At 44.3% G+C, this 115,343-nt stretch carries 83 protein-coding genes, 1 pseudogene and 1 riboswitch (2 of these 85 only partly in view); of the genes and pseudogenes, 8 read left to right on the top strand and 76 right to left on the bottom strand.

The genetic code is table 11. The annotated features are described in order from the left end of the window. The 31 genes from ASD40_RS22740 to ASD40_RS22885 form a co-directional block, all read right to left on the bottom strand. On the bottom strand, nt 1-994 hold the 5' portion of the coding sequence (locus tag ASD40_RS22740) for a polysaccharide lyase family 8 super-sandwich domain-containing protein (protein ID WP_162251295.1). 2,915 nt of this gene lie to the left of the window's left edge; only the first 994 of its 3,909 coding nucleotides appear in the window; its start codon is at nt 992-994; its stop codon lies beyond the left edge, outside the window. Between the two features lie 164 nt (nt 995-1,158). After that, the gene (locus ASD40_RS22745) at nt 1,159-2,694 is read right to left on the bottom strand and encodes an extracellular solute-binding protein (protein ID WP_057305445.1); all 1,536 of its coding nucleotides are present in this window, start codon (nt 2,692-2,694) and stop codon (nt 1,159-1,161) included. A gap of 88 nt (nt 2,695-2,782) precedes the next feature. Beyond that, nucleotides 2,783-3,661: a carbohydrate ABC transporter permease gene (locus ASD40_RS22750; RefSeq protein WP_057305446.1), complete on the bottom strand. Its 879-nt coding sequence runs from the start codon at nt 3,659-3,661 to the stop codon at nt 2,783-2,785. 1 nt (nt 3,662) lies between these two features. Continuing rightward, a complete protein-coding gene (locus ASD40_RS22755; RefSeq protein ID WP_057305447.1) occupies nt 3,663-4,649 on the bottom strand; it encodes an ABC transporter permease in 987 nt (328 codons plus the stop codon). Between the two features lie 209 nt (nt 4,650-4,858). After that, nucleotides 4,859-7,174, bottom strand: coding sequence for an AraC family transcriptional regulator (locus ASD40_RS22760; RefSeq protein ID WP_057305448.1), 2,316 nt, complete (start codon nt 7,172-7,174; stop codon nt 4,859-4,861). 568 nt (nt 7,175-7,742) lie between these two features. Continuing rightward, nucleotides 7,743-8,672, bottom strand: a complete 930-nt coding sequence (locus tag ASD40_RS22765) for an EamA family transporter (RefSeq protein ID WP_057305449.1) — start codon at nt 8,670-8,672, stop codon at nt 7,743-7,745. Nucleotides 8,673-8,907: 235 nt separating this feature from the next. Further along, complete coding sequence (locus tag ASD40_RS22770) at nt 8,908-10,665, bottom strand: methyl-accepting chemotaxis protein (protein ID WP_057305450.1); 1,758 nt, start codon at nt 10,663-10,665, stop codon at nt 8,908-8,910. Between the two features lie 120 nt (nt 10,666-10,785). After that, nucleotides 10,786-11,739, bottom strand: a complete 954-nt coding sequence (gene rbsB / locus ASD40_RS22775; RefSeq protein ID WP_057305451.1) for a ribose ABC transporter substrate-binding protein RbsB — start codon at nt 11,737-11,739, stop codon at nt 10,786-10,788. A gap of 23 nt (nt 11,740-11,762) precedes the next feature. Next, nucleotides 11,763-12,674: an ABC transporter permease subunit gene (locus ASD40_RS22780; RefSeq protein ID WP_321166602.1), complete on the bottom strand. Its 912-nt coding sequence runs from the start codon at nt 12,672-12,674 to the stop codon at nt 11,763-11,765. 34 nt (nt 12,675-12,708) lie between these two features. Then, the gene (locus ASD40_RS22785; RefSeq protein WP_057305453.1) at nt 12,709-14,217 is read right to left on the bottom strand and encodes a sugar ABC transporter ATP-binding protein; all 1,509 of its coding nucleotides are present in this window, start codon (nt 14,215-14,217) and stop codon (nt 12,709-12,711) included. Nucleotides 14,218-14,231: 14 nt separating this feature from the next. Next, entirely contained in the window at nt 14,232-14,627 is a 396-nt protein-coding gene (rbsD, locus tag ASD40_RS22790; RefSeq protein WP_056839153.1) for a D-ribose pyranase, read from the bottom strand. Continuing rightward, nucleotides 14,624-15,565 carry a ribokinase gene (gene rbsK / locus ASD40_RS22795; RefSeq protein ID WP_414858768.1) on the bottom strand — a complete coding sequence of 314 codons (942 nt, stop codon included), beginning with the start codon at nt 15,563-15,565 and terminating at the stop codon, nt 14,624-14,626. The genes rbsD and rbsK overlap by 4 nt, the downstream gene beginning before the upstream one ends. Next, a complete protein-coding gene (locus ASD40_RS22800; protein ID WP_057305454.1) occupies nt 15,558-16,556 on the bottom strand; it encodes a LacI family DNA-binding transcriptional regulator in 999 nt (332 codons plus the stop codon). The genes rbsK and ASD40_RS22800 overlap by 8 nt, the downstream gene beginning before the upstream one ends. A 307-nt stretch (nt 16,557-16,863) precedes the next feature. Further along, nucleotides 16,864-17,694, bottom strand: coding sequence for an amidohydrolase family protein (locus ASD40_RS22805; protein ID WP_057305455.1), 831 nt, complete (start codon nt 17,692-17,694; stop codon nt 16,864-16,866). 3 nt (nt 17,695-17,697) lie between these two features. Then, nucleotides 17,698-19,572 carry an ADP-ribosylglycohydrolase family protein gene (locus tag ASD40_RS22810; protein WP_057305456.1) on the bottom strand — a complete coding sequence of 625 codons (1,875 nt, stop codon included), beginning with the start codon at nt 19,570-19,572 and terminating at the stop codon, nt 17,698-17,700. 1,228 nt (nt 19,573-20,800) lie between these two features. Further along, entirely contained in the window at nt 20,801-20,950 is a 150-nt protein-coding gene (locus tag ASD40_RS37410) for a hypothetical protein (protein ID WP_156390158.1), read from the bottom strand. A 45-nt stretch (nt 20,951-20,995) separates the two neighbouring features. Then, complete coding sequence (locus ASD40_RS22815; protein ID WP_057305457.1) at nt 20,996-23,179, bottom strand: hypothetical protein; 2,184 nt, start codon at nt 23,177-23,179, stop codon at nt 20,996-20,998. A gap of 101 nt (nt 23,180-23,280) precedes the next feature. Then, the gene (locus ASD40_RS22820) at nt 23,281-24,969 is read right to left on the bottom strand and encodes a hypothetical protein (RefSeq protein ID WP_057305458.1); all 1,689 of its coding nucleotides are present in this window, start codon (nt 24,967-24,969) and stop codon (nt 23,281-23,283) included. A gap of 49 nt (nt 24,970-25,018) precedes the next feature. Further along, nucleotides 25,019-25,912 (bottom strand): carbohydrate ABC transporter permease, encoded by an 894-nt coding sequence (locus tag ASD40_RS22825; RefSeq protein WP_047671958.1) that lies wholly within the window; start codon nt 25,910-25,912, stop codon nt 25,019-25,021. Nucleotides 25,913-25,966: 54 nt separating this feature from the next. Then, nucleotides 25,967-26,929, bottom strand: a complete 963-nt coding sequence (locus ASD40_RS22830) for an ABC transporter permease (RefSeq protein ID WP_235549353.1) — start codon at nt 26,927-26,929, stop codon at nt 25,967-25,969. Nucleotides 26,930-27,089: 160 nt separating this feature from the next. Further along, complete coding sequence (locus ASD40_RS22835; RefSeq protein ID WP_057305459.1) at nt 27,090-28,712, bottom strand: response regulator; 1,623 nt, start codon at nt 28,710-28,712, stop codon at nt 27,090-27,092. Next, complete coding sequence (locus tag ASD40_RS22840; protein WP_057305460.1) at nt 28,705-30,435, bottom strand: sensor histidine kinase; 1,731 nt, start codon at nt 30,433-30,435, stop codon at nt 28,705-28,707. Before ASD40_RS22840 ends, ASD40_RS22835 begins: the two co-directional genes overlap by 8 nt. A 94-nt stretch (nt 30,436-30,529) precedes the next feature. Beyond that, on the bottom strand, nt 30,530-33,709 hold the full coding sequence (locus ASD40_RS22845; protein ID WP_057305461.1) for a GxGYxYP domain-containing protein: 3,180 nt from the start codon (nt 33,707-33,709) through the stop codon (nt 30,530-30,532). Nucleotides 33,710-33,961: 252 nt separating this feature from the next. Beyond that, on the bottom strand, nt 33,962-36,355 hold the full coding sequence (locus tag ASD40_RS22850) for an EAL domain-containing protein (protein WP_057305462.1): 2,394 nt from the start codon (nt 36,353-36,355) through the stop codon (nt 33,962-33,964). A gap of 298 nt (nt 36,356-36,653) precedes the next feature. Continuing rightward, nucleotides 36,654-38,366: an adenine deaminase C-terminal domain-containing protein gene (locus ASD40_RS22855; protein WP_057305463.1), complete on the bottom strand. Its 1,713-nt coding sequence runs from the start codon at nt 38,364-38,366 to the stop codon at nt 36,654-36,656. A 21-nt stretch (nt 38,367-38,387) separates the two neighbouring features. Then, nucleotides 38,388-39,449 (bottom strand): ABC transporter ATP-binding protein, encoded by a 1,062-nt coding sequence (locus tag ASD40_RS22860; protein ID WP_057305464.1) that lies wholly within the window; start codon nt 39,447-39,449, stop codon nt 38,388-38,390. Nucleotides 39,450-39,464: 15 nt separating this feature from the next. Beyond that, entirely contained in the window at nt 39,465-40,253 is a 789-nt protein-coding gene (locus ASD40_RS22865; RefSeq protein WP_057305465.1) for an ABC transporter permease, read from the bottom strand. A 4-nt stretch (nt 40,254-40,257) separates the two neighbouring features. Beyond that, on the bottom strand, nt 40,258-41,079 hold the full coding sequence (locus ASD40_RS22870) for an ABC transporter permease (protein ID WP_057305466.1): 822 nt from the start codon (nt 41,077-41,079) through the stop codon (nt 40,258-40,260). A gap of 27 nt (nt 41,080-41,106) precedes the next feature. Further along, entirely contained in the window at nt 41,107-42,039 is a 933-nt protein-coding gene (locus ASD40_RS22875; protein WP_057305467.1) for a nucleoside hydrolase, read from the bottom strand. Between the two features lie 70 nt (nt 42,040-42,109). Then, nucleotides 42,110-43,213, bottom strand: coding sequence for an ABC transporter substrate-binding protein (locus ASD40_RS22880; RefSeq protein ID WP_442952722.1), 1,104 nt, complete (start codon nt 43,211-43,213; stop codon nt 42,110-42,112). A 261-nt stretch (nt 43,214-43,474) separates the two neighbouring features. Next, nucleotides 43,475-43,822: a hypothetical protein gene (locus tag ASD40_RS22885; RefSeq protein WP_057306268.1), complete on the bottom strand. Its 348-nt coding sequence runs from the start codon at nt 43,820-43,822 to the stop codon at nt 43,475-43,477. A 327-nt stretch (nt 43,823-44,149) separates the two neighbouring features. Beyond that, nucleotides 44,150-44,238: riboswitch (cyclic di-GMP riboswitch) on the top strand. Nucleotides 44,239-44,367: 129 nt separating this feature from the next. Here ASD40_RS22885 and ASD40_RS22890 point away from each other — a divergent pair. The 3 genes from ASD40_RS22890 to ASD40_RS22900 all read left to right on the top strand — a co-directional run bounded on the left by ASD40_RS22890 (nt 44,368) and on the right by ASD40_RS22900 (nt 46,280). After that, a complete protein-coding gene (locus ASD40_RS22890) occupies nt 44,368-44,730 on the top strand; it encodes a response regulator (RefSeq protein ID WP_057305469.1) in 363 nt (120 codons plus the stop codon). Nucleotides 44,731-45,283: 553 nt separating this feature from the next. Further along, nucleotides 45,284-46,048, top strand: coding sequence for a ParA family protein (locus ASD40_RS22895; protein ID WP_057305470.1), 765 nt, complete (start codon nt 45,284-45,286; stop codon nt 46,046-46,048). Continuing rightward, complete coding sequence (locus tag ASD40_RS22900) at nt 46,035-46,280, top strand: hypothetical protein (RefSeq protein WP_057305471.1); 246 nt, start codon at nt 46,035-46,037, stop codon at nt 46,278-46,280. Before ASD40_RS22895 ends, ASD40_RS22900 begins: the two co-directional genes overlap by 14 nt. 619 nt (nt 46,281-46,899) lie before the next feature. Here ASD40_RS22900 and ASD40_RS22905 read toward each other — a convergent pair. Beyond that, nucleotides 46,900-47,238: a winged helix-turn-helix transcriptional regulator gene (locus ASD40_RS22905; RefSeq protein WP_057305472.1), complete on the bottom strand. Its 339-nt coding sequence runs from the start codon at nt 47,236-47,238 to the stop codon at nt 46,900-46,902. A gap of 206 nt (nt 47,239-47,444) precedes the next feature. Here ASD40_RS22905 and ASD40_RS22910 point away from each other — a divergent pair, with 206 nt between their 5' ends. Both ASD40_RS22910 and ASD40_RS22915 read left to right on the top strand, forming a co-directional pair. After that, nucleotides 47,445-47,996 carry an NAD(P)H-dependent oxidoreductase gene (locus tag ASD40_RS22910; protein ID WP_057305473.1) on the top strand — a complete coding sequence of 184 codons (552 nt, stop codon included), beginning with the start codon at nt 47,445-47,447 and terminating at the stop codon, nt 47,994-47,996. 26 nt (nt 47,997-48,022) lie between these two features. Then, the gene (locus ASD40_RS22915; RefSeq protein WP_057305474.1) at nt 48,023-48,736 is read left to right on the top strand and encodes an SDR family oxidoreductase; all 714 of its coding nucleotides are present in this window, start codon (nt 48,023-48,025) and stop codon (nt 48,734-48,736) included. Between the two features lie 110 nt (nt 48,737-48,846). Here ASD40_RS22915 and ASD40_RS22920 read toward each other — a convergent pair whose 3' ends face one another. The 22 genes and pseudogenes from ASD40_RS22920 to galA form a co-directional block, all read right to left on the bottom strand. Further along, entirely contained in the window at nt 48,847-52,503 is a 3,657-nt protein-coding gene (locus ASD40_RS22920; protein ID WP_156390159.1) for an S-layer homology domain-containing protein, read from the bottom strand. 222 nt (nt 52,504-52,725) lie between these two features. After that, the gene (gene bglB / locus ASD40_RS22925; protein ID WP_057305476.1) at nt 52,726-53,802 is read right to left on the bottom strand and encodes a beta-galactosidase BglB; all 1,077 of its coding nucleotides are present in this window, start codon (nt 53,800-53,802) and stop codon (nt 52,726-52,728) included. A 51-nt stretch (nt 53,803-53,853) separates the two neighbouring features. After that, entirely contained in the window at nt 53,854-55,644 is a 1,791-nt protein-coding gene (locus ASD40_RS22930) for an alpha-L-fucosidase (RefSeq protein ID WP_057305477.1), read from the bottom strand. Nucleotides 55,645-55,673: 29 nt separating this feature from the next. Further along, a complete protein-coding gene (locus ASD40_RS22935; RefSeq protein ID WP_057305478.1) occupies nt 55,674-56,624 on the bottom strand; it encodes an aldo/keto reductase family protein in 951 nt (316 codons plus the stop codon). Between the two features lie 132 nt (nt 56,625-56,756). Beyond that, nucleotides 56,757-60,161 carry an OmpL47-type beta-barrel domain-containing protein gene (locus tag ASD40_RS38810; RefSeq protein WP_057305479.1) on the bottom strand — a complete coding sequence of 1,135 codons (3,405 nt, stop codon included), beginning with the start codon at nt 60,159-60,161 and terminating at the stop codon, nt 56,757-56,759. Between the two features lie 171 nt (nt 60,162-60,332). Then, complete coding sequence (locus ASD40_RS38815) at nt 60,333-61,709, bottom strand: discoidin domain-containing protein (RefSeq protein ID WP_327205305.1); 1,377 nt, start codon at nt 61,707-61,709, stop codon at nt 60,333-60,335. Continuing rightward, nucleotides 61,707-62,948, bottom strand: a pseudogene (locus ASD40_RS38820) (glycosyl hydrolase family 8); the annotation flags it as partial. The gene ASD40_RS38815 and the pseudogene ASD40_RS38820, both read right to left, overlap by 3 nt. A gap of 329 nt (nt 62,949-63,277) precedes the next feature. After that, on the bottom strand, nt 63,278-66,151 hold the full coding sequence (locus tag ASD40_RS22950) for a discoidin domain-containing protein (protein WP_200957456.1): 2,874 nt from the start codon (nt 66,149-66,151) through the stop codon (nt 63,278-63,280). A 190-nt stretch (nt 66,152-66,341) separates the two neighbouring features. Beyond that, entirely contained in the window at nt 66,342-67,199 is an 858-nt protein-coding gene (locus tag ASD40_RS22955; RefSeq protein ID WP_057305481.1) for an AraC family transcriptional regulator, read from the bottom strand. A gap of 115 nt (nt 67,200-67,314) precedes the next feature. After that, on the bottom strand, nt 67,315-68,961 hold the full coding sequence (locus tag ASD40_RS22960) for an ABC transporter substrate-binding protein (RefSeq protein ID WP_057305482.1): 1,647 nt from the start codon (nt 68,959-68,961) through the stop codon (nt 67,315-67,317). A 34-nt stretch (nt 68,962-68,995) separates the two neighbouring features. Continuing rightward, entirely contained in the window at nt 68,996-69,892 is an 897-nt protein-coding gene (locus ASD40_RS22965; RefSeq protein WP_057305483.1) for a carbohydrate ABC transporter permease, read from the bottom strand. 18 nt (nt 69,893-69,910) lie between these two features. Further along, nucleotides 69,911-70,876 carry an ABC transporter permease gene (locus ASD40_RS22970; protein ID WP_082562389.1) on the bottom strand — a complete coding sequence of 322 codons (966 nt, stop codon included), beginning with the start codon at nt 70,874-70,876 and terminating at the stop codon, nt 69,911-69,913. A gap of 184 nt (nt 70,877-71,060) precedes the next feature. Continuing rightward, entirely contained in the window at nt 71,061-72,869 is a 1,809-nt protein-coding gene (locus ASD40_RS22975; protein ID WP_057305484.1) for a cache domain-containing sensor histidine kinase, read from the bottom strand. Then, nucleotides 72,869-73,894 (bottom strand): response regulator transcription factor, encoded by a 1,026-nt coding sequence (locus tag ASD40_RS22980; RefSeq protein ID WP_057305485.1) that lies wholly within the window; start codon nt 73,892-73,894, stop codon nt 72,869-72,871. Before ASD40_RS22980 ends, ASD40_RS22975 begins: the two co-directional genes overlap by 1 nt. 164 nt (nt 73,895-74,058) lie before the next feature. Next, nucleotides 74,059-74,886 (bottom strand): carbohydrate ABC transporter permease, encoded by an 828-nt coding sequence (locus ASD40_RS22985; protein WP_057306270.1) that lies wholly within the window; start codon nt 74,884-74,886, stop codon nt 74,059-74,061. 66 nt (nt 74,887-74,952) lie between these two features. Further along, nucleotides 74,953-75,909: an ABC transporter permease gene (locus tag ASD40_RS22990; protein WP_057305486.1), complete on the bottom strand. Its 957-nt coding sequence runs from the start codon at nt 75,907-75,909 to the stop codon at nt 74,953-74,955. A gap of 164 nt (nt 75,910-76,073) precedes the next feature. Next, nucleotides 76,074-77,888 (bottom strand): sensor histidine kinase, encoded by a 1,815-nt coding sequence (locus ASD40_RS22995; RefSeq protein ID WP_057305487.1) that lies wholly within the window; start codon nt 77,886-77,888, stop codon nt 76,074-76,076. Then, nucleotides 77,885-78,901 (bottom strand): response regulator, encoded by a 1,017-nt coding sequence (locus tag ASD40_RS23000; RefSeq protein WP_057305488.1) that lies wholly within the window; start codon nt 78,899-78,901, stop codon nt 77,885-77,887. Before ASD40_RS23000 ends, ASD40_RS22995 begins: the two co-directional genes overlap by 4 nt. 39 nt (nt 78,902-78,940) lie before the next feature. Next, a complete protein-coding gene (locus ASD40_RS23005) occupies nt 78,941-81,307 on the bottom strand; it encodes a glycoside hydrolase family 95 protein (protein ID WP_057305489.1) in 2,367 nt (788 codons plus the stop codon). 93 nt (nt 81,308-81,400) lie between these two features. Continuing rightward, nucleotides 81,401-82,963, bottom strand: coding sequence for an extracellular solute-binding protein (locus tag ASD40_RS23010; protein ID WP_057305490.1), 1,563 nt, complete (start codon nt 82,961-82,963; stop codon nt 81,401-81,403). Nucleotides 82,964-83,112: 149 nt separating this feature from the next. Then, nucleotides 83,113-84,294, bottom strand: a complete 1,182-nt coding sequence (locus tag ASD40_RS23015; RefSeq protein WP_057305491.1) for an alpha/beta hydrolase family protein — start codon at nt 84,292-84,294, stop codon at nt 83,113-83,115. A gap of 31 nt (nt 84,295-84,325) precedes the next feature. Continuing rightward, nucleotides 84,326-86,698, bottom strand: a complete 2,373-nt coding sequence (gene galA / locus ASD40_RS23020) for a beta-galactosidase GalA (RefSeq protein ID WP_057305492.1) — start codon at nt 86,696-86,698, stop codon at nt 84,326-84,328. Nucleotides 86,699-86,837: 139 nt separating this feature from the next. Here galA and ASD40_RS23025 point away from each other — a divergent pair, with 139 nt between their 5' ends. After that, nucleotides 86,838-87,671 (top strand): helix-turn-helix transcriptional regulator, encoded by an 834-nt coding sequence (locus tag ASD40_RS23025; protein ID WP_057305493.1) that lies wholly within the window; start codon nt 86,838-86,840, stop codon nt 87,669-87,671. 77 nt (nt 87,672-87,748) lie between these two features. Here ASD40_RS23025 and ASD40_RS23030 read toward each other — a convergent pair whose 3' ends face one another. The 8 genes from ASD40_RS23030 to ASD40_RS23065 all read right to left on the bottom strand — a co-directional run bounded on the left by ASD40_RS23030 (nt 87,749) and on the right by ASD40_RS23065 (nt 96,752). Continuing rightward, the gene (locus ASD40_RS23030; RefSeq protein WP_057305494.1) at nt 87,749-88,888 is read right to left on the bottom strand and encodes an exo-beta-N-acetylmuramidase NamZ family protein; all 1,140 of its coding nucleotides are present in this window, start codon (nt 88,886-88,888) and stop codon (nt 87,749-87,751) included. Nucleotides 88,889-89,690: 802 nt separating this feature from the next. Then, nucleotides 89,691-90,398: a PIG-L deacetylase family protein gene (locus ASD40_RS23035; RefSeq protein WP_057305495.1), complete on the bottom strand. Its 708-nt coding sequence runs from the start codon at nt 90,396-90,398 to the stop codon at nt 89,691-89,693. Then, the gene (locus tag ASD40_RS23040; RefSeq protein ID WP_057305496.1) at nt 90,399-91,367 is read right to left on the bottom strand and encodes a GNAT family N-acetyltransferase; all 969 of its coding nucleotides are present in this window, start codon (nt 91,365-91,367) and stop codon (nt 90,399-90,401) included. A gap of 34 nt (nt 91,368-91,401) precedes the next feature. After that, entirely contained in the window at nt 91,402-92,262 is an 861-nt protein-coding gene (locus ASD40_RS23045; RefSeq protein ID WP_057305497.1) for a carbohydrate ABC transporter permease, read from the bottom strand. Between the two features lie 16 nt (nt 92,263-92,278). Then, nucleotides 92,279-93,184, bottom strand: a complete 906-nt coding sequence (locus tag ASD40_RS23050) for a carbohydrate ABC transporter permease (protein WP_057305498.1) — start codon at nt 93,182-93,184, stop codon at nt 92,279-92,281. A 97-nt stretch (nt 93,185-93,281) separates the two neighbouring features. Next, entirely contained in the window at nt 93,282-94,724 is a 1,443-nt protein-coding gene (locus ASD40_RS23055; protein ID WP_057305499.1) for an ABC transporter substrate-binding protein, read from the bottom strand. 70 nt (nt 94,725-94,794) lie between these two features. Then, nucleotides 94,795-95,709: an N-acetylmuramic acid 6-phosphate etherase gene (gene murQ, locus ASD40_RS23060; protein ID WP_057305500.1), complete on the bottom strand. Its 915-nt coding sequence runs from the start codon at nt 95,707-95,709 to the stop codon at nt 94,795-94,797. Between the two features lie 176 nt (nt 95,710-95,885). Beyond that, nucleotides 95,886-96,752 (bottom strand): MurR/RpiR family transcriptional regulator, encoded by an 867-nt coding sequence (locus ASD40_RS23065; protein ID WP_057305501.1) that lies wholly within the window; start codon nt 96,750-96,752, stop codon nt 95,886-95,888. Between the two features lie 243 nt (nt 96,753-96,995). Between ASD40_RS23065 and ASD40_RS23070 the strand changes: the two genes are divergently transcribed. Together ASD40_RS23070 and ASD40_RS23075 are read left to right on the top strand one after the other, a co-directional pair. Continuing rightward, nucleotides 96,996-98,291 carry a 6-phospho-beta-glucosidase gene (locus ASD40_RS23070; protein WP_057305502.1) on the top strand — a complete coding sequence of 432 codons (1,296 nt, stop codon included), beginning with the start codon at nt 96,996-96,998 and terminating at the stop codon, nt 98,289-98,291. A gap of 2 nt (nt 98,292-98,293) precedes the next feature. Continuing rightward, nucleotides 98,294-99,304, top strand: a complete 1,011-nt coding sequence (locus ASD40_RS23075; RefSeq protein WP_057305503.1) for a BadF/BadG/BcrA/BcrD ATPase family protein — start codon at nt 98,294-98,296, stop codon at nt 99,302-99,304. A gap of 761 nt (nt 99,305-100,065) precedes the next feature. Here ASD40_RS23075 and ASD40_RS23080 read toward each other — a convergent pair. The 14 genes from ASD40_RS23080 to ASD40_RS23145 all read right to left on the bottom strand — a co-directional run. Then, complete coding sequence (locus tag ASD40_RS23080; protein WP_235549355.1) at nt 100,066-100,956, bottom strand: glycoside hydrolase family 43 protein; 891 nt, start codon at nt 100,954-100,956, stop codon at nt 100,066-100,068. Between the two features lie 45 nt (nt 100,957-101,001). Beyond that, entirely contained in the window at nt 101,002-102,207 is a 1,206-nt protein-coding gene (locus ASD40_RS23085) for an ATP-binding protein (protein WP_057305504.1), read from the bottom strand. A 150-nt stretch (nt 102,208-102,357) separates the two neighbouring features. Further along, complete coding sequence (locus ASD40_RS23090) at nt 102,358-103,077, bottom strand: ThuA domain-containing protein (protein ID WP_057305505.1); 720 nt, start codon at nt 103,075-103,077, stop codon at nt 102,358-102,360. Between the two features lie 33 nt (nt 103,078-103,110). Then, nucleotides 103,111-104,169, bottom strand: a complete 1,059-nt coding sequence (locus tag ASD40_RS23095; protein WP_057305506.1) for a Gfo/Idh/MocA family protein — start codon at nt 104,167-104,169, stop codon at nt 103,111-103,113. A gap of 32 nt (nt 104,170-104,201) precedes the next feature. Beyond that, a complete protein-coding gene (locus ASD40_RS23100) occupies nt 104,202-105,230 on the bottom strand; it encodes a LacI family DNA-binding transcriptional regulator (protein WP_057305507.1) in 1,029 nt (342 codons plus the stop codon). 33 nt (nt 105,231-105,263) lie between these two features. Next, nucleotides 105,264-105,833 (bottom strand): HAD family hydrolase, encoded by a 570-nt coding sequence (locus ASD40_RS23105; RefSeq protein ID WP_057305508.1) that lies wholly within the window; start codon nt 105,831-105,833, stop codon nt 105,264-105,266. Next, nucleotides 105,823-106,842: an ABC transporter ATP-binding protein gene (locus tag ASD40_RS23110; RefSeq protein ID WP_057305509.1), complete on the bottom strand. Its 1,020-nt coding sequence runs from the start codon at nt 106,840-106,842 to the stop codon at nt 105,823-105,825. The genes ASD40_RS23105 and ASD40_RS23110 overlap by 11 nt, the downstream gene beginning before the upstream one ends. Before the next feature lie 2 nt (nt 106,843-106,844). Continuing rightward, nucleotides 106,845-107,888, bottom strand: coding sequence for an ABC transporter ATP-binding protein (locus ASD40_RS23115; protein WP_057305510.1), 1,044 nt, complete (start codon nt 107,886-107,888; stop codon nt 106,845-106,847). 28 nt (nt 107,889-107,916) lie between these two features. Continuing rightward, nucleotides 107,917-109,062 carry an ABC transporter permease gene (locus ASD40_RS23120; RefSeq protein WP_057305511.1) on the bottom strand — a complete coding sequence of 382 codons (1,146 nt, stop codon included), beginning with the start codon at nt 109,060-109,062 and terminating at the stop codon, nt 107,917-107,919. 3 nt (nt 109,063-109,065) lie between these two features. Next, complete coding sequence (locus tag ASD40_RS23125) at nt 109,066-110,064, bottom strand: ABC transporter permease (RefSeq protein WP_057305512.1); 999 nt, start codon at nt 110,062-110,064, stop codon at nt 109,066-109,068. A gap of 88 nt (nt 110,065-110,152) precedes the next feature. Further along, on the bottom strand, nt 110,153-112,117 hold the full coding sequence (locus tag ASD40_RS23130; protein WP_235549356.1) for an ABC transporter substrate-binding protein: 1,965 nt from the start codon (nt 112,115-112,117) through the stop codon (nt 110,153-110,155). Between the two features lie 940 nt (nt 112,118-113,057). Beyond that, the gene (locus ASD40_RS23135) at nt 113,058-113,954 is read right to left on the bottom strand and encodes a GGDEF domain-containing protein (protein ID WP_057305513.1); all 897 of its coding nucleotides are present in this window, start codon (nt 113,952-113,954) and stop codon (nt 113,058-113,060) included. Nucleotides 113,955-113,959: 5 nt separating this feature from the next. Further along, nucleotides 113,960-114,406 (bottom strand): response regulator, encoded by a 447-nt coding sequence (locus ASD40_RS23140; RefSeq protein ID WP_200957457.1) that lies wholly within the window; start codon nt 114,404-114,406, stop codon nt 113,960-113,962. Then, on the bottom strand, nt 114,403-115,343 hold the 3' portion of the coding sequence (locus ASD40_RS23145; protein WP_057305514.1) for a HAMP domain-containing histidine kinase. It continues 868 nt past the right edge of the window; the window shows 941 of its 1,809 coding nt (coding positions 869-1,809); its start codon lies off the right edge, out of view — the gene reads right to left on this strand; its stop codon occupies nt 114,403-114,405. The genes ASD40_RS23140 and ASD40_RS23145 overlap by 4 nt, the downstream gene beginning before the upstream one ends.

The raw sequence follows: 115,343 nt of genomic DNA on the forward strand, positions 1-115,343 counted from the left end.
TGACGCTTGCAGCTAGTGAAATAAGGTTAGCAGCAATATCCGGATCAGCCGAATTGTACTGGGTGCCGCCCGTCAATTTGCCATACCATTTCAGACGCAGCTCGCTGTAAGATTGAATCGTTTCAGCAGATTCTACGTTAACTAGACATTGAGCTTTTATTGTTCCATCTGGTGTTGAGACCATAATCGTAGATGACCCTAACCCTTCTCCTGTTACTTTTCCATTACTGTCCACTGTCGCTACACTCGGATCACTGGAACTCCAGACAACGGTTTTGTCCGCTGCGTTCGCCGGTGTGAACGTCGGTGTAATCGTTACCGATGCCTCTTTGGCCATGGAAAAGGCGGTTTGATCTAAAGCAATTCCTGTAATCCCGTTATATTCCTCCAAACTTATATCGTCAAACCATACTTTTCCTTTTCCCGTTTCAAGGAAAGGTTCAATGACCAACCTTGTGACGCCAGCTGGAATGGTCATAAATACTTGCTGTAAAGTCCAATCCTTCGTACCTAACAACTTGGCAGATGCAGGACCGTCTCCAACTTTACTCGTGTTATAGTATTGCGTTCTGAAGTAAGCCCCTGCGCCCGTTACGTTGTCGGTTTTTACCCACACTTTAAGTCTGTAAGATTTGCCGGCAGTTACAGTCGTGACGCTTTGATTCACAGAGACTCGGCTTGTTGCGAAGGCGTCAAACAAAATCGACTTGCTCCCTTCATGATACGTGGTCGGATCCAGCATGACGTTCACCGTTTTATTCGGAGCTTTCCCGCTCCCGGTTGGAATCCATAACCCCCAGCCAACAGGGACAGGACTTGTGACACCGCTCCAGGCAGCATCCGTTGTTGTGGTTGTCTGCTCAAAGCTTCCATTCGTCATCTGATTCACCGCTGCAGCTTCTACCTTAAGGATAGCGTTTTCATAAAAGGGGATGTGCGATCCAACCATACTAATAAGTAAACTGACAGCTAACAACATACTTACTTTCCTCATTAACTTCACCTCGCCAGAAATTAATATAAAAGCAATTAAAATGTAAGACATATAACGGGATTTGTATATCGACGATATTTGAACCATATCGTTTTTTTATGAAAAGCAGAGAACTGGACCCGACGACGCCAATAAACGGTCATAGTCGGGTCCACGATGCTGCATTATTTCTTGTTCTTTTCTTTAAAGAAGTCACTCGTTTCTTTTACGTGCTGCTGGAAGCTTGGGTCGTCTTTGTACGTTTTGACAAATTTATCCCAATCTTCTATTGAATTCTTGCCGATGATCACGTTAGTGAGCATGTCGTTAAGCTTCTTGTTCCAGTCCGCACCCTTTTCTTTAAATGGGGCCGAATTCATTAAGCCATAAGTCGGATCCGGGATGGAGCTGATCGAGTCAATCAACTTTTTATTTGCCTCAAATACGTCGCTCGGGATGCCCGATACTTTCGCTCTAAGGTATTTATCAAAAGTACCCGTCACCCATTGACCGGTCGTATCGCCCGAATATCCTTTTTTCTTGCCTTCTTCCGTTTGCTCGACAAAACCGTCAGGCTTTAATTTGTAATCAACGTCTTGAATACCGTACACTGCTAGGTTGTAACCTTCTAAAGAAGCCGTGTAATCGTAAACTTCAAGAATTTTTTTCAGCTTCGCCTCGTCTACGGATTTCTTATTGATCAGAAATTGACCGTAAAAACCGCTCGCTTGCTCGTAATAGGCTTTGCCGTCCGCCGCTTTCGGAAGCTCAAAAGCAACCAGATTTGCCTTAGGATTCGTTTTTTGCAGTTCAACATTGTATTTGTAGGCATCAACAACGTTAGCGATGGCAAGACCAGCCTTCCCTTGCACGAGCATGTCTTTGATTTGCGCGGTCTTGAGCACAGGGAAGTCTGGCAAGATACCGCCTGATTTGTAAACTTTGTTCCAATTGATTAGTGCCTCTTTCGCTTGCGGCGTCCACCAATATGGCGTCAGGCCGCCATTTTCTTCCTTCCACTTTGTTCCTGTACCGAATAGCGACAACAAATAACTAGACGGTCCAGGAGATCCAGGAAATACAGCGCCGTACGTGTCGGCAGTGCCATTGCCGTCCGGATCTTTCTTCGCGAATGCTTCAAGCACGTTGTAAAGCTCATCCATTGTTTTCGGCGGCTGCAAGCCGAGCTTATCTAGCCAATCTTTGCGGATGAGCAGCGATTCATGACCGTCCAGCGGTCTAACGCGAGGCAGCGAGTAGAGCTTTCCTTTGAGCGATGCGTTCTTGTAAACATTCTCCGGATATTTCGCCAAGTTCGGGTAATTTTTAACATAATCCGTTAATTCCCAAAAAGCGCCTTGATCGATCGCATTCAAGAATGCAGGCGTTGAATTGAAGTCCTCGATGAAGAGCACATCCGGCAAATCTCTGGAGGCGAGCAGTGCATTTAATTTTTCCGATATTTGAGCGGATGGAATCCAACTCAGCTTCAGGTTGACATTTAATTTCTCATTCAGCTTTTTAACCGCTTCCAGTTCGCCCGTTGGAGCTGCGGCGAAGGCCAGCGTCGTAATTGAAATATCCGTCGGTTTTGCAGGCTTGCTGCTTGCTGTGCTGCCTGCCTTTTGACCTTCATTTGATGCGCTGCCGCAAGCCGCCAAGGATGCAGTAAGAGCAGCCGCTGTCATAACAACAGCCAATTTTTTAACCATTGGTTTCATGTGAGGACCTCCCAGGAATAATATCTTTATACTTACCTCTTCTGCTGTGCGTTTAAGCCAGCATCACCCCTTTCAGAGCTATAAACCTTTATCCTTTCACGGAGCCGACCATCATGCCTTTGACAAAATATTTTTGCAGAAACGGATAGACAATGACGATCGGAAGCGAAGAAATAACGACTGCGGCCATTTTGATCACCTGCGGAGGCACCGTCTGCTCACTCTCCAGCATTGCAGCAATGGACGGGTCCGCCATTTGCGAAGCAGAAACCAGCATCATTTGCAGCAGAACCTGCAGCGGTCTGAGCGTGTCTGTGTTAATGTAGAGAACTCCACTGAAGTACGTATTCCAGTAAGCTACCGCATAAAACAAGCCGAATGCCGCAAGCGCTGAAACGGATACAGGCAGCATGATGCGGATAAAGACGCCAATATCCGAGCAACCGTCGATTTTGGCCGCTTCCTCCAATTCATCCGGTATTTCCTGATAAAAGTTTTTCATTAGAAAGACATACCACGCGCTAGTCAATGCGGGCAGTATGAGCGCCCAAACCGTATCCATCAAGCCAAGACTATCCACTAGTAAATAGTTTGGAATCATACCCGGATTAAAAAGCATGGTCAGCAAAATCGCGACCAAGAAAAATTTCTTTCCTTTCAACCTTTTACGCGATAGGACATAAGCGAGTGCGCTCGTAACGATTAGGCTCAAGACAGTACCGAAGACCGCCAAAAATCCACTGACTCCCATAGCTTTCACGAACGCGTTTGTAGAAAAAATAAATTCGTAAGCCGAGAGACTCCATGTTTGTGGAATTAATACGATTGACTTGCTCATATACTCTGTCGGGTCGGTAAAAGATACAAGTATGACATACAGAAATGGGAGCAAAGTCACAAGCGCAAATATCGTTAGCACAGCGTAGTTGATCGCAGTAAAGAATTTCACGCCAAAGCTTCTATTCATGTTAGTAGAGTCCCTCCTCTCCGAATTTTTTGGCTAAACGGTTGGACATTACAACAAGGATTAGTCCTACCACCGATTTGAAAAGTCCGGCAACCGTTGCATAACCGAATCTTCCTTGCTGAATACCGACGCGATAGGCATATGTATCAAAAACATCGGCGAGATGCGCGACTGGTCCACTCATCATCAAGTAAATTTGTTCAAAGCCTACGTCCATAACTTGGCCCAAGCGCAGGATAAGCAGAACGATAATCGTGCTTTTAATACCGGGAAGCGTCACATTCCTCGCTTGCTGCCAGCGACTAGCGCCGTCGATTTGCGCAGCTTCATATAGCTCTGAGTTAATGCCAGCAAGGGCGGCAAGGAAAATAATTGTCCCCCAACCCGCTTCTTTCCAGATGCTTTGAGCTGTCAGCATACCCCAGAACAAGTTCGGTTCCGTCATGAACTCGATCTTTTGTCCCCCGGACTCGGCGATCAGTTGGTTAATGACTCCGCTGCCTTGACCGAAAATCAGAAAGCAAATCCCAACTATAATGACCCAGGAAAGAAAGTGCGGCAAGTAAATGACCGTTTGCACAATTTTTTTGAAAGCAAGCTTACGCACTTCATTCAGCAGCAGCGCCACTACGATCGGAATTGGGAAGAAAAAAAAGATGTTCAACAGGCTGATCGCCATCGTATTTCGGAACAATTGCATAAAATCGGGATTGGTGAAAAACTCGTTGAAGTATTTCAGGCCCACCCACTCGCTGTCCCAAAAACCTAAATAAGGAGAATAGTTTTGAAAGGCAAGCAGAAGTCCCCACAATGGGAAATATTTAAATAGCAGGAAAAATAATAATCCAGGCGCTGCCATTGCATATAGATATTTGTCACGTTTTATCGCGACGGCCCAATCCTGCACCCACGAGCCTTTTACTCGAATTGCTTTCTCCACTCCAGCTGGTGCCGCTGCCTGGAGCGGTTCCAATCGACTTTGCGACAACTTCTTCACCTCTCGTTCATGTCATTAGCATCTCGCTGCTTTGCATGAACAGATCGTACAATGATCACAGCTTTCCGTACAATGACCAATTCTTGTAGTCTAAACCGTCTGAGGCAAAAAAAGAGAAACCCCGCAGTAATGGGGTTCCTCCGAAGTTTTATACGCTTTTCTTGCTTTAGAACAAGCCTGCGGAACAAAATATGTGCATGCTAATTATCATTATCGGCTCCCCGGTATTGACCCGGCGTAACGCCGATGTGCTTTTTGAATACGCGAATAAAGTTTTTCGTCTGGTAGCCGACTCTTTCGGCAATGTCGGAAACCGACAAATCCGTCGTTCGCAGCAGCTCGATGGACTGTTCAATCCTGATCTTCGTCAAATATTCGATAAATGAAACATCCATCGTCTTTTTAAACAGTTTGCTTAAATAGTGGGAACTCAAACCGCAAATTTGCGCGCATTGGTCAAGCGATAGATCAAAGTGGTAGTTGTCCTCAATGTAGCGAACGACCTTTTGGATTAATTGTTCATGTTCTTGGTGCTGCTTGCCATGAACATAAGCAACAATCGGATCGACCATTTGCAGCTTGAACCATTCGTTCAATTCACGAATTGTGCTTATTTTGTGGATTTGTCCGTAAGGATCTTCGGATTCCGCTTCTCCGAACAATTGCGCCGAATCTAGACCCAACAAGTATGCAGTACGAATTGCAGCGGTTAACAGCCGATAATACGACATTTGAATCAGTTCTGGCTTTTGGACGTTGTCACTCATCGACTTGGCGAATTCGGCCAGCATCCGCTCTGCTTCATCCTGATCGCCCAGGTGCAGGGAATGTTCGAAGTGGGTTTCGATCTCGAGTGGATAGCGGTAATGAAGTTCCGATGTGCCGCCACCGCCCGTGTACGTAATCACCTGATTACCGCCAACGATAATACGAGAGCGAACGGACAAAACCGCCTCTTCATAAAGTTCGGGAAGATCTGTAATCCGTTCGCTCTGTCCACTCAAACCGATCGTCACTGGAAGACGTAGATAATCGGACACAAGCATTCGCAGGCGTTCCGCAAACAATTTAACCTCAGTCTGCCCATCATCCGTTTCCTCGGGGTCGCGGAACAACCAAACAGCGACCTGATCATTCAGAAGATTGATGATGATACCCTCCATCTCTTGCGATTGCAGCAGTTCACCAACAATATTTTTCAAGGCAAAGATGATCAAGTCGCTATCATTTTCTTGAAAACGCGAACCGCTTTCCTGCGGCGGGTCGCAAGTGATGACGAAGACACTATTTTCCCGTCCTGAAGGTACGTCGTATCTGCGTAACATGCCCTCTAACTGATCCCCAGAGTAGTGGAGAAACCGCCCCTGCAACAGCTGCAGTGCAAAGATTTCTCGAACTAACGGTAATTGATCGCTCAGCTGCTGCTGCAGTTGATTGGCCGTGCTGCTCAGCTCACCCCATCGTTTGCGTACGAAGCCAACTTCATCCGTTTCCGAGTCGAGTGCTTGTCCGCCTTTCAAATGGGCCACGAGGTTCTCGATCGGTCGATAGACACGCCGTGTGCCCCATAAAGCAATTAATATGCCTAGTACAAGACAAACTGCAATGATCGTCAGCGTAATCATGGCAATGCCTTTCGATTTGGCGTTCAATTCATTGACCGGCACCATGTTAATATACTGCCATTTGTTATAGGAGGAAGTAATTGGCGTCACCATGTAATCCGTATCTTGAAAAGTGAAAGTAAAGCGCTGCTCAGTTCGCTTTTGAGCAATAAGCTCGACTAAGCCTTCTGGAACGCTATTCCCGCCGCTTGACGTCACGAGGTTGCCATTTGCGTTCAAGATGAACATGAGCTCGCCGCTATAACTGATGAATCGGCTCATAATGTTTTGAAAGAGCGTCTCATCGATACGTATAAACAAAAGTCCAGTCGGATTTTTGGCTAAAAGCGGCACCTTAGATATCAGTGTTACGCCGTTCAGATGATAACCGGGTAAATATGGAAGCGGTCCCGTGACCCAACTGATCTGGTCTTCGGATGCAAGTTCCTTCTGCAAAGCCTGGCGTTCTTTGTCTTCAGTAATTCTGCGGCCACCATAGATTGGCGAAATTAAATAACCTTCGTCCGGTACATAAATTGCGACATCGCTTACTTCTTTGTTGCCATTTTGCAACGCAGATAACTCTCGTGAAATGCCAGAATAAAAGCCGGTATAGTTCGTGCTTTTCAGCTCAGTTAAATTCGAGCTAAAAAAAGTGCCCAGCAGCATTTGAATGGCATTGTTTTGAATGCGATCCAAAGTCGAATCGATGCTGGAGGACACGTTATTCAAGATGCGGACATTCGATTGGTTAACTTCTCTTTGCACAACCGAAGCAGAAAACCAATAGCTTCCAAATCCCACGGCTATTACTGGAATGACAGCTACAAATAAAGACAAGGTAACCATATTGCGAAAAATCGTTTTACGCTGAAATAAGCGCTTCCAACTTTCCTTAAACCATCTACGCATAGCGAACACCTCATCAACAGATTCATGAGCATTGTAATCGGTTGATGGAATAAAATCAACCGGAAAGACCCATTTTGATGCGTGGCAAACATCTGCCTCGTCGGTCGAGCATGAAATATCCGGGTGCTAATGCTTGAGAAGTTGCACTTTGGAGACGGTCGATTTATTCATCCAACCTTGCTCTACATGGAGGAGGTGTCTTACGGGGATCATTCGTTATATATGCTCAATTGAGGTTGCTGGATGAATGAATCTATATTCGTGGTTGAATGATGTTGTAGAAAATGCAACAATTCCTGCCTTAATCTATCCTCTATTCGTTCGTTGTTGTATAACGTACAACAATTTTGTCCTAAACAGGCGATTTCGCAACAAATGGGCTCGAAATGTTGTACAGACTGCAACTTCAAGTTGCAAAATAGCCTTAGGGCGTGTAAATTGCTGCAAAAAATGCAACATTGGTAACCACTGTAGCCCATCTACTCAACTTATACTTCCTTACCAACTGAAAAAGGCGAACACGAAATCTTTACGATTTCGCATCCACCTTTTGAGAAAAGACCCATGATCACGCACTTACATTCGCGCCGACAGTAACGGCTTGACTCTTCTTGCGCTTCATAAGCTCAGGAAGGGCAATGCCGAACATCGTGATCCCCACGCCAAGCCATTGCAGCCAGTTGACGGACTCATTCAGCACGACGTATGACATAATGACGGCCGTTGGCAGTTCAGCCGCACTCAAGATTGTAGCTAGCCCGCCGCCAACACGCGGTACGCCAATGGCGTAGAACAACGGCGGAATGACAACACCGAAGAGAGCTAGGAGCAGCGCCCAAGGCAAAAGCGCCTCATGCAAAGAGCCATTTACAAGAAAATGCGGTGGAAACACCAACATGACGAGAATAAACGAACCCGTCAGCATAATCGCGCTTCGTGTGATCGGAGCGACTTGTTTGGCTGTTTTTCCGCTAAACCAGATGAAGAGTGCATAAGTTACTGCAGCCAATAAGCCAAGGGTAACACCTATCCAAGAAACAGCTTCCTGGTCTCCGCCCAAATAACCGCTTGCCATAATTATCCCAACAAACAAGATGACTAGCGATAAAATCTTATCTTTACCAGGACGTTTGCGTTCGACGATTGCCTCCAGCAAGATGCCCATCCACGTAAATTGAAACAACAAGATAATCGCGAACGAAGCCGAAATATACTGCAGAGCCGCATAATATAGCATTCCCGTTAAGCCTGTCGTCGTTCCAACAGCCATGAGCGAGAGTGCTTGCCGCTTTGTTACTTTAAATGAATGCGACGCTGTAGACTGCTTGGCCGATTTCGCAGTCACGAATACCAACAGCCACAGCATAATCACACCGAGTAGGTTTTGGCTGCCGACGACATCGCCGACATTGAAACCAGACTCATAAGCTTTCTTTACAAAAGTAGATAATAAACCGAAGCTGCATGCCCCAGCTAAAACAAATAAAATGTATTTCATGATGCCTCCCTGCGAAAAGAAAAAAACGGACTGTGTGCCCAGTCCGCCACGTTTCGTTATTATGCCATTATATATAAATCTTATGACGAAATCGAGTCACTTCCATTTAAACTACTTTACTGAGAAAGTGTTCCAAGGGTGATTAATGGCCACTCCATTTAACGGCGCATTATTTCGGACAAATTTTTAAAAATGAGAGCGGCCTGCTCTTCAACTCGTATTTGAATACAGTCTTTTATTCTTTATCGATTTTGAACATACTAATTACTTGTTGTAATTCTTGTGCGACTACAGTTAAGGAATTCGAAGAAGCTGTGATTTCTTGCATAGAAGCTAATTGTCCAATGGAAGTTTCTGCAACATTTTGGGTATGGCTATAAGACTTTTTGGAGATATAAGTCATTTCCAATACGGAAGCAGTCACTTGTTCACTACTCGCGGACATTTGTTCGGATGATGATGCAATCTCTTGAATCTGGATAGATAAGCTGTCGGATGCACCCACGATTTCTTCAAAAGCGGCTCCCGCTAAGCTGACAGATTTCATCCCGTCATGAATTTCACTTACTCCTTCATTCATGGACAAGACTGCGCGACTTGTATCCGTTTGAATACTCCGAATTAATTCCTGAATTTGCTGAGCTGACCGTTCAGACTCCTCTGCTAACTTTTTAACTTCTGCAGCAACGACTGAAAAGCCTCTCCCTAGTTCCCCCGCACGAGCTGCCTCTATCGAAGCATTCAAAGCAAGCAAATGTGTTTGAGATGCGATCTCGGTAATCATATTTACTATGCCGCCGATTTCTATAGAACGATCATTTAATTGTATAAGCTCAGCAGCACTCTTTTGTACAATATCGTTTACAGCATTCATCCGATGGATAGCTAAATGTATCATTTCATTACCTTGAATAGCTCCTTTTGTCGTTTCAATTGCAAGATCTGACGCATTGCTTGAAGCTTCAGCTATATTCTGAATGCCTTTTGACATCTCTTCCATGGCCTTACTTGTTTCAGTGAATCCCAACATTTGATTCTCCGCCCCTGCGGCCACTTCTTGCATGGCTGTTGTAATCTGCTCCGTAGAAAGGGATGTTTCTTCCGAACTCCCCGACAAATCCTCTGACGAAGAAGCTACTGTTATGGAAGCTTGTTGAATCCTAATTACAATACTTTGTAAATTTCCAACCATTTGATTTAGTGAATTTACCAAATTACCAATTTCATCGCGGTTTTTCACTTTCATTGCTTTGATTCTAAGGTCACCTGATGCCACCTGCTCTAGCACACGAGATACCAAACGTACTGGATTAGAAATATTTCGGGTAATAAAATAGGCAAGAATCATGGAAATAATGAGCGAAATGATAATGAAAACTAGAGAAGTTATAATACCTGAATGATAGACCTGTTGAGACTCTTCTCCCGCCTTTATTGAACCATCATGATTGATTTTAACTAAAAAGTTCACATTGATTTGCATATTATCAAATACTTTTTGTGAATCCCTTAAGAATTGTAAAAGCTGATCTCCTTTATCTCCTGAACCCTTATAAATGAGATTAATTTTTTTGGATAACTCAATAAATTGGTTATGTAAAGATTTATATTTGTCCCACTCTTCTTTTAACGAATTGAAATTTACTTGCTCTTCATCAGTAGCAATCGTCTTTGCATATGTCTGAAAGTCATTTTCGATCTTCTCCATGGCTATTTGCGTTTGGGCGTTAAGTTCTCCAATTAAAGATTGATTGGGTTCAATTAAAGTTCGAAGTTCCAGGGAACGCACTTGCTCCGTTAAATAGTTAATCTCATTAATCAATTCAATGCCAGGCAACCGATCTGCAGTAATGTTTTTAGTTTTAACGTTCACAGATTTCAATTGATTCATTGTTGTCAAACCAAGCATACACATCAATAACAAAATTACGATAAAGCCGGCATATAACTTCTTACCGACAGTTAGTTTTATTATTTTAAATCGTTGATTCACAGTGCCAACCTCCAATGTTGAATTCACCTTTTAAACAGAAGATGAACCCCACCACCTTTATTTCCTTCAGTGGAAGGGTTCATCGCTCATTTTGCTAATATGATAAACATATACGTATTCTTATTTTTTCGTAATCAATTCCAAATCTACAGGAATAAATTTTTCAACTTTTTCCCCTTTAAGCACTTTCAACGCTGTTTTTACAGCCGTGTCTCCGATGGATGCCGGTTTTTGAGCAACTGTTGCGGCAAGTTTCCCGTCATTTACAGCTTTAACCGCGTCATCTGTAGCATCGAAACCAACTACAGCAATATTTTTACCAGAGGATTGAATCGCTTGAAGGGCACCTAATGCCATTTCATCATTATGAGCAAATACCGCCTGAATATCTTTATTTCCTTGCAAAATATTTTCCATAACGGAAAGCCCTTTTGCTCGGTCGAAATCAGCAGGTTGAGAAGCAATCACTTTTACGCCAGCTTTTCCGTCAACAGCATCATGGAAGCCTTTTCCGCGATCACGTGCTGCAGAAGTTCCTGCGATCCCTTGAAGTTCTACAAGATTACCTTTATCACCAAGGGTTTTCAAAATAAAGTCGCCTGCCATTTTACCGCCTTTTACATTATCTGAAGCGATGTGAGTAACGACTGTTCCGCCATTGGCTGCACGGTCAACTGTAATTACAGGAATGTTGGCTTTATTGGCAGATTGAACTGCAGTAACAATAGCATCGCTATCTGTCGGATTGATAAGAATTACGCTTACCTTTTTCTGAATTAAATCTTCAATACCGCTAATTTGTTTCGCTGTATCGTTTTGAGCATCTACAACGACCAAAGTAGCACCAGCTTCTTTTGCCGCTTTATCCGCACCGTCTTTCAAGGTGACGAAGAATGGATTATTTAAAGTGGAAACGGAAAGCCCAATTGTCATTTTGCCAGCAGCTGCTTTGCTATCCGCGGTAGCTGATGGTGCAGTCGTAGCTCCTCCCTCAACCTTAGATTGAGTCGAACAACCAGCGAGTATCAGGAACACAGCTACTACGGCGGATAATACGAGATTCATTTTTTTCATGGTAAACTCCCCTTTGATGTGTTTTATTTTCGAGCTTTCGATCGGTCTAACAATACAGCAATTAAGATAACTACCCCTTTAACCACCTGCTGATAAAAAGACGAAACATTTAATAGGTTAAGACCGTTGTCCAATACACCAATGATCATGGCTCCGATTAATGTACCGACAATCCAGCCTCTTCCCCCTGATAAACTGGTCCCACCGAGAACTACGGCTGCAATCGCATCCAGTTCAAACGCTCCTCCAGCTGTCGGCTGAGCGGAGTTAAGTCTGGAAGTTAGAATGATACCGCTAATTGCTGCAAATAAACCGCTAATCGAGTAAACCAAGATTTTTACTTTCGATGTGTTAATACCTGAAAGCCAAGTCGCCTCCTCGTTGCTGCCGAGTGCGTAGACACGTCGACCAAAAGTTGTATGCTTTAAAATGATATATAAAACTGCAAATGCAATAACCATCCATATAATCGGCATTGGAATTTGCAGAAAATACCCCTTCCCTAACAACGCGAAATCCTCTTTGAAGCCTGTAATTGGCCTTCCCTGTGTATAAACTAAGGTAAGTCCGCGGAATACGGTCATCGTTGCCAGTGTCGCAATAAATGGAGCTACCTTGCCTTTCGTGATTAATAAACCGTTGATCGCCCCCATGACCAAACCGCCAACTAAACCGATTCCTACAGCTAGCCACGTATTCATCCCGCTTGCCATTAAACCAGCCGTAAAAGCACTTGATAAAGCCAGTATGGATCCTACAGAAAGGTCGATTCCCCCAGTCAGAATGACGAATGTCATACCGAAGGCAATAAGAGCATTAATTGAAATTTGACGAAGAACGTTAAAAATATTACCAACGGTTAAAAAGTCACCGTTCACTACCGACAAAATGACTACAATTAGAACCAATCCCAATAAAGACCCCAAACTCTGCATCTTACCGATTTTGGGTCTGCTTAAAGCTTTACCGTCAACCTGCATGTCGGTTCCCTCCCCCTGTTGCACTTAACATAATTTTTTCCTGACTTGCATCTTCTTGTGTAAATTCACCGCTTATTTTCCCCTCGTGCATAACGAGTATACGGTCACTCATTCCTAAAACTTCCGGAAGCTCGGAAGAGATCATAAGAATGGCTACACCTTGTGAAACTAATTCATTCATTAGATCATAGATTTCTTTCTTCGCACCGATATCAACTCCGCGTGTAGGTTCATCCAATATCAATACTTGCGGGTTCGTGGCCAACCATTTCCCGATGACCACTTTTTGCTGATTACCTCCGCTTAGAGAGCCGACCTTCTGCTCACTGTTTGGTGTTTTAATCAGTAGTTTTTTTATCATGGAATCCGATAGTTCCCGTTCCTTTGAACGATTCATGAATCCAAATGATGACAATATCTTTAAATTCGGAAGGGCTAGGTTGTCGTTGACCGAAAGGGGAAGGAGCAGTCCCTCATCTTTCCGATCTTCCGTGATTAAGCCAATACCCGCGTGAATGGCATCAATTGGTTTATGAATGGAGACTGGTTTTCCGTTAATAGAAATCGTTCCACGATCAATAGGTGTCACTCCGAACAATGCTTTCGCCAGTTCTGTTCTTCCAGCGCCCATAAGTCCAGCGATGCCAACGATCTCTCCAGCTCTTACAGTTAACGAAATGTCATGGAGCTTCCCTTTTTGAGTCAAACCATTGACCGTTAGTTTTTCTTCACCTAGGGTGACTTTCACTTTAGGAAAACGGTCTTTAATTTCCCTGCCGACCATCATTTTGACGAGATGATCCATTGTCGTATTGGCAATGTATTCGGTTCCAATATAATGTCCATCGCGCATCACCGTAACTTGATCGCAAATCCTAAAAATTTCTTCCATCCGATGGGAAATATAAATCATGCCAACACCCTTTTCCTTAAGGGAAGCGATGACCAGGAACAATGCCTCAATTTCACGGTCCGTGAGGGCCGCCGTCGGTTCATCCAAAACAAGAATTTCTGCTTTCATAGATAACGCTTTCGCAATTTCGACCATTTGCTGTTGACCTACAGAAAGCTCATTAACTAACGTACCCGGATCAATATTCAAACCCAATTGCGATAAATAACGATGAGACTCTTGTCTCATCCGTCTCCAGTTAATTAGCTTCGACTTCCCATAAGTGAATTCTCGGCCAAGAAAAATATTTTCCATAACCGTTAAATGGGGAACCATATTTAGCTCCTGATGAATAATAACGATGCCTAAGTTTTGTGCCATGGAAGGTGATGCAATATCGTAAACGTTTCCATTAACAGTAATGGACCCACTATCCTTTGTATAAATTCCACCTAATATTTTCATTAGCGTAGATTTACCAGCCCCATTTTCCCCCATCAACGCATGAACTTCTCCGCGATGCAGGGTAAAATCAACCTGCTCTAGCACCTTAACTCCAGGGAAACTTTTACTGATTCCCTTCATTTCTAACAATTTGGACGTCATTCCAATTCCTCCTTTCAGAAGATAACTCCAGCCTGAAGAATGACATTGGCATATGGAGTAAACTCACCTGTTCGTATGATTGCCTTAGCCTGATGAGTCATTGTCTTCAGTTCTTCATGACTCACCTCGTGCACAGTTACCCCGTTTAAGGAAGTTTCCATTTGCTTCTTTAGCTTTGGAGTTACCTGATCCATTTCACTTGCAATGAAAGCCTGCTCAACTTGCATTTCTAGAAGTACGGTTTCCAAACAATCCATAAAAGAAGGAACACCTTGTTTCAAAGCCAGATCAATTCGCTTTACGTGAGCAGGAATAGGCAACCCGCTATCACAAATGACAATCGTGTCGGTATGCCCAAGTTCACTGATCACCTTGGAAATTTCACTATTTAAAATTCCAATCTTTTTCATGTAGGTTCTCCCTTGGAATTTTTCGCAAATAGTTCCACATCCTCTATGCTTGGCATTCCAGCTTGAGCACCAAACTTAGTAACAGCTAGTGCGGAAACCTTTGCTGCAAATGATACAGATTGTTCCAAGCTGTTGTGCTTGGCAAGCGAAACAGCTAATCCGGCATTGAATGAATCTCCAGCACCTGTCGTATCAACAACAGAAACCTTATAACCGGGTACTTTTTGCAGCTTCCCTTTTTCTAAAAAAGCGGATCCATCAGCACCCAACGTCGTGATAACGTTGTTAGCTCCCCGTTGTATTATGCTTGTCATCGCAGTTTCCAATTCATCACCCTCTGCCTGAATCCCAGTAAGCAAACTCAATTCTGACCGGTTGGGAGTGATGTAATCTACATTCCTCAATAACTCATCGGGCAAAAACTGAGCGGGAGCCGGATTCAAAACGACAGTCTTCCCGAATGACTTTGCCTTCTTCGCAGCATGAATAACCGTAGCTAAAGGAATTTCCAGCTGAAGAAGAAGGATGTCCGCATTTTGGATGATTGCCTCATATCTATCGATATCGTCTGGCAGCAATTGATAATTAGCACCTGGAACAACCACGATGCTGTTATCCCCATTTGAAATAAAGATGGAAGCTATCCCCGTTGCAGTGCCATCCACGAGTTTAACCGAGTTTCTACTGATCTTATTATCATCTAATGCTTTCAGGAGCTCTTGACCAAAACTGTCTGTGCCGACCGCTCCAATCATGGTTGTTTTGGCTCCGAGCCTTGCAGCCGCTACCGCTTGATTTGCACCTTTGCCACCTGGTATGAACCGGGCGTTAGATCCAAGTATCGTTTCTCCCAGTTGTGGGTGTCTATCTGCTTCAATAACGATATCCATGTTTAAACTTCCGATCACAACGATATGTGGTACCTTCAATTTACCCACTCCTCTTCGTAGATTCTCTTGGGATTAACGTAACATCCAGTTCATAAATTTGATCCGCTTCGATGGTGCCTTCGATCTTCTTAATCAAAATCCTCGATACTAAAGCACCCATATCATAAATGGGTTGCGCAATCGTTGTTAGTTCAGGTTCTGTTATTTCCGTCATATTTATTCCATCAAATCCACAAACTACAACTTGTCCAGGTACTTGAATGCCCATTCTATGCAGCGCTTTCAAGGCTCCGACAGCCATTAAATCATTTCCTGCAAAAATAGCATCAATATCAGGATGACGCCGGATAAGTTCCTCTGTGGCTTTTATACCACCGCTTATCCCAAAATCCCCTTGAACCATTAAGCTTGGGCTGAACCAATCAAAACCTCTTACGGATTCCTCATATCCAATTAATCTCTCTTTGGCAGGGATCAGATCCTGAGGACCATAAATATGCCCGATTTTCTTGCTTCCTGACTCAAGAAGATGTTTTACTGCTAATCTGCCTCCCTCACGATTGTTCGAACGAACAACGCTGCAGGATTTATCGGTAGGCGCTCGGTCTAAACAAACAAACGGGATGTTAAAGGAAGCCAATTTGTCTACATCTTCTTGTCCCAATGTATTGGATGCAAAAATAATGCCATCGATGTTTTTGCTCTTTAATATATCAATATAATTTTTTTCTTTACCAATTTGGCCATCAGAGTTGCATAATATGACGGTAAATCCATACGTAGAAGCAACATCTTCAACCGCCCGGGCTAGCTCTGGAAAAAAGGGGTTTGAAATGTCGGGTAAAATTAGCGCAAATGTTTTTGTGCTTTTTCCAGCAAGTCCCCTTGCTACCACACTCGGTAAATAATTCAGTTTTTCAATCGCATGTTTTATATTCAGTTCCGTATCTGCGTTGACATATCCACTTTTGTTTAAGTACCGAGAAATAGTGGCAACAGAGACTCCGGCTAACTTGGCTACATCACGAATGGTTGCCATCCTAGTTTCACTTCCAACTTCATTTTGTGGTAACGATACCGCATATTAATAATAACCCTAACAATATATACGTTTTACAATGTGGTACCGGTTACACATGAAATATATCATAGTTTATTTTCATTCGCAAGATAAATATCTTAACAACAAGCGTTTGTTGCAAACACCAATCAATCTGTTCAAACCGATCTTCCCTTATAGCTCAGATGCGAAAAGCCCCTGCTGCCTAATGGCAGAAAGGAGCTTTTCCATGGATATTCAAAAGGGCTGCCGCTTATAGCTACCCCCTATATGTTTTTAGGTAAGCCTACAATAATTGATAAAATCGTGCTGCATTACCTCCAAAGATAGCAGAATGATCCTCCCTAGACAGGTTGGAGGGAAGCGCGTTCAGCAAAGCCAAATAAACCTCATCATAGCTGCAAGTAGTTAAACATACAGGCCAATCGCTGCCAAACATCACCCGATCTGTGCCAAACACTTCGATGACATGATGAACATAAGGAGCCAGATCCATCCAGTTCCAAGCTTGCTGATCGGCTTCTGTTACTAGTCCTGACAGCTTGCACATGACATTAGGAAATGCAGCCAGTTCGGTCATCTCCGTCTTCCACGGTTCGAGGATGCGTCCAGCGATAAAAGGCTTTGCCGCATGATCGACTACTGCCCGAAGTGTCGGAAAGCTTCGAAATGCCTCCAATATATAAGGATGATGCCGTGGTCTAAGCTGTAAATCAAGCGGAAAATCATCCTTGACCAGCTGCTTTATATTTTGCATAACTTGCGGTCGAAGAATCCATGAATCCGGCAGATCCTGAAGCATCGGTCGAAAGCCAACAAATCCTTTATCCCCTCGAAACTTAGCATATTGCTCGCTAAATAGCGGTGAATCCAAATCTAGCCAGCCGACCACTCCAGCTATACTTTCATACTCATCATATAAAGATAGCAAGAATTGCGTTTCCTCCAGCGTCGGCGCGGCTTGCACGACAATCGTGCGTTCGAAGTGATAGCGTTCCAACGAATCCTGCAGCTGCTCCGGCATATAGTCCGCAAATAAAATACCCTGCTTAGCGGTCAGCCAGCCATAGTCTCCACGTTCCGTTTTCCAATAATGTTGATGCGCATCAATTCTCATAGGTCACCCAAACAAAATATCTGTAAAGTAATAGTGGGGACCAGGTAGTGTTGTGTTAAGAAGTGCCACTGGTAAGACATAAACCTCTAGAGGGCATCCGTTCCTTGTTGCCTCTATTTCAATCTCATAGGTTCCTGCAGCTAGTGTTATTTCAATCCTTTGTTCTTCCGGAGCCCGATGATAAGCTGGCATGAATTCCAACGATTCTTTACATTCAATGACGATTTTACCGTTTAATTTCAATACGATAGGTCCTCTTGCGGCCGCAATAAGACGAATCTTTCGCTCTATCGGGTTGAAGAGCTTCGTTTGAGCGCGATACAAGCCATCGTCCTCACTACCGAGTTCCTTCTCCCATACCAAATGATTGCCTGGGAAAAACACTTCTTTCCCCTCGTTGCCGTTTGGTCCCCAAATCATCCATTTAGAAGCGTTTACCAATGAAAAAGGAACCTTTTGAGCAGCCCATACGGAGTGGTCATGAAATCGTGTCCAGACGAATGCAAGCTCATAGTTTGATTTAGCAATCGCTCCAGCTGTGATTTCCGTATGCCATTCGATCGATTCATTAGGTTGCAAGTTTACCTCAAGTGCATTCTGTCCCACCCAGTCCTTCGGCAGTTCTAACGCGATATTGCCTACTAGTGATGTTAACGAACGGTTGGTAAATGTGATATGCAGCGTTTTCTTCTGATTCACTCCGATGGCAGGACCTTCCTGACCGAAATCGAGCTCAAGCTCAGCATCCGGACTGTTACGAGTTCCTTGCGGCAGCAAGTAGTGATTAGCCGTTACCTTCCTAGACCAAAGCTCCTTTATTTTCTCTTCCGTTTCGTTCGTTTCTAATGGTTGATTCCATGAAGTAGGAAGGTCTGGATGCACTAGAATGTCCGTATCCCAAGCTGCAAGAATTTGCTTGCCCATGCGAATGGTCCGCCGGGTTAACTCATCCAAATCCTTTGGCGCGGGAAATCCTTTAATTGGCGGGCTAACGACAACCCGATCACCGACGGGCTTTACCCATTTATCCGGCAAACCTTCCGGACCGAGCAGCATGCCTAATATAGAGCCAAGTGTAGCTGCTGTGCAATCCGTATCGTAACCGCAGTTGACCGCTTTCAAAATCGCATCCTCGAAATCCTCGCCATATAACCAGCCAAGAATGGTAAACGCAATATTTTGCGGGGCATCCGTAAAGTTATCGTTGCCATGATGCTCAAGAATAAGCAAACGCGCTTCGAGCCAATCTTTCCCTTCCTTATGCCAGTGGAGCAGATCTTTCAATGCATTGGCGGTGCGGCAATGTTCAGGTATATAGGTCATGCCGATCTCAATCAAGCGATCCCGATCCTTCTCATAGAATATAGCGCTCTCGAGGGCGGCAAAAAACATTTCTCCGTACACCCCTTCTCCGCCGGCATGGTCCACAATGGCATCCTGATAAGCATAATGAGCCGCTGTACTAGGCGAACCAGGTGTCACCATGGCCCAGATTTCGGAACGAATGGGTGAACCCATACACTCTTTGAACGGATTGTTGAATGATCCAGCAACGGGTGCAAGAAGACCTCTTCTCAGATTCGTCAGCGCGTATCCATACTCATCAAATGGGAAAAAGATATGCTCCAACCACTCCTGCCCAAGCTCTCGCGCAGTCAATCCCGGACCATATTGCTCCAAAGCATGCAGCCACACCAATTGTAAGTCCAGATCATCATTCTCGAGCGGACCGTCCGGCAGCTCCGGATAAAAGGTCAACTCCAATAGTTCCTTAATGCCCTCTACGGGTGCACCAAGTGTTCCCCCTATATTTTTCCCAAGCCATCCCCCATATACGATGCGATAGTAATCTTGTTCATTCAGAATTCGGATACTCATGATGAAACCTCCCGTAAGTTGTTTTTGTGTTCATAACTTCATCATAAGACCGATTTCTTAAAGGAGCCATGTCCATCGTTATGTTTTCAAAAGAATAAATATTAGAAGTTGTCATGCGCCGTGCTTTGAACAATTGCTATGAATCGGGAATATTTAACAAAAAAGTGGATTTAATTGAACGTCTATCTTCTATTTGGGCAGAAAATCCCAAAAATACTGATAAACAGCTGGTCGAATTCAACTCTGAGGAGTGACTTCGGACATATAAGCTGCTAAGCTGCGGATCATAGGGAACGAACAGCCTTTATTTCGGTGATTATGCCGATGCTGGACCGTTACGCGTTCTGCTAATTAATCCGTTTAAGGTCGTGCTACGGCAGAGCCAGGAATTCCGTCAGCTGCTGAAGAAGTTTGTATTAGGTTTGTGTGTTTATTTAGGTGTTATTGAGGTGTTATTGAGGTTATTTTGGGTTTGTGAGGTTGTTTTGAATAAGATGAATAGATGTCCGTATAGATTCTGTTGCACAATATCCAATGGAATCTCATATAGGAAGTGTTCATAAGCAATTCCATTGGATAAAATGCAATGCTTTTTCCGAAAATGACTCAAAAGTAGGCTTCGGAGAGAATTCCATTGCAAATTGTCCAATGGAATGATGCATTCACGAGTAGCATGTTGAATTTCATTGTATTTGATCCAATGGAATTAATCCTATTAACCGCTCAAGCTCAAGCTCAAAAGCGTTGCCCTTTGGAACCCTTATTTCTGTCCTAAGAATGTACTTTAGAAGCTTTAGAGAGGTACTTTATTTTTGATGATAGAAAAGGAGCCTATCGATTTCATCGATAGGCTCCTACGTCTAGTGATGCCAGCTGCGGGTTGAATTTGGAAACGGAAAGAACAACTATGGGTGCTGCTTGCCAGATTGGGCAATGAGATGGAGATGCGCTCCTTAATTGAAGCTGTAAAAAGTTGAGTGCATAGAGGGAGGTAAATAGTATTCTCTGAGCCGTTATTTCGGTGATTATGCTCCGGATCGTTCATTTTGATCAAATAGCGCCCTAACGTTCTTCTCATTCAATTTTACACGAGATTTCCAGAAATAACGCATCGTCGTCGTTCCGCTAGTTAGAAGTCGGGTGACATAGGCGGTAGCAAAAAGGCACTTCGCTTTATAGCGAAATGCCTTCTCTTACAAAGTGCCGAAACACACCATGCCGCTAGGTTTCAATTGTCTTTCGTATCAACGTCCATCTCACCGTTAAGCTGATTGGCATAATCGCGCATCAAATCAAAATCCGGATTACAGATTTCCTCCTGCATGTTGGCTTCATCTAAATCCTGCGTATTCAAGAGATTCATGTTCTCTTTGTCCATCCTTCTCTCACCTTCCTGAGAGTAGGTTTTCCATCTTCATACAATTTATTCCTTTTCGAAATTGACTGAAACGAGTGTCCCCTCCGGTACGCCAGGATAGCGGATTAGAAGCGTTCGAGATCCGGGTTCCCAGCTTCGATCTACAACTTCAAGACCATCCGCGATGACATGACGAGGGTCCTCTTTCAGTTGAAGCCTTGTACTCACGATTACTCCAGCAGGCGCCTCGGAGACGAACTGAAACTTCCCATTTACGATGGGTTCCTCGTCACGGATTCGCGATGAACTGACGATGACAGCTGAAGTCTGTTCAGGAGCTACCTCAAGGTCATAGAGTAAACTTCCCTTGCCTGGTTCGACAACCGGATTGCTCACAATAGCAAGTCTGGCATCGAAAAGATCGATAAAGCGGCCATGAACGGTGACAGCTTCATCCGAAAGCGACTCCGTCATGACGCGTGTCGCGACATACGGACCTCGACGGATTTGAAGGTATTGCTTTTCATGCAATGGCTCCTCATCTCCGCGCATAGCTAATGCACGCTTTACACTTTCGCGGACCCAATTCGCGCCGTCTTCGGTTTCAGCCAGCCGGGCTGGATGTACGCGGTGGACGATAACAGCGCCTTGACCTACCCGGTACTCGCCATCCTCAGGGCGGCGCCCTATCCCAATCGCCTCGAAGAGGTGATCATCTGGCCGTTCGTAGGCTTTGGCGCCTTGGTTCCACCATTCCTTGACACTGTGGTACGGGTCACTGCCATCGCCAACATAGATTAAGCAGCCTCCTTCTCGTACCCACTGCGACAGCACTTGATGAAGACCGGCATGCTCCGGTTTCATAAATTCATAACTAAGCAACAGTACTCGATAATCGTCCAAATATCCCGGAAAATGAAGCAAATTGTCCAGCTGAACCGGGCGAAGCGGTATGCCATGTTTAACCAGCGGCAGCGCCAGCCCATAGAATGCCGACCAATTCAGCATCTCTTCGTGATGCTCGGAAGGGAGAATTAGCGAACTGATGGTGCCATCGTAACGAAAGTCAGCCTCATTTGACTGCAACTCAATGTCACCCCGTTGGAACATCGCTGAGTTGGCCAGGAGGAGACCGATTCCATCCGTTTGTTCATCGGACATGATTTCCTCATGGCGGTGCATATCACGAAGTACGTTCATAACGGTCAACAGCTCGGTCGCGTAATCGGGCGGGATCATTTCTTTCCCTTTGCCGTCTTCCTTCGGATAGGCAATCTCGAACACTCTTCGCGGCCAAGGGCATATCTCGTAATTGTTTACGTAAGGATGGAGCAGAGAAGCCACAACTGTATCTTCATAATTAATCTTATAGTCCGACCACGTGTAATTCGGATTGTCCTCAATCGGATCATGCAGGAACCACATATCACGGCCCGTGCCGCGAACGAGCTCTTGCATGACGCCGTATTCAAGGAATGCCGTTTCGAACGTTCGTTCCTCACGGATACCTTTGTACACATTACGCGTACGCGCTGTTCCCGTCCATACTTGAGCAATAAACCCGTCGCAAGCTGGCATGTTGACGAGCAGCGCTTCCGGACTCACAATTCGCCACTGCGTGTAATTGATCAGACTATGTGTCGGTACATAAAAACGAATCGCACGCCCATATTGGACTTCCGCATATTCCTTCATCTGCGCACATAAGCGATCTAGCGTTCGATAGTACAGATACGCCTTCAACTTGGACGCTCGGTACTGCGCGTCAGGCGACTCATGAGGCGGTATCCACGGCTCCTGATAAAAGATGCGCCATTCCCGCTGGAAAGCTTCCGAATATCCGCCAGCTACCCAAAACTCCGGCTCCTCCAAATGAATGGCTTCGGCCCCACAGTCGATTGCCCGCTTAATACCGGCTGCAAGGTACTCGCTAAAGGAAATCGTCGGAACCATATAAGGCACGTCTTTGCCGTGCAGCAGATGGTCGCCGGCGCAATTGGTCTGTGCTTCATCCCAATGATCACGGCCATCATACTTTCCGTACAAATAGTCTTGATATTCTCCCCATGACACTCCTGTCATGAGGTGGATGATATAGCCCCTTTCTTTCCACCCGGCGATTCGTTCCTCCAAGTCATCCGAGATGCCATACACCATGACAAAATCGCTGCGTAAATCGTACTTAGCCCCATACGGACGCGATTCTTGGAAACCCGTCCATTCCTTCCTATCTGATACCGGTCTCGACAAAGGTAATCCCTCCTCTAGGAGTTCCCACTCGGCAGAACAAGAACGGGAGAGTCTTATAGCCTCTCCCGTCGTTCACCACCAAAGCGGCCTCTTGTTAAGTTTTAGTTTGGCATTTGAAGTTTTACCACGTCTTTGCCTTTTAGATTATCATTCGTGAATTTAATCGCTTCGCGATAGCCTGTTTTTACCAGCTGTCCACGTAAATCATTGATGATTTTGAGTGCCGCCTCATCGGATTTGGCAAATATCGCTTCCTTCCAAGCGTCACCGGTTTTATCCATGGATGGTTTGAGCGATTCCCATTGAGGGGCTTTCGTAATAACGTCCCAAGGATTGTAAGCTGTGATAACTTTAATGCCATTCGGGCGCAAAATTTTACGCGCTTTCTCTAGAGCGGCCACGCGATTCTGATCAGCCCAGATGTCCCCGTTACCTTTGGAATTCGTACGGTCAAGACCCGTTAAACTTTCGTAGCCGACGCCGATCCCTTCGTTCTTTTTCAACTTCCCGGTTTTGTCATTCACAAACTTATCAAACCATTCCTTTTTCGCTATCGGTTTACCGTTCTGCATATCCCAATGGACACCTTGAACGCCGTAGCGAGTAAGCATGAAGCCTTCATCAGAAGCTAGGAAATCCAGCAGGCGCAGGGCCGCATCCACATCCTTAGCTTGCTTCGTAATAACAGTCACATTGTTGCCCTGCACGCCTAGATCAGCCGGACGGTTGGCTTCAGCGCCTGCTCTTTCCAGTGGACCTACAGGCACATAATCGCTGCCTGGGTGAGACTGGACGTAGTCCTTGGAGGCATCAAGAATAGCTGGATAGTGAGCTGCGAGGACGGCTACGCGCCCTTGCTTTACTTTCTCATTCGCGATGGGATCTGTCTGAGTGAAAGCTTCGGAATCGAGCAACCCTTGGGAAATCAGCTTCCGATAATATAACGTGTAGTCTTCGTATGCTTTAGTAAAGAAATTATTCTCTAGAGAGCCGTCTCCTTTATCGAGGAAGCCGGATCCCATAAACATCTGATCGCCGATATTAACAGCCCAACCGTTGTGAAAGCCGCCGAGTGGAATGACGGGTTGACCGCTTTCTTTGAGGCCCGCGTCTTTGATCTTCTTCAAGAAATTGTAAAAGTCGTCCTTTGTTTTGACAGACTGCGGATCTACCCCTACTTTTTCAGCGATGTCCTTGCGTACATAGAAGCCGTACAGCCAGTCCATGGCATCCTTGTCTGTTGCAGGATGATTTTGATATAGCAAATACTTTTTGCCACCATAGGCGTCGATTCCTTTTTCATAGAGTGCAGGCGGTACGTTTTCCTTGGCGATTTCTTTGGCTAGATTGGGATAATTGGCCAGCTTGCCGGAGAGATCAACCAATTGGCCCTCTTTTGCGGCTTTGATGATGCCATCCAGCTCCCCGCCCCACGCCGGTCCCGTATATATATCTGGCAAGTCCTGCGTTGCGAAGATCGTGTTAACTTTCTCCACTTCGCTTCCTTTGGTGTATTCCATTTGAACCGTTACCCCGGTTTTCTCCTTGATCACTTTGGCTACGGCATTCATGTCGCTCTCAGAACCGCTGGAACCATTCCAGTTATGCAAAACTTTAAGCGTGACCTCTTTCTTGGTGTCCGTTTTGGCAGGTGTAGTTGCACTCGGACTTGTGTTTGAATTTGCACTTGGGCTTGGAGACGTTTCATCCTTCTGAGTACAACCTACTAAACCACCAGCAAGCGTTAATGCTAATACAACGGAAGCACCTTTAGACCATTTCTTTTTCATGAGAACCCTCCTTCATTTTTATATGATAAGCCCCCAAAATCGGGGACAGCTAACCCTTAACGGAGCCTAGCAAGACACCCTTGACAAAATACTTTTGCAGGAATGGGTAGATGCACAAAATCGGGAAGACGGTGATAACCAGGAGCGCCATCCGTAACGATTCGGGCGTTGAACCGGCTGGATTCACGCTAATCGTTTGGCCTCCTTGCTGAGCTGCCCGCTGCATCGAATTCGAGAGCGCTTCCGCTTCAGTCAGCATTTGCTGCAGCAGTGTTTGAACTGGAACTAGGTTTTTGTTGGATACGTAGTAAGCCCCAGCAAACCAATCGTTCCAATGTGCGACACCAATGAACAAGCTTATTGTTGCTAGCACTGGACCAGATAAGGGCAGGATAATTTTCAAGAAAATCGTGAAATCGCCATATCCGTCAATGCGTGCCGACTCGTCCAGCTCTTCCGGTATCCCCTGCAGGAACGTCCGGATGATGACAATATGCATGAAGTTGAATAACATCGGAATGATATACACCCAGAAAGTGTTAATTAGATGCAGCTTTTGCAGCGTGATGAAGTAAGGAATGAAACCCGCGCTGAAAATCGTAGGTAAAAAGATATAGAAAGTGAAAAATGTTCTTCCAGGCAGTGTTTTCTTTGCCAATGCGTAAGCCATAAGGGTACACAATAGCACGTGTAAAAAAGTACCGAGAATCGTGCGCAACAGTGTAATTTTGTAAGCTTGCCAGATACGAGGATTGTGGAACACTTGCGCGTAGTTATCTAAGGTAAACTGCCGAGGCCAGAAATATAGCGCACCCTGCATGGAGTCATTCCCATCGTTAAGTGAGTACACGAGAATGTAAATGAATGGGTAGATCATCGAGAAACCGATCAGCGCCAGGATGATATAATTTAGTGTGCTGAACAAGGAAAAATCGCGCTTCATCTCATCACTTCCTTAGCGTCTTCGTAAGTAAACGTTCTTCGTAAGCATTTGCTTTTAAAAAAGGGACACGTCGCTGTATTTCTTAGCGATTCGGTTGACAACTAGAATCATCACCAGACCTATAATGCTTTGGAACAACCCAACAGCAGCCGCATAGCTTAGTCGACCTCCGCTAATACCGGAAGTGATGACATGCACGTCGAGGACGCTGCCAATTCGGGCTGTTGCCGGCCCATTCAGGAGGAGCAGCTGCTCGTACCCGGCGCTCATCAAGCCGCCGACGGAAAGAATAAAGAGAATCACGGCAATGTTGCGAATGCCGGGGAGCGTAACATGCCACATTTGCCGAAAACGATTTGCACCGTCAATCTTCGCCGCTTCGTACAATTGCTGATCAATCCCGGCTATTGCCGCCATATAGATGATCGAGTTCCAGCCAATATTTTTCCAAACATCAGACCCCAATATCATGGGATAAAACCATGTCGTGTTGTAAAGAAATTGAATGCGCTCCAAGCCAAGTGAGGCAAGCAGGTCATTCAATGGTCCTCCGTACGGAGTTAGAAGGCGCTGCATCAGCGTCACGACTACGACCCATGATACGAAGTATGGTAAGTAGGAAAGGGTCTGGACCACTTTTTTGAATTTCACTCTGCGAACTTCATTCAAGAGAATCGCGAGAATAATCGGCATCGGGAACCCGATGAGAAGCTTTGACAGACTGATCACAATGGTGTTACGTATGAGCTCTGTTGCTTGATAATAATCGAAGAATTGGCGAAAGTATTTCAAGCCGGCCCAAGGACTTCCTGAGAAGCCGCCGGTGAACGTAAAATTACGAAACGCCACTTGAATGCCGTATAGAGGAACATAAGAAAAAATAAAGAACCAAATGATGCCTGGCAGCATGAATAAGTAAAATACTTTATGCTGCCAAATGCGTTTCCATAGCAAACGCTTGAATGACATCGGTTTTCGGGGTTGAACTTGCGTCATAGAATTTGTCAATGATTCCATTGTAAGCGTTTTACCTCCTTATTGGACTTTCTCATAGGTTCCATTTGATATATTTATTATAGCAGTACTGGAAACCCACTCGAAAGTCCAAAAATTTATGATCAGGTATCACTTTCTTTGGAATTGTTATATTTGTTTGAATATCACGTCATTTTGATTATCAAGTCATCTTGAGCCGTTCCCTGAATTGGGTGGGTGTCATCGCATAGTAATCTTTGAATACCTTTGTAAAATAGCGGTAACTCTGGTATCCGACCTCATCCCCAACTTGAGCTACGGTTAAGGCCGTTCGTTCAAGCAGTTCCAAGCTCTTCTCCATTCGAAGGCGAACCAGAAAATCTACGAAGTTATAACCTTTCTCTTGCTTAAATAAGGTGCTGAAATAAGAAGCGCTGATGCCCACATATTCAGCAACCTCCTGAAGAGAAATATCCCGAGACAGCTTGATCTTCATGTATTCTATGCCTTTGGAGACCGGTGATAGGGAAAGGGCTTCGATGGCAATCGATTGCAGCATAAACTGAATCAACTCTTTCGCCTTCTCGGTAAGCTCAACATATGTTTCCTGACAACGGATTTCCTCTATAAACATTTCCATGACTTCGCTCGTCACTGGAAGGGATTTAACTTCCCTGAGCTGGCGAAACAGATTAACGAGCATCTCGCCTACGATGAAACGTATGGAATCCTCCGATTCCCCGCTGCTGCACAAATTCCGCAGAAAATCATTAAAGAGTCCATAACCGCCCTGCTCGTCACCTTGCTTAAAGGCGATGATGAGTCTCTTTTCAAGCTCAGTCGGGTAGAAGCCCTCGCTTTGTCCTTGCGGTAATGGCTGAAATTGATTGACAGACCCTTTACCCGTGAAAAATTTATGCCTGAGCGCCTTGAACGCTTGATCATATGCCTCGGGAACATTGGAAATACCCTGGAACTGTTGACTGCATCCTACTGAAAGTTGAACGTTAAATAACCGCAAATATTTGTTTAAGCTCTCTTGGAACGCATGACCCGCAAGAAGTCCTTTGTTATCGATCTCTCTTTCTGATCCGGCTTCAAGGAGGAAAACGTAACGGTTCGGCGGCATCAGCACAGAATCTACCGCTCCGTAATTGTGAGAGATTTCATCCAAAATATTATGAACAATGAATCGGCATAGTTTCTGGTCTTCATCGTTATAATTATCGGTGAACTTGATGTAATCATCGAATTCCGCGACAAGCATAAGAAAGGTGCCATTCAAGATGTCTAATTGAGCGTCAAATCGATTGAATAACCGCTCTGGAGAGATCAGGATGTCTTTACGCGTCAGCCAGCGCTCATAGATTTGCGCTTTTTCCAGCAATGCCTTCTCCTTCTGCATTTGATTGGCATATTGGATTTTCGTCGACTGCAAATGACGCTCATCCAGTCTACGCGCGATTATTTCGAATACTTCTGTTAATTGCTCTTTGGTCACAGGCTTCAGCAAGTAATCCCGCACGCCAAGCTTAATGGCCTGCTGTGCATAATCGAATTCCCCGAAACCGCTCAGAATGACAATTTCCACAGGTTCACCCGGCAGTGATCGGATGCGCTCCGTTAGTTCCAGACCATCCATGTAGGGCATCCTGATATCGGTCATCACTACGTCCACTTCAGGTCGTTCCTTCAGGATTTCCCAAGCTTGCTGCCCATCCTCCGCAATCGCAATGACTTCAAAACCATTTTGCTCCCAATTAATAACCTTAGTGAACCACTTGCGAGTTGATAATTCGTCCTCAACAATCAGCAGCTTATACATGTTCAACCCCCTCAAGCACTGGCAGCGTTAATACAACTTCCGTTCCATTCCCGGGCTCGGACTTAATTGACAAGCCATACTCACTGCCGAAATACATCCGAATTCGACTGTTCACGTTGTACAACCCGATGCCCTTGCTGGGCGAATGATCGCTTAGCAAAGTTTCTGCTTGAGCCTTCGTCATCCCCACCCCATTGTCACGAACGGTCACGATGACAGCCTGCTCCGTAAGCTCGCCTATCACGGTCACATTGCCTCCCGCCATTCCCTTTAACCCATGCTGGATCGCATTTTCCAGGAGAGGCTGAAGAATAATTTTCAAGGTATAGAGACTTGGAATCTGCGGATCTATTTGCCATTCGATCGTATGTCGAGCACCGAAACGGATTTCCAATATTTTCAAATAACATTTGGCGTGATCAATTTCTTGTTCAAAACGGATGGTGTTACTTCCCTTGGATACCGATATTCGAAAGAGGTCCGCTAGGGCGACGACCATGCCAATGGCCGTCTGCTTCTCGTCCATGTCAATCTCGTTCTTGATTGCATCCAGTGTATTGTATAGGAAATGAGGATTAATTTGAGCTTGCAAAAAATTGAGCTCCATTTCCCTTCTTTCCAGTTTTTCGACATAGTTTTGGTGAATGAGGTCTCGTAAATTATCGAGCATGTTATCAAAATTACGATCTAGTTCATCGATCTCATCGCCTTTAACATGGACTCTGCGGCTCGTAGAGAGCACCCCCCTGCCAACCCGAGATACTTTGGCGTGAAGACGCCTGATCCCGCGGGTCAGCTGACGGGTTATAAGCAAGGTCAAAAAAGAAAAAATAATCATACAAATGATACTGACTGTCAAAATGGTTTGTCGAATTTCATTCACTTTGGATTGAATGGACGCTTTGGGCACAAGCAGGTACATCGTCCAGTCAACATTCTGGAGCTTGCGGTACCACATGACATAGTCGGTTCCCTGAATTTGAAGGTTCAACTCGGATTCGGAGCTTCGATCCTTACTCGTCTGTTCGACGATTTCCTGTGGAAGCGGTTTGCCAAGTTGATCGGTGTCAGGGTTAAACATGATGGTTCCTTTACTATCTGCGATGATTAGGCTTCCGCTTGCGTCAGCTTTGTTGCCCATCGTTTCCTGCACATACGTCACGGAAGGGATCTGGATCGTTAGCTTTATGTAACCAATTTTCTTAAACTGCCCGATGCTGTAAATCGGCCGCACCAACGCATAATAATATTTACCGTCATATTGTTCAAGTATCCAAAACTTCGAGTCCGGTATCTCATTCAAGCCGAGAACCCTTCGAAGCCTATCTTCTGGAAAAAGATATACGCCATCGGACATGACATCAGGAGATGTGGAGAAAAATTCGATGCTCTCGACATCGGTCGCCTGATAGGCTTGGATAAACCGGACCGCACGGGAGATTTCCCGGTTCATGATAATAACGCCTTTTTCCCGGTACACATCGGGTTCCGAAAGTACGTTTTGAACGGACTCCGACACCGTTAAATTGTCAAGAATGCTTTCGTAGAAACGGATATTGTAATAAATGCCGTTGTTGGATTGAACTAATATCTTTTGATAAGAATCAGATACGTACCGGATAATGAGGTCTGACATTTGATTAAGGAAGTAATTCGTTAACCCTACAATCGGAAGTAGAATGGTCACCAAATATACGATCATTAATTTTTTGTGCAACTTCATGCATGTCTGTCCCCCTTAGTTTAAGTAAGCATAACTGTCTCTTCATTTCCCTAAGGGGACAGACTTTTCCTTTGTGGTAATAATTAATAATGGATTATTGTGGAATACGCACTGTCACATTATCGATCTGTACAGTCGCATTATCGTCGTACCACACACGGAACTGATAGGCATGCCCCAGTACGAAATCAGCCTCCATAATAATGGACTGATACGTATCAGCGGCATTGAAATCACTGCGCAGCACGGCTTTTTCGCCAGTTACTTTGTTGCCTGTTCCGTCATAGATGTCTAGATTCAGGACCCGCTCAGAACCGCCGGCAGGATTGTCGATCTTGATGCGGAAGTCGACCTTAAGGCTTCCGGAAGGGAGATCCGCTACCCCGGGGCCATACAGCATATGACCTGCCGCATGTTCCTGCGGATTCGCATACCAACCATCTGCGGCTGCTGCTCCCGTATTATGACCGAAGTCACGCTCCGCTTCGAATATACGGCTCGTATAGTTCGCCGATACATGAATCGGTATCTGCGCTTCTAGGCCATTATACGCCGCCTTCACGATGGCATCTCCGCCTTGAAGCACCTGCAGCGCGCCTCCGGCACCGATAGTGACCGCAGTTTCACCTTGCACGACGGTCCAAGTCCCATCTACCGTCAAATTAACGTCCGGCTTGCCTTGCTCGCTCGCTTTCCCCCACAGCTGAAGCTGCTTTTGCCCTGCATCGGTTCCGAAGACCAACGAAGATACGCTTGATCCGCCGAATTTAAAATAAAGCGATTGTGTATTCGGCTTCGTTATTTCTGGCATATCCAGTCTCACGTGATCAACTTTGACGTTCGCCTTATCTTCGAAATGCACTCGGAATTCATAGGTGCTGCCAAGTGAAAGGTCGACGTCCTCCAAACTTATATCCATGTACTGATCTTGTACGGCAAAATCCCGTAACTTCAGCTCTTTTGAAGCAATAATTTGATCAGCACTCGCATTATTAATATCAATGATAGCAATGGTATCCTCAGAACCAGTCGCACCTGAAGCCTTCATTCGGAAAGTGACATCATGCACGCCTGATGGTAAATCGGCCACATAAGGTCCATATAACATATGGCCAGTTCCGTGCTGTTCGGTGTTAGCCAACCAACCGTCCCCGTCAAGCACCCCTGTGTTATGCCCGAAATCGTTCTCGGCTTCATACAGTCGCTGTGCTAAATTACGGTTCATCACGATGGTGACTCGATCGATTTTAACCTTGGCGTTGCCATCATACCAAGCTCTAAACTGATAAGAATGACCAGCAACAAAGTCAGCCTCAAGTGTCGCATTATGGTATGTGTCTGCGCTTTGGAACTCGGAGCGATGCACAGCTTTCTCAGCAACTACCGCTCCAGCTGTATCATCATAGATATCCAGATTCAGCACACGATCATTATCGCCAGTCACACTGTCAATCATCGTTTTGAATTTGACTTGGTTGCGGCCTGCAGGAATGTCTGAGGCACCTGGTCCGAAGAGCATATGTCCTGCCGCATGTTCCTGCGGATTAGCTGACCAGCCATCACCATCCAACTTCCCTGTGTTATGACCAAAATCGGTTTCCGCTTCATACACCTTGTTGGCTACTTCCGTATCCTCTTTAGGGACGTTATTTTGAATTAGCTTCACCATTTTCTCAGGCGTTACGACTTGAACATCGCCTTGAAGTTGATCGATAACAGCCTTTACTTCATCCATGGAGGAAGACCAGGCATGAACGAGAACAAGCGAGTAGCCTGCGGCACTCTTCGGATTTCTTGGCGCCGCATTGATATGCTGGGCAACTGAGTTCACGTCGCTTCCAGCGATACCACGCCAAAGCATTTCACGCGGGGTGACAATAGGCTTATTGTTTGACCACTTTATGGCCCCGTTTAGTGCTTTATGGTTACTGTATTCCAAATAAATGACGCCATCGATATTCGACTGATCCGTATACTTATCCCAGATCGCCTTCTTGTTAAAAGCATTAAAATCTATAACTTCAACAAGCGATAAATCAGCTTTGCCCATATAAGTGTTTAACCTATTGAGATGTGTATCGAGTTCCTGCTCTGGATACATGGACGGATACATATAACCGCCGCCTGACGGACCAACGACAAAATTATCTTTCGTTGTACCATCCGTATAAAAACGTTCCAGAACAGTCGGGGCCAAATCCATCATGCTGGGAGAAACAGCCCAACCCATATCGAAATTCCCACGGTTTGGGTTACCGAACCAAGGCTTGCCCTTCTCGGCCAAATCGTTCAGCATCCATTGAATATTATCGCCATCAGACATGACGAATGACACATAATGCACCTGATCCTGAACTGCAGGCTGCGACTGATCCTTCTGTTTGAGCTCCTTGATGTTAAAGCTGCTAAAGACTGACAAATTATAGGCATGATCTGCCGGCAGTGTATATACACCGGCTGATGAACTCGGACGTATGAAAGCGTCTTCGCCTTTTGACGCATCTCCCCAGCCTAAAATGACAGCATCTGGCTCCGCGTCCGCAACGACGGATTGTCGGAATGCGCTGTTCCCATCATAAAAAGTGAAAGCGTTAGCCATTACAGCGTAATCTCGTAGTTTGCCGCCCATACCGGATGCCAATTCTTCACTTGTCTCCCCTTTTTGCTCGATCAAGGTGCGATGGTTGAGCTGGCTCCAGTAGTTTTGCTTGACCCAAGCTTCATCCTTCGTTGAGAGATCCATCACTTGCTTATAGCTTTTGGCTTGTTTGACATCGCCTTTTTCAATTAAGATGGATTGCTTCAAATGGGCTAGTGAAGTTGCTGCATTGATGGAGCTGTTCCCCTTTTCCCATAGTAAATAGCCGTCGAACTGCTTCTTGAATTCCTTCACAAGCTTCCAAGGATCACGGATAAATTCCGTTTTCACCCCGTATTTTAGGACCAAATCGTCCAGCCATATCTTGTAATTCCCGGAGTCGGGCAGTATGTAAATTTGATTGGAGGACTTATTAGCGAGTATCCCTTGCAGCGAAGCGATCATGACACTTTCCGTTTCCGACATATCGCTCAAACGGATCACGTAAAGCTTTTTGGCTTTAACAGCAGCTTTTACGTAGTTAGTGTCCAATTGCGGTGAACTGCTTTGAGAAAGCGTTGTTTCATTATCGGACTCTAATTCATTAGCTGCAGCGGAAGGAGACACAGATGTTCCTAAGAGTGATATGACAATAAAAAAGCATACAAATAAGATGAATAAACTGGTTTTTCTCATTATAAACCTCCTCAAATTATGAATGTATGACTGGATTGATTGTCATTTGAATTATACAATATATTATTAACATATTCTACATGTCATTTAGATCATTTAAAACTTCTACTAAACTCCTAGAAAGACTTGTAGGTTGGGCCTCAGCTCCTATGCAATCGATGGTTACCCATTAACGCAAAAAAGCCAAGCCAGGTTCCGCGCAGCTTCCCTGACTCAGCTTATTCAATTCATCCAAATTGTATTTTACATCTGTCATTTTGTTTCGGGTACCTGAATCAAATCAGAAGAATTCAACATCTCAATGATTCTGCTGGCCGGCACCGGTTTGCTGATGAGAAACCCTTGAATCTGATCGCACCGGTAGGTTTGGAGAATACGAAGCTGCTCCGGCAGCTCAACTCCCTCCGCCACTACGGTTAGCTGAAGCCGGTGAGCCATTTCGATTAACGACGATACGACTACTTGACTTCGAATGTTATCTGCCAGTTGATCGATCAACGTTTTATCAATCTTCATACATTGTATGGGGAGTTGACATACATATTTCATTGAAGAGTAGCCTGCTCCAAAGTCGTCAATGGAAATCAAAAAACCCAGATTACGCAATTCGAGCAATATGTTGATCACTTCTTCAAAGTTTTCGATCGCAAAACTTTCCGTCACTTCCAGCTCGAAATGGCAAGGGTCGACCTCTTCTTCTGCGAACACACCGCGAATTCGCTCAACAAAGTTTGGCTGCAGCAGTTGGACACCTGAAATATTAATGGCAACGATAAGAGGCATGTTCACCGCTTGCTTTCGCCATGCGATGAATTGCCGACATGCCGACCGCATGATCCATTCCCCTATCTCATTAATGATTCCGGAATACTCAGCAATGGGAATAAATTCATAAGGAGATACATGTCCGAGTTGTCTGTTCGTCCACCTGAGCAGCGCTTCTACCCCGACAATTTGATTCCGCGCCAAATCCAATTTTGGCTGGTAATGAAGAGTAAGCTCGTCGTTGTCAATCGCACATTTCAAGTATTGCTCTAGCAGCATTCTTCTGGTTCGAATCGCTTCAATCGATTCCGAATACAAGCGGTAATTATTTTTGCCGGATTCTTTGACATCCAGCATAGCCATATCGGAATGATGAAGCAAGCTTTCCGAATCCTTTCCATGATCAGGATACAGACTTATTCCGATACTGGCTGAAATCGTGGCACGATAGCCATCTATATCGTAGGGCACATTAATCGCCTCTTTGATAACCTTTGCCAAGTGTTCAATTTGGTTGTAATCGTGAACGTTATGGGAAATAATGCAAAACTCGTCTCCCCCCAACCGACAAAGGAATTCACCCTCCTTTATACAAAGCCGTAGTCTCCCGGCAACCTCAATCAGCAACAAGTCTCCCGTATGATGACCCATCGTATCGTTGATCAACTTAAAGCGATCCAAGTCGATGAAGATTACGGCAAAGCGGGATGGAAGCTGACCATGTTTAATGATTTTCTCCAGATATTCGAAAAAAGCTTTTCGGTTGGTGAGTCCGGTCAAATTATCATGATCCGCTTGATATTGAATTTCGTCTTGCGATTGCTCGAGCGACGTCATCATGTGGTTAAACGACTTCTCGAGCTGGGTAATCTCGTCTTTGCCGGATTCCTGAATACGAATCGAAAAATCTTGTTTTGTTTTGATCACATTCATCCCATTGATCGTGCGGTTCAATCTAGCAAATATCGTTCGCTGAAGGACACAACTAATGATGAAAAAGAAGACCAACCCGGAAAGCCCGAAATAGAACAAGTAAAATAAGATACTTCTCTGGGCTTCCTTATATAATGCTCTCGGCTTCACGAACTTCAGGAGAACGGCCGGTTTATTATTGACGTCTGTTAACAGTGAGAAGCCTGTGATCGTTGTTTTATCGGACTCGGTCCAAAACGGTATGGCTCTGTTTCTGGAAACGGTTACAGTTGTAGCTTGAACAGGAGCTGTAAAAGATGGATCCACAGTAGATATACTTAAAGGCAAGTCCGTTTTTTCGGAAATATACTGAACATAATTCGAGTCTAAGAAACGCGCGAAAACCAAGGTTCCGTGAACGGGTCCTTCGTTGTTGCTCGTTAAAATTGGGTATGAGGTTGCGATCAGCGGTTGCTTGTCAACAAGCAATAACCCCATCTTCCGGGAAGAAGCGTCCGACTGCTCAATGAAAGAAGCATACTCTGTCTGCAAGGTATGGATGAATGCACTCGGATAGGCGAGAGGTTCGTTTTTGCCATAATCGTAAGCTTTTCCGAAGTAAACTTGCCTTCGGTTGTTCATCAGAAGAGTTATATTAAGACGACTTGACATAAACAAAGAATCGGTATAATTGACCGTGAGATAAGGATCGTTATTAGTAGGAATCGTCGGTCTTACCATAAAGTTGTATGTATCGTCCCAGCCCGCATAATTAATCGCAATGGCACCGAGATTTGTATACTCATCAAAATACGAGAGAAGGTTTTGCTTCACGTTTTCACGTAAACTTTCAAGCTCCATCTGCTCATAATTGCGCAAAAGAGCTCTCTCTGAAATAAAGTATAGAAGTGATAGCATGCAAAGCGTGGTCATCCCAACGCAGATGATGATTTTCCGGCGAAGCGACATGGCAACATCAACCTCCAATGATGAATTTCTTTCTACAATAGTCCTTAGGTTGAATAGCTGCCTATTATCTCCATTTAAAAAAACCACATCAATTTCAGAGAGATGTGGTTTTCTTTTACGGTAACTGACTGGCGTGGCGCTTTGTATTTATCTAATCTGATTATAATGGACTATAAATAACAACACAACAAGTAGTTCTTAAGTATTATATAATTGAACTATCATTAGGCGGTTCCTAAATCAACGAAAATAAGCTAAGTCACAGTGGTTATAACCATCTATGACTTAGCTTTTTCAATTAGCCGTGTATGATTAAAGGCACAACTTTCCCTTCATTCACATCAATTAAACCAAAATCCGTTATTTTCAGTGCAGGACTAACAGGTAAAGAATGCGTACTGATGGACATGATCGGATTATAATGACGGTAGCCCAACGATTCCATGGCCTTGCGCAGCTGCTCAACTTCCTTGGCGACTTGTTCCAAAGGAACTTCTGTTAAAATACCGCCGACAGGAAGCTCAAGATTAGCGATCACTTTTCCGTTCTCAACAACGCTAAAGCCCCCTTGATTCTTAATGACCTCATTAGCAGCGATCATCATATCGACGGGATTGTGCCCGACAACAAGCATGTTATGGTTATCGTGGGAATAAGTCGTTGCTATGGCTCCGCGTTTGATCGTATCACCGCCGATTAAACCATAAGCGCGATTACCGTTTATCCCGTAGCGTTCAAACGTAGCAATGAGCCCATAGCCGCTTTCCTGCCAGTTAAGCTTCCCTTGACGAACTTCAACATCAACCTGATGCTCCTCTGTAAACGTGGAGCCATCCTTTACCATCATGGCTCGGCAAGCATACCGGCCATCAGCTACCTCAGTGTTCACTGAGAAATCCGCTTCTGTTAACGGCGACATATGAACGCTTTGATAGTAGTGTGCTGGAAAGGCGGGTGCATGGACGGTAGGCTTGTAAGGCTCGCGAACATCATAGACCTTTCGCCCATGTTTGTATACTTGGTCGATTGTCATCTGCTCCAGATTGGATATCAGTTGAAAATCGCTAATTTTACCAGGCGCTATTACGCCGCGATCATACATCCGCATTCTTTTGGCTGGAGAAAGCGTACTGGCATAAATCGCCTGCTCAGGCTTCATGCCCATCCCGATCGCTTTACGAACGAGGTGATTCAAGTGTCCCCGACGCTCGAAAGAGTCCGCCATCACATCATCGGTAACAAAGCAATAATGCTCGGATACCTCATGCTCTATTAAATACGCCATTACTTCAGGTGTCATCGATTTTTCTTGAATTTCAATAAACATGCCCGCAGCAATCCGAGCTTCCATGCCCTCGATCGATTGATGTGTATGATCAGAATCTACCCCGCTATAGATCATTCGATGCAAATCTAGATCTAATAGTTTCGGGACATGTCCTTCAATAATGAGATGAGGATAATGGCTGCGGATATGGTTTAAGATGTGGTTCGTTTTGCAGTCAGGATCCGTAATGACGTCTACGTAGTTCATGATTTCGCCTAAACAAATGATTCGTTCCGTACGAAGCAGTTCGTCCAAATCTTCGATTTCAATCGCGCCTCCGGTCGTTTCCATCGAAGTGGCAGGAACTGAACTCGGGATGGCGTAGAACATGTCCGCCACACAATGTTGGCTAGCTTTAATGAATTCCTTCACCCCGTCAAGTCCGAAAACATTGGCGATCTCATGCGGCTCTGGAACGATGGTTGTAACACCGTTGCGAATGAGTCCGTATGAGAACGTCTCCGGCGTGACCATCGTGCTTTCGATGTGCAGATGGATATCAATGAGGCCGGGAATCATATAGCGTCCTTGACCGTCCAAGTGCTCGGCCGCTTCGAAGCTATCGGTAGCCCGTTCCCCGATATATAGAAACCTTCCATCCAATATCGCTGCATTACCCTGGATGAATGTTTTAAAATAACTATTATAAATTCGTACATTTTCAATCAGTAAATCTACACGCATCTGCCTTCGCCTCCAAGTACATTACTCAACTAGAACTAATTTCTCGCTAGGAAAAAGAAGCCGGACCTCCTGACCATTCAGGTAAGGAAGCTCCATTTCTTTATTCACTGTGAAATTTCCCAGCTCCGTCTCGACAACGTATTGATAGCTTCTTCCGAGGAAGGTGCTGACCTTGACACGACCTGTCAATCGATTCGCTCCTGCCTCTATTTCATCAGGCATTCCAATCACTACATCATCCGGACGAATAGCCCCTTGCATACCCAGCTGCTCTCCTTTGCTGGCATGCTTCGTAACGGCGAACATATAGTCTTTCACCTTTAATGCAATCTCTTCGTTTCCAGCAAACCTTGAATCGAAAGTAATAAAATTCGTAAAGCCAATAAACCGAGCCACAAACTCCGTTTTTGGATATTTAAATATCGCCGCTGGTGCGCCAAGCTGTTCAATGATGCCTTTATTCATAATCGCAACTTGATCGGAGATAGAGAAGCACTCTTCCTGATCATGCGATACGTAGACCGTAGTAATACCAAGCTCCTGCTGGATGCGGCGGATCTCGACCCGCATGTTAATGCGCAGATTAGCGTCCAAGTTGCTTAGCGGTTCGTCGAAGAGCAGCAGTTCCGGCTCGATCACAAGCGCCCGAGCAATAGCGACCCGCTGTCTTTGGCCGCCTGAGAGCTCCTTCGGAAAGCGCTTTTCGAAGCCGGACAAGCTTACGATATCAAGGATGTTCCTGACCCGCCGATCGATCTCTGCCCCGCTCACTTTCCGAAGGCGCAGACCGAATGCTACATTATCATAAATGGATAAGTGTGGAAACAAAGCATAGCTCTGAAACACGAATCCGAAGTTTCGTTTGTTGACGGGAACGTGCGTATAATCTTTTCCGTTTAGTGAAAATTTGCCCGCCCTTGCCTCTATAAATCCCGCGATTAGCCGCAAAGTCGTCGTTTTCCCGCATCCACTTGGACCGAGCAGCGAAATCAGACTTCCTTTTTCAACACTTAGGTTGAAGTCCTGCAGAATATATTGCTGGTCATAGGCAACCGAAATATTTTCCAGTGATAGCAATGCCATGGATGAAAGCCTCCGTTATCGTTTGGTGAAATAGGATAAACCCATCAACCGTTCAATGATGAACATAAGTACGGCAGTGAAGAGCATGAGTAAGACAGAAATAGCGGCAATTGTAGGGTCAAAATGATTCTCCACATATGTCAGCATCTGTATTGGCAGTGTACTGACTCCAGGACCCGTCATAAAGACCGAAATGTCGACATTATTAAATGATTCTAAAAATGCAATAAGAATGGCTGCAATAATACCGGATTTGATGTTCGGTAGGACTACTTTGAAAAAGGTTTTAAGCTGACCGGCGCCAAGACTTAACGCAGCTTCCTCAATAGCGAAATCAAAATTCGATAAACTTGATGCAATGACGCGGATAATAAAAGGAAGCATAATCACGGTATGTCCAATCAGCAAAGCTGCATAGATCGGCAGGTGATAGGTGACGATAAGGTACTTAAGCATCGTAAATCCAAGCACGATACCTGGAATAAGCACGGGGGAAATAAAAATTGCATTAAGTGCCCCTTTGCCCTTAAACTCAAACCGGCTTAACGCATAAGCCGCTGGGATACCAAGCAGCAATGCAAACAAATTACCGATCATCGATACGATAACAGAGGTACCCGCGGTCGTCATGAACATCTTGACTTCCAAAATGTTGCGATACCATTTCAATGAGAATCCTGTCGGTGGGAATTTCAATACACTCCCTGGCTCAAATGAAGCAAATGCAATAATGACGAGCGGCCCGAGCAAGAATATATAGACAAGTAGTGTAAATAAGGCCAGTCCTCGATTCTTCTCCCGCATACTTCTACCCCTTCGGATTTAATTTAGTAGCCAGTTTGTTCATAAGCGCAATAACCACGAAAGTGATCACGATCATAATCACGGCAATGACAGAGGCGAGATACCAATCGTTCAGAGTAATCGCATTCTGATAGAGGAATGTGGATATGACCCGCTGCTTGCCTCCGAGCAAAGCCGGTGTCGTATAAGCTGTCAAGCTTCCGACAAAAACAAGGATACTGCCTATAATTAATCCGGGTACACTAAGCGGCACGATGACCTTGACGAAAGCCGTAAATCGGCTAGCTCCCAAGCTCTCCGCCGCTTTGATCAGATCCGGATCTATATTCTCAAGAACACCGACCAACGTAATAATGATGAGCGGAAGAAATAAATGGAGCAGGCCAATCATCATCGCAGCTGGCGTATACAAAATATCGAGTGGCTCTTGGATGATACCAATGGCCATCAAGGCATTATTGAGCAGCCCTTTTTTACCTAAAATAATCATCCAGCTGAACGACCTGACAACCGAGCTCGTAAGCAGCGGGAAAATAGCTAAGGCCAGTAAGACCGCTTTTTGTCTCGGACTCTGTTTGGAGATAAAGTAAGCCACCGGAAATCCAAGCAAGATGCAAAATAGGGTAGTTACCAAGCTGACACGCAGCGTCGTCCATACGATTTTGAGAAAATAAGGGTCTTTAAAGAAATTTAAGTACCCTCCAAGCGTAAATGTCCCTTTATCGAAAAAGGTTGAACCTATCGTGAGAAGGATCGGTACCACCATGAAAATCATCAGGAACAGTAGTCCCGGTAGCAATAATAAGAATAAGAACTTTTTTTTCATGTAGCTTTACTCCTGTTCCTGGGTTCGCTAGGCACGCAGCACGTTTATAAAAAGCTGGAGGAATTCGTCAGCCGATACCTCCGTACACACATGAACATTAGCCTCTTTGGATAAGCGGTTCTGGAAATCGCATACGGTTTGTCCGTCACACAGCTCGCTGCGGGTTTCGACATCAACGTAATAATGGCGTGTCTTGACCAACTGTTTATTCAGAGCCACTCCGACTGCAAGCGGATCATGAAGCGCACAGGCCCGAACTCCGTTACGTTCATAATATCGCTTCATATAATTCGCGGTGCTTTCCTGAACATAGCTAGCTATGGGAGAATCTCCGAGCTCACGGATATGTTCATCGGTCAGCAGCGCTTTACGCGTCACATCCAACCCTACAAGGGTTAAGGATGGAAAACCCGCCTGGAAAACGATTTTCGCGGCTTCCGGATCGACATACATATTGTACTCCGCCGTGGGCGTTACATTGCCGAAGCCTTGAACGACGCCCCCCATCACAATCACTTCCTTGACTTGATGAATCAAATCAGGATGCTTCATAACCGCCAAAGCCAGATTCGTTAACGGAGCTGTCATGACTAAAGTGACTTCTCCGACGTGACTCCGCACTTGATCCACGATAAAATCGGAAGCATGTCCAGCAGTCGTCTGCATATGAACCGGCATATCGCTTAAAGCGCCGCCAAGCCCGTCATTGCCGTGGACATGATGCTCAAAGTGAGAAGCTCGCATCAAAGGCTTGTCTGCCCCTTTAACGACAGGAATCTTATCTTCCATCCCAAGCAGTTGGAGGATCTTACATGTATTCTTGGTCGCTTGGTCCAGAGAAACGTTACCATTCACGGTAGTAATTCCGAGCACATCCATCTCTCCGCTGCGGACGGCCAACAGAATACCTAGCGCATCATCCACACCCGTGTCTACATCTAAGATGACCTTCTTTTTCATGACTAAGCCCCCTTTAAGTCCTATTGAAGAAATCAAGGGTATATCCGCATATACCCTTGATTGATTTTAATTATTGAGCAACTTCCTTGTTCCAACGGGCAATCCATGCTTTAAGATTCTGATTGACGAATTTCATATCCAATTTACGAAGTTTACTTACGACGTCAGCGCCATAGGTAATCCCCGTAGCTTCTTCAGGCGATAGCTGAAGTGTCGTGTTTACAGGTGAATCTACTTTCGCTTTCGCTGATTTCTCCTGTACTTCCTTGCTCAAATGCCAGTTGATGAAATCTTCAGCCAGCTGCTTATTCTTACTTCCTTTAATCACGTTGACCGTGTTCATAACCGCGTAAGCCCCTTCTTGCGGGGAGACGAACTTCGTTTCTGGCACAGCCGCTTTCAAATCCTTCACATACATTTCCATGATAGGCCCCGCTGCAATTTCACCTTGCGAGAACATGTTAACGAATTCGGAGGTTTGGCCGTAGTATTTAACGACTCCTTTATTCACTTCCTTAACCTTTGCGAAAGCTTGATCCTCATTAAACGTCGTGTTACCAGCGACAACAGATGCTGCATCCAAGACCATTGGACCTGTTGTTGATGTGATGTTAGGAAGTGTCAGCTTCTTGGAAAGCTCAGGACTCCAGAGGTCGCTCCATGACTTGATCTCTTTGGTGGTTGCTTTCGGATTGTAGGCAATACCCAGTCGACCTACTGTGTAGGCTGGACCGTAATCTTCGCCCAGAGGCGCCTTGGCCAAATCATAGATGTCTTTCAAATTCGGAATACGACTGCGGTCGATCTTATCGAAAAGTCCCGCTTCAATGCCTTGTTGTGCGTAATAATCGGATAAATAAATGAGATCCACACTCGAACTGCCTTGTTTCACTTTGTTCAAACGTTCTGCGTTATTGCCTATTTCAAGAACGATCTTAGCATTATGCTCTTTCTCAAATGGCGCGTACACTTCTTTCTTAAAGAAATCATCCGCAAAACCCCAGGTGGAAATGATTAAAGTTGTAGGTTCCCCTTTAGATGCCGCTGTGGCAGCTGCTGTGGGTGCTGTTGTAGCTCCACTTGTATTGCCCTGGTCCTTCGCTGTGCCGCAACCTGTTAAGGCTAGTCCTACTACAGATAAAGAAATTAAACCGCGTACCATTTTTTGTCTCATCATTCATCGTCCTCCCAAGTTTTATCATGTATGATTTTAATGCGTGAATCCCCTGTTAAATTTTTACTAGTATTCTTTCAAGACCTCAGATATATGCGCGTTTCGCCGTAAATCCAGCTATACAAAAAAAAGAAAAGTACCCTTGATAGAAAGAAGCTTCTAATCAAGAGCACTCTTCATTGTAAACAACGTAAAGTGACATCTATTGGTATACATGTGGTTTCCTCTTAAGATAAATCAAAAGAGAACACCGCGACAAAACTATTCGGTTTGTTTAAGAATAATGTTCGTTATTGCCCATTGCGTCGGCGGATCATAGTCCCTTAACACCGCATCCATGGATAAGCCAAGTTCTTGCTCAAGCCTGTCACGGATTCTCTTCTTGTATATAGAGGACATATAAAAATCGACTTCGTGTTTGAGCGTTGGCGCCTCGCCTTCCAATGCGGTTGAACGCGGAGAACGGCGATGCTTGGCATGAAAAGTAATAATGTTCTGATCAATGGAAACCTTCAGCAGTGTTGTGCCAAACCCGAACAACTCTTTGGAGATTTCGTTATAGAGGTGACACAGCTTCTTCTTGTATTCATTAGAATCTAGTTGTGGCATGGAATCACCTTCAAGATCAATTATCAACCCTTGTAAATCTAACTTAATAATACATAGGATTTCAGAATTAATCAAGAGAATCGTTCGTCTTTCTCACTGAAATCGGGCATTATTTACCTACATCACATCTAAATGATCCAATTTCCCGAATGTCTTACAAATTTTGCTTGATATTAGTGACGAATACACGTAAAAAAATCTCGAGCAGTATAAATCTAACTTGGTTAACACAATCAAGGGCTGCTTAAGGCACAACTTTAATACTAGTACTTTATTCCTAGTAAAAAGAGTGCTATAATTTAATAAATGAATAGTAATTCTTCTGCTATACGATAAGAGCAAAACTAATGAAAATTAGTGACGCAAAGCTAAAGGAGCTAAGGCGAAATACTTCGCTATGCTTGCCAGTTACCGAAGGAAGGGACAAATCTACAACTCCCCTTATTCTTCTAATAAGGGGAGTTTTCATTATGTAACGAATTATGGTAGCCATCTATTACAGTAAATAGCTAGGTAGAAAGTCCCTCTGAAAGGTGATAATTAAAATGGCCAGACTAATGGTTGTAGATGATTCTATCTTTATGCGATTGATGATTAAGAACATCCTCTTAGAATTAGGGCATGAAATTGTAGCCGAAGCATCGAATGGACTTGAGGCAATCTCTCTTTTTTTACAGCATTCACCTGACATGATTACGTTGGATATAACAATGCCCGAGATGGATGGAATTACTGCATTAAAGGAAATTAAACGTTACAACAACGATTCAAAGATAATAATGGTATCAGCAATGGGGCAACAATCCTTTGTTATTGAAGCCATTACCCTTGGCGCAAGAGATTTTATTGTGAAGCCTTTTGATAAAGAGAGGGTAGCAGAAGCTGTAAAAAAGGTTCTGAATACGTGAATGCCCACAAAGCTCTCCACCTGAATGCCTCCCCATTCCACTTTTCAGACCCACACATTAGAAAAAAACCTTAGCAAATCACAAAACTGAAACAGTTAGGCGGAATTTCCCATGCATTTACGATCTAAAGAAAGAGTAATCACTTATTTTAGCCGTGATTATGTACATTCGTAGTTTTGTTGAGGTCCTATATAGAATTCAAACAATTTCCTTCTATCGATTCGTTCATTTCTCCTTTGTGATATTCCATAATTAATTAGAAAACGGAGCCCGCTAATCGCATGGCTCCGTTTTTGTTGTTTCAGAATTCGTTGGAATTTGTTGTGCATGACAGCGAATTTGACGATTTGTTGCAGAATTCGTTAGAAAAAATATTTTGGCGAAATTTGACCTTATGGATACATATACAGAAAATTGATTTGAAAGAGAAATTCCTGGCGCTATGATTGCTGAATACACTCTCAACTTGACCGTGCATGACCCCCTTTTAAATAGATCTATTGTAGAACTATATACAGGAATAAAGGTTTACAGAAATAAGGAGGAATGGGTTATGGGAGCCATTATTTCAATCGGTAATCAAAAAGGCGGTGTTGGTAAAACGACAACCACGGCCATTACGGGGTATCTTCTCTCTAAGAAGTACAAGGTTCTCTGTGTGGACTTCGATAGCCAAGGCAATTTGACACAGTTTCTTACTCAACGAGATATACACGATTACTCCAAAATGACTATTTTTGAGGCGTGTAAAAACATGAATCCCACCCCCTACATCCGCAAATTAACCTACAACCTTCACTTCATTCCGGCTGATGAAATGCTTGCAACTCTGCCCCTGCTTATCCATCAAAATCCTTCAATGAGTTCGACCATTTTGAGAGATACACTACATAAAGTAAAGGCCAGATACGACTACATACTTATTGATTTACCTCCAAATCTCGGAGAGCACACGATTAATGGTTTAGTGGCTTCCGACTATGCAATCGTCATGCTACAATGCGAACCAATGTGTTATGACGCGCTGGACAGGTACATCGCAACAATGATTCACATCAAAGAGGTTAAAAAGCTGGACCTTGTTTTATGCGGCATATTGCCAACAATGATCGATTCTAGAACAATCATTGATAAAACAATCATTGATAGGGTAAGGAGAGAATACGAGGAAGTTGTGTTTCGAGCGGAAATAAAGCGAAGAAATAGAATCAAGGAGTTTTCTATTACAGGAATACAGGAATACAGTAATTCGGATACATCGGCACTAAGGAATTATAGAAATTTTGTCGAGGAGCTGGAGCAACGTGTCCAAGCGTGATGCGATTGAGCAGTTATTAGGAAAACGGCGGAGTCAAGAAATACAGGAAACTGTAAATACAGGTATACAGAAACCTGTAAATAAGAAAAAAGCAACTTTTGATTTCGATGATCAATTCCATACTGAGCTAAAGATATTCGCCGCGAAACAGAATAAGAAGATGGTTGATGTTGTGGTAGAGGCCGTGAAAGAGTATATGCGAAGACATAAAAATAACCCACCGGTCGAGTAGGCCAGTGGGGATTCGTTCATTTTAAAGTCTGCCCGATACCAGATATCGGACTGATAATCATTGACCAATTTACCCTATGATACTTGCTGTCACAAAGACAATCAGGATAAAATCTAGTTATCCTCGATACCATCTACTTCCGTACCCTAATAATAATTTATTCTGACTTAAATATTTTCTATTATGATATTAAATAGGGAAAAATAAGATTGGTGGAATCCTAAAAAATGGGCTGTTCCAAAGCTATTTTGGGATGTTATGCCTTTTTACCCTTTACTGTAATAGGCTATGAAAACCAGAATTTGCTGAGGGGGAACGTCGATGTGCTATTTGGACGAAAACCCCCATAAATCATGAGGAAGAGGAACGTCGATGCGTTATTTCGCTGTTTTTTGCCTCCGGATCATTCATTTTGATCAAATAACGCACTCACGTTCCTCTTATTTGATTTCAAGCGCAGATTTCCTGAAATAACGGATCGACGTTCCGCTAAATAAAGTTCGGGTGACTTTCCTTTGGAGTCGAAGAAAACAAAAAAATGAGAAGGCATACCCTGCCTTCTCATTTTTTTGTTTTCTGTGCACCTAAGTGAATTTATTTACATTTGAAACAGTCTCTTTTACAAATTTAATCCAAATCTCTTCAATTCAACAAAAATACGTTCCAATCTCTTTCCTTTTTCCGTTAACGTATATTCAACACGAGGGGGAACTTCGGGAAACACTTTCCTTTCCAATACCCCGTGTTCCTCTAGTACCTTAAGACGGAGCGAGAGCGTTTTTGGACTAATGCCATCCATTGATTTCAACAAGTCGCTGAATCGCAGTGTACCTTCGATAAGAAGGTCCCGAATGATTAAAAAGGTCCATTTAGTCCCAATCACGTCAAGTGTTTTGGCAATGGGACAAGGCACGCCTGGTGTTCCTTTGCTCAGTACGATCGGTTCAATAGCATTCATATAAATATCCTCCATAAAAAAATTCTTATGATTTACCCCATCATATCACAAAAGTAACTTTTCGGAAATTATATGAAATTAATATCACTACTTCCCTAAATGAATTAACTGCATCTATAATAGCGAAGAACCAATTGTTTAATTCCTATAAAGAATTGAAATATCTTGGTTAAGCAATTGAGAACCTATGGAGGAGAAGAGTGAAGATGAAAAACATACTGATTATTAATGGTCACCAGCAATATGGTTCATCATCTGGGAAACTGAATCAAACTTTGATGGATAGCATGGTGAGATTGCTAGAAGAAAAGAACACTATCCAAACAACCATTATTCAAAACGGATATTCAATCGAAGCAGAACAACAAAAATTTCTCTGGGCTGATATTATCATTTACCAAACACCCATCTACTGGTTCAGTGTTCCTGGGTTATTTAAAACATATATGGACGAAGTCTATGCTTACGGATTATTTTTCAAGGGTGCCGATCAATACGGGAGTGGCGGATTATTAACCGGCAAAAAATATATGTTTTCGACGACTTGGAATGCTCCTAAACAAGCATTTAACGATCCAACTCAGTTTTTTAAAGGGAATAACTTAGAAGAAGCAATAAGTCACTTGCATCGCGTACAGGAATTTCTCGGAATGCAGCCTCTAAAGAGCTTCGCTTGTTATGATGTCGTCAAAAATCCGAACGTTGATAAATTTGTATCCGAACTTGATGTACATCTAAAAGAGGTATTGAATTTTTAATACACACAAAATCAGGAGGAATAACCATGTTGCAAAATCAAAAAGTAGTGATAATCGGTGGAAGTTCTGGAATTGGTTTGGAAACAGCTAAACAAGTCATAGCGCTTGGAGCAGATGTGATCATTGCCAGCCGTTCCGAAGATAAATTGCAAAAAGCAAAAGTGGAGTTGGGATCTCGAGCTGCGGCTTACACGCTGGATACGACACAAGAACAACAAGTTCAATCTTTCTTTGAAACCGTCGGCCAGTTCGATCATCTTGTAGTGAGTGCAGCGGAAACATCTGGCGGGTCATTCCTCCAAACGGATACAGTCCAAGCCCGGAAGTTGTTCGAAAACAAATTCTGGGGCCAATACTATGCCGCTAAATACGGAGCACCGAAAATTTCATCGAACGGTTCAATCACCTTATTCTCAGGCGTCGTTGCCTACAAAGCCATGATTGGTTCTGCTACACTCGGCGCAGTCAATGCAGCAGTGGCAAACCTAGGCCAAACCTTGGCGCTGGAGCTTGCTCCCATTCGAGTGAATATCATTTCACCCGGTATTATTGATACGCCTTCACGCAGTAAAATGACTGAAGAAGCGCGTAATGATTTCTATGCAACGGTTGCGAACAAACTCCCTGTGAAACGAGTGGGCACAGCGGAAGATGTCGCGCAAAGCGTACTTTACTTGATCCAAAACGGTTTCGTGACCGGAACGGTTCTTCACGTTGAGGGTGGACATATTTTGACTTAAGGATACAATGAAGCTGATGCTTTTCTTGGGAATGATAAATAAAAAAAGGCAGATTGCTTGACGCAACCTGCCTTTTTTATTGCAAAATACTTGTTCCAGTCACTGAGTGATTACTTCGTTGGATCTGGGTAAACATCAACTGAGATTGATTTGCCGCTTGCTGTAATCATGGTTACCGTAAATGAAGAAACTTCTACAGGTGATCCGTCAATAGCGGATTTAGCTGGTACGTAGACGTATTTGGCGTCTCCGCGAGTAAGTTTAACTACTGGATCTATAGGTTTATTATCTTTATCAAAATTCGCGACTGTTGAGAATACCCAGTCGGTTGGATCAGTACCAGCTGGCGCGGAAGTAACAGCATTAGATTTCCCGTTTACGCTGTTTACGCCGGTAGCGTTGTACTCAACATTGAGATAACCTGAATTCGGTACAATATTATCATTTGCCCACTTGACATTGCTTATGAAAAATTGAATACCGAATACAGGAGCAACACGGAATACGGAACTATTTTTAAAGCCGTTGTTACCGTACTGATCCAGTAGCGTAATGTTGCTGAACGTTTGTTTTTGGTTCAATTTGCCGCCATCATTACCCGACCAAACGGTAATTCCACTCTTGAGAGCAGACATCCATATGATTTTTGCTTTGCCGTTATAGGTGGCTGTCAACGAGCTAACTGTTAACGGATCATCTTTAATGGCAATATTATCAAGGAATGCAACCTTACTTCCAACGTAATTGGATGGTTTAAACACAACAGAAATACTTGTTGTCCCCACATCTTTTCCGCGAATACCATAACCGTCAGATAAAGTTCCATTTTGTCCATCTTGCTTCGGCTTAATCACAATGGATGAAGCTACCGTGTTGGATGTTGTCATAGAATTAAGCGTCTGAACCGTGTTATTAGGCAATTGTACTACGTTGCCGCTCGCATCCTTAGCAGTTAGTGTGATTTTGCCGGAGAAATAGTTTTCTAATGAAACACCTTCTGTAGAGTATATGCTAGAGGTCACAGTAGAACTTGTCGTAGTGATGGTATTACTTTCTGCGCCTTTCAGCGTATCCTTAATCTTATCAACCGCATAGATACCATTGGCAAATGGAGTGAGTGTATAAACTAAATTATTCGCCTCTCTACCTTTAATAAGCTGAGTAGAACCAATGGCTGTTGACATTAAGGAAGCCGTTCCTGCTGCAACAGCTGCCTGATCCCCTTTAAACAACTGAGCTGTAACTTGATAGGTTCCTTCATTGTTATCGCCAACTCTCGCAGTGAAGAAAAGATCTCTATCACGGAAATAGCCGAAATCATAATTTGATTTGGTGTCCCCCGAGTTATATCCATCAGCTGTACCATCCACACCTTTCACAATGAAAGTAGGGTTGGCAGCATCAATTGTATTAACTCCCCTGACAATATACACGGCATCGGTTACAGTACCGGATGCTTTGGCTAAGCTCACTTTCATCGAGTAGCCCCGGTAATCGCGATCAAAATCTTCATTGTATTGATCTTTGAACTTGAATCTAAAAGCATTATCCGTTCTTCCATTCACCATTTCAAGAGAAGGCAGCATTTTCGGCTTCGGTACAACCGAAAGGTAAACGGTCTTCGGATAACGTTTAGTAACAATATTTGTGGTATTAGATGCCGTTTTTCCGCTAGTAATGATCGATGCTTTAACTGTTAATGGCCCTTTATTTTGATCCGTTAACGTTTTTAGATCGGAAATACGAATTGTACCTCTATTTGCACCACTCTTCTCGATACCGCCAATTAGTTTGCCAAAAGCATCCTTGGCTCCAATTGTGGCGCTGCCGTTAGCAAATCCGTAAACACTGATCTGGTCGGCATTCTCTATGACATCATCTGTACTTAGAATGTTCCCGCCTTGGTCTTTGACAACGATTGGCAAATAAAAATCATCATCTCCAACAGCAACGGTATTCGGGAAGTTGCCTATGCTTATATCATATGGCGCTTTGGAAGCTCCTATTTTCAAGACTTTGGTAGCGGTTTGTCCGGAAGATCCAAAGCCCGATACGGAAAGCGTAACATCTTGAACGTTAAGCTGACCAAAGTTAGAGACAGCTTTCACCTTCAAATCTGGAATTCCGTCCCCTGTTTCTTCAGCAATAAAACCAAATCCTTGAGGAGGAGCCGTTGCAGCTGTATCAATCACTCCTGCTGCTGTGGAGTATGCGCTTGCATTTTTCTTCAATACGTCGAGATCCGTGATTTGATAGCCATATTGGTCAAATGCTTTGTAGGGCACGGTTACCATATCACCCGCTTCTAATTTTGTTTTGCCGTTGACATACACGATGTCGCCCAATTCAACTTTGCTAACTGTTTGCGGATCACCGACCGTAAAGACCTTGCTTGTTTGTACGGAATAATCCGGCGCAACGATGTTAACAGTCAACTGCGAATCTTTACGCAATTTGTTGGCGTAAACAGCATGTGTGACATCAACAGTCAAAGACTGTGAGTCACCAGCTGGAACTGTGTCTCCATCCGGACTCGTATAGATGCTGAATATGGCCGCACTAATATCTGATACTTCTTTGTACTGATTCGTTGCTTTAAAGGTCAATTTGATTTTACCTTGCGCGATGGTATCAGATGGTGTCGTGAACTCAATTGCAGTGATTTTTTCATTGGTTACAGATACCTCTGCCGTACCTTTATCAATGGTTAATCCACCATCTTTTACCGCTTCAAGCTTAACTGTGTAAATACCTTCCGTCATCTTCGTATCCAACGTAATGGTTACTTCGTTCTTGTTCGTATTCCATTTTTGAGCGCCTGTTACAACAGACCCAGTAATGCTGCCACGAAGAATTGAAACGGTTAGCTTGCTGGTGTCGGCAATAACACCGTTTAATTTGACCGAGAGCGTTTTGGCCCCTGTTACTTTGAAATCAGCAACAGATACTTTGGTTACAGCCGGTCCTCCTGCTTGAACTAATTGATAGGCGGCGTAGGCGGAATTGACAAGCAGCTCGCGCTTAGCTGTTTTCGTGTAATCTGTTGTGCTCGAAATGAGACCTGCCGTAATCGCAGCAGCAACATTCCCTTTTGCCCAACTGGATACGGTTCCAGTTACTTTGGCTGTTTCGGCCTCATCGGCTTGTAGTTTGAACACGCGTGCAAGTACAGAGGCAATTTGTTCAATGGTTACGATACCCTCCGGATCAAATTGATCCTTTGCGATACCCTCCATATAGCCTGCTTTTGTCGCTGCGCCGATAAATCCAGCCGCCCAATCTGCCGCAGCTAAGTCTTTATAAATGGAACTTGAAGGCTTATCTTCCTTTAAACCGTTCATCAAGACGATTATTTTGGCTAATTGAGCACGTGTCACGTCTTTGTCGAGACCTGCTGAACCTACTGCGTCTGATCCTTCAAAAATTCCTTTTTCTTTTAAAGCGTTAAATTTAGCTTGCGTGTCCATAGGAGGTGCTGTCGGTGTAGTCGTTGGTGTAGTTGTAGCTTTAGGTGTAGCTGCTGGTGTAGCTGCTGGTGTAACTGCCGGTGTGGCCGCGGGAGTAGCTGCTGGTGTAGCTGCTGGTGTAACTGCCGGTGTGGCCGCGGGAGTAGCTGCTGGTGTTGCTGTTGGCGTAGTCGTCGGTGCAGTTGTGGCTGTTGTTGTAGTTGCGTCTGCGTACGCAAAATCGACGGAAGCAAACATAGAGAAAACCATTGCAGATACTAAGAGTAATGATAGCTTTTTTTTCATAACCATTGGTTTCATTCTTCCTCCATCATTCAGTAGTAGGATTCTAAAAACAGGTAAAAACGCTAGCTTCCTATCAACCCACTTTTAACATGCAAACGCTTACTAAAAAGTGACCCCCTCCTTCCAAACCCTTTGCTAAATCATAGTTTATGGGAGAGTTGCTATCATACTAGTTATTTAAGTTCATATTGAACAAACTTAAGGTCTCATAGATATTTTGAAAAAAAAAGGCAGCTTTCAGCTGCCCGCTTGTAATTTGCACGCTTCGACCATTAACAATAGAGCCATCGATTGACCATAAGGCATGGGGCATTGCTTGATATTGCGGTAATAATCCAGATTATCCTTTAACCCAGTGCCATACGAAACCCCATGAACGATGCCGTCATCATCAATTTTGTGCAGTACACCTTCCAATGCTTTCAATCCAACAGCACGATAGCTTTCATCCAAAAAGCCTCTCCGAACTGCTTTTAAAATTCCGTATGCAAAGGCTGACGAGGCTGAAGTTTCCAAATAGGAATCCGGTTTATCCAACAAGGTATGCCAAAGTCCGCTCTCATGCTGGAGTGAAGCAAGAGTCCTAACCTGTCTTTCTAATGATGTGATTAGAAACTCGCTAACTCCCGAAGGTAATGGGGCAATATCTAGATAATCAACTAGACCCGCTGTATACCAAGAATTCCCCCGAGCCCACAACGCTTGCGCATAATGATGATGGCCAATAAACGTCCAACCATGGAAAAACAATCCTGTTTTCACATCCGTTAAATATTTGAGATGCACTAAGAACTGACGAATGCTTTCCTGAAAGTACTTATCTTCATGCAAAAGGACACCCATTCTAGCTACGAACAAGACTGTCATATAGAGCGTATCATCCCACAATTGGCCTTCGTTCAGGTTTCTGGTGACTACGTGCTGAAGTCCCCCCTCATCCGTTCTTGGCATTTCTTCCATCACATAGGTGACCCACTCTTTACAGAGCTCGATGTATGCCGGATTTCCCGTTTCTTCAGCCAAATAGCTTAACGTCAGCATGGGACACATTGTATTTACGTTTTTGTCAGGCAGCCCTTCCTCAATTCTCTTGTCAAACCACTCGATAAGCTCGTCTCTAATCTCCAAATTACCTGTTTCCTTATAATACGAATATAAAGCAAACAGTCCTACTCCTTGGGGCCACTCCCAATTGTCCATAGAAACAATGCCGATAGCGACACTCTCTTGGAATGCCGGCTTTAAATTTTTCATCTGTCGAATAAGCTTTGTAATAATGGCTTCATACTTTTCAATTGCCGCTGATTTGGTCATAAACCTGTTCACCCCTTCATTGGAATCATGCTAAATTATGTGAAATGCAATTCAAAGACTAACGAGCGAAATTTCCTTTAAATTCATCAATACGTTACCGCATATCGTGTCGGGCTTGATGGTCATTGTATATTCGCCTTCATCAGCAAACTCAATTTGACCAATCTCATAGGCTTGAAACTGGTACTCACTGCCTGTAAAATTCACCGTTGCCGCCAGCTTCTCGGGCCCTACTAAGATTTCATAGGAACCTCCTGCGGATTGCTCATTTGCTCCATAAACAGCAGTTACCCGGTATGCACCTGGGCTCGCCACACGAAAATTCCAACACATATAATCATGGGAAGACTTCCAGTCCCTGACATTATCTCTACCCTTTTTCCCTGTATCAAATCTCAAAAATTCTCCATAAAGCTCCCCGTCAAAAACACCGAAAACGTTTGACACGCTTCCGGGGAATAAAACTTGGCGAGGATTAGTGTCAATATCACCCTCAAACTCAACCGCTACCACTGTGCATATTGGATCAAGCGCCTCTACTGGCAGTTGAAGAATAATATCCCCGGATGCATTCATCAGTTGTTGATTTAAGTGAGTTTTCTCCGAATCCGCCAACAAATAAGCACTGTGAATAGGATTGTGAAAGCCTGGTACCATCAGCTCCCCATGAACAGGCCAATCCCAAATATGTAAATATAACGTATGTCCTTTGATCGTACAGCGGCCCCAAGGCATCTTGCCGATCGGACTGCCTTGTGTACCGTAAATACTTTCACCGTTCTGTTTCAACCAACTACCGATTACTTGAAGCAACTCTAGTGACTTCGGGTCGAATTCTCCTTCACCTGTAGGCCCAACGTTGATGACGTAATTCCCGCCCATGCTGACAACATTAATCATGTCATGCAGGATATCTTTTGGACTTCTCCACTGATGGTCCGTTTTGTTATAGCCCCAGGAATGATTTAATGTAGCGATCGACTCCCAGTCCCTTCTCTTTGTCCGAACGTGAAGTTGGTTGTCACCGGTATTTTCATAATCTCCGAAGCCTTCCCGTCGAACTCGGCGATTCACCAAGCAGCCTGGTTGTAAGCCGTGGACCAAATCTACGAATGTCTTGCCCTGTTCGTCAGTAACTTTATGTCCACAATCAAACCAAAGGATGCCAACAGGTCCATACTGAGTGAGCAGCTCATCAATTTGGGGATATGCCTTTTCTTGCAAATACCGCTCATAGCGAGTTGATTTGTCGACATCATTCACCCATGCTTCGAGTGGATCATAAGCGCCAATATTGCCCAGGAAATCCAACGTGTTTCCTTGGGAATCAGGGTGATGCCAATCCATCGCATGGGAGTAGTATAAGCAAAGAACAATGTCTTCCTTCTGGCAAGCAGCGGCCAATTCCGCAATAGGATCTCGCCCAAAAGGGGATCCCTTAACAATGTTATAATCACTTACCTTGGAATCGTACATGGCGAATCCATCATGATGCTTAGCTGTGAATATCATATATTTCAAACCAGCATCCTTCACAGCCTGAACCCACTTTACTGCGTTAAAATGAACCGGGTTGAACTCATCAGCAATCTGCTCATATTCCTTTATTGGAATTTGAGCTCTTAATTGCAGGTGCTCGGCGTAAGAAGCATTCACCGTTTCGCCCTTCCAAACGCCTCCCGGCAGCGAGTACAACCCCCAGTGAATGAAGAGACCAACTCTTGCTTCGCGCCACCAGGCAATCCGCTTTTCACGGTCCTCATCCATCTGTTCGACTTTCAAACTAGTTCGTTGCACACTATCCGCTTCTGCATTGTCCATAAGATGATCCATTGTCGACATTCGCCTCTTCCTTCCTCACATCACATGATTTAGCTATTTAAAATGTCTTCGATTTCTTTTATATCCAAAGCGGAAAGTTTTACGCCAGATGATTTTATATTTTCTTCCACCTGTTTTGGTCGAGAAGCTCCAATAATGCAGCTAGAGACATTGTCCAAGCGTAAAATCCATGCCAATGCCAACTGAGACATACTTAAATCATTGCGCGTCGCAATGTGCCCCAACTTTTCTACCTTAATCAATAGCTCTTCTTTCATAAAATTAGCAATTGCTCCATTCTGCGCGGGATCTGCTGCCCGTGAATCCGTCGGTAAAGGCATTCCCGATTTATATTTACCAGTCAGAACGCCTTGAGCTAAAGGCGAAAACACTATTTGACCGATTCCTTCCCTTTTACATAATGGAACTATATCCTTTTCTATGCCTCGCCTGAACATATGATATTGGGGTTGATTAGATATAATTGGATTCAAATTCAACGCTCTGGCCAAATGAACGCTATCTAGAAGCTGCTCGGCCTTCCACATACTAACACCTGTATATAACACCTTGCCCTGTTTAATCAGATCATCCAAAGCGCGAAGCGTCTCATCAAGCGGTGTCTCGTCATCGTAGCGATGGCATTGGTACAAATCGATATAGTCGACGCCGAGCCTTCTCAAGCTTGCATCGCATTGCTCTTTAATATGCTTGCGTGACAAACCGCGGTCATTGGGTCCGTCTCCCATAGGTATACACACCTTGGTTGCAAGAACGTAAGATTCCCTTGGATATTTGGAAAGTGCCTTGCCGACAACTTGCTCCGCTTCACCTTGGTGATAAACGTTAGCCGTGTCAAATAGGTTGATCCCCAGCTCGTAAGCTTTATCAATGATCATCTCGGATTGCTTCGCATCAACGGCACCACCGTAGGTAAGCCAACTGCCCAAGCTTAATTCACTCACTTTCAAACCACTCCGGCCTAAACGTCTATATTGCATCTCAAAATCCTCCAAAATCATCATTATATTTCGATGTTACTATCACAGAACCAGCCGTTCATTATCCGCACTTATAACCGCCCAGTTAATAACCTAATAACCGGACGGTCCTATTTCCATTTTATCGCTTTATCATGTTTTCAAAGCTGAAATCCATTCGAGCAGCTTCTTCGAAGTCGTCTCGTCGATGAATTTCCCTCTTTGCGCTTGAACCAGATTTTCAAGAGCATTTAATGCATGGTTGACGTCTTTGCTCGGTGCCTTCTGGACTAAGTTAACCAATGCCATAAGGGCTTTATATATCCCTTCATTCTTAATCCAACCTTTTTGCTTGGCAATCGTTAAAGCATCGTCCAAATGGTTGATGTCAATTCTTACTTGAAGTACGAATGACTGCTCGTTTTTATTGCCAACATTGTCCGTGGCTATTACGACAACAACGTGGTCACCGATGGATAGTGACAACGGTTCGATCACGGATGGTGCAGCTACCGTTAGGCCATCCAGTTTAATCGATGTATCTTTGACACCGCTTAAAGGATCGGTTGTCAGGAAGTTCAATTGAATTGTATCCGTCACATACACAGCCATGGATACAGTCGGCGTGATGACAGGTCCGGTTTTATCTATTTGGATTGTTACAGATTTCTGAGTTTCCTGATTGCCTGCAGCATCGATGCTGTAGTATTTGAGCTCATTCAAGCCCTCGCTATCAATTTGAACCGTATTTCCTTCTGCAAACGGACTGCTGTTTAGGCTGTAAAAGGTTTTCGCAACTCCACTAGCTTCATCCGCTGCCGATAAATGGATCGTTTGTGCATCTTTATGCCAACCGCTCTGCCCATCATCCGTCGTTATAGGAGGAGTTATATCCAATATGCGAACCGTCATTGTGGAGACATCTGAATTCTCATATCCATCGTTTACGATGAACGTAAATGTATCTGTGCCGAACGCACCTAGGGATGGCGTATACGTAAACGCTCCTGTGGACGGATTCGTAATCACTGCCGTTCCTTTCGTGCCGTTGCTCGCGATGGTGTAAGTCAGTGGATCACCGTTTGCATCACTCGCAGACAAAATCCCGCTCACAGCGCTATTTTGCGGAGTTGTCAACTCTTTGCTTTCGCTTACAGGCTTAACGTTGGTGGACACACTGCCTATATATATTTCATTAATATTGTTCCACGTATCCTTGGAATTGCCTTTTCCGTTATACTTCACATATCTGGCAGTCTCCTGCGCGAATTGAAAAATCTCTAAACCGGCTGTTTTTCCGCTGCTTTTTCCACTGAATACATTCTTCCAAATGATCCCGTCTTCTGATACTTGCAGATCGAAGTTGTATCGATCCACGTCCCCTTTCAGGAAGGAAATTACGGCAGAACGGATTGGCTTGATCTCGCCAAGATCAAATTGGATCCAATGCGTAACACCTTTTGCCGCATATCGGGTATTAAGATCGCCATCTATGGCATTTGCCGGCGGAAAGCTGGCATGGTAGCCTGCGCTAGCCGTTACTCCCTTGATTGGGAAGGTAATGAAGCGGTCCGGTACTTCACCGTAAATCGGATACCCCGTCATTTGCACCTCGTACTTGGACTGCAAGTACGGATCCTGTCGGTCCTTCACTGTGATGATCGCAGTTCCGAAAATTTGCTGAGGTTGTGTAATCTCAACAATATGTGTGCTTGTTGGGCTGACTGTGGGAATCACTTTGGTACCTAGCGGCACTGCTGCCGTATACGTATATGTCGATGGAGCAAAATTGGCGATAGACACACCATTTACCTTGATATCCGTCAGCTTTGGCATGAGCGATTCGATCGGCGGTGTGGCACTTTTGGACAAAACAATTTTATCAAGACGAGCGCCATCTCCCTGTGACCTAATCGTTAATTGATGAAGGCCGTCTGACAGCGAGAAGGCATATGCGGCAGTCGTCCATCCCCAGTCCAATGACGCTGTTTGAAGGTCAACTTCTGGTCCTGAATCCAACGAAACTTTCAAGCTGCTTTGGCCCGCTCCATTGCGGGATCCTAACATGTGCATATACACATTCCCCCCATGGGTGACGTTCAAGCTATAGCTTAACAAGGATGTCGAATCATCCGGTGATTGCATGTAAGCACCTTTGGAGCAAACGTCGCAGACCTCTCTTGTAAAATGTCCTGATCTGCTGGAATAGCTTTCTGCATCCCACGACGGTGACAGATCTGCATCAACATCACGTGTCCAGCTGGTGTGGTCCTTCGCCCACATGATACGGGCAAAATAGATCGGACTTGTGAGCACCGTACTCATATAATAGGGATTGGTCAGTAAACGATAAACAGCCGGATCCGGATCATACGGCGAAATGTGAAGATACTCGCTCCAAAGGTTGGTCAGCGTACAGCTCGTTGGGAGTCCGTCCACTTTACAATAAAAATTTCCGTTTCCTGTAGAAATCACATAGCGAATCGTATTCGATAACTTGATCAGTGTATCCTTAGAAACACCGTATTTTCCTCGGTCATAAGCACGAGTCATACCCATGATGTCATTGGCAGCGTGAACGCCATCTGCATCTTCCACTTTGCCAAAATAGTCGGCGACATACCACCATTTATACACATCGTGTCCAGCCACTTGATAGGGCTCAAGTTTACTCGTGAACCAATCTATCGAAGCTTTAACAATGTTATCGTATAACTCAACCCTTGGCTGATCGTCAGCAAGAAGTTCGTGGCATTCTGCCAAACGCATGAAGCCGTTATTGATCATCATTTGCTGGTTCCAAGGAATCGCTGAACCAGGAGCTGCACTTCCCGTTGTGCTCCAACGCGGGTCTTCCGGCCAATACTGGCGCAAGGTATCCGTCTTAACGAAGTTAGGGATCATATACGTATCCATCGACTTATCAAGCTCAGCAATGTACTTCTTCGCCCTTTGCAAATACGTTTCACCGTATTGTGCGCCATCACCAAATGGAACTGTCTTGTTCCACAAAGACTTGTTCTGTATAATCAGTTTCGCGCTGTAAGCGATGTGCCCGATCACATCACCGTTCTCGCTTCCTGAATAGCCTTCTATCAACAATCCGTCGCTATTCACTTCGCCTACTTTCTTGTTTGGCCAAGCCAGCTCCCTCTTTCCGTTCCATAGCACACGGCCGGTATCTGGGTTATTCCGAGCGGACAGCATGATCTCAGAGAATTTAATCATCTGGTCCAAAATGGCCATATCTCCGCTAATTTCATACATGTAGCCCATGGCCTCAACGTTCTGCCCGCTTGGACCATACACGAAATCATTGCCGATATTACTCACTGGCAGACCGACAGATGAAGATAAGATATATTGCTTAAACGAATTAATTTCCTCTCTTGTGACAGGGCCTTCCAAGCTATTAACCACCATAGGCGAACCGGCGGCAGCCGATGCTTTTGGCGTTAAGGGAGCCCAAATACCCGAACAAATAAGCGTGAGCGCCAAGCATGAGATAACCAGTTTGCGCCATCCCTTTGTCATTTTTGCAGGAATTGCAGCTAACATTATGAACCCTCCTCGATTTCATGCAATCGTTTTCATACCTCATCATAATGATTATCGGTCCGGTAAGCATGCTAGTTTTTTAAGCACCTATTCAACAAATTTATGATACTTGCCTTGTTTCACTAAAAAACGACCACATAACCAATTGCGGCTATGTGGTCGATCATCATTTTATTGGTTATACACTTCGATCTCGCTGATCGTCGGTACGGCGCTTGCCGTGTTGATGTACAGTCTCAAGTATCTGGAGGTAACCGGTGAAAAGCTTATCGTTTTGCTCGCGCCAATCGACGTTCCTGAGGTGCCTGCAATATCCGTATAGGTTGTGCCGTCACTTGAGGACTGAAGCTTATACGATGTTACTCTCTGGAATGTGATTTCTTTGATCACGACTTGATTGTAAGTGATGGCAGAGCCAAAATCTACGCTGATCCATTGATTATTCAGGGAACCGCTTGATGCAGACCAGCGGGAGGTATTGGAAGTGTCTCCATCAAATGCATTTGCTGCAGGATAAGATGCACTCCATGTCGTTGACGCATTGTACGTTTTGCCCAATGCGAGATTGCCACCTGCCGCCAGAGTCGTTGCACTGGCTGTGTTACTCGCTCCGGAGACGTTAGCTGCGGCATCCTTCGCTTTGATAGAATAGCTGTAAGCGGTCGAAGCCGTAAGTCCCGTGTCGCTATATGATGTCGTCGTTGATGAGCCAGCCAACGTTGCTCCACGATAAACATCATAGCCCGTTACGCCTACATTGTCTGTGGACGCCGTCCAGCTCAAATTGATTTGACTGCTGGATGCTGCCGTTGCCGTTAAACTCGTTGGCGCTGTCGGCGCTGTTGTATCTGCTGCTGCGCTAGTGCCGTATACTTCCATCTCGTCGATGTTCGGTACGTTGCTAGCTGTGTTCATATACAACCGTAAATATCTCGCATTCACACTTGTAAAGTTAATCGTTTTATTGGCGCCAATTGTCGTTCCCGATGTTCCGGCAATATCCGTATAGGTTGTGCCGTCATTTGAAGATTGCAGCTTATAGGAAGTCACTCTTGGGAAGGAAATTTCTTTAAGCACCACTTGATTGAAAGCGGTATTAGCACCAAAATCAACACTAATCCATTGATTGTTCAGAGAACCGCTCGAAGCGGACCAACGAGTAGTTGTGCTTCCATCAAATGCTTTATCGGCTGTATAAGCTGTACTCCATGTCGTAGAAGCATTGTAGGTTTTGCCCAATGCGAGATTCCCAGACGAAGCGAGCGTTGTCGCGCTCACTGCGTTGCTTGCAGCAGATGCGTTGCCTGCCGCATCTTTTGCTTTGACAGTGTAGCTATAAGCCGTTGATGTACTGAGTCCCATATCGCTGTAGGAAGTTGTTGTCGAAGATCCAACCAACGCTGCGCCACGATAAACATCATAGCCCGTTACGCCTACATTGTCAGTGGACGCCGTCCAGTTCAAATTGATTTGGCTGCTGGATACTGCCGCTGCCGTCAAATTCGTTGGTGCCGTTGGCGCTTGTGCATCCGGAGTTCCTCCGGCCACTGGCTTCCACCAGTTGCCCGAAATGAATAGCATGTTTAACAACGTAAAGCTGTCGTCGTAATAGCCTGTTTTATGGCTTTTCATAAAGTCCCAGCCGCTATTGATCCACGTTTGATTGCTGCTGCTCGCTACACCTGCTGAAATGAATGGGGAGACGAAAACACCCGCAGGTCCTGTTGCTGAACCTGTCACGGTTCCATCCAATTTGTAGCCATCTTTCACATTGTTAGGATTGCCGCCTGTTTTACCTTTAATCCAGGTAGCGATTTTGTCCGCAATTGTTTTACCTCTCGTGTCTCCATATAACGCATAATCCATGACAATTCGGAGAGGCACGCGAGCCGCATTGTAGTTATATTCGTTCGTTTCCGGAAACTCATCCAAATAATTTTGCGGAGCTGGTTGGGGCGGGTTGCTTACGACAAAGTCTGAAATTAGCCCTGTGTTTGGCGAATAGGAAGCACTAAAACTACTATAAACACTATACAGATTATTAATGACATTCAGCCAAGTTTGATCACCCGTAACGTCATAAAAGGCTCTTAAATGCGAAAGCATCCAATCCGATGGTCTCGTATTCAAAACGCTTTTACCATCCCAATCACCAAGATTCAGTCGGTTATTAGTCGTCACATTACTGACTTTAAGTCCATTCGTAATCATATTTTGAGCTTCTGCCAAATAATTGATCGTACCCGCAGACCCCCATTGATAATGGGCAAGAATCAGGGAGTACGCAATATCTATATCCCCATCGGTCGCCGAATCAAAATGTCCTTGCGCTCCAGCAGCGTCCGCTACCACCCAACCCATCAGGTTAGCATTTTGTACACTTTTATACGCTCTAGCTGTCTTAAAAAGACCATCGTAAATGGTTTTTGCATTCGTATCATAGCCTGCCATTAATGCCGTTATCACCATTCCGTAGCCTTGACCTTCGGAGGAGCCTAAGGGAACATACCCGTCAGCGCTTCCAGTTATTTCCCCTTTCACATAGTATCCGCCAGGCAAGGAGGACAAGTTGTTTTTGAGATAGCTTGTTTTCCAAGAGTTATAGTAAGCTGCGACATCTGCATTCATTTGGGTCTGCGTGATATGATCAGGTTTTGTAATCCCAGGATAGTTGACTTGCTGTGGAAAAGGCTTTTGCTCACCTGTTGCGTGGGCAATCTGCCCTACAGCCGGCGAAAGTAAAGAAGCCGTAAAAAGGGCAACGCAAAGCACAGCAATTGACCACATTTTCAACTTATTTTTGACGGGTCTTACGTTGATCGCATCCATTCATTTACCTCCTAAATGATTGTTATCCGTCTTCATCAATCTGGAACCGAGTCCTCGTATTGAAGCTTACTAAGGCTTACTTAAGCTTTAAATCACTATCCCCTCCTTTACTTCACACTCATAAATATAAACGTTTTAACTTTAAGGATAAAAGCATCCTCCTTTCATACCCATTGTACACTTGCCAGAGCATGATCAAAATAGCTGTAAATAACAATTATTTGCATGAAATTAACTTAAAAAAGACCGCATAGCCTATAAGGGCCGCGCGGTCACTTGAAAACTGATTACTGATTATACACTTCCATCTCGTTGATCGTGGGAACTGCACTGGCCGTGCTGATAAACAGCCTCAAATATCTGGCGTTCACACCGCTAAAGCTAATTGTTTTACTTGCACCGATTGTGGTTCCAGACGTACCGGCAATATCCGTATAGGTTGTGCCGTCGCTCGAGGACTGGAGCTTGTAAGACGTCACTCTCTGGTACGTAATTTCTTTGATAACTACTTGATTGAACGAGGTAGCCGCACCAAAATCGATGCATACCCATTGGTTACTCAGGGAACCGCTCGATGCCGACCAGCGGGTAGCTGAGCTGCCATCAAATGCGTACGCGGCAGGATAAGATGCACTCCAAGTTGTAGATGCATTGTACGTTTTGTTCAAAGCGAGATTACCCCCGCCCGCTAGAGTCGTTGCGCTGGCTGTATTGCTTGCTGCTGACAAGTTTGCTGCAGCATCCACAGCTTTTACCGTATAGCTGTAAACGGTCGAAACATTGAGTCCCGTATCGCTGTAGGAAGTCGTCGTCGAAGATCCAACCAATGTGCCGTCACGGTATACATTATATTCTGTTACAGCCACATTATCTGTTGAAGCGGTCCAACTTAAATCAATTTGACTGTTGGATGCTGCCGTTGCGGTCAAGCTCGTCGGCGCTGTCGGCGCTTGGGTATCTGCAGGCGCCTGGGTCGTTGCGCTAGCTGTGTTGCTGGCTGTTGATACGTTAGCTGCGGCATCCTTCGCTTTTACCGTATAGCTGTATGCGGTCGAAGCTGTGAGTCCTGTATCACTGTAAGATGTCGTCGTCGAAGATCCGACCAGCACGGCTCCACGAAAGATATCATAGCCCGTTACGCCCACATTGTCTGTCGAAGCCGTCCAGTTCAAATTAATTTGACTGCTGGATGCCGCAGTTGCGGTTAAATTCGTTGGTACTGTCGGCGCTGTTGTATCTGCTGCGCTAGTGCCGTATACTTCCATCTCGTCGATGTTCGGTATGTTGCTAGCTGTAGTTATATAAAGCCGTAAATATCTGGAGCTTATATTAGAAAAGTTGATCGTTTTATTAGTACCGATCGTTGTTCCTGTCGTGCTGGCTATATCCGTATAAGTAGTTCCGTTGGTCGAGGACTGGAGCTTGTAAGACGTCACCCTTGGGAACGAAATTTCTTTGATCACTACCTGATTGTACGTGGTGGCAGTACCGAAATCGACACTAATCCATTGATCGTTAAAAGAACCGCTCGATGCCGACCAGCGGGTCGCAACATCTCCATCGAACGCTTTATTAGCTAAGTATGTTGTACTCCATGTCGTTGAAGCATTGTACGTTTTACCTAAAGCAAGATTGCCTGATGAAGCCAAAGTTGTAGCACTAGCAGTGTTGCTAGCTGCAGATAAATTTGCTGCTGCATCCTTCGTCTTTACCGTATAGCTGTATGCAGTCGAAGCGCTGAGTCCTGTATCCATGTACGATGTAGTCGTCGAAGACCCGACTAATGTGGCTCCACGATAGACATTATAACCAGTTACGCCCACATTGTCCGTAGAAGCCGACCAGCTTAAATTAATTTGACTGCTTGAGGCAGCTATTGCCGTCAAATTCGTTGGTGTCGTCGGCGCTTGGGTATCACTGCCCGTATACCTTTGGTTTTTTACATACATAAGACGGGCGAATGAAGCCATCGTTGTGCTCGTCATATTTGGCATCGTCGCATTGGCCAATGTGTAGTATATATCCGGGCGGAGAGCAGCTAATTGGAGATTGCCATTTCGTGGATACGTTGTCGGCGCTCCATGCCCCGTTCCATCCGTTCCATCGACTCGCCCCGCGTAATCACTCGGCCCTCTCATCATCACATCGGCATACATGTTGGCAATAGGTGTCATCATCGACGCTGTGATGCTATAACGGCCGCTTAGAAACGCTCGATAAAAGCCTGCTACATCCAGACTGCCGTGATTGGAATCTTCGCCTCCCAGTAATGTCGGATTATAACCCCAGTTGTAAGCTGTGTTGCCTTTGCTGTCCGTATAGGTTTGTTTGGCTGAATTATCGCTGAAAAACCAATTGAGATTTGTCTGAACAATCCCATCGTATTGTGAAACGAGAGAAGGATTATCTCCTTTGATCGCATGGGCTGCAGCCAGATTTTGCAGGCCGTAGGTGATCATCATCTGCTGATTCCATGGGAAAACGCCTCCTGGCATGTAAGGCGATTGCGTTGAGAAGTAGAGTTTGTTCCCATTCGAAAGATCTAGCAGCTTCGGAAAAAGGAATTGGTTGACCACATAATCGGCCTCTGTTACGAAAGTATTTGCCCGTTGTAAATAGGTACCTCCGTGTCCATACGCATCACCGATGGGAACAGCCGTATTCCAAATCGCCGGGGTCTGAAGGATAAGCTTGCCACAGTAAGCAAGATGGCCGATAGGGTCGCCGTTCGCTGAGTCAGCAGACGCGGTACCGGTGTTATTGCCCGGCCATATGGGGGCAATCGTGTTGGTCCATGCTGTGCGTTGACCATAAGGAGCAGGAAGAATGTCGTTACGCTGGGAAAGAAGTACGTCGCAGAAATAGATCATTCGGTCGAGGATCGCCGTGTCATTCGTCAGCTCATACATGAGCCCCATCGCTTTGATGTTCTCTCCGCTTTTTCCTTGAGCATACTCACCCTGCATGGAACCGGTATTAGGCCAAACGACAGGTTCCACGGTCTGAATATAGGCTTTGAAGGAATTAATTTCGTTCTGAGTGATTGGTCCATCGAAGCTGTCGACTACCATTGGCCCAGCGGCCAAGGCTCGCGTTCCCGGGATCAATCCAATGACGAAAGCGAAAATAAGTCCAAATAAAAGGAGTTGTTTTTTTAACATTGGCACTATATTACCCTCTTTGCACATCCCCATCGGCTGGAGTATTTGCTCCCATACCTTCTCAGAAGTCATCGCACTCGTTATTTCGGAGATATCCCACCTCCTTATAAATTCAACTCCTCTTTATTTTAAAGCGTTTTCATTTCATTGGGAATTCACGCTGCTAACTACTTTTTTTGTTAAACTAACTTCACGATTGCATATTTGAGCTTAAATGATCGTTTCCTACATATAGGTGACGAAACTCTGAGGGTGACACGCCAGCATGCTTTTTAAAGGATGTCGAGAAATGGGAGGCATCATTAAAGCCGGTCATTTCAGCTACTTCGTTAATAGACAGAGAAAAGCATAGAAGCAATTCTTTGGCCTTCTCCAGTCTTCGGTCGTAGATGTACCGCATTGGCGGCACGCCGAGATGTGTTTTAAAAAAGCGAATAAAATAGTTCGGATGAAAATGAGCGGTTTGCGACAGCTCATGAATCGTCATCTCTTTGTCCAAGTTCGCATCAATGTATTTGATCGTGTCAACCAATCTGTTCATGGACGAGAACCTGACATCGTCACTCGTCTCAATCATGGTATTGTCGATATAAAAGGCAATGATATCAAGCAAGGCTGACTGGACCTTAAGTATTGACGTCAGTCCATGAGGACTGCGATTGTCGATCAGCTGCCGAAAGCAATTCAGCAGCCGAGTGTTATCTTCAACTGTAATGATATTCGGAAGCCCAATTGATCTGAAAAGTTGATTAAGCCCGATATTAGAAGTGAAATGGCACCAGTACATCGTAAACGGCGGGCCGTTTGTTACAGAGAAGGACTGTAAAACAGTTGCCGGAGCGAAGAACAATTGCCCGGATTGCGGTTGATACAGCTTACCATCTAGTTTGATCCATCCGTCACCTTCGCAAATATAATAAAATTTATTGTATTCAGGAATAAAATTGAACTGTTTCCAGTCATGAGAACAAACGGAAAGCTTCGCGTATATCAATTTCACCCTTAAATCAGAAAGCTTATGATACAACAAATGATTGTTTATTAGCATGGCCTTCACTTCCTTTACCGAATAAAATACACTCCCTTATTACTGTAATTGGGAAAAGCCCCACCTGCCACATGGCAGGCGGAGCGTATTTCCCTTCAATTTCCAAAGGTTTCACTTATTTCTTCAAGGCATCGTATGCTTGTTGATAAATTTGTAAGTATCTCGGCAGCTTCATATTATCCATATTTTTCAAATATTCATCCCATTTTTTATCGATATCCAAATCCCCGATAATCATTCTCGCCGTTGACTCTTTTCGGTAGTCATCAATTGTTTTGCTGATATTCGCGATTTCATCCGTTTGCTCGTTTGTGAAGGTTAAGCTCGGAATCATTTTTTTAGGGTCCGGTTTATAGGGCTCGTATTTCGTCAGCGTTTCTTTATACAGGATGTCCTCCAGCGGATTTTTCGGATCGGCTGTCTGACCCAAACGCCATTCGTTCGTACGCAGGGAAGGACCCACTTGTCCCCAAGTTGCATTCTTCGCACCAGGTGAGTTATTGCCAAGCACTGTATATTTGGCAGGCTTGCCATTGATGCCAATATCGGAAGGGCCAGCTGTTTTCCATTCCATATCCGGTCTGCCTAGAATGGCACGATTGGTGGCTTCCTCCGAGTAGAGGAAATCAGCTAAACGCATCGCAATTTCCGGGTTTTTGGCTTTGTTTGTTATGACAAACGATCCAGATGTAATACCTTGTGGTATGTATTTGGATGCTTGGACTCCTTTAGGACCTTTTAACGGCGGAACAGCAACGTAATCCTTCCAACGCGATCCTTCCAATGCGTTGAAGACTGTCGGATTTTGCGCCGCCACTACCCCCAAGATAACACCATCCGGATTTTCACCCAATTTCCTTAATTGATTCCGATCTTGAGTTATGGATTGCGGATCAACCAAACCCTCTTTAAACAGCTTGTTGATATACTTAAGCCCTTCCTTATATTCCGGCTGGGTAAAGGCTGCGTTAATTTTGCCGTCTTTTAGGAACTGCAAATTGCGGTCGCTGTCAATAAACGATTGTAAAAGGAAAGTATCAATGTATGAGTTGGCAATGTTGGCACCTATAAACGGGATCTCATCCGCTTTTTTATTACCGTTCGGGTCTTTTTCCTTAAACGCTTTCAGTACTTGATAAAACTCATCTGTCGTTGTTGGCATTTTCATACCAACAGCATCAAGCCACTTCTGATTAATCCACAATTTGGTACTGTGCGTACAGTGGAAACACTCATTTACAGACGGCAGACCGTAAATGTTGCCATCAGGTGATGTAGAAAGTTCTTTCGTATACGGGAGTGAAGTAAACATTTTTTTGGATTCAACGCCATATTTGTCGATTAGCTTGTTTAGCGGAATAAACACGCCGTCTTTGCCATAAAGCGTCAGCTGAATTTGATCGATATTAAATCCTAGATAAACATCCGGGTAGTCTCCGCTAGCCAGAGAGATATTTAGCTTCTGCTTCGGATCGCTAGCGACTTCCCACTCGATGTGAATGTTCGTTTTTTCTTCCAGCCATTTGGTAAACTCGTTCGTTGCAAAGTTCTCCACGCTCGGATTCGTTCGCGACAACACTTTGAGCGTTGTTTTTTCTTTGGTGATTGGAAGCACGCCCGGCGGGTTTACCACTTCATTCTTTGTCGCTTCCGGTTGCTTGGTAGCCTCAGAGACTTTATCTGTCGTGCTGCAACCGCTTAAGAGAACGGTTGCACTTAAGAATAAGCAGATTGCCGAGCCCCACAATTTCTTTCCTTGCATTGGTAATTCCTCCCTTTTTAATATGAATAAATGATTACCCCTTTAAAGAACCGATCATCATGCCTTTTACAAAATGTCGCTGGATAAAGGGGTAAACAACTAAAACCGGAATCGTAGAAATGACAATCAATGAGTATTTCAGAAGTTCTCTCATTCCTTCTCGCTGCGCCGCACCGACAACATCCGTTATGATTTCCTCATCGAACGAGTTCTTGACTAACACATCACGCAAGATGATTTGAAGCGGAAACAAATCCGGTGATTTCAAATAGAGAAGAGCGGCAAAATACGTATTCCAATGCCCTACCGCGTAGAATAGTGAAAGCACAGCAATGATGGGTCCTGATAACGGAGCAACGATTTTCACCAAAAATTTATAATCGCTGCACCCGTCCAGATGCGCTGCTTCTAACAGTTCTTCAGGAATCGTCGTTTGAAAATACGTCCTTGCGATAATGACGCTCATGACGCTCATGACACCTGGGATAATCAACGCCCAACGGGTATCGATCATACCTAACTCCTTAATCAGGAGGTAGTTAGGAATTAATCCCCCGCCAAACATCATGGTGAATACGAATAGTGCCATCACCGTATTTCGGATATAAAAGTCTTTACGTGACAATGGGTACGCCGCAATAAGCGTCATGATCACATTGATAACCGTACCAACTACTGCATAGTACAACGAGTTGGCAAACCCTACCCAGATCCGTTTGTCTTTGAAAACCGCTTCGTAACCTTGAAATGAGATATCCACAGGCCATAACCATACTTTCCCAGAAATGACAGCTGATGATGAACTGAAGGAAGCACTGACCACATAGATAAGCGGGTATAAGACTGAAAGTGTAAAGAGGCAAAGCATCGTATAATTCACGATATTAAATACTTGATCGCCTCTTGATTCTTGAATTCGGGTCGACTTCATCTCTCTCTTTGCACCTCTCTACCACAGGCTCGTTTGCCCTAATTTTTTGGCGGCCTTGTTCACCGTGAACAATAGAATCAAATTGACGACAGATGTGAACAATCCAATCGCTGAAGCATAAGAATACTTAATCCCCGTCGAGAGAAGTCCCACCTTATACACATAAGTATCGATAACTTCGGAAGTGCTTAAATTGAGCGGGTTTTGCATTAATAGTACCTTTTCAAACCCAGCATCCATCATATGTCCTACACTCATGATCAATAATATAGTAGCAACCGGTAAAATTCCGGGAATATCTACATGCCACATTCTCTGGAGTTTGCTCGCCCCATCCATCACAGCTGCCTCATGCAGCGAAGGATCAATCGCAGCCAAGGCGGCTAAATAGATGATACATCCGTAGCCTACATTTTGCCAAATACCCGACCATACATAAAGGGACTTAAAGTTATCTGGATTCCCAAAAAAGTCCACCTTTTCGAACCCGAGGTGCGCAAGAATCATATTAACAATGCCTGTTTTCGGATCTAGAAGTTGCATAATAATACCGATCATCACGACCATGGAAATAAAGTGTGGCGCGTAGGTGATCATCTGTACAGACTTTTTAACGGAAGAACGACCTACATAGTTTAAACAAAGCGCTAGAAAAATAGGAAACGGAAACCCGGCCAGAAGTCCGTAAAAACTAATGCCAAGTGTGTTCTTGATAACCTTCCAAAATTCATAGGAGTTAAAAAAGGTCTTAAAATGCTTCAGCCCTACCCAATCGCTCCCGAAAAATCCTTTATGAGGCACATAATCCTGAAAGGCAATCACTGCACCGTACATCGGTATATATTTAAATATTAGAATGTACAGAATTGGCAATAAAGACAACAAGTACAACTGAGGTACTTTTTTCATATTGCGGAAAAGCTTAATCACGATATTGGTTCGTTGCTTACTGCGTACGCTTCGAATTTCCTTGACGATTTCCAATCCAAACCTCCTCCTCTCTTTTGCTATCTTTATGATAGTTTCTTGAGGAAGAGCGAGCATACTAGTTTTTTAAGCACCTATTCAACTAAATTATGGTACCCGCCTTCATTTTCACAAAAAAAAGAAATAATGATAACGCTGCAGCCGTGCAGCCATACCATTATTTCTCTAAAGTGCAGCGAAATTAGGATAACAAATCCACTTCGCCATTCTTGCTAGGCATTCGCAGTGTGACCTTCGCCCCCGTCATCGACTCATTGTCTGAGATGGAGAGCCCGTATTTATCGCCAAATACGATTTGAATGCGGCTGTGTACGTTCAACAGACCGATACCTCCCTCCCGTGCTTCGCGTTCTGGCAAGTGGGTATGCGTCTGCTGCATACTTAGCTTTGACTGGAGATCCATAAGCCTCTCAGGCGCAATGCCGGTACCGTTGTCGGTTACTGTCACGACGAAATCATCGTTATCGATGAACGCATCGATGCTAATCTGATGGTGACTCTCGATCCCATCGGGAAAAGCATGCTTAAACACATTCTCGACCAACGGCTGCAAAGTAAGCCGCACCATTTTTTTCAATAATAGGTCGGGAGGGATCAGCACCTCAACTTCGAAAGTGTACCCTAAACGATAATTCATAATGTTCATAAAGTGCAGCACATGCTTCAATTCATTGGCTACTGTAATTTCCTCCAAGTCGGCTCTCACCGAATAACGAAGCATGTAAGAAAGGGATCGCACAATCTCCTTGATCTCCTGAGAATCCTGGACGACGGCATAACAAACAATCGTTTCCAACGTATTGTACAGAAAGTGGGGATTGATTTGCAGCTGCAAGGCTTGGAATTCGGCTGCTTGCCTTCTGAGGAGGTATTCCTTATTTTTCAGCTCCTCGGCATAGACTTGCTCCATCAGCTCCTGCAATCTGGTTACCATCATATTGTAGCTCACAAACAGGCGGTCCATCTCGTCGGTCCTTCCGATGATCGCTACACGCGTCCAATCGCCCTTTTCCGTTCGGCGCATCCCGTTTTCCAGTATTTTGATTGGCCTTATAATAGACTGCCCGAAACGGTAGGCAAGAATCAAAGCAATGATTAAGGCAATGGCACAGGTGATTAGGGTGGTTTTTCTAATATTCGTGACCGGCGCTCTAAGCTCGTCCAGCGGCAGAGAAGCAACCAATGTCCAGCCCGAATAATCAGATCTCCGGTTAAAATGAACCCGTTCTATCCCGTCCTTATAATTAAAAATGCGATTTTGATTTTCCTTTAACTTCGTCAACAGTTTCTCATTCAGCTGCTTACCGATCATCTCGGTCTTAGGGTGGTACACAATTTTGCCGTTGTCGTTAACAATGTAGAAATAGCCGGTCTCCCCTAGGCGGATACCCTTCCATAACGATGTAAGCTCTTCGATGTTTAACTCAATGCCCAGGATCCCCTTGAATACCTTCGATGTCTGGCGATCGGATATTTTGCGGGTTAAGGCGAGTCTTCCATCCAAGAAACTCCAGTCCATAATCGTCAATTTTCCGTCGTTATTCGTAATCTCCTTTAATGATTCGAGTTTATCCAGCAACACGGAATGACTGAAATCAGTTTCTGCGTTATGGTCATAGATGCTCAGACCATTATATCCAAGCAAATAAACCATGCTGATTTCGGGATTATTGATGAAAAGGGGTTGTATTACCTTTTCTTTAATCGGTCTGATCGACAAAAAATACGAGACGAAGTTATTTTTGTCCAGGTTCAAAAACTCCTTCACATTCGTAGAAGTCAACATGGACAACGTGGCTCGATCGTACTTCTTCAAATACATATCGGTATGATTCATCGCGTTATCGACGATTTGCGTCAATAGCTCGTTTGTTTGCTTATCCACTTCTTTCGAAGACTGCACGTAGAGTACGAAGCCGACAATGGATGAAGAAATGACGATGACAATAACGAAATGTGCGAACATTCTAGCCGCCATGCTGGATCTCATTATTTGATCCCCAGCATACTGCGGTATTCGGTCGGCGAGCAGCCCGTCATCTTCTTGAAAATTTTCGTGAAATACGGATAGTTTTGATAGCCAATGGTCACACCAACGTCAACAACCTTATAGTGAGGGATTTCGAGGAGCCTTTTGGCCATCTCAATCCGTTTTTTCATGCGATATTGAACGAACGTTTCATTCGTCATTTTTTTGAAAATATAGCTGAAATAAGTCGGTGCAAGCCCCATCTTCTCAGCCACTTCCTCCAGACTGAGCTCTTCCGAAATGTGAGTGTCAATGTAAGCTTTCGCTTCCTCGAACAAACTTTTCTGATTGCCGCCTCGCCAATGAAATAGTTGATTATATAATCCGACTAATTCCGTTTGCAGATAAGCAATCGCACCTGATACCGTATTCAGCTGTGGGGGCGAAGCATTGGTCGTAAACGTAACCATATTATGAGCGTTCAGTTTTTTAACTAAAATTTTCAGCCCGTCCGCAATAATCTGCTCTAACTGCTGGGCTTGGATGCCTTTGGTCATATCCCCAAGCTTCCATTCCTCTATGAGACTGTTAAGCGCATCCAAATCCGCAGACCAGATCGTCGCTTCGACGCGCTCCAGCCACTCCTCCACCTTGAAAAAGGAGATGGGGACAGAAAGATCCTGCTGCAGCAAAAGTTTATTTAGGACAGGGTATAGCTCATGTTCCGTAAGCGGTTTCAACAAGTACTCTTTGACCCCATAAGTGAGACACTTCTGTGCGTAGGCAAAATCGTCGTAACCTGATATGACCACGATAGGAACATTCACATTCATGTCCTGAACCTGTTTGCACAATTCAAGTCCATCCATCTTCGGCATCTGTATATCGGTCAAAAGCATATCTGGACGCTGCTTATTGATTTGCTCGAGAGCCTCCGCCCCATTCGCCACGACGACCGTGCGAAATAATGGGTTACACTGCCTGACTAACTGGGCCAGACCCATCCGAACCATCGGTTCGTCATCTACAATGAGGATTTGTTTCATTCCGAGTGCACTCCCTTAAGCTGGGTTTATAAGAATCTTTGAAAACATTTTACCACAGACCTAATTCATAGGTAATCTAATTTTAGAGTATACGCCTAATCGATAGACTGTCATTATGTTTATTTACGATCCTATTTCTTATTTTACCCTTCATCCAGTTCCTCCTACGATTTAATAGATCCAACCATCATTCCTTTGATAAAATGCTTTTGCAGGAACGGGTATACCAGCAAGATGGGTAACGTAGCAACGACGATGACAGCCATTTTCAGCCCCTCGGGAGAGACCATTAACTGCAGCTCCGAAGTTACATCGGCTGATCCCAAATTATCTGTAATGACAATTTCGCGCAACCGTACCTGGAGAGTAATTAGCGAACGTTTGTCAATGTAATAAAGGGCTTGTGAATACATATTCCAGTTCGCAACGGCATACATAATCCCCATGGTTGCCATGACCGGCTTGGATAATGGTAGTACAACATTCCAAATCATACGAAACTCGCCACATCCGTCGATACGGGCAGAATCCAGCAATTCACTGGGAAGATGAATAAAAAAAGAACGCATGACGAACAGATTAAAGGCGCTAATCGCTGACGGAATCATCAACACCCAAAGTGTATTAAGCATATGCAGATTTTTCAAAAGCAGATAGTTCGGAATCAGCGGTGCATGAAAAATCATCGTAATCAGAACAAAAAACAACGCTGGTTTCCGATACAAATATTCGGGACGGGATAGCGGATACGCTAAGCTTGCCGTAGCGGCCAGGTTGATCAACGTACCGAGTACAGTAATCGTCACACTATTTCGCAGCGCTATCCAAATGGTAGAATCCTTTAGGATCATATGGTAATTCTCAAGGGTGAATCCTACTGGCCAAAGGCTGACGGTTCTACTGTTGATGGCCACGGCGTTACTCAAGGATTGAGCGATAACATTAAGAAGCGGAAGAACCATGGTAAGACCAATCAATAACAGCAAGATCATGTTAAATATCTGAAAAGCCCGCTGACTCGGTGTTGTAATCACACATCTCACCTCCTTTTATATTCGTCAGTACAGACTTTCTCCCGACGCTTTCTTGCTCACGGTATTGCCGATAATAATTAAAACCAAACCAACAAGAGATTTAAAAAGCCCAATAGCAGTCGTGAAGCTGTATTGACGATCGACCAAGCCTGCTCTGTACACATAGGTATCCAGAATTTCTCCATTTTCGCTATTAAGAGGGTTCAAGAACAAGAAGACGCGTTCAAAGCCGAAATCCATAAAATGTCCGATATGCAGCAGCAATAAAATGGTGATTGTCGGAAGAATCGATGGCAAGGTAATCGAAATGACCTGACGGAACCGCCCCGCTCCATCGATCTCAGCCGCTTCATACAAATCTGGATGGATACCTGCAATCGCAGCCAGATAAATAATCGTTCCCCAACCACTGTCTTTCCATATGCCAGAACCAATCAGAATAGAGCGGATGTAACTGTTCTCGCCCATAAAATAAATAGACTCTATATGAAACCAGCCCAGCACTTGATTAACGATCCCAGTTGTCGGGGAAAGCAAACCAATCACGATCCCTCCGACAATGACCCATGACAAGAAATGTGGCATGTAAATGACGGTTTGCAACAATCGCTTGTACCCGTTGAATCGAATTTCGTTCAGTAATAATGCCAGAATGATAGGTACAGGGAATGCAAAGATAAGGTCATACATCCCGATATACAGCGTGTTTTTCAAAATGATCATAAACTCCGGATACGTAAATAACCGTTTGAAATGGACCATACCTACCCAAGGACTGCCTGAAATCCCCTTAAATATATTGTAATTTTGAAAAGCAATCGAAGAACCGAACAAGGGGATATACTTGAAAATTGCAAAATACAAGAGCCCGGGAATTGAAATCAGATACAAGGGCCAATACTTTTGAATAAATGCCCGCTGAGACCGCGCATTCGCAAACTGATACTGTGTTTCTCCAGAGATGTCCGTTTTCGAAGACATGTTTTTACTCCTTTCCGTTAATCGCATTGATAAGATATGGTCCAATCTTACTATGGGACGCAGCACGTAAACATGTGATTACTTTGAAGCTTCCTGTGTTTTCTTTGGATGAATTTCTTCCATTAAACGTAAAAAGCAGCCCTATTGGCTGCCCTAATCTCCATTCAATTTCTCGGCATCAACATAATGAGCCTCGTTCCCTGACCGATCTCGCTATCAATCTGTAAACCGTACTGCTCGCCGAACACCATCTGAATCCGACGGTGTACGTTAATGATACCGATGCCGCCGATCCCTTTCGTTGAGCCGCTCCCCCCGCTTTCATGATCCGCAAGCCGGTTTTCGCTAAGCTTCTCACGCAGCTCACGCAGCCTTGATTCGCTGATCCCCGCTCCGTTATCTTCTACACTGATCCAGAACGTCATATGGTCTTCGCCCGCTTGAATACGAATATAATGGCTGTCCTCCAGACCATCCGGGAAGGCATGCTGTAACGTATTTTCCACCAAAGGCTGAAGGGTCAGACGAACCATATTGCGAAGCAAATACGCGGGGTCAATGGCCACTTCGATATCGAACTCTCGGCCGATCCGGTGCTTCATCACGACTAGATAGTGCATGACATGCTTGAGTTCATTTGCGACTGTAATTTCTTCCAAGTGGGTCTGTACAGAATACCGAAGCATATACGCCAGTGCCTTCACGATCTCGGAGATTTCCTTACTGTCCTTAATAACAGCATAACAAACAATCGTTTCTAGCGTGTTATATAAAAAGTGAGGATTAATCTGAAGCTGCAGCGATTGAAACTCAGCTTTCTGGCGTTCGATCCGATTCTCCTTATCCCTCAACTCGGCCTGATACACTTCATCGACGAGCTCCGAAAGTCGACTGACCATCAGATTATACCGACTGATCAGCTCTACAATTTCGTCCCGGTGACTAGGCAGCGGCAGGATGACCCAGTTTCCTTTCTCTGTCTCACGCATAGCACTCTTCAATTTGCGAATCGGACCTGTTATTGACTTCCCGAACCGAATGGCTAACCACAAGGCGAGAATGAGTGTAAAGCTGCCAACGATAATGGTTGTAGTCCGTATCGTATCGGTGGGTTTGCGCAATTCATCTACAGGCATGGACACGACAAGCCGCCAATTGCCATAATTGGAACGACGGCTCATAAACATCCGCGACTTCTCATCCATCTTGGACGTAAATGCATGGGGACCCGCCTCGAGCACTTGTTGCCCAATCGCTTCCGGCATAGGTTCGCCGATCCGCTCTGGATCTGGATGATACACATAGTTTCCATTCCCGTCCGTAATGAAGAAATAACCATCGCTCTCCAAATCAATGCCCTTCCAAAGCTCCGAAAGCTCAGATGCTCTCAACTCAATAGCGAGAATACCCTTAAGTTCCGTTGAAGAAAGCCCTCGAATGCGACGGACGAGCGACAGTGTCTGATTTTTTTGATCTGGTAAAATACTATGATTCAGAACGCTTAAACTTCCATTCGCCGTCGTATTATTTTTAAAAAAGTCTAGCTGCTGCTGTATTTGTTCCTTCGCAAACGATCCCGCATTAATCCCATTATAAACATACATGGCATTTCCGTTGAAGCTGATCAAAAAAATGTCGGCAATTTCTGGATTTCTTATAAAAATAGGCTCGATGCCTACTTCTTTGACAAGTTTACGAAGCTCGTAATATGGATATCCGATCTCCCCTTCCGGCAGATCAATGAATCTTTTGACATCATTATTACTTAATAGAGACACCATCGAACGCTCATATGCGCGAATATACAGGTCTGTATGATACACGGCATTGCCTACGACCTGTGTCAACTGCTTTTCAACTAACTGTTCCAACTCTCGCGAAGAGGCTCTGTACGAAAAGTAACCAACACTAGTCAAGGAAATCATGATTACAACTAGATAAGACAGATACAGCTTTTGGTATAAATTAAAATTTTTCATTTAATCCCCATGGAGCTGCGGTATTCAGACGGGGACATCCCGTAAATTTTTTTGAACGTTTTTGTAAAATGAGGATAGTCGTCGTAACCTACTTCCGATGCGATATCAAATGTTCGCTTATGAGGAATGGAGAGCAAATCTCTCGCTTTCTCCATTCTTTTATGCATCCGGTAGCTCACGAACGTTTCGCCCGTCATCTTTCTAAACAGCGTACTGAAATAAGACGGGGTGATACCGACCAAGTCCGCAACCTCCGTTAAAGTAACTTCTACAGACAACCGAGTATCGATGAACACCTTGGCTTCTTCCATAGGATCCTTGTAATTTCCTTGCCGGGAATGTAGAAGTTCTTTCATTAACGTTCTCATGCGGCATTCAAATGCTAAGAACAGTTCCTCCTGCGTAGATGCGAGCAGCGGCTCCTGTAAACCTGACATGACAAATTGCTTCTTCGTTTGAAAATGGGTGTCCAGCAGAAGCAGCACTTCATCCAGTAGATGCTGCAGCTGATTGACTGTGAAGTGGCAGCAATGCTTTCTCCACTCCGCCAAGAGCCGGGTTATTTCATCAGTCTGAAGTGACCAGATACTCCCTTTCATCCGTTCAATCCACTCTATATACCCAGAAACGGATATAAAACCTTGCGATTGCAGCTTAAGAATCTGGTCGAACACATCGTGTAAATCAGGCGGTGTGACTGGTTTCAACAAATAGTGCTTAACCCCGTAAGACAGGCACTTCTGCGCATACTCAAAATCGTTATAACCGGAAATGACGACCTTAAGTAGATGAGGATGACTATCGTGCAGTTTTCGACAAAGCTCTAAACCGTCCATTTTCGGCATACGTATATCCGTAATGAGTAGATCCGGCTCCAAAAGTGCGATTCGCTCAATAGCCTCAACTCCATTAATTGCCGTTTCTATCGTTTGAAACGATTGTGTATATTGTTGTGCCATCTTCATCAGGCCGCTGCGAATGATCGGTTCATCATCTACAATCAATAATCTCATGCTTCAAGCCTCCACCTTTCAAACAGCGTAAACTACTCCTCAACTCCTCAATATAACATACAAATGAAGGGGATTCTCTGAAATCGTTATATGCCTCAGCTTCGAATTGAAGTTCAAGTAACTATCTTTGAAACCTACGGCTGCATCTGGAAAAATAAGATCCGTTTGTTTACTGCCTCGCGTTGAGCGAAGCATAATATCAAGCCGTCCTTCCGACACATCCCATTCCAAGGTGCACTCGACACTGCCCCGTGATAATAACGGACCCGCTTTTCCTTTTTTCCATCGTGTAGGCAGCGCTGGCAGAATATGAAGCTCGCCTGGAATTGAAAAGAGCAGCATCTCCTGGATGGCTGAAGTCCATCCCATATTCGCATCAATCTGCACGGGCGCCCAATCCATGTCGACACCGATCCCCATACCTCGCCAGTCATTATGCAGGGTGATCAGATTGTTCATGACACAAGAGCGGCTCAATGTCTCTAGACATTCAAGCGCTGAATCGCCTTGGCCCATTCGAGCATAATTGTTCGCCATATGCGCTAGCGACCAGCCTGACTGTTCTTTAAGCCCAAGACCCAAGCGTTTCTCTATCGATTTGACGAAGGCTTGGAAGAGAGCAGGATCACTCTCCCGCGTCACCTCAGTTCCGGGAAACACAGGGTACACATGCGATTCATGGCGGTGATGATCGTTATCCTCATAGAAGGGATGCATCCATTCTCTAACGGCTCCGTCTTCACTGATCTGATAGGGTGGAATGTGATCAAGCATATTCCGCCATGTCGGGATATCTTGCGTATACATCCCTGCTATCTGTGCCCCTTCGATAAGATGTGTCAACAGTTCCTTGGCAATAGCAAAGTCCATCGTCGCATTCATCGTTGTGCCCATCGACATGCCAGGACCTTTCCAATAATTCCCTGGCGTATTCTCTGGTGAATTCGACGGGGAACTCATCCAGTATCCGTCTTCACCCAGCGTCAAAAAGTCCTCATAGAACATAGCAGCTTCCCGCATGAACGGCAGCGCCCGATCTCGCAGGAAATCCAAATCTCCAGTATGCAAATAGTAGTCATAATAATGTTGGCTGACCCATCCCGCTCCCCCGGTCCAATGAACAATGTGCGCAGAGGTATGCTTCAAGAGTCCTGAACCCGGCACGCTTGGAGCCGGGATAAAGATGCCTCGGCAACCGTACAGCTGTCTGGCATTGACTCGGAAATCCTCCATCAGCCTTTCCATGTAGTTAAAGACTGCAAGCAGCAGTTCTGTCATATTGCCCGACAATGCCTGCCAATAGATCATTTGTAAATTTTCATTTACCATGTGAAACGCCCAAACTGCGTCATAATCGCCGCACCATAAGCCGTATAAGTGGCAGGGCTGCCCATCCGCACGCGAACTGGAGATCAGCAGGTATCGCCCATAAGCCCACATTTTCTCCATGAGAGCATCCGGTGTCTCTCCTTGATAGGCTTGCAGGAGCAGCTCTTCGTTTGACAGCTCCCGTCCATCCGCAGCTAAGTCAAATTCCATCCCCCGAAACAAGCGGCCATGCTCAATTACGTGATTTGAAAGCAGTGTTTCATAACAAGATGAGAGTCCTTTTAGCTCCTCATCCAATCTGCGCCATTCATTTGACCGGTCTCCATGGGCAAATAGCTTTATGATAATCAGAATAGAATCCGCAGCCTTCACGGTCAAGCCGTCCTGCCCAGCCCCTGTCTGTCCACCCTGACTTATGACGCGGGCGACGACGCCGAAATCGCTCCCATCCGTATTTTGTGCGGCATAATAGATCATATCTCCCGTACATGTCATTTCTTCGCTATCGGGAAACACAATTCCTGGCTTCCGAAAGTCCCGTTTATCATGAAGCTGCATACGCAGCCGCGCATCAATGGATTGCGGTCCCCATTTACGGATTTCAACCACAACCGCATCCTCTGTTCGGGATACAAACAATCTCCGTTCATACCGGGTGTCGCCATCTGTCCACCCTACCGACACTTCGCCTGTCTCCATTTGAAGCGTTCGCTTATAGGAACGAAAAGCTTGGCGCAAGGGCATGAATATCTTAAAATCCCCTAACGGCAGCGGGGAATCTAACTTTGGACGATACCCCTGCTCTTTAAGGGCATCTGGCAGCAATTTTTCAGCTTCAGGAGCTTGACCTTCATTCAGCAAGCTGCGTACTTCTGGCAATCGATCGCTAACATCCGGCAGCTGCAATGTTTCTCCGCCCCACCACAAGTCTTCGTGGTTCAGAAGAATCGTCTCTTCATGAACCCCGCCGTAGACAGCCGCTCCAATCCTCCCGTTACCGGAAGGCAGTGCTTCCCGCCATAAAGAACGCCACCAGGAAGCCGGGTAGTTCATGGTGATGAGATGCTTCGTATTCATAGATTCGTTTCCTCCTTGTTTATGTGTATAAAGAATAGAAAGTATTTGTTCGGGGAACCCGTCCAAATACTTTCTATCGTCGCGATTAGCAGCTTAGCCTCGATTATTCGAAACGATCACACCTGAGCCCTTTTTATAACGCTCAGCTGCTTCTTTCAAAATATCGTTACCGCCTTTGCTCTTGTATTCTTCAATAACTTTCGGCCAGTCTGATATCGGCTCTTTCCCATAAATCATTTTGATCATATGGTCGATGATCTGTTTAGGACCAACATCATCTCCAAGCGGCGCCAAATCTGGATATCTGGAGAAGGATTCAAGTCCTGGTACAAATCGGACTGATCCTAAACCTTCTTTGGAAACAACCGTATCCAAATACTGCATCATATCGCGGCCTTCTGGCGTCAGCTCTTCTCTGGCTTTATTGTACTTGGCATCATGGACGAACCAGAACATGCCGCGAAATCCGTCCTCATCGATCTCCTCTGGTTTGGTTGGCGGCGTAAACTTAACCTTGCCATTCTCCATAGTGTACGTTTCACCCTCGATGCCGAAAGAGAAATATTTTTCTGCTTCCGGTGTCGTCATCCATTCAAAGAATTGAATGATTTTAATGGCTTTGTCCTTCGATAACTTACTATTCAAGTAGTAGGATGTATTAATACTGGAATAAAGCAAGTGACCTCCTCGGTTCTCAGGCCCTCGCGGGGATGGAATAATGTCAATTTTCGCTGCGGGTACGGCCGTTTTAACTTTATTACGGTAATTGGACAATCCCTGCGCGTTGGCTGACCACATCCCAACTTTGCCGGATTCGATGTTTTTCCCATAATCGGTCGAGGATATAGAAGCAAAATCCTTCGGAATTAAACCTTCATCGAACATTGTTTTGTAGGTTTGAAGCGCTTTCGACATATTCTCTACATCAAAAAATTTCGGTACTACCTGGTCTCCCTGTACCTCGAATTGGGAGGGAAGGACATCAAACGCTCCCAGCAAGGTATCCGCATATTTAAAGTTTTCGCGCAATTGGTAGGGGTTTTCAACCCCTAGCTTTTTAAAGGCTCGCATTACATTCAAGAAATCATCCACCGTTTTTGGTGCCGGCAGGCCCGTTTGAGCGAGCAGATCAGCTCGAATGAAAGTCGCACGCCTTGATGGATTGGACAACCAAGAAGGAATCCCATAGATTTTTCCGTTGAAGCTCGTTTCTTGCCATGCCTCCTTCGGTACCGCTTTCATAATATTCGGAGCATATTGCTTTAGCAGGTCATCTAGCGGCATGAACACACCGGCTTCAACGGAGCCAGACATGCCTTTTGTGGTAGCGCCTCCAACATTTTGCACGACATCGGGAATCTCGTTAGATGCAAACATCAGAGACATTTTGGAATCAAAGTCTTTGAGAGGAATCATCCGGAGATCTAAATCCGCTTTGGTTAACTCCTCGAGTTTCATAACCCACTTTTCTTTATTGACATCCGCAGATTTTTCAGCATATTTATTCCCTGATGTCGTAACCGACATTGAAAATTTCAACTTTTCGTTTCCCTTAGCTGCGTCACCGTTTTTCTTTTCTGTGACTTCCCCGCTGCATCCTGAAATTACGCTGATTGCCAAGACACCGAGCCACACTTTACCCCATATTTGCTTCACGCGTCCACCTCTTTTTCAAATATTTCACAAGTTTCACTTGGTTATTCCTATCTTAATCTTCTCAATAACCAATAGGCATGTATTTTTTTACACTACTCTTGTGTTTCTTTTGGAAAAAGGACTGACAGTGGGGTCTGTTCCTCTCTTCCTTAGGAAGTAAAACAATAGACGGGCGTACTAACGATACATCCTCGTTCATCTGTGATTTGAATGAAATAAGCCGAAGTTTCTTCCTCAAGGATCGCATGAATTTCATTTGAGGCATTGTCGATATATGCTTCTTTGATGAGCCATTCCACCTCGAACCAGTTCGAGGTATTGGAAGCATATCGTAATTCAGCCTTCACCACTGGAATTTCCGAGGCAAACGCGACCTTCACCCTAAGCCCAATCATTTCTTGCTGCGAAATCTGAGGGAGTGCCAGACCTCCCCGTGTTAGTTGATCCGCGAACGTATAAATTTCTTGCGGCTTCCACCCCGCTGCGTGGGAATGTCTCAAACCAAAGTGAATGCTAAGGCTCGAATGGTTCACACCACGCTGCGCCGCTTGATAAGATTTGCTGAACAAGTGAAGCGGAAAATGAGGATCGTGGCTCCAGTTCACCCATAGCATCGGGATAGAAATGCGATCGAAATAAGCGGACGGGTCCCACGTTTGTTTCATCTTTTGGGCGACGTCTGCAGGCATCTTAGCAAAACTTTGACCATATTTATTGCTCGCCTCGTATAAATATCCGCATCCATACACAGGAATGGCAAATGAAAAGCGTTCGTCTACTCCGGCCACGATACTGGTGACGATTCCTCCCCAAGAAATCCCGTGAACACCGACTTTATCCTTATCAACGACATCGAAGGAACGTAGAAAGGAGTGGGCTAGAATGACATCGGCCACCGCATGATACATCCATTGATCTTCCATAGGAAGCTCATAATCTGCGAATTCTCCTTGTCGGGACGGTCCACTCCAATCGTGTCCAGGCCTCAAGCCATCGCTGTTCTTCTCGACACCTACGTGCCCTTCTAAATCCATCGCTATGGCGGCATATCCCTTATCCAGCCAAATCTGTACCCATTCTTTGAACGCGGTTCCCCCTCCGCCGTGCACCAAAACCACACCCGGGACCTTGGCATTCAAGGTTGACTCGGGTATGGCATAATAAGCAAAAACGCGGGTCTGCTTTCCTTGATAAGGAAGTCCTTCATAAAATATCGCCTTGATATCTCCCTCGTCCATATCAGCAACAGGAAACACGCGCACCGCTTGATCGAGAGTTTCGAGATTCCATGGCAGAGAAGGGTTATTGGCGTGCTGCTTATTGGGATCCATCCGATGCATCTCCTTTCCCCATTCCAAATTATTATCGAGCTATCAAAGAAAGCTTTGCAGATTGCAGGCCAACCGATGTGCCCGTTACAACAATTTCTCCAGACATTGCGCTGGCTTGAATTAACAATAGACAATACCCGTTAAAGACTCGTCGACGACTCGCCTTATCCGGTTCATGACTGCTAGGATTACCATTTCCAACTCCCAAAATGGTTCCAGCCCCCTCCACAGCAAAAACTACTTCATTATCAGCGATTGGAACAACACGGCCCTGCTCGTCTCGAATCGATACTTTGACTAGCGCGATGTCTGTTCCATCTGCATGAATTTCCATTCGATCCGGCTCCATATGAATAATGTATGGCGCATCAACGGTTTGAATCTTTTTCACAGCGAATTGAACGCCTTCCTTGTAGGCAATTGCGACGAGCTCGCCAGGTTCATAAGGGACTTTCCATTCCAAATGCCCCGCTTTGACCATTATTTTATCCCCAAGGCTCCGTCCATTCAATGTAAGCTCTACATGATCACCATTGGTATATACCCATACTTCAATCAACTCGCCAACTTTTTCTCCCCAATTCCAATGCGGCATAAGATGAATCATCGGCTCATCCGTCCATACGGATTTGAGATAATAATAAACATCCTTCGGAAATCCACACGTGTCCATGATACCAAAATGCGAATTAATACAGGGCCATCTGTATGGAGACGGTTCTCCCCTGTAATCGAAACCTGTCCAAAGGAAAATGCCTGTCAAGAATGGATTCTCCAGAAGGTCATTCCACGCCTTTTCCACCGTGCAAGACCATGAAGGCATTAACATCCCCTCAAAAGCAGGACAATACCCTCTCTCCGTATCAACCTCGTAGATTCCACGAGTCGTTGTACTGCTTGCGCTCTCACTACCTATCATGATCCGTGATGTGTAGGTATGATGATCCGTTACATCCTGATTTTTTCTCTGTCCGTAATTATAGCCTACAATGTCCACTTGATCGCTGTACCCCTCACCATTCCACCCATGATTCATGGCCGCAAGTGTGGGTCGTGTCGAATCTAGTTTGCGAGTCACATTAGCTAGCGATCTGAGAATTCGGGCACCTGTGACCTTCCCTTCCAATATTTCTTCATTCTCCATACACCATAAAATTATCGAAGGATGATTGCGATCCCTTAGAATCATGCTCTTCAGATCGGCAATCCCTTCAGGAGAGCTGTCCAGCTTGCGGTTCTCATCGATGACCATCAGACCTAGCCTGTCGCAAATATCGAGTAATTCTGGGGTCGGCGGATGATGAGCGCTTCTGTAAGCATTGCAGCCCATTTCCTTCAACAATTGAATCTTATATACAATAACCCGGTCTGGTAAAGCAACCCCGACACCGGCGAAATCTTGATGGTTGCAAGTTCCTTTGATGAGAGTCGGCTTCCCATTTAAAATAAAACCATTTCTCGTAAATTCAATGGTACGTATACCAAAGGTCGTTTCATACGTATCGACGAGGATATCTCTCATCCTCACTTCCGTAATCAGCTTATAAAGGTAAGGATGATCCGGTGACCAAAGCTTTGGGAATCCTACAGATAGGGATTGTTTGACTTCACTTTGATCAAGCCATGAAACTATCACTTTGTCGGAGATAGAAGCGATGATTTCACCCTCAGCATTTACAATTGTAGATTTGAGTTCACACGTCCGATCTTCCTCGTACTCGTTATGCAAGACAGTGCGTATGACAACATCTGCTGCCTGCTCCGTCACATGAGGTGTCGTTACGTAAGTCCCACAATGCGCAACGTGCAGCTGGTCTGTTTTCTGCAACCATATATGTCGGTAAATACCGCCGCCTTCATACCACCAGCCTTCGTACCGCGTGGCATCCACCTTAACCACAATCACGTTATTTCCTTCATCACCGTAACGTATAATATCCGAAATATCGTAATGAACTCCGGTATACCCACTGTTGTGTGTACCGATAAGATGTCCATTGAGCCAAACGGTGCTAACGCCCATTACACCATCGAAATGTATACTTATCTTTTTCCCATAGTCTTGGGAAGGAATAGCGAACATTTTCCGGTAAAAGCCAATACCCGTGGGCAAATAGCCATGGCTCCCCGGCCGACTTCCTAAGTTCGGATCATTCACCACATTCCCTTCAACGACCCAATCATGAGGAATATGAACCCTGCTCCAATCCTTAGGGATGGGTATTTCTCCTGAATCCTTGTCCACAAATGCGATTTCAAGCCATTCCCCGTCCTCCGGCTTCCCGTTGTCTGTGATACCTCCAGTCTTCCCTGCTTTTACGGCATACTTCATCGCAATGTCACCCTTGTGGAAAAACCAATCCCGATCGAAATTTTCTCTAACTCTTGATGGTTGAAATTCCATGTAGACGCCTCTTTCTCGAATGTTTAATTCTGTCATATAATTTTATTGATAATTATAAAACGATATAAATCGATCAACAATAATAGGATATTTATGGTAATATAACAATATTAATATACGAAAATAGAGAGTGATCGGGATGAAACATTTTTTCTGGAACGTATTAACCGATATCGACTTTAATTTGCCCCTCTATATCGTCTCAACCGGATACTGGGTTAATCAGCCTCAAGTCATAAGAAAAACAGGATATAAGGGATATCAATGGATTCAATGCTTTGAGGGACAAGGGATGCTTGAGATCGCGGGAAAATCAACCACACTATCCAAAGGTCAAGGAATGCTGCTCTACCCGGGGGTCCCTCACCGTTATTATCCTGTTATTGAGCCATGGACGGTTCAATGGGTTGAATTTAACGGCAATTTCGCCGAATCTCTCCTTCGCTCTTTGCATTTCCATGAATCCATCGTGCTTTACATTTCTAAACCTGAGATTTTACAAGCAAGAATCAATGAAATTAATCATCTATACAGCCTTCGGAAATATTTATCGAGCTATGATGGCTCCCAGCTGCTTTATGGCATACTATTGGAATTATTTCGATATACATCCACATCGGACAACCGCTCCAATCATGATCAATATGAACACTTAAAACCGGTTATTGACTATATTGCCAATCATTTTGACAAGCCCATCACCCTTCAGGATTTAGCAAACCAATTAGCGGTAACCCCGCATTATACATGTGTTTTATTTCAACAAACGTTAGGCACAAGGCCCTTCGAGTACATCAATCGTTTCCGTATCCAAAAAGCCAAAGAGTTCCTTCAGCAATTTCCTGATTTGGAGGTTAAGTTTATTTCCGAGAAGGTCGGTTTTGAAAGTCCGAGTTATTTTATTAAACTATTTAAAAAAAGCGAGGGAATTACGCCAAACACCTTTAGAAAAACGCACTCAATCAAGTCATAAATAATAAACAGTAAAAAAAGCGTATCCTGCCATCATCACGGCAATATACGCTTTTTGCTATTTGTCTACGAAATCGTTTAATACAGATGATACTGCTGTTTCATCTGTGCGAATTCCCGACTTTCGTCCCGAAATTGTTCCAACAACACCGAAACCTCTAACGGATCTTCACGGTACAACTTATCCCCGCACAATAAATCAATAAAAGGCCTGGACCCCTCTTTAAGAGGCGGCAGGAAAGAAAATTGTTCATAGTTACGCTTAATGGTATACATCAATGTGATCGCTGTTTCCAATGGCCGAATCGCTCGGGTATCCAACGCATGAAGCTGAACGCCGCTGCATGACTCTCCCTGAAATTTGGAAAAGGTCGGCTTAAAATAGACCGGACGGAAAACGACTCCAGGCAGTTTCTTACGGTTCATGTCATCCGCCAGTTGTTGAGCGTCGATGAACGGGGCTCCTACGATTTCAAAAGGAACTGTGGTTCCTCTTCCTTCCGACATATTGGTGCCTTCAAATATACAGGTTCCTGGATACAGCAAAGCCGTGTCAAACCGGGGAATGCCCAAAGAGGGCATCACCCAGTGCCGATCGGTATCGCCGAACTGCATCTCCCGCTCCCAGCCCTCAGCACGTATCACATGCAGATCACAATGCCAGTTCATCTGATCGTTAGCCATAGTGGCCACCTCACCTACAGTTAGACCGTAACGCACACAAAGCGGATAATTGCCAACAAAAGATTGATAGTCCTGCTTTAAAATGTTACCTTCTACCGTCACCCCGTCCAGTGGGTTGATCCGGTCCAAAATGACAAATGGCTTGCCTGCTTTCGCACAATCTTCCAGAGCATACAGCATCGTATAAATAAAAGTGTAGTATCGTGTGCCCACATCCTGAATATCATAGACGACCATATCTACCTCATTCAGCATTTCCTGACTCATGCGCTTGGAATCCTTACTGTACAAGCTATACACCGGTACCTGTGTGATTGGGTCCAGATACGTTTCTACCATAGCGCCTGCTGCTTGATCTCCACGCACACCATGTTCCGGTGAAAACAGGGCTGTGAGATTGAAATTCTCATGCAAAATTTGAATGGTGGAAACGAAGTCATTGGTTAAGCCGGTAGGTGCCGTAATTAGTCCCAATCGTTTCCCTTTAAATAGATGAGTGTACTGCTCAATGCAATCGATACCGTTTCTGATCATAGCTGCCTCCTACTTTTTGTTTGATAAAAGAAAAACGAATTATGCCATCCTAGGTGAGTAGTTGATGCCGAGCAAATTTTGACGCGCTCGAATCCTGGGTACGCGTTATAGCACCGCGCATGGCGGTGGTCAACTCAACTTCGCCCAAGATATTTGGTCAACCCCACTTTTCGCCTAAGATATCTTGCTCCTCCCTGAAATGTTGTACGTTGTACAACAATAGACAAGAGAATCCACGAAATCCTCGCGAATGTTGCAGAAAATACAACAATTTTAACCAAAAGTAACCTTTTAGCGAGAAATATGGCTAAATTGTTGTACACCGTACAACAGTTTCAGCTTATCCTGAAGAAACTGAGGAGAATTGTTGTATGAAGTACAACTTGCCTACCTATTTCCTAACTACTAACCCCAAGCTCCTACTTACTACTTAACTACTTACTACTTACTACTTACTACTTACTACTTACTACTTACTGACAACTGACTACTGACTTCTGACTTCTGACTTCTAACTTCTAACTTCTGACTACTAACTCCTACCTCTACTTCTCTTCCAACATCTAACTTCTAACAACAAACTACTAACTCCCACTTTCCCCACTCACTTCCCCTACAAACCAGAAAACAAAAAACAGAATCATCACTTTACCGAGTGATTATCTATGTAAAATTCCCTTATGCCATGTTGCAAACTATGCAAATCGAAGGTCATCTACCCTTTACCCATCCCCAAATTGAGAAAACCTCCAACGAGACCATTCAAGAATGAGCGGCCGCGTGTAGAGGTTGGTTTTATTTTTTATAATTCAGTTTGGATGACACGCATATTTTCTTCTGGAATCATGAAGGTTTGTGCATATTGCTTTCTGGCTTCAATCCCGCGGACACGCATTAAATGCTTGTAGTATTCCAGGTACTGGAAGGACTTGCTGCCTGTTACGAACCAGTGCGTGGAGACGGCCTTCACCCATAGATCGAAGGCTTCTTGGTCATAGTCGACGTACACATACGGACGATAGTCGACGGCGTCCTCCCAGTTCTCGGCATAATACAATCTTTGCGCGAAATGCGCGGGAAGCTCTCGCTCAAACGTCGGCAAGGCGGCAAAATAGCGGGCATCATTGACGATGCGGTGCGTAGTCATATGATCCTTGTGCATGCTGTTCTTCCAATGTGTAATAATAACGTTGGGACGAACTTGACGAATGACATCGCATACGCGAAAACGCATGTCCTGATCATCCTGCAGCTCACCGTCAGGAATATCGTCGAATACGAACGCTTCCCCGCCCAGCATCTCGGCAAAGGTTTTCGCCTCATTCACTTTCTGCACGCGATATTCGGCCATATCTTGTCCTGCCGGAACGCCGCGTTCACCTGCTGTCAGCGCTAGGGTCGCAATGCGGTCACCTTTCAAAAAGTGACTTGCCAGTACCCCTCCTGCCGTTAATTCGGCATCCCCAACATGTCCACCGATAGCCAGAATCGTTAACTTTTGCTCGCTCACTCACACAAACTCCCTTCTCATAACAGAAAATTGTTTGACGGTTGTAAAGCCTGCCTTCTCGTAAATGCGGATAGCCGGATTCGTACTACCCGTATAGAGCGACATGTAGTCGGTTCCGATCGAACGAAAAGCTTCACATAACTTAAAGAATAAAATGCTGCCTAACCCGTGTCCCTCATGATCAGGAAGCACGCCGATCCCAGCAAAATAACCCCGGCCGTTGTCCTGACGGATGACCGGACCAGCAAATCCGATAACCTTGCCTTTATATGCAGCAATAACGACCGGCACACCTTCTGCCGTGCTCTGCCCAATTTCCCTCTGCCATAAAAGATTATTAAATCCATTCAGCATTTCATCCACGCCATCATGCTTTTCCGGGTCGAACAATTCCACTGTGTAGCCATCAACTGCGGCCTTATTTTCCTTGGCTCTGATATCCTCTGGTATGGTGAAACCGTCCAGCTTCAAATACATGGCGCACTCTATGGCGCGTTCCACATACCCTGCCTGCAGCAAAAATGCATACAATTTACTTTCAATCGGCACGCCCGGAGCATTGTTATGCTCATGCTTCGGTGTCCCCGGTATATACCACGGCAATAACATCGGATTAAAAAATAAGACATCGCCTTGCTTTTTTCCCAGCTGCTGAAAGCGACGCTCCAAAGCGATAAGCATGCCTTGATAGTTCTCATCGGTTTTGTCGTCTTCAGCTAAAACAATGCAGGTGATGTATCCCGCCACTTCCCCAAGCGGCAGATCTTCCCCTGTGCAGCCGCAGGCAAAGCCTTTGACTTCATTTTGTTCCAGTAACACAAAAGCATTTTGACTATCAAAATAAGGGTTGGCCGTGAAGATACGCTCAAAGGTTTGTTCGGTAAGCTCCTTGTAGCCTTCTTTCACGGCTTCTTCATTCCATAAGTCAATGACCGCCTGACGATATTGTTGATCCCAAGACACAATCATGCTGAAGTTATACCTCCCCCGCGCGCGGCTAGTATTAACCCTTCACCGCACCAACCGTTACACCTTCTAAGAAATACTTTTGCAAGCTGAAGAAAAGAATAAACATCGGCAGTGCAGAGATCGTAGCACCCGCCATCATCGGCGCGATAAACGTCGTATTGGCGAAGCGGAAGTTTTTGAGTCCAACTTGGATCGTCTGCATATCCATCGTATTGGTCACAAGAAGCGGCCAGAAGAATGTGTTCCAGCTATCCATAAACGTTAGAATCGCCATGACGGCGAGTACGGTTTTGGACAAAGGCAGAATGATTCTCCAATAGATCGTGAACTGGCTGCACCCTTCGATCTTGGCGCTTTCCATAATCTCGTTCGGGATGCTGCTCATAAATTGTTTAGCCAGAAAAATATTATATACCGTAACGATACCCGGCATAATTAACGCGCTGTACGTATTTTGCAGCTCGAACACGTTAACAACCAGAATATACAAAGGAACTTGCGTAACTTGGTAAGGAATCATCATCGAGACAAGCAGCACAGCAAACAGCACGCCTCTCCCTTTAAAACGAAGTTTAGAAAATGCATAACCGGCCATGCTGGCAAAAATAACATTGGACACCATCACGGTAGTCGCCACGATCAGAGAGTTCAAAATCCAACGATACGAATACTCACTGTAATCAAAGAAAAATTTAAAGGAAGCGAATGTAAACTTGCTTGGTAAAATGGAGTAGCTCACCGCTCCGGCCTCAACCGGATCAGCAAAGGATGAAATGACCATGAAATAGATCGGAAATATCGTCGCCAAAGCAAAAAGTAGAAGGGCGATAAAAATGATTGAATTACGTATGGTTTTTACTCTAGGTTTTCCTGCATGATTGCTGTATAAAGCCATTTTTTATCCCCCGCTCTTAATACTCGACGTCTTTCCCTGCATATTTGAACTGAATAACCGAAATTCCCGCGATAATAACAGCTAGAATCAGCGATTGCGCCGCGGCTTTACCGAATTCAAAGTAAGTAAATGCATTATTGAAAATCAGCAGACCCACCATGGTAGTCGCATTGTTCGGACCGCCACCGGTCATGAGGTACGCGTTTTGGAACACTTGGAAAGAACCGATAACACCCGTTACCAAAAGGAATAATGTAGCTGGTTTCAAAGAAGGAACAACGATGTGCCACAGCTTTTGAAAAAAGTTCGCTCCGTCCATTTCCGCTGCCTCGTAATACGTATCATCAATACCGAGTAGACCGGCCAGGTAGATGATAATGCTTGTGCCATGACTGGACAACCAGGACATCAGAACCAAAGAAAACATCGCTGTTTTGCTTGATCCGAGCCAGTTCTGATTGGTAAAGCCAAAGAAATGAATGAACTGATTCAAAATTCCGCCTTCCATTGGATCGAAGATCCAAAGCCATACGACGGATAAAGCAACACCTGAAGCCACAACAGGCAAGTAATAGACACCTTTGAAAAAGCCCTGCGTTTTTTTCCTGAGTGGCAGAATTAATATAGCGATTACCATGGACAAGAACAAGTTAACAGGTACTGTCAAAAGCGTATAGACGACGGTATTGCGCATGGCTTGCCAAAACAAACCATCTTTCACTGTAGAGACATAATTGTCGAATCCAACATAGGTGGAACCAAGAGGCTTGTATTCTTGGAGACTAATGATAAACGCGCTTACGACCGGGTATGCGGTGAACATCGCAAAAACGACCAAAGCCACAGCAATGAATGCATATCCCCACGCACCTTCTCCTTTGATTCTCCTTCTTTTCATCGGTTTAGCGATATTCGTTGCCATACTCTAACCCCCAAACCCCGTTTCAGAAAACTCGGATTAAAATAGTTCGGATAGCCGCGTAACATGCATCACGACTATCCGAGGTTACAACTTATGATTAATCTTTTACAACACCGTCTGCGCCAAATGCAGCAATTGCAGCAGTTTTCACAGCTTCATACATCGCTTCAGGCGTAATTTCACCTGCGATCAGACCTTGGAACTTAGGCACGATAACTTCTGTTTCCAATTTAATCGCTTTAGCACCCAGTTCTGTCGGAATATCCGAACGAGCCGGTGTTGCATTTTTCAGCATGTAGTCCACAGCAGCGATGTTCTCAGGGCTTCTGTCAATTTTCATGCTTTCAGCCGCTTTTTTACCGCTTTGCGTAATGTGAGCAGAAAACAGATCACTGTTTGTTGCTGCAGCATTTTTACCGCTAGCTAAGAAGTAAGCCGCTTTTACGACATTCGCTTTGTGCTCAGCAGTCGGTTCCTTTTTACCGCGGAACGTCATGTAACCGTCAACGACAGTAGCGAATGATGGTTTTGCACCTTGGAAAGTCGGAGCCGGCAATACCACATAATCAACCGGGATGGAATCTTTTACAGCGCTTGCATCAGCTGCTTTAAGTTTTGCGTTATTAGTTTTAGCGGAATTCTCAAACACCGCAAGACCTTTACCTGTGATCATCGTTTGACCTGTCAGGAACATGTTCCAACGTTTACCAGCGTCTACAGAGCTAAGCTCTTTCGGCATGGAGCCGTCATCGATCAACGCACGAAGATCTTTCAGAAGACCTAAGTAGTTTTTGCTAGTGTAAGCATATTTCAAATCTTTATTAAACGCGTGAGGCATGCCCGCATTTTTCGCCATGATACCCAAGTAGTCAACGGCTGCAACGCCCTTCACCGCGAACACGAAACCATAGCGTGTTTTGCCGTTTTCAGTTACGACGCCTTTTTTGACCGCTTGACGGAATTCATCGTACGTCCAACCGCTCGTTTGTACTTTTTTCCAATCAATGCCTGCCTTTTCCAGGTACGCTTTGTTGCCGCCGAGTGCGTGAACTTCCATGTACGCCGGGAAGCCGTAAAGACCTTTTCCGTTCTTCATGTATTCAAGCGGAGCTTTATCATAATCGTTAATCATTTCAGGAGTTGCTGAATCCGTAATGTCCATGAGCAATCCTTGCTGCAGATACTTAGGAATGCCGTCAGAGCCTCCGAACGCAATATCTGGCGGGCTGCCTGCATTCACTTGCGTATCCAATTTCTGTTTCATATCTTCCCAGCTTGCTGGTTCGATTTTCAATGTCAGATTCGGATACAATGCCGTAAAGTCTTTGGACATTTGTTCGAAAGTCTTTTGGTAGTTCGGTGAAACTGGCGGCAGCAAAGCCGTAATGGTGTCTTTAGCAGTTGAGGCGCCGGCAGTAGCCGCTGGAGCAGGCGTGCCTGCTGGTGTAGTTGTTGCTTTCGTGCCGGAAGTACCACCACAAGCTGTTAAAGCCATGGTTAAAGCTACGACGGATGCTAATACGGGCATTTTTCTTTTCATGAAAATAGACCTCCATTTATGGGGATCTTTGAGCGTAGCTCAAAGGTCTCTCCTTTTTATATTAAGTATTTCAAACAACTTTGCTAAAAGTACGTATGGCTGTTTTCAATCGGCCGTCACATTGATTCAATGCTCGTTCTGCCTCCGCTGCATCCAAACCGGTTTTTATCATCATAATCGCTAATTTACAATTCATGGAAGCGCTTTCCAAATGGGCAATAGCGCACTCTTCATCTACCCCTGTTGCTGCCCTAATGATTCGAACAGAACGATCATACAATTTGATATTACTTGCCTTCATATCTACCATGAGGTTGTTATACGTCTTTCCAAGCTTCACCATCGTACAGGTCGTCAGCATGTTTAGAACCAGCTTCTGTGCTGTCCCCGCTTTCAATCGGGTAGATCCCATAATTGCTTCCGGCCCCACCACTGGCGCAATACAAACATCACAGACAGGCTCTAATTTCGAATTTTTGTTATTCACTACGCCGATCGTTGCTGCACCAATTTCCTTTGCTTTTTTTAAACTGGCAATGACGAATTGTGCGCTTCCACTGGCCGTAATTCCGATAACAGCATCCTTGTCTGTCACACCGCACCGTTCAATGAGTGCGATCCCCTCCTCCGCGTTGTCCTCAAAACCTTCAACTGCAATTCTTAGCGCCCCATCGCCACCGGCGATATGACCTTGCACCAGCATGGGGTCAATACCAAAAGTAGGAGGACATTCAGAAGCGTCGAGCACACCGAGTCTGCCAGAAGATCCAGCCCCTACGTAGAACATTCTGCCACCGTTTTTTAGAACATGATGTAAAATATCAACCGCTTTCATAATTTGCGGTATTTCTGCTCCCACAGCAGCGGGAACCTCAGCATCCTGCTCATTCATTAAACGCAGCATTTGTTCCGTTGTACATTCATCCATAACCAGTGTTTTCTCGTTAATCTCTTCCGTAGTCAACCCCGACAGATACTCATCCATAGCCTTCCTCCTATCCTGTTTGCTACAATTTCTAATTTCATACTAGCGAAAAATTTCATGATGGTCAATAGTTTTTGAAATTTTATTTCTTATTACAATAAAGTTTTGATTTTTTATTTTATTTTACAACAAAAAAAGACAACGACTTGATCTTGCTAAGGCGTTGTCTTTGTCTTTTATTTACGATGCTTGCTGCTGGCTATAATATCATGCGTTTTAGCTAAATATTTCTTAACTTTCTTGTACTCCGCACTGGCTACACCCGCAAAAAGAATATCAATTACCGTCAGCATGGCAATTCGCGATCCCATGGCACCGCTTCTGATGGTTACCTCTGGTGTTGAGATGCTCAAGACGATATTCGCCTTATCTGCTAACTCGCTTTTATTATATTTGGTAATTGCAATAATACATGCGCCATTTTTTTTGGCTATTTCTAGCGAATCGAGAATTTCCACCGTACTGCCGGAATTCGAAATAAAGATGGCTACATCACTTTTGTCCATCAGCGTAGCTGCCGTGAGTTGGCTGTGCCCGTCCGTGTAGGTATGGCACATCTTGTTAATCCTTGAAAATTTCTGCTCCGCATCGATACCGACCAGACCGGAAGCACCAATTCCGAAAAATGCAATACGGTTACTTTCACGCAGGACTTTTACAGCACGGGCTATTTCATTTTTATCAATGACACTGAGGGTGTCTTCAATAGATTTACTATTATTGCGAGAAATATTAGAGATAATGACAGATAGATCATCCCCAGGTTGAATATCGGTGTACTGATCCTTCTCATCATCGTCCATAGATCCAATTGAAGCTGAGATACTTACAATAAAGTTCCGGTAACCTTTATACCCCATCGTTTTACAGAAACGAAGAACAGATGCGTCACTGGTCTTCGTCAGCCCGGCAAGGCTCTTAATCGAAAGATGCGGGATTTCCTCTAAATTCTCCAAAATGTACTCGGCTACCAACTTCTCTACAGGAGTTAGGCTTTCTTTCATATCACGAATTTTTATCAAAATATTATCATTAATTGACATATATATTATCTGTTCACCCTATTTTCTCTGAGCTAAAATTTTAATCTCATCATACGAATAATTGCTCAAAAAAACAAGATTAATATCTAAAATAGGACACAATTTCGAATATTAAGTCAAGAAATTTATTTTCAAAATAAACCACTCAAAGTAAAATTAAATTTCAAATTATATTGCAGCGTTTCTGAATGCGATGCTATAATAGCAGCGAGATTGAGCTAAATAGGAAGGGTGACTACATGGATGAATAAAAAATTGAAAATAGCGATTATTGGATCAGGAAGCACCTACACCCCAGAATTGATTGAAGGAATGATTAAGCGAAAAGACGTATTACCAATAGATGAACTAGTACTCATGGATATTGATGCAAGAAAGCTAAACATTGTAGGCAAACTCTGTGAGCGCATGATACAGGCAGCAAATATTCCTTGTCGAGTCATCTTAACCGAAAACTTGGATGAAGCGCTGCAGGATGCGGATTTTGTGTTATCACAAATTCGTGTGGGTAAGCTGCCTGCCCGCGTACTCGACGAGACCATTCCTCTCAAATACGATTTAATCGGGCAAGAAACCTGCGGAATCGGTGGATTTTTTAAAGCCATGCGCACCATTCCTGTTATGCTTCATATTGCCGACCGTATGAAAGAGCTGTGTCCGGATGCTTGGCTTATCAATTTCTCCAATCCAGCCGGAATTATTACAGAAGCTCTGCTTAACCATTCCAACGTGAAGATGCTAGGTCTGTGCAATGTTCCTTTCAACATGTTCAAGAGCATTCGTGAAACCTTGCAATTAGACCATGCTAGCTTTACCTATGTGGGACTTAACCATTTAAGCTGGATTACTACGATTGAGCAAGATGGTAAGGATTATGTGAAAACGGCACTTGATATGGGGCTTAACAGTGAAGCGATGAAGAATATTCCTTCAAGCGGATTCAGTAAAGAGGTCGTTCAGATGGTGGGAGCCATACCTTCTTCTTATTTGGAATATTATTACTTCAAAGAGAAGAAGCTAACATTATTGAAAGAAAGTGAATTAACTCGAGGCGAGAAATGTATGCAGATCGAAGAGGAGCTGCTCAATATCTACTTGGATTCCGAACTGCATTCAAAACCGGAACTGCTTTCCACGCGTGGAGGTGCCAACTACTCAGAAGTAGCCATCAGTTTAGTCGATGCCATCTATAACGATAAACAAGAGGTACATGTAGTCAACCTTCTTAACAACGGGGCATTAGATTTCATGGAAGACTCCGACGCGGTTGAAGTTTGTGCCGTTATTGGTAAAAATGGCGCCACACCGATCAAAGTTACGGATTTCAATAATCAACATATCATTGATTATATGCGTATGGTCAAAGCCTACGAACGTGAAACCGTAGCTGCTGCAGTGAACGGCAGCGAAGATGCCGCCATGCGCGCGCTATTGATGAATCCATTGGTTGGTGATTATGATGCCGCGCATAACTGCTTCAATGAGTTGAAAGAAGCCCACAAGGCCCATCTCCCACAGTTTTTCTCTAAAGAGAAGTAGTCATGATAGTTAAAAGCTACATTATTGGTGTCGACGGCGGAAATAGTAAAACGGACTACTTTCTATTTGATATCCTAGGGAACTTTGTAGACCATATTCACACAGGTACATGCAGTCACGAGCAGTTCCCCGACGCATACCTGAGCTCATTCCGAATCATGAATGAAAATATTCAGCATTTGCTGACGCGCAATCAGATAACGATGGATCATATAGCAGCCGGTGCTTTCGGATTAGCTGGCGCGGATATTCCATCCCAGAAAGAAAATTTATGCAAAGTCATTGAGCGTATCGGCTTTATTCACTATGCCATGGACAACGATTCATTCCTGGGTGTTAAAGCTGGAAGTGAAAAGGGCTTCGGCATTTGCTCCATTAATGGCTCGGGCTCCTCTACGGGAGGGATTTCTCCAAGTGGAAAGCGCCTTCAAGTCGGCGGTGTTGGCAGTGAGCTATCTGGGGATGAAGCTGGAGGGTTCTTTCTAGCCAGAAAAGTACTACGGGCTGTATATGACTTTTTCTACCGTATGGGGCCAGGAACCATGATGACTGAACCCGTCATGAAGCTGCTGCAAATACCCAGTAAAGAACTGTTCATTGAATACACCTTGAACGGCATACAAAAGCGAACAACTCCCACCACTAAGCTGGTGCAAATCCTGTTCTCCGCGGCAGATAACGGGGATTCCGTAGCTTTGAATATACTAGATAACACGGCCAAGCAACTGGCCTACTCCACGGTTGGCTGCATGCACAATCTGGATTTTGACCATGAAGTCGATATCATTCTTGCAGGATCAGTTTGGGTCAAAGCTGAAAGTCCTCTGCTGCTCCTAAACTTCAAAAATCATATTTCAAACTTGACCAATCACAGCTGCAATTACATCCTTCTAGAAGTCCCACCTGCAACTGGCGCGGTCCTATGGGCACTGGAACTTGCCTATGGTCATCCAGTGAATTTAGATACTCGTCTGAAAGTGATTGAAGCCGTAGAACGACACGATATTTTATAGTATAAAAACTCTCACTATAGCAATTAGAATATGCTTAGGGAACGACGAGGCGTTATATCGCTGTTTTTAGCCTCCGGCTCGTTTCATTTGGTCAAATAGCGCTTTCTCTTTCCTCTTATTCGATTTCAAGCTCCGATTTCCCCAAATAACGATTCGACGTTCCCCAAACTAAAGGTCGGATGGCTTTCCCATGCAGACGATGGAAAACAAAAAAATAAGTGGGCAAGAATTAATGAAGTAAGACCCGAAAGATGAACACTTTGAAAAAAGTGACCTCTTTCGGGTCTATTTACGTTTACCATGAATAAGAAAGGGGTATAGGATCACACGTGAGAAATAGTTGGAGTAGAGGGGAGTTAAGGTTTGAATGAATGAATGAATGAATGAATGAATGAATCCATCTTCTGGATAGAATGATGTTGTAGAAAATGCAACAATTCTGTCCAGATCCCACCTTTATGCCTTCGATGTTGCATAATGTACAAAAATTTTTCCCCATATACGCCATTTCGCGACAAATGGGTTCGAAATGCTGTACAAACTACAACATTTGCTTGCAAATCAGCCTTTAAGCGTGTGAATTGTTGTAGAAACTACAACATTGGTAATCACGGTAGCCAAACGAAGTTGCTGAACGACAATAAAATCGAATTTTTGGAGTAGCCTACCAGTTTTTAGGCACACAATGAATGAATAAACAGCCTCTATCAACCAGCATTCAAGCTAGCTGTGGCTTTGCCCCTACGTGAAAATTGAATTAATTACTTTAGGGACAGATCCTTGTTCAGCTGTATGACCGAACCATGTCTTGCACCCTTGGGCACATGTACTTGGTCCGTAATATTGTTCCATGTCATCAGATCAGTAGAACGGTAAGCTCCATAATAATGCTCTTGGAATCCGTCAACTAACAGAATCCATTCCTTGCTTCCGTTTCTCTCCACATTATAAAGCGTCGGTCCCTCCGTGAGCGCTGGGGTTATCAGTTCGGAGATGTGGTTGACCGATGGGCGATCACTATCCTCCTTCGCTACGATACAGAAGCGAATGGCTTTATTAGCAGTTCCCTTCTCATTAAGACCGCGTTCGTCTTTAAACAGCATCAAATAACGATCATCTAGATCCGTAATGGTGGCATCAATAACGTTATAACCCGGATCAAAGAAGATCTGCGCTTCCGAGAAATCCTTAAAGTCAGTTGTGGTCGTAGACCAAATTCGGTGATTTCTCGGACCCGCTCCTACCGTAGAAGACCATACAATCCGGTATGCCTGCTTGCTTGTGTCATAGAAAATTTCCGGCGCCCAAGTATTCTGGGTTTCCGGAAGGTGCTCCATCACGGGGATGAGTTTGGCACCCTGCCAATAGATAAGATCCATGGACCATGCGTAGCCTATGCTCCTGCTCTGCCAACCGTCCGTCCATACGAGGTGAAACTTCCCAGCTGCGTCTTCAATAACAAACGGATCGCGCAGCTGCTTCGTTCCAATCGGTGATTCCCAAATAGGGCGCCCATCGTTCAATTCCTTCCAATGGTAACCGTCCTCACTAGCAGCAAGAAACAACTTCTCTTCGATTTCTGTAAAATAGCTGAATAAGTGCACGTTGGCTAAGTCTCCTTGTTTCGGGTAGATGGTCGCTGTCTTCGGCATTCTTAACACCATCTATCATAACATGATCGAACTAGGTCATGTACCTCATAAAGCCTCCAACAAACGTTGTCGCTCATTTGAACCCATCGCTAAATGAATAAGGTGAGCCACCAATTTTTTCTGTTCTGGATTTAACCGTGCAAACACTCTTGGTTCTAGTAGACACATTTCCCTGATCACAGATTCCAGCTCTTCTTTTCTGATATTGTCCTCAGGTTCGTCTTTAAAAGTAGGAAATGCCTTGGATTCCGCAAAGTCTTCAATAACATGATCTGCTAATAATCCCAAGTAGGGCTTCCTTTTTTGCTTAATAAACGTGTTGATTTCTTCAAGTAAAAATTGAAAGGCCTCGCTTCTTCTACTTGCTCCAAAAGATAATTCCAGTTGTCCACCGTTGTCTTCACTATCAAAATCAAAATGATCAAATCCTTTACTTTGAATATAAACACTATGATAGAAGGAATCACCTTTATTATTAAAAGTTGTCGGCTGCTTATGCTTCTCTGCTAAATTTGAATCGATAAAGTAAAGCTTGGAATATTCATGATTGATTCGATCTTTCCAACGCACATATTTGATTGCAAACTCCGTTTGAGTAGGCTCATGAACGATTCTAAAACATTCTCTTTCGGCTATCACAAACGAGTAGTCTAAGGATACGCCATCTATTCTAACATCGAAATGTTTTTCAGCATGAAGTTCCAGGAACCACCCAAACTCCTTACATAAAAAAGCCAACAAATCCTCATATACAAAGTCTTTCATGATATTATGAAAAGTTACCATCGTCCCTGAATCTTCATCTGTTAAGATGTTATTCGTAACTTCATAGGTATCCAAATTTTTCGAATGAATACGAATGGTATACGTATTTTTTAGAAGGCCGTCCAAATATGTCGTTTTCCATGTTGCATCGGAAGCAAAGTGATGAAAGGTTAATCGACCGATGCCATTCTTTCCATGCATGGCTGATGTCGTTCTGACTCGCTTTTCAGGATCAACTTGCTTCTCTGATTCAAAAAATGGCGTAAACTTCCGATCTAAATCTCTTCTATCTATGCCATAACCATTATCAGCAATGACAATTTGATCTATGCCGCCTAGAACATTCTTATGCAGCTTAACATCCACAACGGTAGCTTGCGCATCGAATCCATTCCAAATATATTCAGAGATTGCTTGCAAATAATCAAACTTACGAAGAGTTTTTTCGATACCTTTTGAGGATATTTCTATTTTGCTTTTGCCCAAAACGATCAACCCCTTCAATGATTAATGAATCACACCAACATCTATAAATCTATCATATTCCAAATCTATCATTCCGTATGTCGATTCATGCTTGCCTGATGCAAATCTTTTTCGACAAAAAAAACGACACCTCAAAGGTGTCGTTTTCCATTACTTCTTAATTTCCTCCAGTGGAGAATGATGTCCGTAGAACGTTTTTTCTCTTATAACCGGGGCTGTCCATTTCACCGCATTGGCGATTACGCGCTGAACATCTTTGTTGTGATAGGTAGGATAAGTCTCATGACCTGGACGGAAATAGAAAATTCGGCCTTGACCGCGACGGTAGGTGCAGCCGCTGCGGAACACCTCACCACCCTCAAACCAGCTAACGAAGATTAATTCATCAGGTACAGGAATATCAAAATGCTCTCCGTACATCTCCTCTTCCGCCAAATCGATAAAGGGCCCAATGCCCTCAACGATTGGATGAGATGGATCAACAACCCAAAGCCGCTCCTTCTCATCCGCTTCTCTCCAAAGCAAGTCGCAGGATGTCCCCATTAGCTTGCGGAACATCTTGGAATGATGGCCTGAATGCAGGACAACCAGTCCCATCCCCTTATGTACACGGTTACAAATACGATCGACGACATCATCCTGAAAGCCGTTGTGATCGACGTGACCCCAATAAATGAGAACATCGGTAGCATCCAGCCTATCTTGGGTAAGTCCATGCTCAGGCTCATTAAAGGTTGCAAAGCTAATCTCAAAGCCATCCTGCCTGATACCATCAGCAATGGCTCCATGCATCCCTTTGGGATAGATCCGGGCTACTTCTTCTTTTCTTTGCTCTTGCAGAAATTCATTCCATATCGTTACTTTAATCATACAACTCGCTCCTTTTTGGATAAATGAATGCAGTTATATGGTTCTCGTTACTCCGTCTTTAGCTGAATCTATGATCGCTTGCAGCACTTGTTGATTACGGTATCCGTCTATGATTGTAGGGAGTAATGGCGAGTTAGCCTGTTCCAAATAATCCACAAAATCCTGCAGCATGGGCTTCATCGATGCCTCGTCCAAGTGAATGACTTTTTCTATTAGCTCTAGCTTTTCGCCTTCTCTAACCGTCAAATGAACTTCGTTCGGTGATTCGACTGAAATCCTGACGGTGCCCAGATCACCGAACAACGTAACATGAAATTGATTTTTCGTTCCAATTGCATTTTTATGGGTATAAAATGTGCCCATGACCCCGCCTTCAAGCACACACTGGAATCCGGTAAAGTCATCCACGTCTACTTCAACGTGCTGCTGCGTTCGCGGATCCGTTCGGTGATCGATAAACGTGCTCATCATGCCGGTAACTTGCGTAAATTCTCCTACAAAAAAGCGTGCCGCATCCACCATATGAGAGCCTATGTCCGCTAAAATACCTGATCCTGCCATCTCTTTGTTAAATCGCCAGGTGTACTCCTTGTTAAACATAGGCGCGTTTTCCTCTTGTAAGTAGTGAGCGGCAATATGCCGAATACGCCCTAAACTCCCTTGTACTACAAGTTGTTTCACGTATTGAAAGCAAGGCCTGTAGCGGTAGGAAAACCCAATCATGCAGGGTATCGGATTCTTTTCATATAAGCCTAATAATTCATCCGCCTCTTCCATCGTTCGTGTGAAAGGCTTTTCGGAAAATATCGGTTTACCGCATTTGATCGCATATTTTAGGATGTCATAATGGAATTTATTCGAGACACCGGAGATGATAAAATCAACATCGGTATCCGCAATAATCGCTTTATAATCGCTATAGCGCTTCTCAGCTGATAAGTGTAATCGATCACCAACCTCTTGAACGGCCTTCGTATTCACATCACAAATGGCTGCAACTCTCGTATTCGCGATTCTCGAAAGATGGTTCATATGATAATCGCCAATTCCTCCAAGGCCAATAATGCCTACGTTCCACAGTTCTTTGTTCATCCTGCTGCCCTCCCGATATTTTCTTCAACTACTTATCCAATCGTCAGACAAGAATTTCTTTCAATAATTTTGCTTTCTATAATCATATTTTCCAAGAAATCCCCTTGCAGAACGCCTAGTTGGTGCATTAACAATCGGACAGATTGAGCCCCTAATTCCGAAGGCTGCAAATCCATGCTAGTCAAAGACGGGTTAGATTGAACCATCATAGAGAGATCTCCGCATATGACAAATAGAGATACATCTTCTGGTACCCTGAGATTCAAATCCTTGAGTGCATTAAGGACACTGAATGCCGTGCGGTCGTCATCTGCTATTATCGCTGTTACCTTTTTCTTCTGTTCACCAAGGACATTAATCGTCTCTGCATACCCATAGTCCATGTATTCACTTGTATGTAGGGCAGGCTTATGATGAATCATGTGCTCTTCTACTTTGAGCTGATGATCTTCCATCGCCTTGATAAAGCCTGCTTTTCTATCGATGGACACAGTCATAAACTCATTTGCATTTAAGAACATAATGTCTTTATGACCTTTGTCTATCAAATACTTGCATATACTGTCAATAATCTTGTGATTGTCGTTATCCACGCTGAAAGCTTTATGAATATTGGTATTCATGACTCTACCGACAGTAACAAAGGGAATTTGTTCACCATGCATGAGGTTGATACGGTCGTCATCGGTCGTCGGGCTCATCACAACAGCACCATCAATCGGATAACTCGACAGGAATGGTGTTTTCACCTTTTGCACAGGAATCATATCCAGCAGAACTCTGTATCCATAAAAGGAAGCTTCCAAAATAACGCCATTGATGAACTGCGTATGAAATGCGCTAAAAAAGAAGCTGCCATGCGGGATGGTCAACCCGATCGCCATGGTTTTCTTCGTAGCCAAGCTTCGCGCAATATGATTAGGCACATAATTTAATTGTCTGGAGACCGTCATTACTCTTTCTTTCACTTCGTCGCTTGTGGGTCTTTTTTGGCTAAAAACATTCGACACTGTCCCTTTAGAGACTTTCGCTAATTTTGCAACTTCATCAATTTTAGCCATTTATGATCAAACATCCCTTCAGAAACCATCCACTTATCCTAATTCTTCATTGAGTTTTTCTACTAAATCGATTAATTCCAGCGGATGATTGATCGTATAGTCGGGTATTTCACTTTCGTCTGCGTGCAATTTCGGATATCTAGGCGTCCAGCTAAGGAAGATACTCGTAATTCCCATAGCATTGGCTCCTTTAACATCGCGGCTCAGGTTGTTGCCAACCATGACAATACGAGAGCAATCCTGCTCGCTGAGATCCAATGCTCCAATCGCGGCTTTAAACATACGGGAACTTGGTTTAGAAGCTTTAATCGTCTCTGAATAAATCATCGTGGTAAAATAATCATACAATCCATTTTGCGTTAAAATATTTTTGAACGATTGCGCCCTACCGTCGGCTACGATGGCCAGTATATATCCACGTTCGGCAAGCGTCTTCACCATAATATCGGCCCCTGGAATCACATTCGCTTGAATAACAATATCGTTATCATCTCTGATTTCGGTTCCTTCATCAATAATGGTATCCCCGCAGTCTAGAAAAACAATAAGCTTCTTAGCATTAGGATCAATCGTTGTCGTATCATTCGTTGACTTATGACTCATGGATTACACCTCTTAAGTTTAATTGATTCGCATAGTGGCATGCAGCATAATGATTTTCGCCGACGGCCTGCAGCTCTGGTTCTTCCTGTGTACATTTATCGGTCTTATACGTACACCTTGGATGAAAGTGACATCCGCTTGGAGGATTAGCTGGATTAGGCACTTCTCCTTCGAGAATAATTCGATCTTTCTTATAATTCGGGTCTGGCTCAGGTACAGCCGACAATAGCGCTTCTGTATAAGGATGCTTGGGATGATCAAATAACGAATCCACCGGTGCCAGTTCTACAATTTTCCCTAGGTGCATTACCGCTACTCTGTCGGATATGTTTTGAACGATGGATAAATCATGTGAGATGAAAATATAAGTGATCTGAAGCTGCTCTTGCAGGTCCTTAAGCAAGTTAATAATTTGGGCTTTAATAGAAACATCCAGCGCCGATACAGCTTCATCACATACGATTAGCCTCGGTTGAGAAATAAGTGACCTTGCAATGGCGATACGCTGTCTTTGCCCTCCGGAAAAGGCATGAGGATATCGTTTGAGATAGCTGACATTTAACCCGGTCTTCTCTGCGATTTGGGTAACTTTATCATCCAATTGTGATTTCGTCAGCTTAAAGTTGGCAAGCAGCGGCTCAGCTATAATGTCGTACACGCTCATTCTTGGACTTAGAGATGAATAGGGATCCTGAAAAATCATCTGAATATCTTTTCTATACTTCTTGAATTCCTTGCCTCGCAGCCCTAAGAAATCAACTTGTTCTTCGCCTTCTGGTTGATAAATGACTTGCCCTGATGTAGCATCCATCCCTCTGACAATACAGCGGCCTAATGTCGTTTTGCCACAGCCTGATTCGCCGACAATGCTTAGGGTCTCCCCCTCCAACAGCTCAAAAGAGACGTTGTTCAAAACACGAATAGATGAAGGCTTGCTAAACAGTCTATTCTTGGATTTTACTTGAAAATCCTTATTTAGATTATTTACTTTCAGTATAGGTTTAGACATCCTTATTCTCCTTCGCCTTCATCCTTATAAAGAAAACATCTAACCATATGGCTATCGGATATTCGAGTTTTCGGCACGGCTTGTTTATTGCATACACCATCAATCCGATCCTTACACCGTTCGTAAAATCCGCACATTGGAGGCATATTGAATGCCATCGGAACTGTTCCTTCGATCGATTCTAAACGTGTATGTCTATTTCCGCCTAATCTTGGCATCGATTTGAGCAGACCCTTCGTATAAGGGTGTTTAGGATTATTGAAAATTTCTTCTACTGTCGATTGCTCAACAATTTTCCCCAGATACATGACGGCCACTTCGTCGCACATTTCTGCTATGATCCCAAGATCATGCGTCACCAGCAGAATGGCCATGCCAAATTCCTGTTGGAGTCCCTTCATAAGCTCTAACACTTGGGCTTGAATGGTTACATCCAGCGCAGTCGTAGGCTCATCGGCAATTAACAATTCCGGATTGCAGGACAAGGCCATTGAGATCATCGCGCGCTGGCGCATGCCGCCGGAAAACTCATGCGGAAATTGGTCGAACCGCTTCTCTTGATCGGAAATACCAACTTTACTAAGCATTTCTAGCGCTATCTTCTTGGCTTCTTTTTTATTTTTGGTGCGGTGGATTAAAATGGATTCCATGATCTGATTCCCGATCGTATACATCGGTGAAAATGCCGTCATGGGTTCTTGAAATATCATGGCAATTTTGCGACCGCGAATCGATCGAATTTGTTTGCCTCGCGAATCTAGAGATAACAAATCCAAATCGTTTAGCGCCTTCTCAGAGGTGGAGTGATAAACAATCTTCCCTGAGGTTTCACATTCTTTCGGGTTAATGCTGATAATCGCCCTGCTGGTCAGACTTTTCCCGCAGCCGGATTCGCCAACTAGGCCTAATGTTTTTCCTTTTTTTATCTCAAAATCAACACCATCTACCGCTTTCATTTCCCCATTATCCATTTGAATTCGAATTTTGAGGTCTTGAACGGAAAGCAGGGGTTGTTCGGATTGTGAAACAGAAGCTTGAGATGTCATAATATCTCCTCGCCTTACGCTAATATGATTATTTCTTGTATGGATCAGCAGCATCGCGTAATCCGTCGCCTAGAAAGTTAAAGGTTAATACGGTAACAATGACGAATCCTAAGGGGATTAGTTTCCAAGGATACAAAGCGACATTCTCGATCTGTTGAGCCTCCTGAAGCAGGACCCCCCAGCTGGTAGCAGGAGAGCGAATACCGAGTCCGAGAAAACTCATGGCCGTCTCGCCGAGAATCATACCGGGTATGGCTAATGTTGTTGCTACTACCAAGTAGCTGATAAAACCAGGCAAAAGATGTTTAATAATAATTTTAGCATCGCTAACGCCGGCTATTTTGGCTGCTAGCACATATTCTTCATTTTTCAACGAAATAAACTTTCCTCTTGCTACCCTAGCTAGCTCAGTCCAACCAATAAAGGCGAAGATAATGACGATATAGATATACATCGTTACTACGGGCACACGCGGTGGTATGGCAGCCGATAGTGCCATCCATAGCGGCAGCGTCGGAAATGAACGAATAATTTCAATGAACCGCTGAATGACTGAATCGATCCATCCTCCGAAATATCCTGATACACCGCCGATAAACAAACCTAAGACAAAGCTGATCGTTACGCCAATGAGAGGGATACTTAATGAAATCTGACTTCCCATCACAATTCGCGATAATAAGTCTCTGCCCATCCCGTCCGTACCGAAAATAAATACACGACCAGGTTGATCTACGCCAAATAGATGTCTATCCGTTGGAATCAATCCAAGAAATTTATAGCTTTCACCTTTGACAAAAAAGCGGATCGAATGGCGAACCTTTTCATCTGGAACAAAGACTTTCCGAAGTGTAACCGGGTCTCTGGCAGACTTTAGATCATATACAAACGGTCTAAATTGAAACTTACCCTCGCTATCTTTGAAGCTTACTTTAGCTGGAGGCGCATTTACATATTTACTGTCGTAGCTCTCCAGCCCGTAAGGCGCTATAAACTGAGCAAAGATGGCAGCTATGTAGAACAAGGCTAGAATCACTAAGCTAATACGGGCTAATTTATGCTTCTTTAACCTGTGATACATAAGACGCCATTGTGAACTGTAATAGACATCGCTATTCTTTTGAGGCTTGATCACGTTTACTTTCTGATTCCCTGCTATCGGAATTGTTTTCATAGGTTACGTACCTCTGAACTCTGTGCGAATTTTTGGATCGAGCCATGCCAATAAAATATCCGAAATCAATGTCCCTATAACCGTTAACACAGCCATAAACAATAGCCAAGTGCCTGCCAAATACATATCCTGAGCTAATAATGCGTTATACATAACCGGGCCTTGAATGGGTAAATTCAATACGATCGCCGTAATCGTTGAACCTGTGAAAATGGAGGTTAGTGACCATCCAATGGTACTAACGATTGGATTCATAGCTGCGCGCGTTGGATATTTAAGCAATATTTTCGTTTCCGATAAGCCTTTTGATCTAGCTGTCACCACATTCGGCTTATTCAATTCGTCCAGCATTTGACCTCTCATGACTCGAATTAGCTCTGCCGTATTCGCCAAGCCAATGACAAGAACGGGGATAATCATATGCTTCAGCAAATCAAGAACCTTGTCCATCGACCACCCTGAATTGACGAACTCACTCGAAAATAGCCCTAGCAAGGGATCGCCAAAATATACATAAGAGAGATACATTAAAATAATAGCCATCAAGAAATGCGGGGTAGCCATGCCAAGAAAGCCAATTGCTGAAAAAATATAATCACCTATCGAATATTGTCTTACCGCACAGTAAATACCGATTGGGATCGCCACCGCATAGGTAAAGGCCATCGTTACCAAAGAGACGATGATCGTTAACCCCATATACTGCGCTATGACGTCCATAACCGGCCTGTTATAGCTGAACGAATACCCGAAGTCGAAATTAAAAACAATATTTTTCATCCACGCTAGGTATTGCATAAACCATGGTTGATCCAATCTTAAGCTTGCTCTCATTTCATCCATATCTTGTTGCGTCATCACATCGCCTGCCACAGACATCTTAGCCGCATAAGTCGATACATAGTCACCGGGCGGCAGTTGAATGATGTAGAAGACGATCATTGAAATAAAAATAACGACGGGTATTACCAATATGATTCTTCTTAAAATATATTGGAGCATCTCTATCCAAACCTCCGCTTCATTCGAAGATGCTGCTGAAGACCAATAAGGGGGAAGTTAAGTTCCCCCTATTGGTTACAGGTTTAACTTATGGTTTGATAAAAAATTGCGATGGATGACCATGCCCTAAGCTGCGGAATTCATCTGAGAAAACCAAATCTTTCGGTACGTTGCCCATTTTATTAGAGGCGACGACCAGCGTTGGCGTTGGACCGGCATAACCAATAATCCATTGATTCTTTTGATGAAGCTTAATGATCTCATTTCCCCATTTATTGATTTCCTCTTTACTTGTAGATGATTTTACTTTGTTCCAGTAGTCCAGAATTAACGCTACATCACCTTCTGGCTTGACGCCTTCTTTGCCATTGGAAGAAGTAAACAATCCGTAATGTCCGAACCAAGGGGTCAGCACTCTCAGAGGAACAAGCGTATCAGGCCGGAAGGCTACATTGACTAACGAAATATTCTCAGTAGTGGCTGGGATTTTATTCGAGTACTTGAGCTCCTGCTGAGTTCCTGCATCCACAACCTTAACGTCCATCTTAATCCCTACTGCTTGATAATACTTTTTAACTAATTCTAGAAAAGTTGCCGTGTTGGTGCTGCCCTCAATAACCGTTATCGTTAAATCCGAGCCGTCTGCATTCAAACGGAAATTATTTTTATCCCGTTTCGTCAAACCTAACTCATCCAATAATTGATTGGCACGATTCACATCGAATTTGCTCCACTGGTCCGACCAGCCTTTCTGGAAACCAACTAAGCCCTCCGGAACTGATGCTTGAACAGGAGCACCTAAACCATTCGTAACGATCTCGGAAATTTCTTTACGATCAACTGCAACGGACAGCGCTTCTCTAAACCGAATATCCTGAAACAGCTTGCGCAGGTTAGGGTCCGGAGTGGTCTGATTGAGTTGAATGCCGGCACTTGACCATGTTGGCGTTGTCCAAGGCATCACCCGGAACCCTGCTTTCTTCTCATTTTCTTTCAATACGGTGAAATCTTTAAAATCAAAGGTAAGAAGATTATAATCTCCCGCTAGTGTACCAAGAACTCTTTGAGCAGGGTCTTGTACTTTGGTAGCGACAATGCGGTCCATATAGGGTAGTTGGTTGCCTTCGCTATCCACTTTCCAATAATAGGGATTGCGTTCCATAATAAATTGATCACTATTCGGATCGTTTTTAGCGACCCAAGCTCTTAAAGTCGGAATTTGTGGGTTTACCCAATAGTAATAGCCTGTTGCTACCAAGAACGATTTGACATCTTCAAAGCCCCATTTTTTTGCGATTTCAAGTGCTTTATCTTGGCCTACAAATTCAGGTAGAATCGTTTTCTGGAAATGTGCCGGTGCAAAGAACCACTTGTTGTCAATGGCAACGCGCTCCAGGAACAGCACGCTTGGATACTTATGTACAACCTTAAAGCTGTAATCATCAATTTTCGTAATTTTAGCTAAAGCTTTTTCCCCTGTCACAGGATCGACGGAGTAATAAGCGTCATATATTTTTTTGCCGAAAGTTTCTTTCGTTAGCATGTGCTCCCAGTAGAACAGGACATCATCGGCTGTGAATGGCATGCCGTCTGACCACTTCATGCCCTTCCTTAAATAAATGGTGAATTCGGTTGAATCTTTATTCACATCAAAACCTTTGGCCACATTAGGTTCAACAGCACTTCCATCCTTGTTAAAACGGAAAAGCGCCTCCTCTGACGGTTGACCGACTGCCCAACGATCATTAGGCCCGGTCCAAGGCATTTTCCAGTCGCCGCCGTATTTACCGATCTCTTCGGTTACTTTTTCCACCATGATATCTTCCTTAACCGGCATACGCTCAGTCACAGGCTTCAGTGAACCTGCACCGACTAGCTTCGTTAACATTGGGGCTTCTTTGTAGCCGTCTGCCTTCACGGGAGCTGATGCTACAGGCGCCTTCGTTGCCTGAACAGCTGAACTTGGCTTTGGATCACTTTCACTCTCACATGCTGCAAAAACAACAGCAAAAATCAACATCATCCCTACAAAAAACAACTTGTTCTTGTTCAAACCTATCCCCTCCATGGTTATACTGGTACTTCAATCTTCTTCATCAAGTTCTGAAAATTGTTTCCCTTCACCTCCTAGGTCGATCACGCATTAAACCGGTTTAATACAAATGAATGAGCAGTATGTAGGTCGTAAATCAAGTTAAGTATATATGGTGTTAAACCGGTTTAATTGAATTTACAAAAATAATAATTGTAGGCGCTTAATAATCTATGAGTTAGAGGGGATATAATCCACTCTCTCTTAAACCGGTTTAATACAGGAACAGCATACGTGTAAGCGCTTTATCTTTTGTAATATCGTACATCGGATTTAAGTCTATTGCAACACTTTTTTTGGAAGAAATTAGGGGTAGTAAAAAGCAGGAATGCCACTTCCCGAAGCTAAAACAAGTAACCGCGCTTCTCGACATGCTCTCCCGCGCGTCCGTGCTGAATAAGCGCGAAAAACGCGCTTACAGCGAGAGCTTTACGAGCCGACAGAGTCTGAGAAGCTGAAATGGACTTCTCAGAAGTCCATCCCGCTCGTCCGCAATGAATAAGCGCCGAAAACGCGCTTATTCAGGAGCGCCCGAGTAAGTAAGCGCGAAAACCGCGCTTACAGCGAGAGCTTTACGAGCCGACAGAGTCTGAGAAGATGAAAATCGACTTCTCAGAAGTCCATCCTGCTCGTCCGCACTGAATAAGCGCTGAAAACGCGCTTATTCAGGAGCGCCCGAGAAAATAAGCGTGAAAAACGCGCTTACAGCGAGAGCTTTACGAGTCGACAGAGTCTGAGAAGCTGAAAATCGACTTCTCAGAAGTCCATCCTGCTCGTCCGCACTGGATAAGCGCTGAAAACGCGCTTATTCAGGAGCACCCCAAACCCAAAACATATAAATTCAAAAAAGGCCGTGAGGGCACACCTGCCCACAGAGCCTTTCTAATCAATCCTTCTTATTTCATTGGACTTTGACTTTCCCTTTTTTATGGGTATACATGCGATGATCCGCTTGGATAATTAATTCGCCTAAGGTTACGGGCATAGCGGGATTATAATGAAATAATCCGAGACTAATCGAAAGATGAAAGATTCGGCCAGCGTTCAAATTAAAGCTATGTAACCTTTGCTGGATTTTCAAGATCATTTCCTGTTCAAATGTATCTAAACTGGGTGAATGTCCATGCGTATCCGGTAAAATAACGGTGAACTCATCGCCACCCATACGGGCAATAATATCAGAATCGTAGAAAACCTCTTTCAATATATTCGCCGTATCCATTAAGGCCAAGTCTCCCATATGATGACCATAGGAATCGTTGATTTGTTTCATGCCGTCCAAATCGGCAACAATCAAATAAAAGCCATTGCCTTCTTGTGCATTTGTATTCATAACTTGCTGCGCTTGGTTAAAAAAACCTCGACGATTGTAAAGACTCGTCATTTCATCAACAATCGATAAGTTATAAAGCTCGTCCTGAAGGCGATGACGTTCAATGGCATAACGCATCGAACGCATAATCACCGAACTGTTGACTTGTCCTTTGATCAAATAATCCTGAGCCCCATGCTGAACGGCATTTATGGCAACCTCCTCATCATCAAGCCCGGTCAGTACAACGATTGGGATTTCAGGCGCTTGCTCCCGAAAGCTGATGATTGTTTCCATGCCATGACTATCCGGAAGTGAAAGATCAAGTAAAACAACGTTAAATTCATCCTTGGTAATCAGTTCAATGCCCGTTTCCAACTGATCGACCCATTTCAACGCAATATTCTGATTATCTGTATCCGATAAAACTTCTCGAATCAATCGAGCATCTCCCGGATTATCTTCAATTAATAAAACCTTGATCAATAGTTCTACCTCCTAGGCAGCTTAACAAGTGTAAGCCAAAAATTTTCAATCGATCTTACGACTGTTAAAAACTGCTCTAAGTTGACAGGCTTGGTGATATAACAATTCGCATGCAGATCATAAGCTCTTAAAATGTCTTGCTCTGCTTCGGAAGTCGTTAAAATAATGACTGGAATATACTTCAGCTGCGGATCTTTTTTGATTTCTGCTAGAACTTCGGTGCCATTGATTTTGGGAAGATTTAGATCTAATAAGATAATGTCCGGCATAATCGCTTCCTGGTAGCTGCCTTCGCGCCTAAGGTAAGCCAAAGCCTCCTCACCATCTTCAACCACGCTCAAATTATTATTAATTTTCCCTTCCTTCAGCACTTCGACAATTAACCGAATATCTCCGGGATTATCTTCTACTAAAAGAATTTCTACATTCTGACTAAGCTTATTATCGATCATGTAAGTTGTTCTCCCCTGTCTGGCAGCGTGAAGTAAAAGGTTGTCGATTGACCCGCTTCTGAATCAACCCATATTTTCCCGCCATGTCGTTCTACAATTTTTTTGCAAATGGACAACCCTATGCCAGTCCCTTGGTATTTTGTTTTATTATGGAGTCTTTGAAAAATGAGGAAAATTCGGTCCCTATACTTCGGATCAAAACCAATTCCATTATCACGAACAGAAAATAACCACTCATTCCCTTGCTGTTTAATTCCGATGTGAATGATGGGTGCGCGGTTGGCATCGCGAAACTTAATGGCATTACCAACTAAATTTTGCAATAATTGCACCATTTGTGTAGGATCAGCCAGCAATATAGGCAAAGGATCATGCGTGACCAACGCATCACACTCTTGAATTGCATGCTGTAGATTCGTAGATACATGCTGCAGCACCACTTCAAAATCAACAGACTTAAGCTCCTTCCCCTTCGTACCCACCCTGGAAAAAGCCAATAAATCGTTGATCAAATTCTGCATGCGCTGCGCACCATCAACCGCATAATGAATGAAATCATCCGCGTCCTGATCTAATTGACCTTGGTATCGCTTTGCTAGTAGCTGCACATAGCTGGCTACCATCCGTAAAGGCTCCTGTAAATCGTGCGAAGCAACATAGGCAAATTGCTCTAATTCCGCATTAGAACCAGCCAAATCTTCCTTTTGCCGTTTAAGCTCAAGCTCATTGTCTTGAATATTTTGCGACATTTGGTTAAATGCTTCACATAGCTGCAGCAGCTCAACGGGAGCTGCCTTCAAACTGCTGTAATCGATTTTATAATGATAATCGCCTTGCTTCAGTCGTTGAACCCCTTTCAATAAATGCTGAACGGGATGTTCAATATGGTACGATATTCGCAGCATCAAGATAAAACCAAATGTAAGCATGATACAAA

Source organism: Paenibacillus sp. Root444D2 (assembly GCF_001426375.1).
Classification (GTDB): domain Bacteria; phylum Bacillota; class Bacilli; order Paenibacillales; family NBRC-103111; genus Paenibacillus_E.

Excerpts from the sequence above, each read along its gene's own strand:
- ASD40_RS22745 (WP_057305445.1), bottom strand. The coding sequence starts at position 2,694 with ATGAAACCAATGGTTAAAAAATTGGCTGTTGTTATGACAGCGGCTGCT.
- ASD40_RS22750 (WP_057305446.1), bottom strand. The coding sequence starts at position 3,661 with ATGAATAGAAGCTTTGGCGTGAAATTCTTTACTGCGATCAACTACGCT.
- ASD40_RS22760 (WP_057305448.1), bottom strand. The coding sequence starts at position 7,174 with ATGCGTAGATGGTTTAAGGAAAGTTGGAAGCGCTTATTTCAGCGTAAA.
- ASD40_RS22765 (WP_057305449.1), bottom strand. The coding sequence starts at position 8,672 with ATGAAATACATTTTATTTGTTTTAGCTGGGGCATGCAGCTTCGGTTTA.
- rbsB (WP_057305451.1), bottom strand. The coding sequence starts at position 11,739 with ATGAAAAAAATGAATCTCGTATTATCCGCCGTAGTAGCTGTGTTCCTG.
- ASD40_RS22780 (WP_321166602.1), bottom strand. The coding sequence starts at position 12,674 with ATGCAGAGTTTGGGGTCTTTATTGGGATTGGTTCTAATTGTAGTCATT.
- ASD40_RS22785 (WP_057305453.1), bottom strand. The coding sequence starts at position 14,217 with ATGACGTCCAAATTGTTAGAAATGAAGGGAATCAGTAAAAGTTTCCCT.
- rbsD (WP_056839153.1), bottom strand. The coding sequence starts at position 14,627 with ATGAAAAAGATTGGAATTTTAAATAGTGAAATTTCCAAGGTGATCAGT.
- ASD40_RS22800 (WP_057305454.1), bottom strand. The coding sequence starts at position 16,556 with ATGGCAACCATTCGTGATGTAGCCAAGTTAGCCGGAGTCTCTGTTGCC.
- ASD40_RS22805 (WP_057305455.1), bottom strand. The coding sequence starts at position 17,694 with ATGAGAATTGATGCGCATCAACATTATTGGAAAACGGAACGTGGAGAC.
- ASD40_RS22810 (WP_057305456.1), bottom strand. The coding sequence starts at position 19,572 with ATGAGTATCCGAATTCTGAATGAACAAGATTACTATCGCATCGTATAT.
- ASD40_RS37410 (WP_156390158.1), bottom strand. The coding sequence starts at position 20,950 with ATGGACAAAGAGAACATGAATCTCTTGAATACGCAGGATTTAGATGAA.
- ASD40_RS22820 (WP_057305458.1), bottom strand. The coding sequence starts at position 24,969 with ATGAAAAAGAAATGGTCTAAAGGTGCTTCCGTTGTATTAGCATTAACG.
- ASD40_RS22825 (WP_047671958.1), bottom strand. The coding sequence starts at position 25,912 with ATGAAGCGCGATTTTTCCTTGTTCAGCACACTAAATTATATCATCCTG.
- ASD40_RS22830 (WP_235549353.1), bottom strand. The coding sequence starts at position 26,929 with ATGGAATCATTGACAAATTCTATGACGCAAGTTCAACCCCGAAAACCG.
- ASD40_RS22835 (WP_057305459.1), bottom strand. The coding sequence starts at position 28,712 with ATGTATAAGCTGCTGATTGTTGAGGACGAATTATCAACTCGCAAGTGG.
- ASD40_RS22840 (WP_057305460.1), bottom strand. The coding sequence starts at position 30,435 with ATGAAGTTGCACAAAAAATTAATGATCGTATATTTGGTGACCATTCTA.
- ASD40_RS22845 (WP_057305461.1), bottom strand. The coding sequence starts at position 33,709 with ATGAGAAAAACCAGTTTATTCATCTTATTTGTATGCTTTTTTATTGTC.
- ASD40_RS22850 (WP_057305462.1), bottom strand. The coding sequence starts at position 36,355 with ATGTCGCTTCGCCGGAAAATCATCATCTGCGTTGGGATGACCACGCTT.
- ASD40_RS22855 (WP_057305463.1), bottom strand. The coding sequence starts at position 38,366 with ATGCGTGTAGATTTACTGATTGAAAATGTACGAATTTATAATAGTTAT.
- ASD40_RS22860 (WP_057305464.1), bottom strand. The coding sequence starts at position 39,449 with ATGGCATTGCTATCACTGGAAAATATTTCGGTTGCCTATGACCAGCAA.
- ASD40_RS22865 (WP_057305465.1), bottom strand. The coding sequence starts at position 40,253 with ATGCGGGAGAAGAATCGAGGACTGGCCTTATTTACACTACTTGTCTAT.
- ASD40_RS22870 (WP_057305466.1), bottom strand. The coding sequence starts at position 41,079 with ATGAAAAAAAAGTTCTTATTCTTATTATTGCTACCGGGACTACTGTTC.
- ASD40_RS22875 (WP_057305467.1), bottom strand. The coding sequence starts at position 42,039 with ATGAAAAAGAAGGTCATCTTAGATGTAGACACGGGTGTGGATGATGCG.
- ASD40_RS22880 (WP_442952722.1), bottom strand. The coding sequence starts at position 43,213 with ATGAGACAAAAAATGGTACGCGGTTTAATTTCTTTATCTGTAGTAGGA.
- ASD40_RS22885 (WP_057306268.1), bottom strand. The coding sequence starts at position 43,822 with ATGCCACAACTAGATTCTAATGAATACAAGAAGAAGCTGTGTCACCTC.
- ASD40_RS22890 (WP_057305469.1), top strand. The coding sequence starts at position 44,368 with ATGGCCAGACTAATGGTTGTAGATGATTCTATCTTTATGCGATTGATG.
- ASD40_RS22895 (WP_057305470.1), top strand. The coding sequence starts at position 45,284 with ATGGGAGCCATTATTTCAATCGGTAATCAAAAAGGCGGTGTTGGTAAA.
- ASD40_RS22905 (WP_057305472.1), bottom strand. The coding sequence starts at position 47,238 with ATGAATGCTATTGAACCGATCGTACTGAGCAAAGGAACACCAGGCGTG.
- ASD40_RS22910 (WP_057305473.1), top strand. The coding sequence starts at position 47,445 with ATGAAAAACATACTGATTATTAATGGTCACCAGCAATATGGTTCATCA.
- ASD40_RS22915 (WP_057305474.1), top strand. The coding sequence starts at position 48,023 with ATGTTGCAAAATCAAAAAGTAGTGATAATCGGTGGAAGTTCTGGAATT.
- ASD40_RS22920 (WP_156390159.1), bottom strand. The coding sequence starts at position 52,503 with ATGAAACCAATGGTTATGAAAAAAAAGCTATCATTACTCTTAGTATCT.
- bglB (WP_057305476.1), bottom strand. The coding sequence starts at position 53,802 with ATGACCAAATCAGCGGCAATTGAAAAGTATGAAGCCATTATTACAAAG.
- ASD40_RS22930 (WP_057305477.1), bottom strand. The coding sequence starts at position 55,644 with ATGTCGACAATGGATCATCTTATGGACAATGCAGAAGCGGATAGTGTG.
- ASD40_RS22935 (WP_057305478.1), bottom strand. The coding sequence starts at position 56,624 with ATGCAATATAGACGTTTAGGCCGGAGTGGTTTGAAAGTGAGTGAATTA.
- ASD40_RS38810 (WP_057305479.1), bottom strand. The coding sequence starts at position 60,161 with ATGTTAGCTGCAATTCCTGCAAAAATGACAAAGGGATGGCGCAAACTG.
- ASD40_RS22950 (WP_200957456.1), bottom strand. The coding sequence starts at position 66,151 with ATGTTAAAAAAACAACTCCTTTTATTTGGACTTATTTTCGCTTTCGTC.
- ASD40_RS22955 (WP_057305481.1), bottom strand. The coding sequence starts at position 67,199 with ATGCTAATAAACAATCATTTGTTGTATCATAAGCTTTCTGATTTAAGG.
- ASD40_RS22960 (WP_057305482.1), bottom strand. The coding sequence starts at position 68,961 with ATGCAAGGAAAGAAATTGTGGGGCTCGGCAATCTGCTTATTCTTAAGT.
- ASD40_RS22965 (WP_057305483.1), bottom strand. The coding sequence starts at position 69,892 with ATGAAGTCGACCCGAATTCAAGAATCAAGAGGCGATCAAGTATTTAAT.
- ASD40_RS22975 (WP_057305484.1), bottom strand. The coding sequence starts at position 72,869 with ATGAGATCCAGCATGGCGGCTAGAATGTTCGCACATTTCGTTATTGTC.
- ASD40_RS22980 (WP_057305485.1), bottom strand. The coding sequence starts at position 73,894 with ATGAAACAAATCCTCATTGTAGATGACGAACCGATGGTTCGGATGGGT.
- ASD40_RS22985 (WP_057306270.1), bottom strand. The coding sequence starts at position 74,886 with ATGATCTTGCTGTTATTGATTGGTCTTACCATGGTTCTTCCGCTTCTT.
- ASD40_RS22990 (WP_057305486.1), bottom strand. The coding sequence starts at position 75,909 with ATGTCTTCGAAAACGGACATCTCTGGAGAAACACAGTATCAGTTTGCG.
- ASD40_RS22995 (WP_057305487.1), bottom strand. The coding sequence starts at position 77,888 with ATGAAAAATTTTAATTTATACCAAAAGCTGTATCTGTCTTATCTAGTT.
- ASD40_RS23000 (WP_057305488.1), bottom strand. The coding sequence starts at position 78,901 with ATGAGATTATTGATTGTAGATGATGAACCGATCATTCGCAGCGGCCTG.
- ASD40_RS23005 (WP_057305489.1), bottom strand. The coding sequence starts at position 81,307 with ATGAATACGAAGCATCTCATCACCATGAACTACCCGGCTTCCTGGTGG.
- ASD40_RS23015 (WP_057305491.1), bottom strand. The coding sequence starts at position 84,294 with ATGGATCCCAATAAGCAGCACGCCAATAACCCTTCTCTGCCATGGAAT.
- galA (WP_057305492.1), bottom strand. The coding sequence starts at position 86,698 with ATGGAATTTCAACCATCAAGAGTTAGAGAAAATTTCGATCGGGATTGG.
- ASD40_RS23025 (WP_057305493.1), top strand. The coding sequence starts at position 86,838 with ATGAAACATTTTTTCTGGAACGTATTAACCGATATCGACTTTAATTTG.
- ASD40_RS23030 (WP_057305494.1), bottom strand. The coding sequence starts at position 88,888 with ATGATCAGAAACGGTATCGATTGCATTGAGCAGTACACTCATCTATTT.
- ASD40_RS23040 (WP_057305496.1), bottom strand. The coding sequence starts at position 91,367 with ATGATTGTGTCTTGGGATCAACAATATCGTCAGGCGGTCATTGACTTA.
- ASD40_RS23045 (WP_057305497.1), bottom strand. The coding sequence starts at position 92,262 with ATGGCTTTATACAGCAATCATGCAGGAAAACCTAGAGTAAAAACCATA.
- ASD40_RS23050 (WP_057305498.1), bottom strand. The coding sequence starts at position 93,184 with ATGGCAACGAATATCGCTAAACCGATGAAAAGAAGGAGAATCAAAGGA.
- ASD40_RS23055 (WP_057305499.1), bottom strand. The coding sequence starts at position 94,724 with ATGAAAAGAAAAATGCCCGTATTAGCATCCGTCGTAGCTTTAACCATG.
- murQ (WP_057305500.1), bottom strand. The coding sequence starts at position 95,709 with ATGGATGAGTATCTGTCGGGGTTGACTACGGAAGAGATTAACGAGAAA.
- ASD40_RS23065 (WP_057305501.1), bottom strand. The coding sequence starts at position 96,752 with ATGTCAATTAATGATAATATTTTGATAAAAATTCGTGATATGAAAGAA.
- ASD40_RS23070 (WP_057305502.1), top strand. The coding sequence starts at position 96,996 with ATGAATAAAAAATTGAAAATAGCGATTATTGGATCAGGAAGCACCTAC.
- ASD40_RS23075 (WP_057305503.1), top strand. The coding sequence starts at position 98,294 with ATGATAGTTAAAAGCTACATTATTGGTGTCGACGGCGGAAATAGTAAA.
- ASD40_RS23080 (WP_235549355.1), bottom strand. The coding sequence starts at position 100,956 with ATGCCGAAGACAGCGACCATCTACCCGAAACAAGGAGACTTAGCCAAC.
- ASD40_RS23090 (WP_057305505.1), bottom strand. The coding sequence starts at position 103,077 with ATGATTAAAGTAACGATATGGAATGAATTTCTGCAAGAGCAAAGAAAA.
- ASD40_RS23095 (WP_057305506.1), bottom strand. The coding sequence starts at position 104,169 with ATGAACAAAGAACTGTGGAACGTAGGCATTATTGGCCTTGGAGGAATT.
- ASD40_RS23100 (WP_057305507.1), bottom strand. The coding sequence starts at position 105,230 with ATGGCTAAAATTGATGAAGTTGCAAAATTAGCGAAAGTCTCTAAAGGG.
- ASD40_RS23105 (WP_057305508.1), bottom strand. The coding sequence starts at position 105,833 with ATGAGTCATAAGTCAACGAATGATACGACAACGATTGATCCTAATGCT.
- ASD40_RS23110 (WP_057305509.1), bottom strand. The coding sequence starts at position 106,842 with ATGTCTAAACCTATACTGAAAGTAAATAATCTAAATAAGGATTTTCAA.
- ASD40_RS23115 (WP_057305510.1), bottom strand. The coding sequence starts at position 107,888 with ATGACATCTCAAGCTTCTGTTTCACAATCCGAACAACCCCTGCTTTCC.
- ASD40_RS23120 (WP_057305511.1), bottom strand. The coding sequence starts at position 109,062 with ATGAAAACAATTCCGATAGCAGGGAATCAGAAAGTAAACGTGATCAAG.
- ASD40_RS23125 (WP_057305512.1), bottom strand. The coding sequence starts at position 110,064 with ATGCTCCAATATATTTTAAGAAGAATCATATTGGTAATACCCGTCGTT.
- ASD40_RS23140 (WP_200957457.1), bottom strand. The coding sequence starts at position 114,406 with ATGATCGATAATAAGCTTAGTCAGAATGTAGAAATTCTTTTAGTAGAA.